The 115,343-nt window shown below is 41.3% G+C and carries 92 protein-coding genes and 1 tRNA gene (1 of these 93 running past the window's edge); 51 read left to right on the top strand and 42 right to left on the bottom strand.

Annotation, left to right across the window (positions count from 1 at the left end):
* The 8 genes from hisG to hisIE all read left to right on the top strand — a co-directional run.
* Window positions 1-85: the 3' portion of an ATP phosphoribosyltransferase gene (gene hisG, locus G3R48_RS03615; protein WP_153663193.1), read on the top strand. The gene continues 815 nt to the left of window position 1, outside the view; only the last 85 of its 900 coding nucleotides appear in the window; its start codon lies off the left edge, out of view; its stop codon occupies window positions 83-85.
* 23 nt (window positions 86-108) lie between these two features.
* Window positions 109-1,407 carry a histidinol dehydrogenase gene (hisD, locus tag G3R48_RS03610; protein WP_153663875.1) on the top strand — a complete coding sequence of 433 codons (1,299 nt, stop codon included), beginning with the start codon at window positions 109-111 and terminating at the stop codon, window positions 1,405-1,407.
* 2 nt (window positions 1,408-1,409) lie between these two features.
* A complete protein-coding gene (gene hisC / locus G3R48_RS03605; RefSeq protein WP_153663191.1) occupies window positions 1,410-2,444 on the top strand; it encodes a histidinol-phosphate transaminase in 1,035 nt (344 codons plus the stop codon).
* 133 nt (window positions 2,445-2,577) lie between these two features.
* Window positions 2,578-3,645 carry a bifunctional histidinol-phosphatase/imidazoleglycerol-phosphate dehydratase HisB gene (hisB, locus tag G3R48_RS03600; protein WP_153663189.1) on the top strand — a complete coding sequence of 356 codons (1,068 nt, stop codon included), beginning with the start codon at window positions 2,578-2,580 and terminating at the stop codon, window positions 3,643-3,645.
* An 8-nt stretch (window positions 3,646-3,653) separates the two neighbouring features.
* On the top strand, window positions 3,654-4,286 hold the full coding sequence (gene hisH / locus G3R48_RS03595) for an imidazole glycerol phosphate synthase subunit HisH (RefSeq protein WP_153663187.1): 633 nt from the start codon (window positions 3,654-3,656) through the stop codon (window positions 4,284-4,286).
* On the top strand, window positions 4,283-5,020 hold the full coding sequence (gene hisA / locus G3R48_RS03590) for a 1-(5-phosphoribosyl)-5-[(5-phosphoribosylamino)methylideneamino]imidazole-4-carboxamide isomerase (protein WP_153663186.1): 738 nt from the start codon (window positions 4,283-4,285) through the stop codon (window positions 5,018-5,020). The genes hisH and hisA overlap by 4 nt, the downstream gene beginning before the upstream one ends.
* Window positions 5,002-5,775 carry an imidazole glycerol phosphate synthase subunit HisF gene (gene hisF, locus G3R48_RS03585; RefSeq protein WP_153663184.1) on the top strand — a complete coding sequence of 258 codons (774 nt, stop codon included), beginning with the start codon at window positions 5,002-5,004 and terminating at the stop codon, window positions 5,773-5,775. The genes hisA and hisF overlap by 19 nt, the downstream gene beginning before the upstream one ends.
* Before the next feature lie 16 nt (window positions 5,776-5,791).
* The gene (gene hisIE, locus G3R48_RS03580; protein WP_153663182.1) at window positions 5,792-6,415 is read left to right on the top strand and encodes a bifunctional phosphoribosyl-AMP cyclohydrolase/phosphoribosyl-ATP diphosphatase HisIE; all 624 of its coding nucleotides are present in this window, start codon (window positions 5,792-5,794) and stop codon (window positions 6,413-6,415) included.
* A 75-nt stretch (window positions 6,416-6,490) separates the two neighbouring features.
* Here the strand turns inward: hisIE and lpxM are convergent, their stop codons facing one another.
* From lpxM to pheS, 4 genes are all read right to left on the bottom strand, one after another.
* The gene (lpxM, locus tag G3R48_RS03575) at window positions 6,491-7,444 is read right to left on the bottom strand and encodes a lauroyl-Kdo(2)-lipid IV(A) myristoyltransferase (RefSeq protein WP_228497366.1); all 954 of its coding nucleotides are present in this window, start codon (window positions 7,442-7,444) and stop codon (window positions 6,491-6,493) included.
* Between the two features lie 199 nt (window positions 7,445-7,643).
* Window positions 7,644-7,943: an integration host factor subunit alpha gene (gene ihfA, locus G3R48_RS03570; protein ID WP_153663180.1), complete on the bottom strand. Its 300-nt coding sequence runs from the start codon at window positions 7,941-7,943 to the stop codon at window positions 7,644-7,646.
* Between the two features lie 3 nt (window positions 7,944-7,946).
* Window positions 7,947-10,334, bottom strand: coding sequence for a phenylalanine--tRNA ligase subunit beta (pheT, locus tag G3R48_RS03565; protein ID WP_153663178.1), 2,388 nt, complete (start codon window positions 10,332-10,334; stop codon window positions 7,947-7,949).
* A 14-nt stretch (window positions 10,335-10,348) separates the two neighbouring features.
* Window positions 10,349-11,332 (bottom strand): phenylalanine--tRNA ligase subunit alpha, encoded by a 984-nt coding sequence (gene pheS, locus G3R48_RS03560; protein WP_153663176.1) that lies wholly within the window; start codon window positions 11,330-11,332, stop codon window positions 10,349-10,351.
* A gap of 461 nt (window positions 11,333-11,793) precedes the next feature.
* Between pheS and G3R48_RS03555 the strand changes: the two genes are divergently transcribed.
* Window positions 11,794-13,293 carry a methyl-accepting chemotaxis protein gene (locus G3R48_RS03555; protein ID WP_153663174.1) on the top strand — a complete coding sequence of 500 codons (1,500 nt, stop codon included), beginning with the start codon at window positions 11,794-11,796 and terminating at the stop codon, window positions 13,291-13,293.
* 102 nt (window positions 13,294-13,395) lie between these two features.
* On the opposite strand, the gene G3R48_RS03550 is transcribed toward G3R48_RS03555, so the two are convergent.
* A complete protein-coding gene (locus G3R48_RS03550; RefSeq protein WP_153663172.1) occupies window positions 13,396-13,815 on the bottom strand; it encodes a VOC family protein in 420 nt (139 codons plus the stop codon).
* Between the two features lie 79 nt (window positions 13,816-13,894).
* Here G3R48_RS03550 and soxR point away from each other — a divergent pair, with 79 nt between their 5' ends.
* Window positions 13,895-14,335: a redox-sensitive transcriptional activator SoxR gene (soxR, locus tag G3R48_RS03545; RefSeq protein WP_153663170.1), complete on the top strand. Its 441-nt coding sequence runs from the start codon at window positions 13,895-13,897 to the stop codon at window positions 14,333-14,335.
* 362 nt (window positions 14,336-14,697) lie between these two features.
* Here soxR and G3R48_RS03540 read toward each other — a convergent pair whose 3' ends face one another.
* The 5 genes from G3R48_RS03540 to G3R48_RS03520 form a co-directional block, all read right to left on the bottom strand.
* Window positions 14,698-15,150: an Hsp20 family protein gene (locus G3R48_RS03540; RefSeq protein WP_153663168.1), complete on the bottom strand. Its 453-nt coding sequence runs from the start codon at window positions 15,148-15,150 to the stop codon at window positions 14,698-14,700.
* Window positions 15,151-15,411: 261 nt separating this feature from the next.
* Window positions 15,412-16,098: an alpha/beta hydrolase gene (locus tag G3R48_RS03535; protein WP_153663166.1), complete on the bottom strand. Its 687-nt coding sequence runs from the start codon at window positions 16,096-16,098 to the stop codon at window positions 15,412-15,414.
* Between the two features lie 175 nt (window positions 16,099-16,273).
* The gene (locus G3R48_RS03530; protein ID WP_153663165.1) at window positions 16,274-16,501 is read right to left on the bottom strand and encodes a DUF3389 family protein; all 228 of its coding nucleotides are present in this window, start codon (window positions 16,499-16,501) and stop codon (window positions 16,274-16,276) included.
* An 82-nt stretch (window positions 16,502-16,583) separates the two neighbouring features.
* Window positions 16,584-17,066 carry an FKBP-type peptidyl-prolyl cis-trans isomerase gene (locus G3R48_RS03525; protein WP_153663163.1) on the bottom strand — a complete coding sequence of 161 codons (483 nt, stop codon included), beginning with the start codon at window positions 17,064-17,066 and terminating at the stop codon, window positions 16,584-16,586.
* 71 nt (window positions 17,067-17,137) lie between these two features.
* Complete coding sequence (locus G3R48_RS03520) at window positions 17,138-18,349, bottom strand: lytic murein transglycosylase (RefSeq protein WP_153663161.1); 1,212 nt, start codon at window positions 18,347-18,349, stop codon at window positions 17,138-17,140.
* A 186-nt stretch (window positions 18,350-18,535) separates the two neighbouring features.
* Here G3R48_RS03520 and G3R48_RS03515 point away from each other — a divergent pair, with 186 nt between their 5' ends.
* The gene (locus G3R48_RS03515; protein ID WP_153663159.1) at window positions 18,536-18,895 is read left to right on the top strand and encodes a DUF2750 domain-containing protein; all 360 of its coding nucleotides are present in this window, start codon (window positions 18,536-18,538) and stop codon (window positions 18,893-18,895) included.
* A gap of 165 nt (window positions 18,896-19,060) precedes the next feature.
* A complete protein-coding gene (locus G3R48_RS03510) occupies window positions 19,061-19,708 on the top strand; it encodes a hypothetical protein (protein ID WP_153663157.1) in 648 nt (215 codons plus the stop codon).
* Between the two features lie 121 nt (window positions 19,709-19,829).
* Here G3R48_RS03510 and G3R48_RS03505 read toward each other — a convergent pair whose 3' ends face one another.
* A complete protein-coding gene (locus G3R48_RS03505) occupies window positions 19,830-20,771 on the bottom strand; it encodes a chemotaxis protein CheV (protein WP_153663155.1) in 942 nt (313 codons plus the stop codon).
* A 286-nt stretch (window positions 20,772-21,057) separates the two neighbouring features.
* Here G3R48_RS03505 and G3R48_RS03500 point away from each other — a divergent pair, with 286 nt between their 5' ends.
* The 4 genes from G3R48_RS03500 (at window position 21,058) to G3R48_RS03485 (ending at window position 23,698) form a co-directional block, all read left to right on the top strand.
* On the top strand, window positions 21,058-21,621 hold the full coding sequence (locus G3R48_RS03500) for an LON peptidase substrate-binding domain-containing protein (RefSeq protein WP_153663153.1): 564 nt from the start codon (window positions 21,058-21,060) through the stop codon (window positions 21,619-21,621).
* A gap of 196 nt (window positions 21,622-21,817) precedes the next feature.
* Entirely contained in the window at window positions 21,818-22,390 is a 573-nt protein-coding gene (locus G3R48_RS03495; protein WP_228497404.1) for a sigma-70 family RNA polymerase sigma factor, read from the top strand.
* Window positions 22,387-23,055, top strand: coding sequence for a ChrR family anti-sigma-E factor (locus G3R48_RS03490; protein WP_153663149.1), 669 nt, complete (start codon window positions 22,387-22,389; stop codon window positions 23,053-23,055). Before G3R48_RS03495 ends, G3R48_RS03490 begins: the two co-directional genes overlap by 4 nt.
* A gap of 469 nt (window positions 23,056-23,524) precedes the next feature.
* Window positions 23,525-23,698: a hypothetical protein gene (locus G3R48_RS03485; protein ID WP_153663147.1), complete on the top strand. Its 174-nt coding sequence runs from the start codon at window positions 23,525-23,527 to the stop codon at window positions 23,696-23,698.
* Between the two features lie 104 nt (window positions 23,699-23,802).
* Here G3R48_RS03485 and G3R48_RS03480 read toward each other — a convergent pair whose 3' ends face one another.
* The gene (locus G3R48_RS03480) at window positions 23,803-24,768 is read right to left on the bottom strand and encodes a 1-aminocyclopropane-1-carboxylate deaminase/D-cysteine desulfhydrase (RefSeq protein WP_153663145.1); all 966 of its coding nucleotides are present in this window, start codon (window positions 24,766-24,768) and stop codon (window positions 23,803-23,805) included.
* Between the two features lie 188 nt (window positions 24,769-24,956).
* Here G3R48_RS03480 and G3R48_RS03475 point away from each other — a divergent pair, with 188 nt between their 5' ends.
* Window positions 24,957-25,370, top strand: a complete 414-nt coding sequence (locus G3R48_RS03475; protein ID WP_153663143.1) for a YccF domain-containing protein — start codon at window positions 24,957-24,959, stop codon at window positions 25,368-25,370.
* A 140-nt stretch (window positions 25,371-25,510) separates the two neighbouring features.
* On the opposite strand, the gene G3R48_RS03470 is transcribed toward G3R48_RS03475, so the two are convergent.
* Window positions 25,511-26,260, bottom strand: coding sequence for a TIGR00266 family protein (locus tag G3R48_RS03470; protein ID WP_153663141.1), 750 nt, complete (start codon window positions 26,258-26,260; stop codon window positions 25,511-25,513).
* A gap of 630 nt (window positions 26,261-26,890) precedes the next feature.
* Between G3R48_RS03470 and G3R48_RS03465 the strand changes: the two genes are divergently transcribed.
* Window positions 26,891-27,964, top strand: a complete 1,074-nt coding sequence (locus G3R48_RS03465; RefSeq protein WP_153663139.1) for a M42 family metallopeptidase — start codon at window positions 26,891-26,893, stop codon at window positions 27,962-27,964.
* A gap of 182 nt (window positions 27,965-28,146) precedes the next feature.
* On the opposite strand, the gene G3R48_RS03460 is transcribed toward G3R48_RS03465, so the two are convergent.
* Window positions 28,147-29,049, bottom strand: coding sequence for a LysR family transcriptional regulator (locus G3R48_RS03460; RefSeq protein WP_153663137.1), 903 nt, complete (start codon window positions 29,047-29,049; stop codon window positions 28,147-28,149).
* Window positions 29,050-29,249: 200 nt separating this feature from the next.
* Here G3R48_RS03460 and G3R48_RS03455 point away from each other — a divergent pair, with 200 nt between their 5' ends.
* From G3R48_RS03455 to G3R48_RS03440, 4 genes are all read left to right on the top strand, one after another.
* Window positions 29,250-30,410: a homogentisate 1,2-dioxygenase gene (locus G3R48_RS03455; protein ID WP_153663135.1), complete on the top strand. Its 1,161-nt coding sequence runs from the start codon at window positions 29,250-29,252 to the stop codon at window positions 30,408-30,410.
* 87 nt (window positions 30,411-30,497) lie between these two features.
* A complete protein-coding gene (gene hppD / locus G3R48_RS03450; RefSeq protein WP_153663133.1) occupies window positions 30,498-31,538 on the top strand; it encodes a 4-hydroxyphenylpyruvate dioxygenase in 1,041 nt (346 codons plus the stop codon).
* Between the two features lie 103 nt (window positions 31,539-31,641).
* Window positions 31,642-32,259 (top strand): LysE family translocator, encoded by a 618-nt coding sequence (locus G3R48_RS03445; RefSeq protein ID WP_153663131.1) that lies wholly within the window; start codon window positions 31,642-31,644, stop codon window positions 32,257-32,259.
* 382 nt (window positions 32,260-32,641) lie between these two features.
* Window positions 32,642-32,803, top strand: a complete 162-nt coding sequence (locus G3R48_RS03440; protein ID WP_153663129.1) for a hypothetical protein — start codon at window positions 32,642-32,644, stop codon at window positions 32,801-32,803.
* Window positions 32,804-32,868: 65 nt separating this feature from the next.
* On the opposite strand, the gene G3R48_RS03435 is transcribed toward G3R48_RS03440, so the two are convergent.
* A complete protein-coding gene (locus tag G3R48_RS03435) occupies window positions 32,869-34,227 on the bottom strand; it encodes a GNAT family N-acetyltransferase (protein WP_153663127.1) in 1,359 nt (452 codons plus the stop codon).
* 59 nt (window positions 34,228-34,286) lie between these two features.
* Between G3R48_RS03435 and ggt the strand changes: the two genes are divergently transcribed.
* From ggt to G3R48_RS03410, 5 genes are all read left to right on the top strand, one after another.
* Window positions 34,287-36,038: a gamma-glutamyltransferase gene (gene ggt, locus G3R48_RS03430; protein WP_380713500.1), complete on the top strand. Its 1,752-nt coding sequence runs from the start codon at window positions 34,287-34,289 to the stop codon at window positions 36,036-36,038.
* A 779-nt stretch (window positions 36,039-36,817) separates the two neighbouring features.
* Window positions 36,818-38,434 (top strand): methyl-accepting chemotaxis protein, encoded by a 1,617-nt coding sequence (locus G3R48_RS03425; protein ID WP_153663125.1) that lies wholly within the window; start codon window positions 36,818-36,820, stop codon window positions 38,432-38,434.
* 72 nt (window positions 38,435-38,506) lie between these two features.
* Window positions 38,507-39,682, top strand: coding sequence for a porin (locus G3R48_RS03420; protein ID WP_153663123.1), 1,176 nt, complete (start codon window positions 38,507-38,509; stop codon window positions 39,680-39,682).
* A gap of 11 nt (window positions 39,683-39,693) precedes the next feature.
* On the top strand, window positions 39,694-40,089 hold the full coding sequence (locus G3R48_RS03415; RefSeq protein WP_153663121.1) for a type 2 periplasmic-binding domain-containing protein: 396 nt from the start codon (window positions 39,694-39,696) through the stop codon (window positions 40,087-40,089).
* A gap of 536 nt (window positions 40,090-40,625) precedes the next feature.
* A complete protein-coding gene (locus G3R48_RS03410; RefSeq protein ID WP_153663120.1) occupies window positions 40,626-42,791 on the top strand; it encodes a M3 family metallopeptidase in 2,166 nt (721 codons plus the stop codon).
* A 266-nt stretch (window positions 42,792-43,057) separates the two neighbouring features.
* Here G3R48_RS03410 and G3R48_RS03405 read toward each other — a convergent pair whose 3' ends face one another.
* Together G3R48_RS03405 and cobB are read right to left on the bottom strand one after the other, a co-directional pair.
* Window positions 43,058-43,513: an AAA family ATPase gene (locus G3R48_RS03405; RefSeq protein ID WP_153663118.1), complete on the bottom strand. Its 456-nt coding sequence runs from the start codon at window positions 43,511-43,513 to the stop codon at window positions 43,058-43,060.
* An 85-nt stretch (window positions 43,514-43,598) separates the two neighbouring features.
* The gene (gene cobB / locus G3R48_RS03400; RefSeq protein WP_153663116.1) at window positions 43,599-44,330 is read right to left on the bottom strand and encodes a Sir2 family NAD+-dependent deacetylase; all 732 of its coding nucleotides are present in this window, start codon (window positions 44,328-44,330) and stop codon (window positions 43,599-43,601) included.
* Between the two features lie 558 nt (window positions 44,331-44,888).
* Here cobB and fur point away from each other — a divergent pair.
* Complete coding sequence (fur, locus tag G3R48_RS03395) at window positions 44,889-45,320, top strand: ferric iron uptake transcriptional regulator (RefSeq protein ID WP_153663114.1); 432 nt, start codon at window positions 44,889-44,891, stop codon at window positions 45,318-45,320.
* Between the two features lie 133 nt (window positions 45,321-45,453).
* Here fur and G3R48_RS03390 read toward each other — a convergent pair whose 3' ends face one another.
* On the bottom strand, window positions 45,454-45,984 hold the full coding sequence (locus G3R48_RS03390; protein WP_153663112.1) for a GNAT family N-acetyltransferase: 531 nt from the start codon (window positions 45,982-45,984) through the stop codon (window positions 45,454-45,456).
* A gap of 175 nt (window positions 45,985-46,159) precedes the next feature.
* Entirely contained in the window at window positions 46,160-47,095 is a 936-nt protein-coding gene (locus G3R48_RS03385; protein WP_153663110.1) for a dihydroorotate oxidase, read from the bottom strand.
* 493 nt (window positions 47,096-47,588) lie between these two features.
* On the opposite strand from G3R48_RS03385, the gene G3R48_RS03380 reads away from it, so the two are divergent.
* On the top strand, window positions 47,589-48,203 hold the full coding sequence (locus tag G3R48_RS03380; RefSeq protein WP_153663108.1) for a TetR/AcrR family transcriptional regulator: 615 nt from the start codon (window positions 47,589-47,591) through the stop codon (window positions 48,201-48,203).
* 342 nt (window positions 48,204-48,545) lie between these two features.
* Here G3R48_RS03380 and G3R48_RS03375 read toward each other — a convergent pair whose 3' ends face one another.
* Window positions 48,546-49,754 carry an FAD-binding oxidoreductase gene (locus G3R48_RS03375; RefSeq protein ID WP_153663106.1) on the bottom strand — a complete coding sequence of 403 codons (1,209 nt, stop codon included), beginning with the start codon at window positions 49,752-49,754 and terminating at the stop codon, window positions 48,546-48,548.
* Window positions 49,747-51,315 (bottom strand): phytoene desaturase family protein, encoded by a 1,569-nt coding sequence (locus tag G3R48_RS03370; protein ID WP_153663104.1) that lies wholly within the window; start codon window positions 51,313-51,315, stop codon window positions 49,747-49,749. Before G3R48_RS03370 ends, G3R48_RS03375 begins: the two co-directional genes overlap by 8 nt.
* 446 nt (window positions 51,316-51,761) lie before the next feature.
* Between G3R48_RS03370 and G3R48_RS03365 the strand changes: the two genes are divergently transcribed.
* From G3R48_RS03365 to G3R48_RS03345, 5 genes are all read left to right on the top strand, one after another.
* Entirely contained in the window at window positions 51,762-51,944 is a 183-nt protein-coding gene (locus G3R48_RS03365) for a hypothetical protein (protein ID WP_153663102.1), read from the top strand.
* A gap of 343 nt (window positions 51,945-52,287) precedes the next feature.
* Complete coding sequence (locus G3R48_RS03360; protein WP_153663100.1) at window positions 52,288-53,427, top strand: efflux RND transporter periplasmic adaptor subunit; 1,140 nt, start codon at window positions 52,288-52,290, stop codon at window positions 53,425-53,427.
* A 14-nt stretch (window positions 53,428-53,441) separates the two neighbouring features.
* Window positions 53,442-56,756 carry an efflux RND transporter permease subunit gene (locus G3R48_RS03355; protein WP_153663098.1) on the top strand — a complete coding sequence of 1,105 codons (3,315 nt, stop codon included), beginning with the start codon at window positions 53,442-53,444 and terminating at the stop codon, window positions 56,754-56,756.
* Window positions 56,756-59,911: an efflux RND transporter permease subunit gene (locus tag G3R48_RS03350; RefSeq protein WP_153663096.1), complete on the top strand. Its 3,156-nt coding sequence runs from the start codon at window positions 56,756-56,758 to the stop codon at window positions 59,909-59,911. The genes G3R48_RS03355 and G3R48_RS03350 overlap by 1 nt, the downstream gene beginning before the upstream one ends.
* A gap of 374 nt (window positions 59,912-60,285) precedes the next feature.
* Window positions 60,286-61,134: an MBL fold metallo-hydrolase gene (locus G3R48_RS03345; RefSeq protein WP_228497400.1), complete on the top strand. Its 849-nt coding sequence runs from the start codon at window positions 60,286-60,288 to the stop codon at window positions 61,132-61,134.
* Between the two features lie 361 nt (window positions 61,135-61,495).
* Here G3R48_RS03345 and G3R48_RS03340 read toward each other — a convergent pair whose 3' ends face one another.
* The 5 genes from G3R48_RS03340 to G3R48_RS03320 all read right to left on the bottom strand — a co-directional run bounded on the left by G3R48_RS03340 (window position 61,496) and on the right by G3R48_RS03320 (window position 68,122).
* The gene (locus G3R48_RS03340; protein ID WP_153663092.1) at window positions 61,496-62,164 is read right to left on the bottom strand and encodes a YoaK family protein; all 669 of its coding nucleotides are present in this window, start codon (window positions 62,162-62,164) and stop codon (window positions 61,496-61,498) included.
* 292 nt (window positions 62,165-62,456) lie between these two features.
* The gene (locus tag G3R48_RS03335) at window positions 62,457-62,630 is read right to left on the bottom strand and encodes a Trm112 family protein (protein WP_153663090.1); all 174 of its coding nucleotides are present in this window, start codon (window positions 62,628-62,630) and stop codon (window positions 62,457-62,459) included.
* Window positions 62,631-63,638 carry a tetraacyldisaccharide 4'-kinase gene (lpxK, locus tag G3R48_RS03330; protein ID WP_153663088.1) on the bottom strand — a complete coding sequence of 336 codons (1,008 nt, stop codon included), beginning with the start codon at window positions 63,636-63,638 and terminating at the stop codon, window positions 62,631-62,633.
* Window positions 63,638-65,446, bottom strand: a complete 1,809-nt coding sequence (gene msbA / locus G3R48_RS03325) for a lipid A export permease/ATP-binding protein MsbA (RefSeq protein WP_153663086.1) — start codon at window positions 65,444-65,446, stop codon at window positions 63,638-63,640. The genes lpxK and msbA overlap by 1 nt, the downstream gene beginning before the upstream one ends.
* A gap of 36 nt (window positions 65,447-65,482) precedes the next feature.
* Window positions 65,483-68,122, bottom strand: a complete 2,640-nt coding sequence (locus G3R48_RS03320; RefSeq protein ID WP_153663084.1) for a DNA internalization-related competence protein ComEC/Rec2 — start codon at window positions 68,120-68,122, stop codon at window positions 65,483-65,485.
* Window positions 68,123-68,153: 31 nt separating this feature from the next.
* Between G3R48_RS03320 and G3R48_RS03315 the strand changes: the two genes are divergently transcribed.
* Window positions 68,154-68,660, top strand: a complete 507-nt coding sequence (locus tag G3R48_RS03315; protein WP_153663082.1) for a DUF2062 domain-containing protein — start codon at window positions 68,154-68,156, stop codon at window positions 68,658-68,660.
* A 46-nt stretch (window positions 68,661-68,706) separates the two neighbouring features.
* Here G3R48_RS03315 and G3R48_RS03310 read toward each other — a convergent pair whose 3' ends face one another.
* A complete protein-coding gene (locus G3R48_RS03310) occupies window positions 68,707-69,657 on the bottom strand; it encodes an SDR family oxidoreductase (RefSeq protein ID WP_153663080.1) in 951 nt (316 codons plus the stop codon).
* A 321-nt stretch (window positions 69,658-69,978) separates the two neighbouring features.
* On the opposite strand from G3R48_RS03310, the gene G3R48_RS03305 reads away from it, so the two are divergent.
* Window positions 69,979-70,869 (top strand): AraC family transcriptional regulator, encoded by an 891-nt coding sequence (locus tag G3R48_RS03305; RefSeq protein WP_153663078.1) that lies wholly within the window; start codon window positions 69,979-69,981, stop codon window positions 70,867-70,869.
* A 177-nt stretch (window positions 70,870-71,046) separates the two neighbouring features.
* Here G3R48_RS03305 and G3R48_RS03300 read toward each other — a convergent pair whose 3' ends face one another.
* The 5 genes from G3R48_RS03300 to G3R48_RS03280 all read right to left on the bottom strand — a co-directional run bounded on the left by G3R48_RS03300 (window position 71,047) and on the right by G3R48_RS03280 (window position 75,300).
* Window positions 71,047-71,316 (bottom strand): DUF3624 domain-containing protein, encoded by a 270-nt coding sequence (locus G3R48_RS03300; RefSeq protein WP_153663076.1) that lies wholly within the window; start codon window positions 71,314-71,316, stop codon window positions 71,047-71,049.
* A 130-nt stretch (window positions 71,317-71,446) separates the two neighbouring features.
* Window positions 71,447-72,007, bottom strand: a complete 561-nt coding sequence (locus G3R48_RS03295; protein ID WP_153663074.1) for a GNAT family N-acetyltransferase — start codon at window positions 72,005-72,007, stop codon at window positions 71,447-71,449.
* 82 nt (window positions 72,008-72,089) lie between these two features.
* Window positions 72,090-73,343, bottom strand: coding sequence for a lipoprotein-releasing ABC transporter permease subunit LolE (gene lolE / locus G3R48_RS03290; RefSeq protein ID WP_153663072.1), 1,254 nt, complete (start codon window positions 73,341-73,343; stop codon window positions 72,090-72,092).
* Entirely contained in the window at window positions 73,340-74,062 is a 723-nt protein-coding gene (lolD, locus tag G3R48_RS03285; RefSeq protein ID WP_153663070.1) for a lipoprotein-releasing ABC transporter ATP-binding protein LolD, read from the bottom strand. Before lolD ends, lolE begins: the two co-directional genes overlap by 4 nt.
* Entirely contained in the window at window positions 74,062-75,300 is a 1,239-nt protein-coding gene (locus tag G3R48_RS03280) for a lipoprotein-releasing ABC transporter permease subunit (RefSeq protein ID WP_153663068.1), read from the bottom strand. The genes lolD and G3R48_RS03280 overlap by 1 nt, the downstream gene beginning before the upstream one ends.
* 147 nt (window positions 75,301-75,447) lie before the next feature.
* Between G3R48_RS03280 and G3R48_RS03275 the strand changes: the two genes are divergently transcribed.
* From G3R48_RS03275 to G3R48_RS03265, 3 genes are all read left to right on the top strand, one after another.
* A complete protein-coding gene (locus G3R48_RS03275) occupies window positions 75,448-76,020 on the top strand; it encodes a hypothetical protein (RefSeq protein ID WP_153663066.1) in 573 nt (190 codons plus the stop codon).
* 66 nt (window positions 76,021-76,086) lie between these two features.
* The gene (gene mfd / locus G3R48_RS03270) at window positions 76,087-79,575 is read left to right on the top strand and encodes a transcription-repair coupling factor (protein WP_153663869.1); all 3,489 of its coding nucleotides are present in this window, start codon (window positions 76,087-76,089) and stop codon (window positions 79,573-79,575) included.
* Window positions 79,575-80,612, top strand: a complete 1,038-nt coding sequence (locus G3R48_RS03265) for a peptidoglycan binding protein CsiV (protein ID WP_323741258.1) — start codon at window positions 79,575-79,577, stop codon at window positions 80,610-80,612. Before mfd ends, G3R48_RS03265 begins: the two co-directional genes overlap by 1 nt.
* 406 nt (window positions 80,613-81,018) lie before the next feature.
* On the opposite strand, the gene nagZ is transcribed toward G3R48_RS03265, so the two are convergent.
* On the bottom strand, window positions 81,019-82,041 hold the full coding sequence (gene nagZ, locus G3R48_RS03260; protein ID WP_153663064.1) for a beta-N-acetylhexosaminidase: 1,023 nt from the start codon (window positions 82,039-82,041) through the stop codon (window positions 81,019-81,021).
* A gap of 226 nt (window positions 82,042-82,267) precedes the next feature.
* Here nagZ and G3R48_RS03255 point away from each other — a divergent pair, with 226 nt between their 5' ends.
* The 5 genes from G3R48_RS03255 (at window position 82,268) to G3R48_RS03235 (ending at window position 87,479) form a co-directional block, all read left to right on the top strand.
* On the top strand, window positions 82,268-83,641 hold the full coding sequence (locus G3R48_RS03255; RefSeq protein WP_153663062.1) for an L-serine ammonia-lyase: 1,374 nt from the start codon (window positions 82,268-82,270) through the stop codon (window positions 83,639-83,641).
* Window positions 83,642-83,823: 182 nt separating this feature from the next.
* On the top strand, window positions 83,824-84,570 hold the full coding sequence (locus G3R48_RS03250) for an HAD-IIA family hydrolase (RefSeq protein WP_153663060.1): 747 nt from the start codon (window positions 83,824-83,826) through the stop codon (window positions 84,568-84,570).
* A gap of 414 nt (window positions 84,571-84,984) precedes the next feature.
* Entirely contained in the window at window positions 84,985-85,428 is a 444-nt protein-coding gene (locus G3R48_RS03245) for a TetR/AcrR family transcriptional regulator (RefSeq protein ID WP_153663058.1), read from the top strand.
* A 957-nt stretch (window positions 85,429-86,385) separates the two neighbouring features.
* Window positions 86,386-86,781 carry a zinc-binding metallopeptidase family protein gene (locus tag G3R48_RS03240; protein WP_153663056.1) on the top strand — a complete coding sequence of 132 codons (396 nt, stop codon included), beginning with the start codon at window positions 86,386-86,388 and terminating at the stop codon, window positions 86,779-86,781.
* 152 nt (window positions 86,782-86,933) lie between these two features.
* Complete coding sequence (locus tag G3R48_RS03235) at window positions 86,934-87,479, top strand: GNAT family N-acetyltransferase (protein ID WP_153663054.1); 546 nt, start codon at window positions 86,934-86,936, stop codon at window positions 87,477-87,479.
* Window positions 87,480-87,941: 462 nt separating this feature from the next.
* On the opposite strand, the gene G3R48_RS03230 is transcribed toward G3R48_RS03235, so the two are convergent.
* Window positions 87,942-90,071: a M3 family metallopeptidase gene (locus G3R48_RS03230; protein ID WP_153663052.1), complete on the bottom strand. Its 2,130-nt coding sequence runs from the start codon at window positions 90,069-90,071 to the stop codon at window positions 87,942-87,944.
* Between the two features lie 543 nt (window positions 90,072-90,614).
* Window positions 90,615-93,269, bottom strand: coding sequence for a type I DNA topoisomerase (topA, locus tag G3R48_RS03225; protein ID WP_153663050.1), 2,655 nt, complete (start codon window positions 93,267-93,269; stop codon window positions 90,615-90,617).
* A 408-nt stretch (window positions 93,270-93,677) separates the two neighbouring features.
* Between topA and astB the strand changes: the two genes are divergently transcribed.
* The gene (gene astB / locus G3R48_RS03220; protein ID WP_153663048.1) at window positions 93,678-95,012 is read left to right on the top strand and encodes an N-succinylarginine dihydrolase; all 1,335 of its coding nucleotides are present in this window, start codon (window positions 93,678-93,680) and stop codon (window positions 95,010-95,012) included.
* Between the two features lie 97 nt (window positions 95,013-95,109).
* On the opposite strand, the gene bioD is transcribed toward astB, so the two are convergent.
* The 4 genes from bioD to bioB are packed head-to-tail and all read right to left on the bottom strand — an operon-like array spanning window position 95,110 to window position 99,116.
* A complete protein-coding gene (gene bioD / locus G3R48_RS03215) occupies window positions 95,110-95,808 on the bottom strand; it encodes a dethiobiotin synthase (protein WP_212593217.1) in 699 nt (232 codons plus the stop codon).
* A 19-nt stretch (window positions 95,809-95,827) separates the two neighbouring features.
* Window positions 95,828-96,841 carry a methyltransferase domain-containing protein gene (locus tag G3R48_RS03210; RefSeq protein ID WP_228497365.1) on the bottom strand — a complete coding sequence of 338 codons (1,014 nt, stop codon included), beginning with the start codon at window positions 96,839-96,841 and terminating at the stop codon, window positions 95,828-95,830.
* A 47-nt stretch (window positions 96,842-96,888) separates the two neighbouring features.
* Window positions 96,889-97,998: an aminotransferase class I/II-fold pyridoxal phosphate-dependent enzyme gene (locus G3R48_RS03205; RefSeq protein WP_228497363.1), complete on the bottom strand. Its 1,110-nt coding sequence runs from the start codon at window positions 97,996-97,998 to the stop codon at window positions 96,889-96,891.
* Window positions 97,999-98,051: 53 nt separating this feature from the next.
* Entirely contained in the window at window positions 98,052-99,116 is a 1,065-nt protein-coding gene (bioB, locus tag G3R48_RS03200) for a biotin synthase BioB (RefSeq protein ID WP_153663042.1), read from the bottom strand.
* A 98-nt stretch (window positions 99,117-99,214) separates the two neighbouring features.
* On the opposite strand from bioB, the gene bioA reads away from it, so the two are divergent.
* From bioA to G3R48_RS03185, 3 genes are all read left to right on the top strand, one after another.
* Complete coding sequence (bioA, locus tag G3R48_RS03195; protein ID WP_153663040.1) at window positions 99,215-100,588, top strand: adenosylmethionine--8-amino-7-oxononanoate transaminase; 1,374 nt, start codon at window positions 99,215-99,217, stop codon at window positions 100,586-100,588.
* A gap of 897 nt (window positions 100,589-101,485) precedes the next feature.
* Entirely contained in the window at window positions 101,486-104,440 is a 2,955-nt protein-coding gene (locus G3R48_RS03190; RefSeq protein ID WP_153663038.1) for a TonB-dependent receptor, read from the top strand.
* A gap of 254 nt (window positions 104,441-104,694) precedes the next feature.
* Window positions 104,695-105,573, top strand: coding sequence for an NAD(P)-dependent oxidoreductase (locus G3R48_RS03185; protein ID WP_153663036.1), 879 nt, complete (start codon window positions 104,695-104,697; stop codon window positions 105,571-105,573).
* A 299-nt stretch (window positions 105,574-105,872) separates the two neighbouring features.
* Here G3R48_RS03185 and G3R48_RS03180 read toward each other — a convergent pair whose 3' ends face one another.
* Window positions 105,873-109,292 carry a hybrid sensor histidine kinase/response regulator gene (locus G3R48_RS03180; RefSeq protein ID WP_153663034.1) on the bottom strand — a complete coding sequence of 1,140 codons (3,420 nt, stop codon included), beginning with the start codon at window positions 109,290-109,292 and terminating at the stop codon, window positions 105,873-105,875.
* Window positions 109,293-109,545: 253 nt separating this feature from the next.
* Between G3R48_RS03180 and acs the strand changes: the two genes are divergently transcribed.
* From acs to G3R48_RS03165, 3 genes are all read left to right on the top strand, one after another.
* Window positions 109,546-111,498: an acetate--CoA ligase gene (gene acs / locus G3R48_RS03175; protein ID WP_153663032.1), complete on the top strand. Its 1,953-nt coding sequence runs from the start codon at window positions 109,546-109,548 to the stop codon at window positions 111,496-111,498.
* Window positions 111,499-111,622: 124 nt separating this feature from the next.
* Window positions 111,623-113,398 (top strand): DNA repair helicase RadD, encoded by a 1,776-nt coding sequence (gene radD / locus G3R48_RS03170; protein WP_153663031.1) that lies wholly within the window; start codon window positions 111,623-111,625, stop codon window positions 113,396-113,398.
* A 131-nt stretch (window positions 113,399-113,529) separates the two neighbouring features.
* On the top strand, window positions 113,530-113,790 hold the full coding sequence (locus G3R48_RS03165; RefSeq protein WP_153663029.1) for a GrxA family glutaredoxin: 261 nt from the start codon (window positions 113,530-113,532) through the stop codon (window positions 113,788-113,790).
* Between the two features lie 53 nt (window positions 113,791-113,843).
* Here G3R48_RS03165 and G3R48_RS03160 read toward each other — a convergent pair whose 3' ends face one another.
* Window positions 113,844-114,983 carry a DcaP family trimeric outer membrane transporter gene (locus G3R48_RS03160; protein WP_153663027.1) on the bottom strand — a complete coding sequence of 380 codons (1,140 nt, stop codon included), beginning with the start codon at window positions 114,981-114,983 and terminating at the stop codon, window positions 113,844-113,846.
* A gap of 184 nt (window positions 114,984-115,167) precedes the next feature.
* A tRNA-Lys gene (locus G3R48_RS03155) sits at window positions 115,168-115,243 on the bottom strand.
* Window positions 115,244-115,343: the final 100 nt, after the last annotated feature.

Here is a 115,343-nt window from a genome sequence, read left to right as displayed (position 1 = left end):
CTTATTCTGGGATACCATGGAAGAATTAACTGCGTTAGGTGCGAGTTCCATTCTAGTTATGCCAATAGAAAAAATGATGGGGTAATGACAATGAACAAGCAAATTAAAATGCAGTGTGTTGACTGGGATACCTTAAATGCTACAGCTCAAAAACAAGCGTTACAACGCTCACCATTAGTTGGTGAGTCAAAAGTAGAATCACAAGTCACTGATATTATTGAACAAGTTATTAATGAAGGTGACGACGCACTAAAAATGTTTAACCAACGTTTTGATAATGCACAAACCAACGTTTTAAAAGTATCAAAAGCACAAATTGATACTGCTTGTTCAAACGTTGCACCATCATTAAAAAATGCCATATTACATGCTGCTGAAAATATAGAAAGCTTTAACCAAGCGCAATCGTTTAAAGCCATTGATATAAACACCCAACCAGGTGTGCGATGTGAATTAAAAAGTGAAGCTATTGAGCGTGTAGGCTTGTATATCCCAGGTGGCACTGCGCCGCTTATTTCAACAGTAATGATGCTGGCAATCCCAGCTAGAATTGCCGGTTGTAAAACAAGAGTCTTAGTTAGCCCTCCTCCTATTAATGATGCCATCATTTATGCTGCAACCGTTTGTGGAATCACAGACATATTTCAAGTGGGCGGCGCACAAGCCATTGCAGCATTAGCATTTGGCACCGACTCTATCCCGCAAGTTGACAAAATCTTTGGTCCTGGCAACCGTTATGTCACTGAAGCAAAACGTCTGGTTTCACAAGACAGTCGCATTAGTGTTGCCATTGATATGCCTGCTGGGCCATCAGAGGTACTAGTCATAGCGGATGATAAAGCCAATCCAGATTTTGTTGCCGCTGATTTACTGTCACAAGCTGAACATGGGCCAGACTCACAAGCCATTTTAGTGACCACATCAAATGAACAGGCTACTGCAGTTAATCGTGCTTTAGATGAGCAGCTTGCTAAATTACCAAGAAAAGAGATTGCTTCACAAGCATTGTCTTGTTCACGAAGTATCGTTGTTAAAGATTTAATCGATGCGGCAAAAGTATCTAATCAATATGGTCCTGAGCACTTAATCATTCAAACAGAGCAACCGCGAGAAGTGTTAACAAATATTCGCGCAGCAGGCAGCGTTTTCCTTGGGGCATATACACCTGAATCAGTTGGGGATTATGCCAGTGGTACTAATCATGTTTTACCAACTTATGGTTATAGCCGTAATTATTCAAGCTTATCGTTAGCCGATTTTAGTCGCCGCTTTACCGTGCAAGAACTAACATCACACGGGTTAACCACACTTAGTGAAACGGTGATGACATTAGCTGAGAATGAGTTATTACAGGCACATAAAAATGCGGTTGCTGTGCGCATGGCCACAATTAAACAAGGATTGTGAACATGACCTTTAATGCCAATAAACTCGCCAGACCTGAACTGTTAACGCTCACGCCATATCAAAGTGCAAGGCGCATTGGTGGCCAAGGGGATATTTGGATTAACGCCAATGAATCACCTTACAATAACAGCGAACTCGATGGATTAAATCGATACCCAGAATGCCAACCGCCGGCATTGATTGCTGCTTATAGTCGTTATAGTCAAGTTAAACAAAGCCGCATAGTAACTTGTCGTGGTGCTGATGAAGCGATTGAACTGCTTATTCGTACCTTCTGCGAACCCGGAAAAGACACCATTGCCACCTTTGGCCCTACCTATGGTATGTATGCCATTAGTGCAGGCACGTTTAATATTGGTGTAAATGAAATACAACTGACTGATGATTACCAACTTCCCCATGGTTGGCAAGATAAAGCCCAAGCTGCAAAATTGGTCTTTATCTGTAATCCAAATAACCCAACTGGCAGTATTATTGATAAATCACAGTTAGCGGCTGCTGTCGCAAGCATGCCTGAGACGTTAGTTGTTATCGATGAAGCTTATATTGAGTTTAGCCCTCAATACACAAGCACTGATTTATTAGAACGTTACCCAAATGTCGTGATCCTGAGAACCTTATCTAAAGCGTTTGCTTTAGCTGGAGCACGTTGTGGATTTTTATTAGCGAATGAAGCCGTTATCGATTTAGTCATGCGCGTAATTGCGCCTTATCCGGTGCCATTACCCGTAGCGCAAGTTGCCACTAACGCATTAAGCCAATCAAATATTGCATTAATGCAGCAACAAGTGAGTGAACTCAATGTTCAAGGGCAAAAGTTAACTACCGCATTAACGGCAATAGGCGCGACCAGTGTTACGCCATTTGGAAATTTTGTGTTGGCACACTTTAGCGATGTTGCAGCTGTACAAACAAAATTAGCAAAAAATGGCATTGTTGCACGTGCATATAAAGACACGCGGTTAGCCAATGCAATTAGATTTAGCTTTACCAATGCTGCCCAAACACAAACTTTAATCACGGCATTATCATCATAAATTTGATGACCGGGTGTATTTAACGATTATCTTTGTTAATCAATACCCGTTACTACATTAATCAAAATACGTGTAATTACTCCAATAACACGCAGTAACAGATTACGATAAGAACATTATTTAAGGCCCTAACATGAAGCAAAAGATTTTATTCATCGATAGAGATGGCACTTTAGTTGAAGAGCCAGCAATAGATAAACAGCTAGATACACTAGAGAAGTTAGTCTTTGAACCACAGGTCATCCCCGCATTACTTAAGCTGCAACGTGCGGGCTATAAACTGGTGATGGTAAGTAATCAAGATGGCTTAGGCACAGACTCCTTCCCACAAGCTGACTTTGATGCGCCACACAATATGATGATGAATATATTTAGTAGTCAAGGGATAAACTTTGATGATGTGGTGATATGTCCACATTTTGACAACGATAATTGTAGCTGTCGTAAGCCCAAATTAGGGCTAGTAAAAGATTACTTAACTCAAGGGAAAGTCGATTTTACCCAGTCGTTTGTCATCGGCGATCGTAGCACCGATATTGAACTTGCCAATGCCATGGGGATTAATAGTTTTCAATATAACCGCACCAGCTTAAATTGGGATAACATTTGCGATGCATTGTTAAATACTAACAGGCAGTCACAGGTTACTCGCACAACTAAAGAAACTGATATTCGCGTCAGCGTAGACTTAGATAAGCAACAAAAAGGCACCATTAACACAGGTATCGGCTTCTTTGATCATATGCTTGATCAAATTCAAACTCACGGTAACTTTAAAATGGATGTTAGCGTTGATGGTGATCTTGAAATTGATGACCACCACAGTGTTGAAGACACCGCACTGGCAATCGGTGATGCCATTCGCCAAGCCTTAGGCGACAAACGCGGTATTGCCCGCTTTGGTTTTAGCCTACCAATGGATGAAGCTAACGGCCAATGTTTAATGGATATTTCAGGTCGACCTTTTATCAAATTTGATGCCCAATTTGACCGCGAATTAGTTGGCGAAATGGCAACAGAAATGGTGCCGCATTTCTTCCGTTCTTTTGCTGATGGTTTGCGTTGTACGCTACATCTGAGCACTGAAGGTGAAAACGATCACCACAAGGTTGAAGCCTTATTTAAAGTTCTCGGCAGAACATTACGCCAAGCAGTGAAAGTCGAAGGCGACATATTACCATCAAGTAAAGGCGTACTTTAGGAGTGAAAATGTCTGTAAATGCCAATGATATTACAGTAATCATCGATACAGGATGCGCAAATTTAAGCTCTGTTAAATATGCTTTCGAGCGATTAAATGCCAACGTTGTCGTGACAGCAGAACATGCACAAATTAAAGCTGCCACTCGGGTGGTGCTGCCCGGTGTTGGCACTGCTGGCGCAGCAATGGATGCATTGAATAATCGTGATTTAGTCACTGTAATTAAAAGCTTAACCCAACCCATTTTAGGTGTTTGTTTAGGTATGCAAATGTTATCAGCGTTGTCAAAAGAGCACGGCGGACGCGCTCAATCAAATGTTGAGTGTTTGAATGTCATCCCCACGCAAATAACGGCATTAAATAGTCAAGGATTGCCGCTACCGCACATGGGATGGAACCAAATTCAAGTCGGTAACCACCCGCTTTTTAAAGGCATTGCCAACGGCAGCTATGTGTATTTTGTCCATAGCTTTAAAGCACCTATTAGCCAATACACGCTAGCCCAATGTGAATATGGTGAAACGTTTAGTGCAGCAATTGGCAATGGCAACTTTTTTGGGGTGCAATTTCACCCTGAAAAAAGCGCCCAAATTGGCGCACAAATACTGCAAAATTTCTTAAATATGGGGACATCACAATGATCATACCTGCAATTGACCTAATTGATGGTCAAGTGGTGCGTTTATACCAAGGTGATTACCAACAACAAACCACCTTTGACTTAAGCCCACTGGCACAGCTTCAATCTTACCAAAACCAAGGTGCCAAACTTTTACATATTGTCGATTTAACTGGCGCAAAAGATCCGCAAAAACGCCAAATTACACTTATTGGTGAACTGGTTGCAGGCTTGCAAACTGACATTCAAGTAGGTGGCGGGATTCGCAGTGAAGCACAAGTTAAAGAACTATTAGACATTGGGGTAAAACGGGTTGTTATTGGCTCGCTAGCTGTAAAAGATCCACAATTAGTAAAAAGTTGGTTTAAAAAATATGGCAGCGATGCCATTTGTTTAGCGCTTGATGTCAATATTGACATCAATGGCAACAAAATTGTTGCGGTTTCTGGTTGGCAATCCGGTGGCGGAAAATCACTTGAAAGCCTCGTAGCAGACTTTAAACAAGTAGGATTAAAGAATGCTTTAGTCACTGATATTAGCCGCGATGGAACCCTACAAGGTGCCAACACGGATTTATATCAAGAGCTTGCTAGCCTTTACCCTGAGATCCTTTGGCAAGCATCAGGTGGCATTGCAACCTTAGACGATGTTCAAGCAGTTAAAGACAGCCAAGCCAATGGCATTATTATTGGTAAAGCCTTATTAATTGAAAACTTTACAGTCAAGGAGGCAATTGCATGTTGGCCAAACGCATAGTGCCTTGTTTAGATGTCCGCGATGGTAAAGTTGTTAAAGGCGTACAATTTCGTGATCATGAAATTGTCGGCGATATTGTGCCACTTGCTGCACGCTATGCACTTGAAGGGGCAGATGAACTCGTATTTTATGACATCACTGCCAGCGCTCACGATCGCGTAGTCGATAAATCTTGGGTCAGTCGAGTTGCAGAGCAGATTGATATTCCCTTTTGTGTCGCTGGCGGCATTAAAACGATTGAACAAGCCAGAGAAAAATTGGCTTTTGGTGCCGACAAAATCTCAATTAACTCGCCGGCGTTAACCGATCCAAGCTTAATTTCACGCTTGCAAGATGAGTTTGGTCGCCAATGTATCGTAGTTGGTATCGATTCTTACTATGACAAAGCCAGTAATAGTTATAAAGTGAAGCAATTTACTGGCGATGAAGCCGCCACTAAAGACACCCAATGGTTTACCCAAGATTGGGTTGAAGAAGTCCAACAACGTGGATGCGGTGAAATTGTACTTAATGTAATGAACCAAGACGGAGTGAGAGGTGGCTACGATATCACCCAGTTATCATTAATCCGCGCCTTATCAGATGTACCACTGATCGCCTCGGGTGGCGCGGGAGAAATGGTGCACTTTAAACAGGTTTTTGAACAAGCAAATGTCGATGCAGCCCTTGCTGCGAGTGTGTTCCATAAAGGCATTATTGATATCAACGACCTTAAGCAATACTTACATAACGAAGCTATCCCTGTTCGCCTTTAAAATAATGGAAAAAACCATGACAACTACATTCTTTGATTTAAACAACGTTGACTGGGATAAACAACAAGGTCTAATGCCTGCAATTATTCAAAATCATTTAACAGGCAAAGTGTTAATGCTTGGATACATGGATAAAGCCGCATTAGACAAAACCCTCAACACCGGGTTAGTTACTTTTTTTAGTCGCTCAAAACAACGCTTATGGACTAAAGGTGAAGAATCGGGCAACACATTACAATTAGTCGCTATCGATAATGACTGTGATAATGACACGTTTTTAGTTCAAGTTATCCCTAACGGCCCAACATGTCATAAAGGCACTGAAAGCTGTTGGAAGGACGGCCAAGCCCACCCATTTGTTGATAATTTAACCAATGTGATTATTTCACGTAAAAGCCAAAGCCCTGACACCAGTTATACCGCGTCATTATTTGACCGAGGCACTAAGCGCATTGCACAAAAAGTCGGGGAAGAAGGATTAGAAACTGCACTTGCAGCAGCAACCCACGATAAAGAAGAACTGATTAATGAAGCCTCTGATCTAATGTATCACTTAATTGTATTACTTGAAGATCAACAGTTATCTATGGCTGATATTAATCAAAATTTACTCGCACGCCATACTAAAGCGACACAATAAACTCCACTCGCTTTAAACATAAAAAATCCCGCTTATTCATTTTTGTTAAGTGGGATTTTTATTTTTAATAACAGCCTAGCGATAAATATTTTCATCCGGATTTGGGCGAGTTTTTAATAATTTTAAAAACCACATATATTGCTCAGGGTAAGCAATAATCACCTGCTCGACAATTTTGTTTAATGCCAATGCTTCGTTTTCTTTGCCTTGCATCGTTTCCGGCGCAACAGCAGGTAGAACCGTTAAATTAAACACTCGGGCGCATTGATCATAACCAATGGTTACAGGCATTACTTTAGCATTACCAGCTTGAGCTAAACGCCCTACTACTGGCAACGTAGCTTTTTCTGTCCCTAAAAATGGGGCAAACACACTTTGTTCACGACCTAAATCTTCATCGGGTAAATAAAAAAAGCTATTGTCTTGTTTAAGCTCAGTGATTAGGGCTCTTATTCCCGCCTCTCGCATATACACGTGTCCACCTTGTGAGCTACGCATACGATTACTAAACCAATTAAATAAACCATTATTGTGTGCTTTAACCATTGTGACCATCGGCACTTCAATATTAAGGCGCAGTCCTGCGTAATCGATTGGCCACACATGAGGCATAATAAAGATTATCGGTTGGCCTTGCTCTCTCGCTGCAATTACGTTTTCAATGCCATGCAATTGCACTCGTTGCTTAATATATTCATTCGAGCGCAGCATTAATTCAGCTTGTGACAATAGCGTAATAACAAAATGGGTCACATTGTCTTTGATTAATGCATCAATTTGCTCAGCGTTCATGTCTGGAAAACACATACCAATATTGATTTTGGCAACATGTAGTGGCTTTTTAGCTATTTTAACAACCAAAGTAGATAAAGCGCGTGCAATAGGATCTCGAAGCCACGCAGGCATAATACCAAATAGCAACAGTATCCCAATCGCTATCCAAGTCGGCCAATATTTAGGGTGCAACAACGCCATTTTGAAACGACGATCAAAATGTTTAGGGGTTCTTTTTTTAGATGAAGACGCCAAGAAAACTCCACTCAATAGAAATATAAACGGCCTATAATTTTATCAACTATCAAAAGGAAGGAAAATGATTTCTAGCCTGTTCAAACAAAAGATGTGAAATTACACAAGCTTAAACCGACATAAAAATAAAAAAAGCCTCCCAAAGAAATGGGAAGCTTTTTTATTAAACAAAATCAATTATACAGATTTTGTATGCGAATTAGCTCTTATCTGCGTTAGCTGCTTCAACTCGTGTTTTCAACTTCTGTCCTGGACGGAATGTCACAACACGTCGGGCAGAGATAGGAATATCTTCACCTGTTTTCGGGTTCCTTCCCGGTCTTTGATTTTTATCCCTAAGGTCAAAGTTGCCAAAGCCAGATAACTTGACCTGCTCACCACTTTCTAGTGCTTCACGAATTTCTTCAAAGAAAGTCTCGACCATCTCTTTCGCGACACGCTTGTTAATGCCTAATGTTTCAAAAAGATGTTCTGCCATTTCGGCTTTGGTAAGTGCCATACTTTAATCCCTCAACAATGCGTTGAACTCGCTCTTAAGAGCTGATACAACTGATTCAATAGTCTCAGAAATATCTTTTTCTTCAAGTGTACGAGTAATGTCTTGTAATGTAAGTGCGATTGCGAGGCTCTTTTTGCCAGGCTCTACACCTTTACCTTGATATACATCGAACAAGTTTAAGCCAACCAACTGATTTTCGCCAACTTTTCTTATCAAATTCATCACGTCAGTTGCAGAAATTTTTTCATCTACAACCACGGCAATGTCACGACGATTAGCAGGGAACTTCGATACAGCTTGGGCTAGCGGCAAATTAGACTGCAATAATGCGTCTAGTTCTAACTCGAAAACAATTGTTTTGCCATTTAAGCCAAATGGTTTTTCTAGGCTAGGATGTAGCGCACCAATATGACCAATGACTCGATTATTTCTTAATATTTCAGCACATTGTCCTGGATGCAGCGCAGGATGAGTTGCTGCTTTAAAGCTAAATTCACAATCCGCTGCTGTCAAGCCGATAATAGATTCTAAATCACCTTTTAAATCAAAGAAATCGACTGTATTTGACTCCATTGACCAATGTTCATCACTTTGATTACCTGAAATTACCGCGCCCAACATGGCTTGCTGACGAACGCCTGCATCTGCAGTTTCATCAGGCACAAAGCGTAAACCTGTCTCAAATAATCGTACACGCGATTGTTGACGGTTTTGGTTATGACCAACGGCAGCTAATAAACCCGTAAACATTGATAAGCGCATTGCAGACATATCAACTGAAATTGGGTTAGGTAAAACCATTGGTGTTTGTTCAGGATGTACAAGAGATTGTAATTTTGGATCAACGAAGCTATAAGTAATTGCTTCTTGGAAACCTCTTGCGACTAATAAGTCACGTACACGCTTAAGAGGCATATCCGCTTCTTTATGATCTGACATATTCAGAGCTGCAACTGGGGCAACATTTGGAATATTGTTATAACCATAAATACGCGCAACTTCTTCAATCAAATCTTCTTCGATTGCCATATCAAAACGGTAAGTTGCGGTAGTGACATTCCATTGTTCATTGCTTACTGCAACAGTAAAGCCAAGACGTTCTAGAATTTCAGTCACATCAGTATCAGGAATATGATGACCTAATGTTTTATCTAATTTACTGCGGCGCAATGTAATTTGTGCAGGCTTAGGTAAATCAGCAGCAGATACAGCTTCAACAACTTGTCCAGCTTCACCACCACAAATATCAAGAACCAAGCGAGTAGCACGATCCATCACCTTGTGTTGCAATTGAGGATCAACACCACGTTCAAAGCGGTGCGAAGCATCAGTGTGCAAGCCTAAACGGCGTGATTTACCCATAATGGCTAGTGGTGCAAAAAACGCACATTCTAATAGAATGTCTTGCGTATTTTCAGTTACGCCGGTTGCTTGTCCACCAAATACGCCTGCTAATGCAACCACTTCTTTGTCGTCAGCAATGACTAAGGTGTCATCAGGCACGGTCACTTCATTACCATCAAGTAATGTCAGTTTTTCTTTGCCGTCAGCTAAACGAACCGTAATACCACCATTAAGTGTATTAAAGTCAAACGCATGCATTGGTTGACCAAATTCAACTAATACATAATTTGTGATATCAACAATCGGGTCGATACAACGAATACCACTACGACGCAACTTCTCTTGCATCCATAATGGAGTTTGCGCTTTCACGTTGATATTTTTAACTACTCGACCAAGGTAACGACCACAAGACTGTGGGGCTTCAATATTAATGCTAATCGGAGCATCGATGCTTGCACTAACGGCTTCCCATGTTGGCTCAGTCACCGCTTGACGATTCAATACACCGACTTCACGGGCAAGCCCTGCCATGCCAAGACAATCGGCACGGTTAGCCGTAAGATCTACGTCAATCACGCAGTCTTCAAGGTCTAAGAATTCACGTACATTTGTACCAATCGGTGCGTCAGCAGGTAATTCAATAATACCGTCACTTTCAATGTCGATACCTAGTTCACCATATGAACACAGCATACCGAATGAAGGCTGACCACGAAGTTTGGCTTTTTTAATTTTAAAATCACCAGGTAACACGGCACCAACCATGGCAACAGCAACTTTTAGACCTAAACGACAATTAGGTGCACCACACACAATATCGATTAACTCTTCTGCGCCAACATTAATTTTGGTGACACGTAATTTATCTGCATCAGGGTGTTGACCACACTCAACCACTTCGCCAATCACTACACCACTAAATTGTGCTGCAACGTCGTCGATACCATCGACTTCAAGCCCGGCCATGGTAATTTGGTGTGACAATTCGTCACGGCTTACACTTGGGTTAACCCACTCACGAAGCCAAGATTCGCTAAATTTCATCTGTTATTGCTCCGTTACTTAAATTGCTTAAGAAAACGTAAATCGTTTTCAAAGAAGGCACGTAAATCATTCACGCCATAACGCAACATGGTTAAACGCTCAACGCCCATACCAAAAGCAAAACCAGAGTATTTTTCAGGGTCAATACCAACACTGCGAAGGACATTGGGATGAACCATGCCACAACCAAGCACTTCAAGCCATTTACCATTTTTACCCATTACATCGACTTCAGCAGAAGGTTCTGTGAATGGGAAGTATGAAGGACGGAAACGGACTTGTAGGTCTTCTTCAAAAAAGTTACGCAAAAAGTCATGTAATATACCTTTAAGCTCAGCAAAATTGACGTTTTCGGCAACCATCAAGCCTTCAACTTGATGGAACATCGGTGTATGTGTTTGATCGTAATCGTTACGGTAAACGCGACCTGGAGAAATAATACGTAGTGGTGGCTGCTCATGCTCCATGGTGCGAATTTGCACCCCTGAGGTTTGCGTACGTAACATCACCTTTGGGTTAAAATAAAAGGTGTCATGATCAGCACGAGCAGGATGGTGTTCTGAAATATTCAATGCATCAAAGTTATGGAAATCGTCTTCAATTTCAGGCCCTTGTTTAACACTAAATCCAAGCTCACCAAAAAATGATTCGATACGTTCGATAGTGCGAGTCACAGGATGCAACCCACCTACTTCAAGCGTACGTCCAGGCAGAGTCACATCAATTTGCTCTGCTGCTAATTTGGCTTCTAACTCAGCAGCTTTCAACCCTTCAATACGTTCTGAAAGTTGTTTTTGTACCGCTTGCTTTGCTTGGTTGACGGCTTGACCAAATGCAGGTTTTTCTTCTGCACTTAATTTACCCATCATTTTCATCATGTCAGTGATTTTACCTTTTTTACCAAGGTAATCGACACGGATTTCATCCAATGCCTTTAGATCACTGGCCTTCTCGATGACATCTAAGGCTTGTTCTACGATCTCGGTTAACTGTTGCATTATTGTTTCCACTGCATATTGCATATAAATGCGATGAACTGGCATATAAAGAGCCAATACTTAAACAAGCATAAACAACCACACTTGTTTCAAATCTGTTTTTTAAATAAAAGAGTCAAATTTTACGTGAGCAGATTACATTTTTCCAGCGGATTATTGATTTTTCCTTGCAAATACTTGGTATTAACACCTTTATTTAACTCATTAATGAGCCTCATCCAACATTTAGTACAAAAACACTTATTTTTTCCCGCCAAATCATCAAAGTATGCGAAAATACTGCGCCATTATAGAATCAACCCTTGTGATTCATCCTAATGCATTAAATTGCTGGCAGCGTTACAAATAACACAGACATTATTTTTTAAAAGTACGCTAATTTAACAATTTAGTTAAAGTTACAGCTTTTGATACCGATATCAGGTAAAGCTTAAATTAAAGCCAACTCAGAAGAGGCAAAAATGAAAGAAGTAAAATTTAGATGGGTCGATCAATTTCTTATTCACATGTCGTTGAAAACTAAATTTACCATACTTGCTATTGTTCCCATGTTAATGATGATAGGCCTGACGGTCTTCCTTAATCATCAACATCAAAAAAATGTGCAACAAACCTATTTAAACAGTGTGCTTCAATCAAATAATGCCACCATTAATTATCTTGATAGTGCCTTAAAATCCATACCTGATAATCAACGCCAGTCGATGGCGACCACACTTTCATCTCACTCACGCATTCAACAACTAAATGCCTTGCCATTTGATTTAAAAAACCTTGCTAATGCTGGCGGTGGTATCGATATGTCTAAATCAACGGTATCTGTCATCAGCAAGCGTAACAACCATAATCAAGTCATTGTTTCTGAAGTTAACCTTTCAGATATCGACGTTGGTAATACAGGGTTTAGTTACGCGTTAGTCGCCGCCCTATTGTTTATCTTATTTATATTTGCTTATTACATATCAACCTTTGTTGGTGGCGCACTATTTACTTCAGTAAAAGCATTACGACAAGCCGCTGATGGCGATTTAACTGGGCGTTTGAAATTTTTTGAAGTAAGAGATGAGTTCAGTATTTTAGCCATTAGTATCGACAAACTGGTCGAACGCCAACATCATTTAGTTAAAAATATTACCCAAGCGACAGAGCAAATTCGTAATGTCGTATCCACCTTCAGAAATAACGCAGAAGAAGGCCAAGCACTTGCAATTAACCAGCGTCAACACCTTGATTCACTAGCCGCGGCTATGGAAGAGATGACTGCCGCAGTGCATGAAGTTGCAAATAATGCAGAGCAATCTTCAACTGAAACACAAGAAGTAAATAACCAAGTGGCAACGGGATCAAAAGACATTCAAACCACAGTTAATGCCATTGATGTGTTATCCACCGAAATTGGCGATGCGTCAAACGCCGTGGTGGAACTTAATGATAACGCCAATAAAATTGACGACATTGTTACCACGATCAATGCTATTTCAGAACAAACTAATTTACTGGCACTTAACGCGGCAATTGAAGCAGCACGAGCAGGCGAACAAGGACGAGGATTTGCCGTGGTTGCAGATGAAGTCAGAACACTCGCAGGACGTACACAATCTGCAACGGTTGAAATTAAAACCATGATTGAAGCATTACAATCGGGCACACGTAATTTAACCCAAGTGATGTCACGTACTGTTGAGCAAGCAGAGGAAGGTAAAAAGCATGTTCTACACACGGGTGAAGACTTAACTAATATTGCCCAGCGCAGCACCAAAGCCTTTGATATGAGTGTATTAATAGCAACCTCAGCTGAACAACAATCAGGAGTTGCCAACGACATTGCCAGCAACTTAACTGAAATAAAAAACCAATCCCAAGATGTGGAATTATCAGCAACTGGTGCAGTTGCCGGTTGTGAAGAACTGTTTGAAACTGCTGAGCAACTAGATAAGTTATTAGTAGGTTTAAAGGTTTAAAGCAGACAAGTTACTGTATTAGAGCCAACTAAAACGCTACCTAATGGTAGCGTTTTTGGTTAGTGCAACTTGGTTTAATAAAGCCCAACCACTTGGCTTGCCTTAATCTGTATATTTATTTCGCTCACTGGGTATATCACTAAAATATTGCAAGAACTCCACTTCATAACCGTTTGGGTCTATATAATAAACACTTTTATGTGACTCATCTGTCGCACCATTAATAGCTATATTAAAGCCTGCTAGTGTCATACGGTTAACTAACGAATCGATATCGCTAACGACATAGGCAAAATGCCCTAAACCTAAGTCGTGGCTTTTAACATCTCGGATTTGCCCGGTACCATTATCGTTAAATGACAAATAATGATAATCATCACCAAAGTGCACCCATTGACGCTGTACACCATGCCAGAGTCCCTCTCCACGACCACGGATCGACCAATGAGGCATCGCAGCCTGATAAAAAGCCAATGTTTGTTGTAAATCACTCACGACCAAATTCAAATGTTCTAAATGCATGTTGTTCCTCCATTAACGTTGACTCATGCTATTACCTAAAGTTAACTTGAGGTAAAGAAATAATTAACGAGAAATAAATATGTCATCAAAATCGTTTGAATTATCGGTCGGTCAAGTCGCAAAACGTGCGGGGGTACAGGTATCTACATTGCATTTTTACGAGCAAAAAGGGTTAATCACTAGCCTTAGAAACCAAGGAAATCAACGCCGATATCAACGTGAAGTGCTACGCAGAATATCCATCATTAAAGTGGCTCAGCGTTTAGGTATTTCGCTAACTGAAATTAAAGCGGCACTGTCATCTTTGCCTAATAACCGAACACCAAATCAAGCAGATTGGGCTAAATTATCTACCCAATGGCAAGCTCAATTAACGCAGCGAATTGATATGTTACAGAACTTAAAAGATTCACTAGACGGTTGCATAGGTTGTGGTTGTTTGTCGATGACAAACTGTCCCATATACAATGATGGTGATTATTTAGCTGATAAAGGCAATGGCGCAGTACTGCTTAAATAGGTGTATTTTCCGCAAAAGAGATGGCAAAAAGAGACGACTTGCCGCCCATACTCACGAGGGGTTGTCTTGGTATAGCCACCTTCAAATACCGTTTTAAAAGGGTAAAAGGTAAATATTAATTATGGGTGGCACGTTAGTAGTAATCATAGGTGGCATGTTAGTTAATCAGATTTTTGATACCAGAAAAAACAACGAAGAATCAGACCACAAAGGTACAACTTGATACATGAAGTTGGTAACGGTGAGACATCTTAAATAAGTGCAAGATTGTTTGTAATGGTAGGCAATAACTAAAAGATCAAAAAAGCCTAGTGCAGCAACACTAGGCAAAGAGGTATGGAGAATTCAATGCAAATTAACGATTATTCAATCATATTCTGACTGCTGTTAATAGCAATCTTACGTGGCTTCATTGCCTCGGGTAGCTCTCGTACCAGCTCAATATTTAATAAGCCATTTTCAAGTGCTGCGCCGACAACCTTTAAGTGCTCTGCCAGTTGGAAAGTACGGTCAAACCCTCTTTCGGCAATGCCTTGGTGTAAATATTTGCGTTCTTCTTTTTGGGTAGGCTTAGTGCCTTTAACCAATAATTTATCGCCTTCACTGGTGATCTCAAGCTCATTCATTGAGAAACCGGCAACAGCCATAGTAATGCTATAACGGTTTTCACCAAGTAGTTCGATATTATATGGAGGGTAACCACTGGAATTGCTGCCATTGTTTGCAGCATGTTCAGCCAGTTTAGCTAAACGGTCAAAACCAATAGCACTACGGTAAAGTGGAGTGAGATCTGGGGTAATATTAAAGTGACGCATAGTCATATCCTTGTATAAAGCAATATGTTAAAAGTTAGCCATTATTGGCGTTTGCCATTGCCCTTTCGGCACAATGTGTAGCAATGAACTGAAACCTCTGTTGAGCATTTCATTGGGTGTTCCCTGCTACAAATACAGATATGCGGTCGATGTTTTATTATTCAAGGGCGTTATTGAATTTTTTTTGATAAAAAACCAACAACCCCTCAACTTTCAATACTTGAAGAATATTAACTCCATATTATCAATAACTTGGTGTAATTAAGCTAACATCAGATTTATCCAACTTCCAATATCAATTAATTGTTCTGGCAATATACTGTGCCCCATAGGGTAGCTTTGCCACTGACTTTGGTAACCCGCTTTTGTAACAGCTTGGTAAGCCATTTTGCCAGCAAATAATGGCACGACTTCGTCGAGTTCACCATGATGTTGCAGTAACGGGGTTGCGGCATTGGCTTGGTTTAATCCTTCAGGTAAATGTTCGCCTGCTGGCAGATAACAAGATAACGCCATAATCCCTGCCAGTGGTTTTTCATATCGCAAACCACTAAATAGGCTCATGACACCACCTTGGCTAAAGCCAGCTAAAATAATTTTATTGCTCGCAATGCCTTGCTCATTTTGTTCATTAATTAGCTGCTTAACAATCGCTTCTGAGGTTAGTACTCCGTCAATGTCTGCTCTATCATGCAAATCCATGCTCTTAATGTCATACCATGACCGCATGACCGCGCCGCCATTAATCGTCACCGCTTGCTCTGGTGCGTGAGGAAAAACAAACCGCGTATTCAGTGCTGCATTTAGGTTTAACATCGGCACAACGGGTGCAAAACCTGCCCCTGAGTCGCCTAAACCGTGTAACCAGATAACGCAGCTTGTCGCTGTTGTTTGCGGTTCAACCACAATGCGATCGGCCAATTGTGTCGTTTGATATGTTGGAGACATGTTCATCCTTTTGTTTATCTCGTGATGTTTAGTTTTAATGATTATTGTTATTGCTTAGCACGCTAAATTCTATGTGGTTATCTCAGTGCTTAGATGTTCGCTTATTACACGCTATGCCATGTGTTTAGTGCTAAGTGCTAAGTGTTGTTTGCCACAGTCGAGGCAATCAGCGCCATTAAAGTGCAGCAATACCTGTTTCATTTAAAATCTGTTCAAATTGTTTGGCATTGTCTAGCGCAATACTCCAACGAACTGTACCACCATCGGCCACTAATACTAGCCCTTGATGATAACAACTAATATCGTCAACGCTTGCTGACAACACCACTTGGTTTTGCTGTATCCGGCACTGAACTTCATGTGCGGTAACAATTAATTTGCCTTGTGAAAAAGGGATTAGCATGACAACTGACACTCTTTAATTAGCTACAAAATAAAAATCCCAACGACCTATAAGCTCGTTGGGATCATTTAAAGCGGTAAAACTAGTGTTGATGGCCACCCGCACCATGAGCATGCCCATGTGCGATTTCTTCATCACTGGCTTCTCTAGCTGCCACAATTTCAATATCAAAAGTTAATTCGCGTCCAGCAAGTGGGTGATTCACATCAATCGTCGCCATAAACTTACCCACTTTAACGACAGTCACTTGACGCTGACCTTGCTCAGTATTCACAAGCGCCGACATGCCCGGCTTCCAAACTTTAGCGCCAGTTAAATGTTTAACTGAAACTCGTTGCAGTGCATCTTCTTGGCGCTCGCCGTAAGTGTCTTTTGCAGCAGGAGTGACAGTAAACTTGTCTCCAACTGCCTTACCATTAATCGCATCTTCAACACCTGGCATCATGTTGTCATGACCATGTAGGTACGCAATTGGCTCGCCGCCAGCATTGGTTTCAAGTTGCTGACCTTGTTCGTCACTTAAGGTGTAGTTGAACTGTACAACCATGTCATCAGTAATTGTCATTGGTATTCCTAAAAATAAATTTTCGGCAGCTTAGCAAATGTCAGACTAAGAGGCCACTTAACTCATCAGCATTATTGGTGCGCTAAACCTAATGCACTAAAGGTAGCTTTGTCAGGGAAGCCGTCTGCGACTAACCCTTTGCTGCGTTGGTAAGCTTGTACACCATTAATTGAGTTCTTACCTAGTACACCATCAGGTTTTCCTACTTCAAAACCGTTGTCATTTAGCGCTTGTTGCAGCTGTTTTACTTGCGCCCTTGATAAGCGTTGGTGTAACGGCGGCGTGATAGCAAGTGGTACCCCCCCATTAATGCGATCGGCTAAATGCCCTACGGCAATGGCGTAAAATGTTGAACGGTTCCAGCGCATAATCACATTGAAATTATCATAGCCAAGAAATGCTGGCCCTTTATGCCCTGAAGGCACATATAATGCGGCTTTCATATCTGGGGTAGATAAACGTTGACCAGATACTTGGGTGATATTTAATTTGGCCCAGTCGGTCAACGGCTGAGCATGTTTCGCCCCTAATAGTTCAAAATCAAACGGTTTAGGTAACAAGACTTCCCTGCCCCAACGCTCGTTTGGTTTCCAGCCTAAATGCTGTAAAAAGTTAGCTGCTGACGTTAAGGCGTCTGTGGTGCTATTCCATAAGTCAGCGATGCCATCGCCGTCACCATCGACAGCATATTTAGCGTAGTTGGTTGGCATAAATTGGGTGTGTCCCATTGCTCCGGCCCATGATCCCACCATTTTTTCATCGCTAAAATGGTATTTTTCTTTGAGCTTTAATGCTTGCATTAACTCTTGAGTAAAATACTTACTGCGCCTTGGGTCACACGCTAAAGTTGCCAGCGAGTTTAAAATTGGCATTTTACCTTTATAGCCACCAAAATTAGTTTCTAGTCCCCAAAATGCCACAATATATTGGCCAGGAACACCGTACTTTTTAGTGAGCTGTTGCAATAAATCATGATGCTTTTTAAGCAGTTTACGGCCTTGGTTAACTCTTGATTCGGTCACTCGCTTACCAAGATAATCGGCAAAGGTCGTGGTAAATTCAGGTTGGCCTCTATCTAACTCAATCACTCTAGGAACATATTTTAAATTGGCGACACTGGTATCTATTGTTTGTTGCGAGATACCCGCCTGCTTTGCTTGCTGTTTTAACTGAACAACACATTGATTAAACTCAGCGGGATTGGCAAAAGTGGGAAAACTAGCACATACGGAAGAAAAAACGACACAAGACAATAAAGCGGAGAGTGGTCTAATTTTTGCCATCTGGAAATTCTTATAAATAGTCACATTGATCCCCATCGTGACTGATTGACCAAGACTTCTCAACCCCTTGTTCTATAAATTTTTCAACTCTGAACACTTTATCAACTAAAGCATTAAAATTGGCCTTTCACTTCGGTCGTCATCCCGTATAATAAGCTGGTTTCCACTCACTTAAAGAGATCTATCATGACAGAACTAAATCCTGCATTAACTGGTTTTATTGAACAAGTTAAACAACATCAAGTCGTTTGGGGTTTGCAAGATGAAACTGGTGAAGGTTGGGTCGTTTGTGACTCATCAGAATTCGAAAATACTGATGTGATGCCATTATGGTCTTCAGAAAGTGCAGCAAAAACTCATTGCACTGAAGAGTGGGCTGACTACCAAGCGGTTACTATTCCCCTCACCGAGTTTTTAGAGTACTGGGTGGGTGATTTAAATGACGATGGTGTACTGCTCGGTATTGATTGGGAAGCAGATCAAGAATGTATTGAGTTAGACCCAATTGTTGTTGCTAAAGAACTTGTTGATATTGAACAAGAGTAAGCACTGTACAACACGCCAAGTGGTATGTTGATTTTACGATACTAAGACATGCAACCTAACAGCTTGTCAGCGTTGCTGATTATCAATATACAAAAAGCTACCCTGTTTACAGCGTAGCTTTTTTACTATTTATCCTGTAGCGCTGAACCGTTTAGGTGAGAAAATATGATACATGCTGTTGACGTGCCTTTTGACAAACGCCACCAATGTTGGTTTTGTGAAGAACCCAGCGCACATGCCTTAGAATATTATCGTTTATCACATACACCCCACCCATCTATCAGCGTCCCAGCATGTAAAGAATGTATGCGGTTAGCCAACAAGCATTTGTTAACCTCTATTTGGGATTGCCGCGCGGCTGTCAAACAACAATTAATGTATCGTTATCAAAAAGACTTAGCCATTGGCATTAACTGGACCGAACAAGAATTAAAAGAATCTGAATTCGACTGTAAGGTATTTGGTGGCTTTAAGAAAAGTGCATGGATGATGTACAACATCGCCAAAGACAGAATCAACGCCCAAGGCTGGGAGCTCAGTGTCGATGGGCAACCCATCAGCACCGACGGCGACACTCGTTCATTGCAGATATTTGAATTTGACGGCTTAGAATTCGTTTCACTTACCCACGCTATTGCACATTATGCTCAAACGTTAAGTTTGTCAGCCCCATTTTTACAACAGTTAGTGACTACGATGGGAAAAAATGCATTTGGTAAAGCAGTGAAGATTGCACGGCTTCATATTGGAATTACCCACGAACATCAACAAAAGATCATCAATAATTTGATTGAAGATCAAGATCATTTGTAAAACACAACGCCATATTTAGTCACTAAGCAGCCTTTCAAGACTTACACAATCGATGAGGTTTCAGAAGGCACAAAAAAGCAGGCGCTTTGCTTTAATTCGCTAATGTGCCTCACTCACAAAATTAGTTAATTTGACGCATACGTTCTTGAACCACAGAAACTAACAAGTCAGGCTGAAATTTAGAAATAAACTTATCACAACCGACTTTCTCAACCATAGCATGGTTAAAACTGCCACTTAATGAAGTGTTAAGCGTAATATAAAGCGACGATAAACGACTGTCACCACGAATTTCAGACGTTAGCTTATAACCGTCCATTTCAGGCATTTCGGCATCGGTAATCATCATCAATAATTCGGTTGGGACATCACGGCCTTCATCAGCCCAAGATTGTAATAATCTTAACGCTTTAAGCCCATCAGAAGCCTCGATTAATTCAATACCAAGTTGCGACAAGGTATCTCTAATTTGCGCTCTTGCGGTTGATGAATCATCAACAATGAGTACTTTTTTCCCCATTAATTGTGGCAGTAATTGCTCATCAAGCACACCCTCGGACAAGCTAATATCATAATCAATAATTTCAGCTAGTACTTTTTCAACATCAATAATTGACACTAACTTTGACACGCCATTTTCTTCAATTTTCGTAATAGCGGTTAAATAATTTTGCTTACCCGCCGTATTCGGTGGCGGCATAATATCACTCCACGTCATATTGACGATATGCTCAACCTTTTCAACAAGGAACCCCTGAACACTTCGGTTATATTCCGTAATAATTAGATTACAATCTTCTGCCTGTGGACGTGGGGCAAAACCGATTGCTTCACGCAAATTAATCACCGGAATTGACATACCGCGAATATTAGCAACACCGGCAATACTTGGATGACTTCCTGGCATTGCATTTAATGGCGGTACCGCCACCACTTCTTTAATTTTAAAAACATTAATAGCAAATAATTGTAATGAATTAATTCTAAACAACAGCAACTCAAGGCGATTTTCACCGACTAATTTAGTTCGTTGGTCTACAGCATCGAGTACTTTATTATTCATTACAGTTCCTGTTAATCACAATGTTCAAAATAATGCGAAAGCGTAAAATTATTATAGTGGTAACGGCCATATAAAGCAGTGATAAACCACCCAAATGGGCTTGTTTCACTAAATTAAATCGTTCACTCAATCACCTATTAACATTTAAAGCACAAGTGACATAGCAAATATTACATTCCACTCATTTACTTTGAGGAGCTATCAAACAAAAGCTAATAACCCAATTGAGATCAAAATGCTTGCTTGGTGCGTATACAAGGTCAAACACTTTTACTGGGATGACTTCATGAATATCGCTATTTTTCCCTTGCCTATTTGCATCTTGCCTCAAGGATATACCCAGTTACGGGTTTTTGAGCCGCGTTACCTGCGTATGGTCAGTGAGTCAATGAAATCAAATAAACAATTTGGCATTGTCATGTTGAACGAAAATAAAACCCTACTTGAACATGGCACTTTAGTTGAAATAGTGGATTTTGACACACTAGAAAACAACATGTTAGCCATTACCGTTAAAGGCTTGCAAAACTTTAAGCTTGGTGACATCAAAAAAGACACTGACGAGTTAACCCACTCAAATGTCAAACTCTCACCACTTTGGCAACCAACCGAAATAAAACAAACGGATGAGCAAGAACTAAAACTAAAACAGACGCTTATTTCTATTTTTGAACAATACCCTCAACATAAAGCGATTTATCACGAACATTATTTCAATGATATCAGCTGGGTATGTCAACGCTGGTTAGAAATATTACCGTTGAGTAGTCAACAAAAACAACAATGTATAAGCCAGACAACCCACCAGCTTACACAAAAAATGTTGGCTGAAATCATTAAAGTTAATTAGCAGTGATCGCATTGGTATTCGTCTACGTACAAAACATGACTCAGTAACCACATAGCGTTGAAACAATTTATATTAAAACTGCCTTTTTTACTGCAAAGGCAAAAACGAAATAAATGGTGTCACTATGCAAATAAACTCCACCAAAACATCACAACAAGGTTATGATAATGTTAACCATAATCAAACACGTGATGTTATGAAGACAAACAGCGATAAAGATAATAATGAACAACTTGCCTTGTACATGTCAGCGGTTGCCAATTATCAAGACAAACGTGCATTTGCCAAGCTTTTTGCCTACTTTAGCCCTAAAATAAATGCCTTTGGTCATCAACGTCTCAATCAACAGGGCCTTGCTCTTGATTTGGTTCAAGAAACCCTAACCCGCGTATGGACCAAAGCGCATTTGTACAACCCCGATAAAGCCGCGGTGACAACATGGGTTTTTACCATCATGCGTAATCAATGCTTTGACATGCTACGCAAAGTGCAACACAACCGTGAAGATTCTTTCGGCGATGATATTTGGCAACTGTTTGACTCTGACAACGCACAAGAAGATGACAATGATTTCATGCTCTCGGCTTCACTGTTAAAGCATGTAGATGCCCTTCCTCCATTGCAAAAACAAGTCGTCAGAGGTATTTACCTGCAGGAACTCACCCAACAAGAGTTGGCTGAAAAACTCCACATTCCAATTGGTACAGTTAAATCACGGTTACGTTTAGGATTAGAAAAGCTAAAAAGTTACATGGAGCAAGCGCTATGATTAATTTCCACCCTGATAAACAAATGCTTGAGCTCCATGCCCAAGGTCAATTACCACTGTCTTTATCTATCGCGTTATCTGCCCATATTGAATATTGTGGCCAATGCCAACAACAATGCCAGCAGCTCACCAAGGCGCTTTCAGTTGAGGCGTTTTCTGACAATTCAGCACCCGCCCAGCAAGAGCAAGCACTACTTGATGATTTACTCTCAAACATGCTTAGTGATATAGACGATTTACCGTTAGATACTGGAATAAACTTACCTTCGTCAGTAACGGTCACGGTTAAAGAAAAACAATACGCTTTACCTCAAGTTTTTCGTCAACAAATGCTAAGCGAATGGCAAGGTATAGGTAAAGTAAGCCGCGCCAGATTAGACACAGGAGAAGGCAAAGCAAGAGCCAGTTTACTTTATATTGATGCTGATGGCGAAATACCACAACACACACACAAAGGCACTGAGTTAACGTTATTACTGGCAGGTGAATTTAGTGATGAATTTAGCGACTACAAACCCGGTGACTTAATGGTAATGACCGCTGAAGATAAGCATTCGCCTAAAACGAAACAAGGTTGTTTGTGTTACACAGTGGTTGACGCACCGCTGTACTTCACTAAAGGATTAAGCAAAATCCTTAACCCCATTGGCGAATTAATCTACTAAAAAGTTATTTTTTTCACACAATCTACAATAAATGATGTTAGCAAAGGTGAGCGTTTTTGTGATATTGCTTACCTTTGTTTTAAATTTAATACACAAAGTTCTTGCTTCTGAAAAATCCTTTGATTACAATTCATGCAAATTCGTTCAAGGTTTTATATGTTTATCTAATTGTGAGTCTTTTCAACTTCCTCTAGTAAACCCCTACCAAGCGTATTTCAGTCTAGTAATTCATGGTATATCAATAAATATCGTCATCGATTTGTCATAATGGTATGTTTTACTAGATACATAAAGAGATTGAAGTAGCAAAAAACAGCACGTCACTGAAACGGCTAAACCTCTTTATTGAACGCGTAGAGAAAATCAACGCATCGAAATTTGAACAAACTTTCTGTAGCAGGTACTGCTAAGGATATTTATATTAATAAAACAATCACTTTAGGGTGAAATATAATAAGGAGTGTGGCATATGTCATACCATTTAAACGGTCACGAAATTGTTGTTAATTTTCCAGTTGATTCAATTTCTTCAAATAAAAACTCCATTGCCTTTACTGACACAAACGGTAAAACAATGAAAACATTTACAAAGCGTACTGAAGCATTGCGTTTCATGAAGTGGCTACTCACTGCAAACAAATAACTTTAACCTGCTCTAACCACTTTGCTCTGTTAATAATAAGCGCATTTCACGGTATTTCCTCTCAGTTACCGACCGTTTATTAGAACAGAGCAAAAGTCTATCAACTACTCCCCAAACTTACGTTTATATCTTGCCAACATCGTCTTATTGCCTTTTAGTCCACCTTGATGAATGTAAAGCAATGGCCAATTTATTTCATGGGTTGCTGATTTTTTTTGGCGCAGATAATGCTGTAACACTAAAAAGCCAACTGGGTCATATAACATGTCAAATTCAATCCCCTGTTGGCACACGTGTTGCCACATTCGATAGCAACTCAAGTCCAATTTACCAAAATGATATTTTTTACCATTATTAATAATATGTGGGTGGTCATCGGTATTTGTCTCTAACGAGCTAAATTGCTGGCGTAAATAGTCATCGTTACCGACCGTGGCACAAGTCAACACATTAATGGTTACTCCTTGAGTGTCATGGTGGTTAAAAAAACGTTGTAAATATAATGCAGTGGTTCCCGTGCCCGCAGGTAAAAAGACCTCACATTGTTGATAACGTTGCGCTAATGCCCAAACAATAATTTCTTGCCCCAGTTTTTCAACCCCTTGTTTAGCATATTCACAACGTCCGCCTTCTGCGACAAACAATAACGTGCAAGGGTCGTTATCATTAAGGTAGTGTTGTGTAATCTGCGCCATTTTAAGATCCAGCGTCGCAGCGTTGATTTGCTTAAACTGTGGATGCTCACTCACACTGATCACATTGGCGCCATGCTCTAGTGCACCGAGATAATTGCCTTGTGGATTTTTGGCCAAATACGATGGAATATGATCAACATAAAAATCCAATTGCCAGCCTTTTATTTTAGCCAAAACAGATAATGAATATAAAGAGTTAGCTTGGGCTGAACCACTACCTATAATGCGCTTAACGTTGGGGAAATCATGGTTAAAAAAGTAATCAAATTTGCGGGCTTTATTGCCACTAAAATCATCATCAATCAAATCATCACGTTTAACAAAAACACACTGATTTTCAAATGTTATACTCTCTATCGGACTTGGCAGGTTCATTGGTCACTCGCATAAAACAACATTATTGTCATTTTAACTAATAGTTGGTCTAAAGTGGCATTGTTTTATCTTCCCATTTACTCGCTATAGTCAGATTTTTAGCATAAATAAAATAAAACAATAAGTTAAGTAAATGGCATGGTTTTAGCATGCGTCATATTATATTTACCTATTTTCAAGGAACATTCATGAGTGTACTGCGGTTTATCTTCAATTTGGCTTGGTTCATTATGGGCGGTTTAATCATGGGCTTAGCATGGTGGTTAGTGGGACTATTATGCTTTATAAGTATTATCGGCATCCCATTTGGTAGAGCGTGTTTTGTGATCGGTGAAATGACATTTTGGCCATTTGGTCAAGAAAGCGTTAACCGCAAACAACTGCTTGGACATGAAGATATTGGTACAGGTACCATGGGCTTATTGGGCAACATCATCTGGCTTGTCTTTTTTGGGATCTGGTTAGCGCTTGGCCACTTGGCTTCAGCCATTGCCTGCTTTGTTACTATTATCGGCATTCCATTTGCTATTCAACACTTAAAGCTTGCACTATTAAGTCTAACGCCAATTGGTCAAACCATTGTTAATCGTTCTGAAGCATAATTGTCCGTCTCGATAACAACAAAAAGCCCCTATTCATTAACATGTTAGGGGCTTTTAAAATGAGACAAGGCTAATCGACCAATGTCCCAGACAGATTTATCGACCAAGCACAAAAAGAAACTTAACTTGCTCTTATGGTGTTAGCCTTTTTCACTATGGATAGTTGAAGGTGCTTGCGCCAAAATTCTATCTGCCATTCGTGAAAACGGTAAGCTTTGTAACCAAACGGTACCATGGCCGCTTAATGTGGCTAAAAACAAACCTTCACCACCAAGAAACATCGATTTTAGTGAGCCTGCGCGTTGAATATCATAATCAATCCCTGGGGTAAAACCGACTAAACAGCCGGTATCTACTCGCAACGTTTCACCTTTTAATTCTTTCTTTATCAGCGTGCCACCAGCATGTATAAAGGCCATCCCATCGCCTTTTAAGCTTTGTAAAATAAACCCTTCGCCGCCAAAAAATCCCGCACCTAATTTTCGATTAAACGTCATCGAGACTTGCGTGCCCAGCGCGGCGGCAAGAAAGCTGTCTTTTTGACAAACTAATTCATTACCATGCTCGCTTAAATCAATAGCTAAAATCGTACCGGGATTAGGCGCAGCAAAGGCCACTTTACGTTTTGTGTGCCCCTCATTTGAAAAGTGAGTCATAAATAAGCTTTCACCGGTGAGCACACGTTTACCCGCGCCAAGCAGTTTTCCAAAAAAGCCCGATTCGGGTTCAGAACCATCGCCCATTTTTGCTTCAAAACTAATATCTTGTTCCATATAACTCATGGCACCCGCTTCAGCTATTACAGTTTCTTGAGGGTCTAATTCAACCTCAACTAACTGCATACTGTTCCCAATAATTTCATAATCTACTTCATGACATATTGAAGGCATATTCTGCTCCTTTAGATAATAAATAGCGTCTCATCAGCAACTTAATGGTACTAAACTGCTTTACGTTACTATGTATCCATACGTTATCCAACCTAGTCTGCTTAAATAATATTTCATATGATTGAAGCTTAATGATTTTCAACCTATCGGTTGACTTCAACGCCGCACTACTCATCTTTATGCATACTAGCTACTGGTGTTATTAGCGTGCAAAATTTAACTCTAAGCTTAACGCACTCGTTAGTCAGCACTTATTTGATAACTTCATCAAGCCTATCTTTAACCAGCAAAAATAGACAACGGATTTAAGGTAACCTAAGACAATTGTCGAGAAATCGCCTTAATAGGCTATCTAACGTCAATAGACCACATTGAAAACACTTCGGCGAGCTATTTATGGTAAGCATACAGTACTAAAGAAACAAACACGTTTATTTTTAGCAACAGTTGCTACGCAATTCCCCTGCAAATTTTTAGCTTTGTTTTACTCCATATAAACATACTCAAATCAACGCTAACAATTAATTAGACCATCTTAGCAAACTCAGTATTGACGCTGCTTTGCGCTTTCATTCACTCGTTTTACGGCAGTATACTTTCAACCATATTTAGATGCCGGATGTGAATAAAATGAGCAATAGAATTGAAGAGTTAAGAAAACTAACCGAATTAGATGCAGTACCTGGTAATGAAGGCGAATGTCGCCAATATATGCGCCAACGTTTGGATGTTTGTGCTGACAAAGTGGAATATGACCGCCTTGGTAGCATCATCGGCAGCAAAGTAGGCGCTAAAAACGGCCCACGAGTGATGCTGGCGGGTCACATGGACGAAGTTGGCTTTATGGTCAGCAAAATTGATGATAATGGTTTTTTAAAATTCACCACATTAGGTGGTTGGTGGAGCCAAGTGATGTTAGCTCAACAAGTTAAAATCACTACCGCTTCTGGTGAGAAAATCATGGGTGTGATTGGTAGCAAACCGCCACACATCTTAAAGCCCGAAGAACGCACAAAGCCTGCTGAAATTGACAGTATGTATATTGATATTGGCGTTTCAAATAAAGAAGAGGCAGAAAAAGCCGGTATTAAACCCGGTGATATGATCACCCCGTATATTGAATTTCGTGAAATGGTTAATGGCGATTACTTATTAGGTAAAGCGTTTGACAACCGTATTGGCTGCGCAATTGCACTTGAAGTAATGGAAGCATTAACCACACAATCTCACCCAAATGAATTATTTTCAGTGGGAACCGTGCAAGAAGAAGTGGGACTACGAGGCGCACAAACTGCTGCTCATATCGTTCAACCTGAAATTGCATTTGCCGTTGATGTGGGGATTGCTGATGATACTCCTGGTTGTAAAAATGAGTATGGTGCGATGGGTAAAGGTTTACAAATTACCTTAAAAGATGCCTCAATGATTGGTCATAAAGCCTTACGAGAATTTATGGTCGCATTATGTGAAGAGCTTGACATTCCATTCCAGTACCAAGTCATGAATGGTGGCGGAACTGACGCAGGTAAAATACATACAGCAGGTGCTGGCGCGCCATCAATGTCTATTAGCATTCCGTCTCGTTATATTCACTCACACACGTCAATGATCCATAAACAAGATTACATTAACTGTGTCACCTTATTGACTGAAGCGGTTAAACGATTAGACCGTGAAACAGTTGATAAAATTATCCGAGACTAATACAAAAAGTAGGTTATTACATTGAATAATGAAATAACTGCGTACGGTATTTAACTGAAAAATGCAGCGGTTTCGCTGCATTTTTTATGCGTTTATGCCAACGTCTCAACAAACTAAACAATCTAGTCATGTTTAACGCATAGTAAAAAGACTTTAAAACCGGTTTACACAATTGCATTGGGTTAATCGACACTGTGAGTATATTGGTTAAATTCTTCAATAATTAACGCGGTAAATAATTGCCCCGCTCGTCCTAACGGCCGCTCTTGGGTGCTCACCAGTTGCGGAGTAAAATGAAATTGATTTCCCCCAGTAAAATCAACTAAACGTAAACGTTCATCGGCTAATTCTTGTTTGATTAAAAACTCCGGCATCCAACCAAACCCCAAACCTTTTAATAACGCATTTTTCTTCATGATAAAGCCGGATAAATAAAACACCTTGTCGCCACCAAATTGCATTTCATCTTGGCCTTGTTTCTCTGGTGAGGAATCTTCAATAGTTAGCTCAACATGTTGTTGTAGCTCACTTAAACTTACCTGCGACTGAGTCGTTAATGGATGTGTATCGCCGACCACTAATAAACTGGTCATGCTTGGCAGCGCAGTGGGTGAATAATAGGGACCAGTGCGATAATCTTTTACTAGCATCAAATCTGCTTTCACCCGCTCAAAACGGTGTTGCACACCACCTAGAAACTCCATATTTAATTGAATTTTAGTCGGAATATTATGCTCAGCTATGCGCTTTAAGGCACTCATAATTGGCTCCATTGGCAGCGCACCATCAATAACGAGTTCAAGTTTTGGCTCCCAACCTTCACAATAACGCTCTGCTAAATGCTCAATATTGGCAAGATGTTGTAATAAGCGCTGTCCTTCAACCAAAATCACCTGCCCTTGAGGTGTTAACTGGGCACGATATGAGTCACGGTCAAATAATTTCACCCCTAAATGCTGCTCAAGTTTCTTAACTTGGTAGCTCACAGCTGACTGCGCCTTATGCAAACGCTCCGAGGCTTTTGCAAAACTTCCTTCTTCAACAAGCACTTGCAATACATTGAAACTATCTACATCAATTCTCATGTCCACTCCTTTGTCACGTGAAGATGACAGTTGTGTAAAGCGAAAAACACAATCAAATAATTAGATTGTGTTGGGCAAGTTATTATTCTTTTTTTTGAACATAACAGCAACTAAATTGTTAACTAGATCACACAACAACAGCTCTGTACAAAGACAACGATAACAATAACGCCAAAGGCCACTTGAGATAGGAAATAGCGATGCCATTTTATGTAACACAAGGTCAAGTTCCGTCAAAACGACATATCGCATTTGAAAAACCCAATGGCGAGTTATATCGCGAAGAGTTATTTTCAACCCATGGCTTTTCCAATATTTACTCCAATAAATATCACCACAACATGCCAACCAAGGCACTTGATGTCTTTGCATGTTCAATCGAGCATGGTGACACTTGGCAAGATTCATTAATTCAAAATTACAAACTTGATACCAAAAAAGCCGACAGAAGCGGGAACTTCTATCGTGCGCGTAATAAAATCTTTTTTAATCATGACGTGGCCATGTACAGCGCCAAAGTCACTGAACCTTGCGACGACTTTTATCGTAATGCTTATTGCGATGAAATTATTTTTGTTCATCAAGGTAGCGGTAAATTACAGAGCGAGTATGGTGAAATAGCCGTGAAACAATGGGATTACTTAGTGATCCCGCGCGGCACTATTTACCAACTGGCTTTTGATGATTATCAAGATGTCCGTTTATTTATTATTGAGTCAGCATCAATGGTGGAAGTGCCAAAGCACTTTAGAAATGAATACGGTCAATTACTTGAATCAGCCCCTTATTGCGAACGCGACATCCGTACGCCTCAACTAACTGAAGCCATTGTTGAACAAGGCGAATTTCCGCTGGTTTGTAAATTTGGCGAGCAATACCAGCAAACCACATTGCAATGGCACCCCTTTGATTTAATAGGTTGGGACGGCTGCGTTTATCCTTGGGCCATCAACATTACCGAATATGCGCCTAAAGTCGGCAAAATTCATTTGCCGCCATCTGAGCACATTATTTTTACAGGTCATAATTTTGTGGTTTGTAATTTTGTGCCGCGTTTATACGACTTCCACCCACAAGCCATCCCTGCCCCTTATTACCATAACAACATCGACAGCGATGAAGTGTTGTATTACGTCGATGGTGACTTTATGAGCCGCAAAGGCATTGAAGCTGCTTACATGACACTGCATCAAAAAGGCGTGCCGCATGGGCCTCAACCTGGGAAAACCGAGGCATCAATTGGTAAAACTGAGACTTACGAATACGCAGTAATGGTAGACACCTTTGCACCACTGCAACTGACCACACATGTACGCAATTGCATGAGTCAAGATTACAATCGCTCTTGGTTAGAAAGCTAAGAGTCATTACAACTTATATTACATTCAATAAATTACCCTAACCCAAATCACCACAGAGTGATGGCAAGTTATAACAGAGGATACAACATGGCTAGCGAACAAAACCCACTTGGATTACTTGGCATCGAGTTTACCGAGTTTGCCAGTCCCGACACCGATTTTATGCATCAAGTCTTTATTGACTTTGGCTTTTCAATGTTAAAAAAAGCAAAACACAATGACATTGTTTACTACAAACAAAATGACATTAATTTTTTATTAAATAAAACCAAGCAAGGTTTTTCAGCCGAGTTTGCTAAATCTCATGGTCCGGCTATTTGCTCAATGGGTTGGCGTGTAGAAGATGCACAATTTGCCTTTAACATGGCCGTTGAACGAGGCGCAACACCGGCAAAAGAAGCCAATAAAGACATGCCGTACCCTGCCATTTATGGTATTGGCGATAGCTTAATTTATTTCATTGATATCTTTACACCAGATAACAACATCTACAACAATGATTTTGAAGACTTAAGTGAACCAATTATTGTTGCAGACAAAGGCTTTATGGAAGTCGATCACTTAACTAACAATGTTTATAAAGGCACCATGGAAAAATGGGCTAACTTTTATAAAGACATTTTTGGTTTCACAGAGGTCCGTTACTTTGACATTAGCGGCGCGCAAACGGCATTAGTGTCTTATGCCCTTCGTTCACCAGATGGCAGTTTCTGCATTCCAATTAATGAAGGAAAAGGTAATAACAATAATCAGATTGATGAATATTTAGGTGAGTATAACGGCCCGGGTGTACAACACTTAGCTTTTAGAAGCCGTGATATTGTGGCATCGCTTGATGCAATGGAAGGCACTGCCATTAAGACGTTAGATATTATTCCAGAATACTACGACACCATTTTTGATAAATTGCCACAAGTCACTGAAGATAGAGAGCGGATTAAACATCATCAAATTTTAGTCGATGGTGATGATGACGGGTACTTGCTACAAATTTTCACCAAGAACCTATTTGGCCCTATTTTTATTGAAATTATTCAACGGAAAAATAATCTGGGTTTCGGTGAAGGTAATTTTAAAGCCTTATTTGAATCGATTGAGCGTGACCAAATGCGTCGCGGCGTACTGTAGCAAGCCGCATTCGCTAATAAATAAATTGAAAAACCAGCCTGACGCTGGTTTTTCAATTTATAGGCAGATAAAATAACATTTTTATCGCTAAGTTATTTTCATCATGCCCGATTTTGCTCTGCTTGCCGTGTTTATCCCAACCTTCTTTTTTGTCTCAATTACTCCCGGTATGTGCATGACTCTTGCCATGACCTTAGGAATGAGTATTGGTGTGCGTAAAACCATGTGGATGATGCTAGGTGAATTAGTGGGGGTTGCGACCGTTGCAATTGCAGCGGTACTGGGGGTGGCCAGTGTTATGTTACATTACCCGCACATTTTTGAAGTATTGAAATGGATTGGCGGTGCTTATCTTGGCTACATTGGCATTAATATGTGGCAATCAAAAGGAAAAATGGCACTCATCGATGGCCCGCAACTTAATACGAATCGTGCGTCATTAATCAGCCAAGGATTTATCACGGCCATTGCTAACCCAAAAGGTTGGGCTTTTATGGTGTCTTTATTACCACCGTTTATTAATGTTGATAAAGCAATTTCTACTCAACTAATGGTATTGCTCAGTATCATCATGTTAACCGAATTTAGCTCTATGATGGCGTATGCTGCTGGCGGCAAAACCCTTAAAGTATTTTTAGCCAATAAAGACAACATTAAATTAATGAATCGCATTGCGGGCAGTTTGATGGTCGGCGTCGGTTTATGGTTAGCACTGAGTTAACTTTTGCAACTTATTACTTAATTAACCTGAACTCGGGATAAAAAAAACAGTTCAGGTTAATTACGCGTTAGCAGATTAACAATGGCGTGGATAGGAAAAACTCGATGATTGGCTTAATGTCATTATAGGCATTTATGACAGCGTTTATATATTACATTAATACTGCAAGCGCACACATATCCGCAACATACTATTAACTTTTAATTCAAAAAAAACACACCATTAACCAACGAATTGCATGATATTCCAGTGTTCAACCATTTAAATGATGATTTTTAATAAAAATGTTCACTAAACGTTTTCTTTCGATTGTAACTTGCGTATATTTCGCACGTTTTTTATCTCAGCAACATCACACATTGACACTTAAAAAGGAAACTAAATGCCAATACCTGCAATGAGAAACAGACCTCGCACTAAACATAAACGCACTAAGCAATATGCTGGCGCTGCTAACTCTATGTTTAAAGTCTGCTTTATTACTGCAAGCTTTTTTATTGTTATGACTATTATTTTTGAATATAGCGTCATGGCCTTAAATTAACGACCAATATCACTTTTATAATGTTTTTGTTTCACGCTGCAATTGGCTCAAGTCACACTGTTTAATTATGCTGTTTTTCCACTCGTATTTTGTTTAAAAGGTAATTGCTGTTGCATCTGTTGTTGATAAATATCCATATGCTGCGCTTCTTGATTACAATACGCTTTTATTGCATCACAAAAACCTTGATGAGCGACATGATGCTGTGAAAAAGTCGATACAGGCTCAAAACCTCTGGGCACTTTATGCTCCCCCTGAGCGCCGGCATCAAATACCGTTAATTTATGTTCAATCGCATACTCAATGCCTTGATAATAACAAGCCTCAAAATGGAGTCCATCAATGTCAGCTAACGCCCCCCAATAGCGGCCATACAAGTGAGTTGCCGATTGAAAATAAAGCGCCATGGCTAGCACATTTTCACTGGAATCTTTCACAACTAAAACGCGTAATTTCGCGCCCATGCTGCGGCCTAACATTTCAAAAAACGTCTGATTTAAATAACCATTATGGCCTGAACGTTTCAAATAAGTTTGCTGATAACAAGCATAAAAACACTGCCATAAATCAGATGTCATCTGTTGCCCGTGAACAAAGGTAAACGACAACCCTTGTGCGTGTATTTTAAGACGTGCCTTTTTAATTTCCTTACGCTTTCTAGATGTCATCAGCTTAAGAAAGTCATCAAATTGTTGATAACCTTTATTTTGCCAATGAAATTGAGTGCCAATGCGACAAAAAATGTCTTTATCTGTTGTGAGCAATTGCGATTGAGGCAAAAACAATTGATGCCACGATGAAAATCGCGTTTGACATTGCTGCTTTATTTGCTCATGAATCAATTGATTAATGGTGGATATACTCGCAGTTGATAATGATGCATGGTGGCCGACTCTCGGACCAACAGTCGGTGTAAATGGGATAGCCGTAACCAGTTTGGGATAATAGGCTAAACCATTGCGCTCATAAGCTTCTGCCCATGCCCAGTCAAATACATACTCTCCCCAAGAATGCGTTTTTATATACAGTGGCATTAAAGCAATAAGCTTTGGTTTAACACAGCCTTGTTTACCCTGTTCGGCGCTACCTTGCTTCAAGTTAACATCAACATTGCTGATGGTAGGTTGTGAACGAACACAATCTTGTTCATTTACAGAGCCAGCCTCATCAAAATACACCCCAATATGATAAGGCTGCCACCCCGTTGCAACGCTCACCACAGCACTTTGTTCAAGTGCTGCTAAATAGGCATGTGACACAAAAGGATTATCATTGTGAAATACTCCATCCCATTGTGCGGCGTTAATATCAGTCATCGTTTCAAAATGAACGATACGTAACGAATTTTTCTCAACGTTTAACTCGTGCAAGTCACTTTCTCCAGTCCATTGATGTTTCTTATCAAAATAGTTAAACAACCACATACCATTTCTCTGCAAGCTGTGGCACATTCGTTAAATGCAATTTACAAAAAGGACATAACGTGCCCAAATTACGTAACTTTACACCCAGCATTGCAGCATGCTTATTTACCTTAACACTGGGTTACCCGCTTTTACACGCCAACAACACACAAGCACAAGAAAACGCTATTTTTAGCTCTGCTGCCACGGCACAACCTGTATATGCAAAACATGCCATGGTGGCATCACAAGAAGCACTTGCTAGCCAAATTGGTGTTGATATCCTTAAACAAGGTGGGAATGCCGTTGATGCTGCTGTTGCGGTAGGTTATGCCTTGGCAGTAACCTTACCGCGGGCGGGGAATATTGGTGGTGGCGGTTTTATGCTGGTTCATCTAGCTAAAGAAAGAAAAACTATTGCCATTGATTACCGCGAAGTCGCCCCGAGTCAAGCCCACCGTGATATGTTTTTAAATGAAAAAGGCGAACCAAATAAAGTATTAAGCCGTGAACATGGATTAGCGGTAGGTGTACCAGGCACAGTAATGGGGCTGTCAATGGCACTAGATAATTATGGCACTATGTCTTTAAAGCAAGTCATTGCCCCTGCAATTAATTTAGCTCAAAATGGCATCGAAATAACCCCAGACTTAGCCCTGTCTTTAGCTAGATTAAAAAAGCGCATTGGTCAATGGCCGAGCTCCCGCGCGATTTTTTATCGACCCGATGGAAGCAACTTCGAGATTGGCGACAAATTAATTCAACCTGAGTTAGCACACTCACTCAGATTAATTGCAAAACAGGGCCCCAACGGATTTTACCAAGGCGAAACAGCCGAAAAAATCGTTGCCGCGATAACGCAAGCTGGCGGCAATATGTCATTAAGCGATCTTAAAAACTACCAAGCAATAATGCGCAAACCCGTCACTGGCGATTATCGAGGCTATCAAATTATTTCCATGCCTCCACCTTCATCAGGCGGTATTCACTTAATACAAATGCTGAATATTTTGGAACAATTTCCAATCGCCCAATTAGGCCATAATACCGCCGAGACCTTACATTTAATGACCGAAGCGATGAAACACGCATACGCCGATCGCTCTGAACATCTAGGTGACCCTGACTTTGTTACGGTGCCCACAACTGCACTGATGAGCAAGCAATATGCCAAGTCCATAGCCAAAAAAATCAATATTAAGAAAGCCACGCCAAGTACTGAAATAAGCCCAACCAAGTTACAAGCTAGCGAAAGCCCACAAACGACCCATTATTCCGTAGTAGATAAATGGGGCAATGCGGTTGCCAATACATACACTCTTAATTTTAGTTACGGCTCAGGTTTGGTTGCGCCAGGAACGGGGATTTTACTTAATAATGAAATGGATGATTTTTCAGCGAAAGCTGGCTCCCCCAATGGATATGGCTTAATTGGTGGGCAGGCAAATGCTATTGAGCCTTTAAAACGCCCTTTAAGTTCAATGACCCCAACCATTGTCTTGAAAGACGCCAAGCCATTTATTGTTACTGGCAGTCCTGGCGGCGCTAGAATCATCAATATTACTTTGCAAATGATCATGAACATCATTGACCATAAACTCAATATCGCAGAAGCCACAGCAGCGCCCAGAATTCATCATCAATGGCATCCTGATGTATTGCGCGTAGAACGTTCATTAAATCAAGATACCATTAAGCTTTTGCAAGCCAAGGGACAGAATGTAGAAGTCCAGCGCTCTATTGGCAGTACGCAATCCATTATGGTGACAGAACAAGGACAATTTGGCGCATCAGACCCGAGACGTTCAGGCGCACTAACTATCGGTTATTGATATTGATACCAACACCACCTAATAAACGGTTAAGTGGTGTTTTTATTTTTCACTCTATTTCAGGATAATATTTAATCAATGAAAACCAATTAATATTAAAAATGATAGCCAATAAAATTTTTATCCGGCCCCAATTAAATAAGCTGAGCCGTGTCAACTTGATTAATCAATCAAACTTTAAATATGACGTTATCTTATTAACAAATATTCAAAAACGCTAAATAAAAGCGACTCAACAATTACTGCCTTTATTTGCTGCACAATTTTTATTCATTTTATTTAGCAATTAATAATACAAAACAAATTGTCACAAGTGTTAACACACTCATCCTATATAAAAGGGGGGAATCCCCGCCGAAAAAACGCCCTACTTCACAACCTAAATAATCACAAAATTAACCCATACAATACAATGGGTTACAGGAAACAGTTGTCCCCTGAAACACATCGCAAATGCTTAATAAAACCTTAAATATATTTATTACCCATCACTTTTAAGCCCATATTCAATTGTTAATCAACCACATGTAAAAATGTCACTTAAAAATAACTTTACCTTGACAATAAATACCCGTAAAAAGTCTCTGACTGGATATATAAACAAGGAATAGTTAGGTCGGGGTAATGTCATTTTTTATTAATATCCAGCGAAATATCATTTTTATTACATTTTTAACTAAAATAAAACAATGACAGGCCGATAATTGGTTAGTTTATATAAATAGTAAAAACCAACAATGTCGCCCCCAAATTCTAAAAACAATAATTGCAGGTCTTATATGAAGCTTACTAACCTAAAAATTAGCCACAGAATAACTATTCTCACTGTTGTCGCTATTATTTCATTTGTTATTGCCGCGGTTGTCAATAAATCAACCAGTAACGCCAATGAAGCGCGATTAGATTTAATCCAAGAACAGCTCTACCCTGCACTAAACCTGACCACTATTAATGATGGTCTGTTATTGCAACTTGATCAATTGATTCAAACCACCGTAACCACTGGGGACGAAGAGTCATTAGACACAGTGGCACAAATGGTCGAACAAATTGCCGCTAACTTATCAACGTTAAGTCAATTATTTCCATCACAACGCTCAGATAACGATAACTTAAAAAAAGAACTGAATACCTACCATAGCAATGCCAAAACATTAGTAAATGAGTTCCTTAAAGATGATGTCGACTTTAATAAAATCAAACATCAAGCGGCAGAAAATGCAGAACGTTATCAAGTATTAACGAAACACTTTGTCGCCAAGAAACAAAACTTTGCTGATCAGTTTGAACAAAGCATTCAGTCAACAAAATTAGCAGCAACAGAAGCCAATCAATTATTTCTTATCATCAGTATCGTCACTGCGCTACTGATGATCGTTATGGGCGTGACGGTCAGTAAATCAATTATTGGCACGCTTAACAATGTCACTCAATCACTGCAAAATATTTCTGAGGGTGAAGGCGACCTCAGAGCGCGTATCAGTTACACCGGTAATGATGAAATTTCATCTTTAGTGTATTGGTTCAATCAGTTTGTTTCTAAGCTGCAAGCGTCAATTGCTGAAACCAAACAAACGACCGACAGCCTCAGTCGTGTGTCGGCAAATTTACTGGATGGTTCGCAAAAGAGTGAACAAACCGTACAACAACAAAACGCGGCAATTGAGCAGATTTCTCATGCCATGCGCGAAATGTTTGTCAGTGTCAGTCAAATATCTGAATATGCTGCTAATGCAGCAGTAGAAGCTGAAAATGCCAACCAAGAATCACAGCATGGCCAACAAGTAGTTTCTCAAGCTGTTACCACAATTAATCAGCTTGCCCAAGAAGTTCAAACCACGGCGGTTGTTGTTAATCAATTAGAAGCCTTTACCAGCAATGTTAATGACATTCTCGATACCATTCGTGGCATTGCTGATCAGACCAATTTATTGGCCTTAAATGCAGCGATTGAAGCGGCGCGAGCTGGAGAACAAGGAAGAGGTTTTGCCGTTGTTGCTGATGAAGTCAGAACACTCGCTTCACGCACACAGGCTTCTACAACGGAAATTCAACAGGTATTACAAGAGTTACAAACTACATCCAAACAGGCTGTTGAAGCAATGCAGCGTGGAATAGAAACCGCTGACCAAGGAGTGAAAACCACCTCGTTAGCTGGCGATGCATTAACGAGCATTACCATCAAAGTCAGTGCCATTACTGAAGTCAACGAACAAATTGCCGCTGCAACAGAAGAACAGCACACCACATCAAAACTCATCGAACAATACGTTTCAGACATTGAAACAAAAGGTAGCCAAGTTAAGTCAACAACCGATGAAATGGGCGCTATCAGTTACGACATTCAAAATATTAGTAAGAACCTGCAAGTGATCACCGATCAATTTAAAGTCTAATGTCATAAAAAAATTGCCAATCATATGGCAAAAAATTAAAAGCCCCAAAGGGGTAATTAACAGGAGTAAATAATGAACTTTACCTTGAAAGCGCTGCCTTTAGCGATTTCTGTAGCCATGCTACCAATCAGTGCACAAGCTGATGAAGCAACTGATGCTAAAATTGCCAAGCTAGAACAACAAGTGCAGTCATTGCAAAAGCAGCAAACTAACAGCATTGCCGACAAATTTAATTTCAACGGCTTTATTAACGTTGCTTATATTAGCGCCAATAATGATGCTGGCTACAACAATGCCACGACCAGTGCAGACTTTAACCAAGATAGTAAATTGGGTTTCCAAGGCACATTTAACATTTCAAACCAAACTCAAGCGGTAATGCAACTTGTCACACGCGGTGCCAATGATTGGGATGTTGAAGCAGAGTGGGCTTACATTTCACACCGTTTTGACAATGGCATTCAAGCTCGTGCAGGTCGTTTACGTGTGCCGCTGTTCTTATATTCTGACTTTTTAGATGTAGGTTACGCACAACCATTTGCCCGCCCACCTGTTGAAGTATATGAGTCTGTACCATTTTCATCATACACAGGTGGCGATGTTTCTTATGACATCGAATTTGATAATTCAACCCTAACGCTGCAAGGTTTTGGTGGTGAGTCAGATGTAAAAGACGCAGAGCGTGACGTTGTGCTCAATAACATCATGGGTGCCAATATCACCTGGACCGATTTTACCTGGACAGCTCGCGCTGTGTATGGGCAAACAAGCATTGATGGCGAAGTTTACCTAAATGAGAATCCCTCGACTATTCAAGACAGAAAATCAACCTTCACTGGTGTCAGTGGTAGTTATGATAATGGCAATTTTTTTGCCACTGGCGAATGGACCCAAGTCACCATTGAAGGTGCGCTGGCTGACAACGAATCAGCATATTTAACACTAGGTTACCGCATTGGTGAATTTACACCGTATGTGACAGCGGCTTACTATGAAACCATCGATAACGATGAGCGCGCTAACAACCCTACATATGCCTTTGCATTTGACCGTGAACGCACAGCTTATAGCGCTGGCTTACGTTGGGATTTCATCGACAGTGTCGCTTTAAAGTTTGACGTGACTTACCTCACCGACTTTAACGATACACATGGTGGCTTAAACGGCAATATTGAGCGCGCATTAAAGGGCTTGGAAATGCATGACAGCACCGCTATTTATACCGTTAAAATCGACGCTGTATTTTAAGGAGCGATAAAATGAAAAAATTATTAACTGTTTTAGCGCTAAGCTTAACTTGTGTCACGGGTGCAAATGCAGCAGTCGTTGTGATAGGTCACACCAGCGCAGCTGATATAACTTTAGATGAAGCTAAAAGAGCCTTTTTGGGACGTGGCGATGCATCGACAGTGGTATACGAGCTCAGTGAAGGCAATCCAACACGTAGTGAATTTCATGATGCCGTCACAGGGCGCTCTGACTCACAACTCAAAGCATTTTGGTCTAAACAAGTGTTCACAGGTAAAGGCAACCCACCCGCAACCGTTACAGATGCGACCACAATGAAAGCCACTATTGCTGCTAATCCCAATGCCATTGGTTATATTGACGAAGCTGATGTCGACGGCACAGTTAAGGTGATTTTAAAGCCTTAATTGAAGACAATTGAGCCTAATAACAGCCAATCTTAGTGTATTAAGGTTGGCTTTTTTGTTACAAACTATGTGTAATTCAAATCGCTTAACTGACTAAAAAACAATCGTTTTATCTCTTATCTCACCGAATAGAAGCTCTTTGTAAGTCTTAATCAAATTAACAACCCAGTTGAACCACAGTAACCGACCTTAAATATATAACTAAGCACTTGTTAATAAGGCTATTTTCATTTTTACCTTTTAAACGAGTTCACTATTACGCCTTGTTAACACCTGAATAACGAAACAAGATGCAGATCACATTAAAAAGTGTCAACAAATTAAGTGCTTAACCTAAGCGATTGCGTTAACCAAATAGCCACTTAACAATTGCAATAAAGTTGTTAGAATAATTGCGGCTCACACACAACCACAACAATTGAGCCACTTTGCGAATAGATTAATAACAAATCGCATCGTTGTTTTACCCTTGCAAGTCGTAAAGACTATTTTGCATTTTAAACATGTGTATTTCACAAATTAAAGAAGGAAACATAATGAAGGGATTACCCCTAAAACCACTTGTTGCCAGCATCACACTCGCATTAACCTTAACCGCTTGTGGTATGACAACTGAAGTCAAAACGAATACAGCAGCAAATGAATTTGCACAACTAAAACAAGCCAATGCTCAAAATCCATTTTTTGTTGAGTACGGTACATTCCAAGAAATCCCTGACTTTGATCGCATTAAAGACGAACATTACCTACCCGCTTTTAAAGCTGGTATCGCCCAGTTACAAATGCAAATTGCAACCATTGCCAGCAACCCAGACGCGCCAACATTTGCTAACACGATTGAAGCAATGGAGTTTTCAGGTGACTTATTAACTCGTGTAGCCAGCGTGTTCTATAACCTCACCGGTGCCAACACCAACAAGCAATTGCAAGAAATATCAAAAGAAGTGTCACCTTTATTGTCTGCATCTAATGATGATATTTATTTAAATAACGCTCTATTCCAACGCGTTAAAGTGGTTCATTCTCAAGCAGATAAACTTGGTCTGAACACCGCACAACGCAAGTTACTTGAAGACACGTATAAAAAGTTTACTCGTGGTGGGGCTAATTTATCAGAACAAGATAAAACAACCCTACGTGCGCTTAACGAAAAAATTGGCAAGCTAAACCTTGAGTTTGGTGACAACTTATTAGCTGAAACAAACGATTACCAATTAGTTGTTGAAAATAAAGCTGACTTATCTGGTCTGCCACAAGATGTCATTGATACCGCAGCAGCTACAGCAAACAAAAATGGCCAAGACGGCAAGTGGATATTCACCACTCAACGTCCATCTATCACGCCATTTTTAACTTACGCGGATAACCGCGAGCTGCGTCAGCAAATTTATACCGCTTATGTTGAACGTGCTAATAACGATAACGCCCATGACAACAAGCAGGTATTAGCTAAGATAGCAGCGCTTCGTGCAGAACGCGCAACCCTGATGGGTTATCCAACTCACGCCCATTTTGCCCTTGAAGAACGCACAGCTAAAACCCCTGAAAATGTCTATGCATTATTAGATAAAGTCTGGCCTGCTGCGTTAAAACAAGCAAAAAATGAAATGGCAGTAATGCAAGAATTAATCGATGCAGAAAAAGGGGGATTCAAACTAGCTGCATGGGATTGGTGGTATTACTCAGATAAAATTCGCGTTGCAAAATACAGCTTTAACGAGCAACAAACTAAACCGTATTTCTCGCTTGAAAGCACATTAGAAGGTGTGTTCTACACGGCAAACCGTTTATTTGGTATCACCGTAAAAGAGCGTACTGATTTACCTAAATATCATGATGAAGTCCGTACTTGGGAAGTGCATGATAAAGACGGCAGCCTAATTGGTGTCTTTATGGGTGATTACTTTGTACGCGACTCAAAACGCGGTGGCGCTTGGATGAACTCTTATCGCCAGCAGTACAACATGAATGGCGTTAATTCTAAGCCTATCATTGTTAACGTACTTAACTACCCTCGCCCAGCCCCTGGTGAACCTGCGCTATTAACCTTTGATGAAGCTAGCACCTTATTCCATGAATTTGGTCATGCTGTTCACGGCTTATTATCGAATGTTCAGTATCGCTCACAAGCAGGGACTAGCGTGCCACGCGACTATGTTGAGTTCCCGTCACAAGTGATGGAAAACTGGATGACCCAACCAGAAGTATTAGCGCAATTTGCTAAACATTATCAAACTGGTGAAGTTATCCCGCAGTCTTTAGTCAATAAAATCCAAGCTGCAAGCAAATTTAACCAAGGTTTTGCAACGGTTGAATACATGGCAGCAACGTATTTAGACCTTGATTGGCACACGCTAAAAGACAACACCATTCATGACGCTGCAAAATTTGAAGCTGACTCAATTGCTAAAATGGGACTAATGAAAGAAATTGCGCCGCGTTATCGCAGCACCTATTTCTCACATATCTTCTCAGGCGGTTATTCTGCAGGTTATTACAGCTACTTATGGTCTGATATTTTAGGTGCGGATGCATTTGAAGCATTTAAAGAGAACGGCATATTCGATCCTAAAACCGCAGCAGATTTTCGTAAATACATTTTATCAAGTGGCGGCAGTGAAGACCCAATGGTGTTATACAAAAAATTCCGTGGCAAAGAAGCTGGCATTGAGCCACTGCTTCGTAGCCGCGGTTTGCTATAACAACTTAAGTACCTAACTTAGCCAATACTAAATTGTGTCGGCTAAGTTTTGATTGCGTTTTACAGTTAACCTCTTAGGCTTTAGGCTTTAGGCTTTAGGCTTTAGGCTTTAGGCTTTAGCAGAATGTAAAACCCAAAAAGGCGCCATCTTAGATGGGGCCTTTTTTTAGCTCAACAATTCATACCTCGTCAACTAAACTATCATTTGAGTTTTAGGTTTTTTTCAAAAACTTAATAAAAGCAGTTTTCAATGGAGCATGACACAAATTAGTCCGTTTCGAATTGTTGCCCCATACGCTTAATATGGCTAAAAGACACCCGATGCTTATTGCGCTTAGCACATAGCTGTTGATGGGCAGTATTATTCGGCTCACCAATAAGTACTACTTTAACACTGTAGCCTAATGCTTTTGCTGCGCTTTGGTAGGCAATATACTCCCAGTGGCAAACATTGGTGTTATCGCAAATTACAATGGACTCATTGTTAGCAAGCGCTTGAATAAAACCATTAAGATTTAATTGATGATTTTGGGATAATTTTTTCACATCAAATTGATATTCCCCGGCCTGATAAAACAAACTGTCAGTAGAAAAATAGCCATATTGTTTAATGTGAGTGGCTTGTTCAAGGCCTAAAGAATGCAAATATTGTTCAACCCAATAGCTTTTACCACTGCCAGGCAGTCCTCGCATGATGATGGCTAACTTGTTTGTTGAATTCATCTTTATTAGACTCTTTAAATATTATTTAACTATCCCACTCACGTCAGCGACTGAAATACTCCGTTTAATTATCAATAGATTATGTTTATACCAACGCAGCTGACTTAATGGGTTGTTGTGCCAAAATGGTATCGACTAATTCAGGTAAAATCTGCCCAGCTTTACCGGTCAGATGGCATTGAAATTGACTAAAAGCGTTTGCAGCATCAAGATTGACTTCAACCGATTGCGCCCCGCTTTGATTGGCTATATCGACAAAACCTGCTGCAGGATACACCGTGCCTGAAGTGCCAATGGCGATAAACAAATCACAAGATGCAAGTGCTTGGTGAATTTTGTCCATTGCCAATGGCATTTCCCCGAACCAAACAATGTGCGGCCTTAGCCGTTGAGCTGGAATACAACAGGTGCATGTCACATGCTCACCAAAGTCATCTTGGCGAACAAAAACTTGATTTGACTGCGGGCAACGGGCTTTTAATAGTTCACCATGCATATGAATCAACCGTCTATTACCGGCGCGTTCATGTAAGTTGTCGACATTTTGGGTAACAACAAGCACCTGCCCTTCAAACTCTTGTTCTAGTTTTGCTAATGCTAAATGGGCGGCATTGGGCTCAATGTGCGGTAATTGCAGGTCGTTAGCGCGGCGATTATAAAACTGTTCAACGAGATGAATATCACGGGCGTAACCTTCTGGGGTAGCGACGTCTTCAATGTAATGCTGTTCCCATAATCCATCTTGGGCACGAAAAGTATTAATACCTGATTCAGCTGAAATCCCTGCCCCTGTCAAAATGACTATTTTTTGATACATCGAGACTCCCTTTGACGTAAATATTGCTAAAACACCAGTTAATAGAAACCCACTGTTGTTTAAACTGAATCCCCCTATATAGTGCGGGGAAACTTATGCGTTTATAACAACAATAAACCCGTAAATAAAGTATGTGTACTACTGTGCATTAATCATCGCTATTTTTGAAGCCGTTTAGGGTATTTTCCGTTAACTATTGTGCATGCTTGATTTTGAGCTCTGAGTTTTAAGTTTTAAGTTTTAAGTTTTGAGTTTTAAGTTTTGAGTTTTGAGTTTTGAGTTTTGAGTTTTGAGTTTTGAGTTTTGAGTTTTGAGTTTTGACAATCATTATTGATGTACTTTTCATAAAATAACCATTTACCTAAAAATTCATCCCAAAATCTCCACTTTAACGATAACATTTTTACCATCTTGGGATTCAATTGCATCAATATGTAAAATTTTATTGCTCTAATGAGCCAATAACTCACTCAAGAGGTTTAAGTTTCTAATTTCTACACATATAATGTTCCACTATCCATGGATGAACCTTTAGGTTCGGTAATCAAGAGATCAGTAATGACAGATGGTAATCAAGCGCTTAAAAAAGCCGGCTTAAAAGTCACTCTACCAAGAGTTAAAATCTTAGAATTGATGCAAGAGCCTGACAATCAACATATCAGTGCTGAAGACTTATATAAAAAATTACTCGACTTAGGTGAAGAAATTGGATTAGCAACCGTTTACCGTGTGCTTAACCAATTTGATGATGCAGGAATTCTTCATCGCCACCATTTTGAAAGTGGCAAAGCTGTTTTCGAAATGTCTACCCAAAAACATCACGACCATTTAGTGTGCTTAACTTGTGATAAAGTTATTGAATTTTCAGATGAAATCATTGAAAAGCGCCAAGATGAAATTGCCATGCGCCATAATATTAAACTGACTCATCACAGTTTATATTTATACGGTCGTTGCACTAATGATGAGTGTGATCACGCAGACGAATAATGTCGTTACTGCCAAATAAAAACCAGCTGCAAGGCTGGTTTTTTTGTTTCTATGTCAACAGTAGTATATCGGCTAAACGGCGCTATTGCCGATAAGAGATGCTATTGTATGCAAATGGCTAAAGGCTTAGTTTTTACAACGCTGTGTGATAAACATGTATGTCTTCACCCCCAAACTTGCAATCGTTTATTCTCGTCATCCCCACTTTTAACGCTACTGCTTCTGATGCTTTATTGCCCTGCAAAATCAGCGCTATTGCCTCATGCAACTGATGCAGAGGTTTTAATGTGTCTAACACAGCTTGAGCGGCTTCACTGCCAATACCTTGTCCCCAATATTGTGGGAAATAGCGATAACCTAACTCCACTTTATTAAATTCAGGGATAAACTTAGGCCCGCAAAAACCAATAACGCGATTGTCTTGTTTATGCTGCACCGCCCAACGGCCAAAACCAAACTCGTGATAATTAGCCAACACTACATCATCAAATAATGCCTGTGCTTGAGACAATTCGGTAAAAGGCTTGGTGGGAATATAAGTTAGCATTTCAGGAATACTGTTCATCAAAAATAAGCTTTCGATATCTGTTTGGTTAAACGGACGAATAATTAGCCTTGGGGTTTGGGTAATGATATCAGGGATCACGGTATCACCTTGCGGCATAAGAACACTCCTTATTATGCTTATGAAAACCACAACTCAACAACATAAACGATAGAAAATTAAGCTGTCGAAAAATTAACGAATCAATTACCATAACCTTGTTTGCTTGTTAAATACATCTTTTGTTAAAAAAAGCACCGGTTTAGATGCTTTTTTAAGTAAAACGTATGACTGATTAAAGTGGTTTTAATCGCCCTTTAGCATCAGCTAAACAGTCATAGCCTTTATTGGCCATAAACAGTGCCAGTTCGGCTTCAATTCGTTGAAAACAATTTGGCCCTTGTTTTTCAAAACAGGTGGCAACTTGCACAGCATCAGCACCCGCTAACAAGTATTCAAACGCATCCACGCCATTGCTAATCCCGCCAACACCAATGATTTGAATGTCATCATCTAATAGTTGTCGAAATGCACGCACATTGGCTAAACCAATAGGTTTAATATATTCGCCACATAACCCGCCAAAGCCACCTTTAGGTTTAATAATCGGTTGCTCAGTTATAGGGTCAATAACCAAGGTGTTACCAATAGAGTTAATACAGGTGATGAACTTAACTGGATATCTTTTCAATATATTCGCCATAGCAATAAAGTGTGACATGTCAAAATATGGGGCTAATTTTATTCCAATGGGTTTGTCACCCAGTGCGGTAATGGCCGCGAGTGACTTTTCGGTTTGTTCAAAGTCATAAGCTACTTGCGCTTTACCAACAATATTAGGGCAAGAGAAATTCACTTCAATTAAGTCAACATCACTTTGCTGAAATGCACTCACCATTTCAATATTATCTTCAACACTAAACCCTGAAATACTGACCACGACAGGCTTGCCATGCTGTTTTAATGCTGGGATCATTTCTAGGTAGGCTTTATAACCTAAATTTGGCAACCCCATCGATTGAATCGACCCTAATGGTAAGTCTTGATATCGTGGAAGCGGGTTACCTTCACGAGGGGCAATGGTGCAAGATTTAGTCATTATTGCTGCGGAATTTGACTCACCAATGACCGTTAATTCTTCAAGGTTAGTACATTTAGGACCAGAGGCATTCATGATATAACTGTCAAGCGCCACACCCGCTATTTGGGTACTAAGATCAACGTTGTTCATTTGTATTCCTTCTTTTTCTGACTCAAACCAAAAGTGTATTAGGGTTATTTTATGCCAATGTCATTACGACACTTTGATTAAGAGCAATTATTTGTATGACAAATAATTTCAATTGTTAAAGTCGTGAGTTAGCTCTCTATTTTATGAACAAGGGTTGTGACAAAAACGCAGTTTTATTTTTTAATTAATGACTTAAACCAAAACACTTTCAAAATTTACCCGTTAAATCGCTACCTCTTGGTTAATTGGTTAATTGGTTGATAGGCTGATGAGTGGATGAGTGGATGAGTGGATGAGTGGATGAGGCAAGCAGATAACCTCAACCAATCGCTTTTAACCACAAGCGATTTATAGCAATAAACACATGCTTTCATCACCAATAATCTTTATACTATAAAGATCACATTAAAATTAAATAATTGATACATCTCAATAATTTAGCTGTACTTAATGGTGTTATTTATTCAACTCACTTATCCCTTTGAGCAAAAAAATGACCAAGCAATATCATCATGGCGACTTAAAAGCCTCACTATTACACGCAGCTCAGGCCTTACTATTACGTGATGGTGCCGAGCGTTTATCACTGAGAGCCATTGCAGCCTATGCCGGTGTATCGCATATGGCACCTTATGCTCACTTTAAAAATAAACAAGCATTAATGGAATGTATCGTTGAGGCCGGTTTTGTTGATATGGCAAACGCGATGATCGATTCAGTGAGTCATTTAGACATTAATAATCCAGCTAATACCAAAGAGTTAGTATTAGCTTATGGTGTCAGCTATTTAGAGTTTGCCAATCAGCACCCTGAGCTATACCGCGTGATGTTAGGACAAGCACAAATGCCAGCTGCAGAGAATAACAATGTCAATACTGCGGCGCTTAATCAATACAAACACAATACCCACTTACCATTTAATTTATTAAGAGATGCATTCGCCCTACAAAGCGATGACAAATTTGAGGTGAAAGCCCAAGCATTAGGCGCTTGGTCTATGGTACACGGCATGGCGGCGTTGTTATCTCAAGGTCGAATACAATTACCACAAGGAGTGAGCTTGAAACAGTTCCTTGCCAGTGCAAGTTCAATGACATTCACCTTGTAACCGACTTTGCATGTAACGTACTCATGTCTAGGCATTTAGCCATTTTAAACATCTTTGTCAGCCAACGTTGCCAAAAGCGTAGTTGTGAAAATCAATTCAATTTTATCTAAAATAACCTTGTGTACGCTTGTTGGTAGCATAAAAACGCCGCGCTGAATCTCTTCATCGCGGCGTATTGTTAGCCTACTTAGCCCATGCATTAACTTCGTTGCAATACAGGTTTACTCAACAATAAATAGCGTTAGTGATACGTTAAGTCCATCGCCATTTAAAGCTGTGCCGTTGTAACTCAACGTTTATTGCAGCCAATGCCAGTCACATTATCGATAAATAAAACCACAGCTAAATAATAATCTTAATGTCACTGGTTGGAAATGCCACACAAGAATGACACCATCTGTACGCCTCATCGGTTGAGCGCAATTTTGCTTCAGCAGGATTAAACACACTGCCCGACACCACTTTCACTCGACATAAACTGCATTCACCTGAGCGACAAGCATTTTCAGCACGATAACCATGACGCTCCATACTATTTAATAACGGCTCATCGACTCTGGCATCAAAACTGCCTTGGCCTTGTATTGTCACCTTGATAATATCTGTCGGTTTAACATTTTTAGGCCAACCAGCATGTGTATGCGGCGCTTTTGGCGGGCCATTACACTCAATTCGCACCCGTCTAGCTTTAACTTTTAATTGCGTCAATAATGTTTGGCAATGGTCGTGAAATGCCGTTGGTCCGCAAACATAAAACATTTTGCCCTGCAACGCTGTTGTATCCGCATCCAATAATTGCATTAAGGTTTCAGCAGTCAAGCGACCTGTTCTGCCTTGATAATCGTCATTAGGACGGGTAATAATCCAACTAACCGTTAAAAAGTCATGTTGCTGTTCTAGCTGACGCACTTCTTGTTCAAAAATCACATCCGACTCATAACTGCTGCTGTAAATTAAATGCATTTTTTGATTTTTGCGGCGATTAACTAAGGTATTTTCGGCCAAATCATTAATCATGGCGCGTGCTGGCGCAATGCCCGAACCACCAGCAATAAACACTAAATCATCTCCATGAAATAACGGATTATGATAAAACGTTCCCATAGGGCCAGTTGATTCAAATTTATCACCCACTTGCACATGATCAATGAGATGATTTGACACAAAACCGTCCGCGACACGTTTAATTGTCAGGTCATAATGGCCGCGAATTTGCGGCTGTGATGAAATCGCATATGGGCGCGCCGTGTGTGTACCTGCAATGCTAACAAATAAATTAATGTATTGCCCTGCCTGAAACGGCGGCAATGTTTGCGTTTGACTAATTAAGCGTAAGGTTACTGTTGACGGGGTTTCATGGATAACTTCGCTGACGATTAGTTGAATCCGTTTAGGATGCAATTTAGCAACAGTATTGGCCACCCAACCTTTTTGTTCAGTAAAATCGGTGCCGTTTTTATACAAAGCTTGCTGCTCAGTTAAGGCTTTGTCATAACCATCGACCGCGTGCAGCACATTCGTCACATGAGGTTGTTTTACAATATTAGGCATGTGATAACTCCTGTTTAGCAGTTGTATGAGGTGACTGCTGTGCACTTAGCGCTTTTAGCACGCCTTTTGCCGTGGCTTGACCAGCCATATAAGTGGGTTGAAACCCGCCCATGCCATTCCAACAACCGGCAATATGTAGCCCAGCAATTTCATCAATTCGACGTCTAAACAGGTTGGCATCTTGGGTGTTTTGTTGGAAGCCATAAATGGCGTCACCAGGAGTATTTAAATAACGCATCATCGTTAAAGGCGTAGCGACTTCTATTTCTTCAATATGCTGTCGTATATGAGGAAACACTCGCTCAGCATGATTAATTAAATGATCCGCTAATTCATATTTAGTGCGCGCATAATCTTCTGGGGCTAATGCTTCCCACGGTGCACCATATTGTAAACACAATAATGAAATGGCCGATTTCCCTGGCGGCGCAAAGCTTGGATCGTCATAGTTATAACAGGTGAGCATGGTATGTTTAGGCGGATTGATGGTGTGCATTAATTGGTGCGCCACATCTTCATCTCGATCATCAACAATAAAGCTTGAAGCCGCTGTAACGCCAATGTCTTTTGGCGAACAATCTAAACCAATATAAAGAACAAACGCTGAAGTACCAAGACGTCGAGACTTCATATCTTGCGCCGCTTGTTTGGGAGTAGGAATATCTAATAGCTCGTTGAATGTGTGTAACGGACTAGTATTTGAAATCACTTGTTTACAGCTAAATATGTCGCCGTGCTCGGTCACGACTGCGCTCACTTTTTGGTTTTCGGTAATAATTTTATTGGCGCCGCAATTAAAACGAATTTCACCACCAGCATCCATAAATGACGCTAACAGCGCGCTTGAAATGGCTTGTGAACCGCCTTTTACATGGCACGGTTTAAAGGCAGCATAGGCATAAAACATAATGGCCAGATCGCGAAAGGCAAAGTCTTTTGGCGGCATACCTAAGTAACACCAATAAGCCGCCACAACGGCTTTTAAGTCTTTATCATCAAAAAACTCATCGAGTACTTCTTTTGCATTTCTAAGCCCAAACTGAGTAAATAACGGACATGTTTTTGTAAACTCGTGTTCGTCGGTTATCCGTTTTGCTTTAGGTAAAACCGTAAAGCACTCCATTGATAAGCCTTCACAAAGCTGCATAAACTTGCCAATGCTGGTTTGCTCTTTAGGAAAATGGCTAACTAAGGTTTTCGCTAACGCTTTCCAGTGCGCGGGTAATGTGATGTCAATTTCATGTTGGCCGCCATTTTTTGAAGGCATCACAAATCGATATAAATCGCGCTCAACCACGACCTCTAACTTATCCATAATGCCAAGTTCAGCAAAGATTTGACGCATAATAAAGGGGGCTTGCTCTGTGCCCATGCCACTGAGCTGATGCAGTGCCACTTCAAATTCAAAATCACCGCGCACAAAAGAAGTCGCACAACCGCCGGGAATATTATGGCGTTCAAGTAACAAGGTTTTCGCCCCGCCACGTTGCAAGGTCGTTGCTGCGGTTAAACCCGCATTCCCTGCTCCTATGACTATTGCGTCAAAATCAGTCGTTGTCATGTTATCTCCCTTATTTAATGACAGCCTATCCTTACAATTAAATTTACAGTGTAAAGTTTACGTCGTAAAGATAAACATTAACCGATATTATTGTCAACCGCTGACAACGGTTTGCTAAATTTGCAAGTGGCTATATCGCGACAAACGATAAACGATAAAACAGAACAAGGATTACCAATCGTATAAGCAACATTAACAACTGAACAAAATAGAATGAAAATGGCATAAACATCCGTATAAACATTCTTATAAGTAATGACACAAACAAACGTTATTCACGGTTTATTGGTTAAGAAAAATCTCAAATACCTATCACAGCGCACTAACAATAATGCCAACTAAGTGATGCAAATCACACTATTGCAGCTTGATTGATCTGGATCATTTTTTCTACTTTGTCAGTGCGTTATTTTTATAAGCACATTAAATTGCAAAGGAGGAATATCATGGAATTAAAACAATGCCCTAAGTGTTACACCGATATATGTGTAAACGGAAAATGGTTCCACCATGATCACCTCACGACCAATGCGTACATGCTTAATGGTTCTGAGCCTATTAATGTCGAGCTGGCTAAAGTGCCAACCACTGAAAACGAACTTATCAACATGCTCAACTCGCAATTTTAATCCTTCATCCTTTTAGCTCCACCCGCCCCCCCATGGCAACCCATAAACCCGATAGATACTTAACCATGTTTATCGGGTTTATTTTATTCACCACAGCAACCAGACAACAATCAAGATTTTTGAAGCTGACATTGCCAATGTAACCAACAGATTAATTATTTGACCATTTATTGTTAAAACCAACCAAAAATAATCACTCTTTCAGTTAGCCCTCATCAAACTAATCATATAAGCGCATGTTTTTAAACCACAAATTAAATTGGCATAGTTCCTGCTAAATGTACCCCACTCAACGCAATTGTTAATGGATTGCTATTTAATTATAAATTTGGCGGGTACTCCTATGGAAAGGTCTAATACAACTATTTTGTTCATCATCATAAGTCTTTTGTTTATTGCTGGTTGCCAGCCAAGCACTGACGATGTCGCGGTAGAAGAGGAAGAGAAAAAATATGCGATTCCAGTAGAAACAGCGCAAGTAACACAAGCTGACGTATCATCGTTTTACAGCACCACCGCCACATTAGAAGCACCTGAAGAAGCGCATGTTATGACGCGAATTGCCGGTATTATTAACAGCATAAAGGTAGAAGAAGGCGACAAAGTAACCCAAGGTCAACTTCTGGCGGTTATTGATGCTAAACGTCAAGAATTTGATTTTAATCGCTCTCAAGCGGAAGTAAAAATTATTGAACAAGAGCTAAACCGTTTAAAAAAGATGAACAACAAAGAGTTTATTAGCCAAGATGCCATGGCAAAGTTGGAATTTAAACTGCAGGCCGCCAAAGCACAACGTGACCTTGCCCAACTTCAAGTTAAGGAAAGCTTTATCACCTCACCAATAGACGGCGTGATTGCCAAGCGTCATGTCAAAGTGGGCAATATGGCAAAAGAATTCGAACAATTATTTTATGTGGTTAAGCAAGATCAACTCTACGGCATAGTGCATTTACCTGAGCAGCAATTAGCCAGTTTAGCCTTAGGTCAACAAGCCACGATTATCAGCCAGCATACTCAAAATGCAGCATTACCTAATGTGCTTGCCACGGTGCTGCGTATTAGTCCTGTTATTGATGCTCAAAGCGGAACGTTTAAAGTCACTCTAGCAATAGATAATCAAGACTCTCGCTTAAAAGCCGGAATGTTTACCCGTGTTGAGCTTAAATATGACACTCATAAAAATGTTCTCACTGTGCCATTTAATGCGTTAATTAACCAAGATAATGTCCATGCTTTATATGTGATAAACGACACGGTAGCAGAGCGTCGTGAAGTGACATTAGGCTACCGTGAGCACAACATTGTTGAAATTGTCAGCGGCGTTGATGCGGGTGAAAGTGTGGTTATTCGTGGTCAACAAAATCTAAAAGATCAATCGTTAATCGAAATTGTCACTCCCCTTGGCCAGCTTGCAAACAGCCAAAATGCTGACCAGCAAGTAAGTAAAGCAAGTAGCCAGTCAAATACCATCGCGGCTAACTAAAAACGGAGTCTGACATGTCACTTATTAAAACCTCAGTCAAACGCCCAGTTAGCGTGTGGATGCTAATGCTAGCCATCATGCTTTTTGGTGCAGTGGGCTTTACTCGCCTTGCCGTTAAATTATTACCCGATTTAAGTTATCCCACTGTCACCGTGCGCACCGCCTATGCCGGGGCTGCGCCTGTTGAAGTTGAGCAGTTAATTTCTAAACCAGTTGAAGAAGCCGTTGGCGTAGTAAAAGGACTACGTAAAATCAGTTCAATTTCACGCTCTGGGACATCCGATGTGGTATTAGAGTTTGAATGGGGCACCAATATGGACATGGCCAGCTTGGAAGTACGTGAAAAGCTCGACACCATTGATCTGCCTCTGGATATAAATAAGCCGTTATTGTTGCGGTTTAATCCCAATTTAGACCCCATTATGCGCTTGGCCTACCCACTGCCAAATGCAGATTTTACCACACTTAAACAGCAACGAACCTTTGCCGAAGAAGAACTGAAACGCCGCCTTGAGGCCCTTAGTGGTGTGGCGGCTGTGCGTTTGTCAGGTGGGTTGGAGCAAGAGGTTCACATTTTACTCGACCAACAAAAGCTGACTCAATTAAACCTTAATGCTGACGATATAAAACAAAGGATCAATCAAGAAAATATTAACGTTTCGGCTGGCAAAGTGGTGCAGTCTGACAAAGAGTATTTAGTTAGAACCCTTAATCAATTCAATTCTTTAACTGAGTTAGGCCAAGTGATTGTGTTTCGTGATGGCCAAAAACTGGTACGCTTAAACGAAATCGCGACCATTGAAGATGCTTATAAAGAACGCAGTGACATCACCCGCATTGGCGAACATGAATCCATTGAACTGGCTATTTATAAAGAAGGCGATGCCAATACTGTTGCTGTGGCCAATAAATTAAAAGCCGAGCTAGCACGCATTCATCAGCAAGAAAGTGATAATCAGCTTGAGGTAATTTACGATCAATCTGAATTTATTCAAAGCGCAGTCAATGAAGTTACCTTCGCGGCATTACTGGGTAGTTTGTTAGCCATGTTAGTTATCTACTTATTTTTAAAAGACATTATTGCTACGTTAATTATCTCAATTTCTATTCCATTTTCGGTCATTGCCACCTTTAACATGATGTACTTTGCCAACATTAGTCTCAATATTATGTCATTGGGCGGCATTGCTTTGGCCATTGGTTTATTGGTCGATAATGCCATTGTGGTATTGGAAAATATTGCTCGCTATCGCGCTCAAGGGCTGGAGAAAATTGATGCTGCGGTAAAAGGTTGTAGTGAAGTTTCTGGGGCGATTTTTGCCTCGACCTTAACCACATTAGCGGTATTTGTACCGTTAGTTTTTGTCGATGGCATTGCTGGGGCGTTATTTTCAGACCAAGCAATGACCGTCACATTCGCACTGCTGGCATCATTATTCGTTGCGTTAACCGCCATTCCAATGTTGGCATCACGCCGTGGGTTTTCAACCTTACCTAGTGAACCAGTAAACCCCGCCGTTGCACCTGTCACTGGTTGGAAAAAAGTTGCCCATTATGCGTTGTTAGTCATTAGCTTACCGATAAAATTAATTGTCAGTTATATTCCGGCGGTCTTGCTTAGTGTCACCCTCATTGTGGTGCGCTTTACTCGTTGGTTTCTCGGCCTTATTACCAAACCATTATTATGGCTGTTTGATATTTTTTATCATGCCATTGAGCGTGGCTATCATTGGTTATTAAGCGGTGCGTTAAAGCATCAAATGATAACGCTTGTGGTTGCATTAATGGCAACGTTAACATCGGCAAGTTTGACACCACGTCTAGGCATGGAGCTTATCCCGCCGATGAACCAAGGTGAGTTTTACGTTGAAATTTTACTGCCACCGGGTACGTCTGTCACCAAAACTGACCAAGCTTTACAGCAACTTGCTTTATCAGTTAACGATATGGAACAAGTAAAACACACCTATAGCCAAGCTGGCAGTGGCGGCTTAATGACGTCAGACACCGCGCGCGGAGGCGAAAACTGGGGACGTTTGCAAGTGGTATTAAACGACCCCGCGAGTTATTTAGTCGTAAAAAAAGTCCTACGTAATACAGCATCAAAGATGCCTGAACTTGAAGCTAATATTGACCACCCCGCTCTATTTAGTTTTAAAACCCCGTTAGAAATTGAGCTATCAGGTTATGACTTAGTACAACTCAAACAAGCTGGCGACACCTTAGCCAGCGCCCTAAGTGCTTCATCGCGCTTTAGTGACATCAATACCAGTTTACGTGACGGACAACCTGAAATAAGCATCCGTTTTGACCACGACCGCCTTGGCGCTTTAGGAATGAATGCGCCCACGGTGGCAAATAGAATCGCCCAGCGCGTAGGCGGCACCATTGCCAGTCAATACACGGTGCGTGATCGTAAAATTGATATTTTAGTGCGCAGTGAATTAGACGAACGCAATGACATTAACGACATTGCCTCTTTAATCATTAATCCCAATAGCGATCAAGCCATTGCATTAAGTGCCGTCGCGCAAGTCGAGATTCAAACTGGCCCATCTGCGATTAACCGTATTAGCCAACAACGGGTTGCTATTGTGTCGGCTAACCTCGCCTATGGCGACTTAACCCAAGCAGTGAGTGAAGCCCAAGCTATTGTTAATCAACAGCAATTACCCAGCGCCGTGCAAGTTAGGTTTGGCGGCCAAAACGAAGAAATGGCTCATTCATTTCAATCGTTAAAAATAGCCTTAGTGTTGGCCATTTGTTTAGTTTATTTGGTCATGGCCAGTCAGTTTGAGTCATTGTTGCACCCACTGTTTATTCTTATTGCCGTGCCAATGGCTATGAGCGGCAGCGTTATCGGGTTATTTATTACCAACACTCACATTAGTGTAGTGGTATTTATCGGCCTGATTTTACTCGCTGGGATTGTGGTCAATAATGCTATTGTGCTGGTGGATAGGATTAACCAATTACGCACCCAGGGCCATGATAAATTAACCGCAATCACCCAGGCTGCGCATTCACGTTTACGCCCAATTTTAATGACAACAATGACCACCACACTCGGATTATTACCTATGGCGGTGGGTGTTGGAGAGGGCAGCGAACTGCGTGCACCAATGGCTATTACGGTCATATTTGGCTTAAGCATTGCTACCTTACTCACCTTAGTCGTCATTCCGGTTATCTACGGTTTATTTGACCGAAAACAGTTTGCCACCCACCACGCGGACAACCTTGCAGCACAAACATCTCCCACCTTTATTGGCGAACAATCAGAGCAAGCGGTAACGGCTATAGCACCTAGCTTTGGAGGAGATAAATAATGAAACTCACCCAATTAGCACTGATGCGCCCTGTCACCACCAGCATGTTTTTTGTGGCCATTATGTTGTTTGGCATGGCTGCGAGTCGGTTATTACCATTAGAGTTATTTCCCGGCATTGATATTCCGCAAATTCAGGTACAAGTGCCCTATCAAGGCTCAAGCCCTGCAGAAGTGGAGCGGGAAATTACCAAGGTGCTTGAAGAAGCATTGGCCACCATGAGCGGCGTAGAAGAAATGCGCAGCGATTCAACTCAAGACGGCGCATCTATTCGCTTAAACATGAAATGGGGCGAAGCCGTTGCCACTAAAAGTTTAGAAGTGCGTGAGAAAATTGATTCGGTTCGTCATCTATTACCAAACGATGTCGAGCGGGTGCTCATTCAACAGTTTTCGACCTCTGACATGCCAATTTTAACCATTCGAATTTCCAGTGAACGCGAGTTATCTAACGCTTACGATTTACTTGAAAAGCAACTTCGTAAACCGCTTGAACGTGTAGATGGCGTGTCAAAAGTTACCCTTTATGGGGTTGAGCAAAAACAAATTGAAATTCGTATCAATGGCGACAGACTTGCCGCATCGGGGATCAGTAGCGCTGAGCTGCAACAACGATTAATCGCCGAAAATTTTGTCTTAAGTGCCGGTACGCTGCGAACCGCGTCTCGCGTATTTCAAGTGTCACCGAAAGGCGAATTCACCAGCTTAGATGACATAAAACAATTACCGCTTAAAACTGGCGTACGCTTAGAAGATGTCGCCAATATCAGCTTTGCTTTACCCGAAAAACGTGAAGGACGCCGTTTAGGACAAAAATATGCCGTCGGGTTGGATGTCTTTAAAGAGTCAGGAGCCAATTTAGTCAGTGTCTCTGACCGAGTATTAGCGGTAATAGAACAAACGAAACAAGATAAACAATTCAATGGCATTACTTTATTTGTCATGGAAGATCAGGCATTTGGGGTTAAGTCATCACTGCAAGATTTATTGTTGTCAGGTTTACTCGGCGCATTGTTGTCATTTGGGGTGTTGTACCTGTTTTTAGGTAATTTAAAAATGACCTTAGTGGTCGTATCATCCGTGCCTATTTCATTATGTATGACCTTAGCGGGCATGTACTTTTTGGGTTATTCACTCAATATTTTATCAATGATGGGATTATTGTTAGCCGTTGGTATGTTGATAGACAACGCAGTAGTGGTAACTGAAAGCGTGCTCCAAGAAAAGCAGCGTTTAACTGACGCGCAAACCGCTAAATCAATACTTGTTGAAGGCCAGCATCAACAACCGTTAGCGCATCACAGCGCCAACCAACAATCACTCAATAACAGTCGCCAACCAATCAGCCAAAGTGCGAACCAACGAGCACTGCTGTTGGGCGTCGATAAAGTGTCACTTGCGGTGTTAGCAGGCACCTTAACCACTGCGATTGTGTTTCTACCTAATATTTTTGGAGTGAAGGTGGAGCTGACAATCTTTTTAGAGCATGTGGCTATTTCAATTTGTATTTCACTGGCGGCATCATTATTGGTGGCAAAAACCTTAATCCCACTGATGTTAAACAAGTTTGATTTTGCTATTGGCGCGGCCAAACCCGCTGGCAAATTAGCTCGCTTTTATCAACGTTCATTACGATGGATATTAACCCGCCCTAAACGCGCTGGATTCATCGCATTGTTATTACTTGCATCCACAGCTATCCCGTTATCACTGGTTCAGCAAGACCAAAGTGATGGCGAAGGTAACGACCGTTTATACATTAACTACCAACTTGAAGGTCGCCACAGTTTAGCTGTGACCAAAGCCGTTATTGTGCGAATGGAAGATTACCTTTATGCCAATCAAGCGGCATTTTTTATCGATTCGGTCTATAGCTATTACGCGCCTGATAGCACTCAAACCACACTATTACTAAAAAAAGATGTCGATTTTGACATGGCAGACTTAAAAGAACGAATCCGCGAAGGGTTTCCCAAATACGCTATTGCCACACCTCAATTTGGCTGGGGCGGAGACAACAATGGCGTACGTATTACCTTAACCGGACGTTCCACCTCAGAACTGATATCAATCAGTGAGCAAGTATTGCCCTTACTGAGCAATATAAAAGGTTTAGTGGATGTTCGCTCAGAGGTAAATAGCGCCCAACAAGAAGTGATTGTTGTTATAAATCGTGAAATGGCAGCAAGACTTGATATGCCGCTGCCCACGATTGCCGCTAATATTGCCACTGCGTTACGTGGTACGCCACTGCGTTCGTTTAGACACGACCCAAACGGTGAGTTACGTATTGAGCTGAGTTTTGAACAGCATTGGCAACATTCGCTTGAACAGCTCAAGCAGCTGCCAATTTTACGTCAAGCAGATCGCGTTTACACCCTTGATAGTTTGGCCTCGTTAACTATTCAGCCACGCTTTGACACTATTCGCCACTATAATCGCCAAACCTCACTCTCGATTGGTGCAAACTTAGACGAGCTCTCCACCGAACAAGCGCAACAGCAAATTACCCAGGTTATGGACTCAGTTAACTTCCCTTATGGTTATGACTATTCGTTAACGGGTGGCTTTGAGCGCCAAGATGAAGACCAAGCCATTATGGCGGTGAATATGTTGTTGGCATTGGCGATGATTTATATCGTGATGGCCGCCTTATTTGAGTCATTGGTGTTACCCACCGCCATTATTACCTCAATTTTATTTTCAATCACTGGCGTTTTTTGGGCACTGTGGATTTCAATGACCCCAATGTCGGTTATGGCCATGATTGGGATTCTTATTTTAATGGGGATTGTGGTCAATAACGGCATTGTGTTAGTGGACCAAATTAATCAACAAACGCCTGACCTAGACACCTTAACTGAAGCGATTATAGCAGTATGTCAAACTCGGCTGCGCCCAGTATTAATGACCGTTGCGACTACGGTATTAGGCTTAGTCCCTTTAGCATTGGGTGACACACAAATTGGTGGCGGCGGCCCGCCTTACTCACCAATGGCCATTGCTATTATTGGTGGGCTCACCTTCTCAACCGTAACCAGCTTGTACCTTGTGCCCTTGTGTTATCAAGCGTTAATCGTGATGCGTTATAAAAGTGCGATACGCTTAGGCAAAGCTGACAACTTAGCTAAAAAACTGTTACCTTGGACAACGTAGCCTAGTTTAGGCCGTCAAAGGTAACCACTGTGTTACCGGTTGTATTGACATGGAGTCGGTTGCAAGCGCCATAGCGCTTGTGATCGTTTAATCATTTAAGTCCGTAATAGTGAGCACTTAACTGCTTGCTGGCATCGTTTTTAAACGCGATTAACTCATACTTTCACAAATAAGTATGAACAATATTCGCTGTGCTACAGGCTTAAATTACATAACGGTTTACAGGAGTAACAATGTCTTTTCTTACACAGTTACAAGCTTTGACTAACAAAAGTACGGCCGTGGTCAACACTTTGCCTACCCAACATCATCCTTTTCAATTAAGCTCATTTTTAAAGCAGTCACTCATCCTATCTTCTATAGCTGTGAGTGTGATGGCAACGAATGCTATCGCTGATGATGACCGCTTTAAAGGGGTAAAAATCACCTCGCAAAAGCTCACTGATAATGTGTATTTATTTACCGGTTCTGGCGGCAATATAGGCGTGTCATCAGGTGAAGATGGGGTGTTAATTATTGACGACCAATTTGCGCCATTAGCCGATAAAATTTCAGCTCAACTGGATGCGGTTCATCAGCAATCACCCAATGCGGGTACCACAAGCAGCAAACCTAAATATGTTGTTAACACTCATTATCATGGCGATCACACGGGTGGTAATAGCCATTTCGGTCATGCTGGTACCATTTTGGCTCACCATAATGTATTGAAAAGGCTCAGTGCCAACAGTGATATACCCAAACAGGCATTACCCGTTATTACCTATGGCGACAGTATTAATATCCGCTTTAATAATGACACCCTACACGTTATTCATTTAGGTCCAGGTCACACAGACGGCGACAGTGTGGTTCATTGGCAAGACAGTAATGTGATTCATATGGGCGATTTATACTTTAAAGATCGTTTCCCGTATGTGGATCTAAAAGGTGGCGGCTCCGTTATTGGCTATCGTGATAACATAGACACAATTTTACACACGTTAGCTGACGATATAAAAATCATTCCCGGACATGGCGATTTAGCAACAAAGTCAGAGCTCAGAGCCTTCAAGCATATGTTGGATGACAACATAAATTGGATGCAGCAACAATTAGCGCAAAACAAATCTTTAGAAGAAATACACGCAGCAGGCGTACCACAGCAATACAAAGATTGGGGATGGCGTTTTATTACTGAAAAGAAATGGATTGATACCCTGTACCAAGACCTAAGCAAATAGACTAATAAGCAAAAATAGTTAAACATCATATTGATAATGCAACCAACACTCTCTTGCTTAATATCGATAAATTGATTTGAACAAACTGATATTAACCAACTTTGATAACGGTTTGCTCGCTAACATGAAGCCTAGTGTAATGGATAAAACCACTGCGCTGGGCTTTTTAATATTAGTGATGAATGCAATACACCGTTATCTAAAATTGTTACGTGGGTAGGTCATTTGATTGTGATATTAACAGCTTAGTTAATGCTTAGTTGATAGTCAGTCACGGGCAAAATCGCTAACGTCCCCCACTAACCCGCGCCTTTAGCCTAAATATGGATAAAGGCATTGTTAAAGCAAATGCACAAGATGCTTAGCACTGCAGCGGATGATATTTAAAATACAGCCGATAAATTAGCGCCACTATTAAACAAATACTCGCCGGTAACAATAAAGCCGTAAATTGAAATAAGCTATAACAAAACGCCCCTACGGTGCCGCCAAAGATAAAGCCAACAATAATCAACATAAACAATTTAGCTTTGCGTTTATCTAATCTTTCCCCTCTTAATACAGAACCTATCATAATGCCAAGATCGGTAAAGATACCGGTCAAATGGGTAGTTCGCACCACAGCACCACTGTAGGTACTGGCTAGTGAATTTTGCAATCCACAAGCTGCAGAGGCAAAAAATTGCCCATAAAAAGACCCGTCAGATAAAAAAACAAATGAGATCACCAGCAGCAGTGCTTCAATAAATAAAGCGGTATCGTAATGACGGCCTAATTTTAAGCGGGTGCCATGCAATAAAAATCCCGCAAATGATGCGCCAGCTAAAAACGCTAACACCACCCCAAGTAGATGCAGTGTATGAGCAAAGGAATGACTGAAGAGGCTCGCACCTAGCAATGATGCCGTGCCAGATAAATGTGACACTGATTGATGCTCAAAACCAAGTAAACCAATCGCGTTGATAAACCCTGCCACTAATGCCAATACAAATGCGCCGACTTCGACCCAATTAGGTAATTTTGATATCAACCTACCCCCTCTTTCTCATTCCATCTCATTCACTGTCTAACCACCCCTTTCAAACATACAGCAATATGAGTTTAATTGAGAGTCGTGGTTAATGGGCGATACGGTAATATAAATATCAACCAAAAAACGTGAACTAAACACAACAGTGTTGAATCTTTAGCACGAATGTCATCTAACAATTACCAAAGTCAATGATAAAGGCTGAAAACAAAAAACGTCACTCAAAGTGACGTTTTTAATCGGCGAGCTAACTGACGAGCATTTATTGCTCGCAGCACTGCTGCGCGTCTAATTATGACTCAAGCGGCAAAGCTCGATTTTCTAGTAACACCGGAATACCTTCGGTTATAGGGTAAGCAAGTTTGTCGGCTTTACAAATCAGTTGGTCGTTTTCTTTATCATATTCCAACTTTCCTTTGCACACAGGACAAGCCACAATTTCAAGTAATTTTTTATCAAAAGCCATTTAAGATTCCTTAGTTAGTCCTTGTTTTGAACTCGCCACTTTTTGTACGCGGTTCAATAATGCATGATCAAACTCTGTAGTCAGTTTTGCATTTACCGGTAAATACCACCAGTGTTGCTTAGCAAAAGCGCGACATTTAACCGCATCTTTTTCGGTCATTAATAGTGGTGTGTTTGCCGCTAAGTTATTTAGGGTTGCTTCGTCAAAAGCTTGATGATCATCAAACGCTTGAATCTGGTTTAAGGTAAATCCCAAAGCAGGCAAACTGTCAAAAAAGCGCTGCGGGTTACCAATGCCTGCGATAGCTGTCACAGGTTGTTGTTTATCAAAAGGTGACTGAACATCAGCACACAGAGCAACGGGCGGCATTGGCGTTAAGCTCATCAAAATCTCATTTGATTGGGCCGGTCCGCCATTATTAATTATCCAGTCAATGGTTTTCAATCGAGAAACACTTTCACGTAATGGCCCAGCAGGGATTAACCACTGATTACCATAACGGCGCTGGCCATCTACTAAGGCGATTTCAATGTCACGCCCTAGCGCATAATGTTGTAGGCCATCGTCGCTAATAATCACATTAACATTAAACTGCGCTAATAATTGTTTTGCCGCATCAGCACGTTTTGCGCCAACAACCATCGGCACTTGAGTGCGGCTAACAATTAATGCAGGTTCATCACCAACATCTGCAGCTAAGCTCTTAGGTGTCACCGTGGTGATACCTTGCGCGCTGCCACCATAACCGCGGCTAATAACGCCGGGTTGATAACCGTGTTGACGCAGTAATTCAATTAAATAAATTACCGTTGGGGTTTTACCACTGCCACCAGCGGTTATATTCCCCACGACAATCACTGGTACAGGCAATTGAGTTGGCTTTTTTACTCCAATGGCATATAAGGCTTTGCGCAATCCGCTAACTAGCACAAACAATGCTGAAAACGGCAACAAAAACCATTTAGCCCCATGACCTTGATACCAAATTTTATTCACCCAATGCTGCATTATTCACCAAACTGCATTTGATAAAGGTTGGCATACATGCCTTTTTGCTCAAGCAATTGCGCATGGTTGCCACGCTCTTTGATTTCGCCTTGATCAACCACCAAAATTTCATCGGCGCTTTCAATCGTCGATAAACGATGAGCAATAACAATGGAGGTTCTATTTTGTCTTAGGTTATCTAAGCCTTGTTGAATGGCTTTTTCTGACTCAGTATCTAAAGCTGAAGTTGCTTCATCTAAAATCAAAATCGGAGCATCGCGCAGCATGGCACGCGCAATAGCAATACGTTGGCGCTGACCGCCTGAAAGTAACACGCCATTTTCGCCCACTTCGGTATCAAGTCCTAATGGCAAGGTATCAATGAATTCCATGGCATGGGCTAAGGTCGCAGCTTCCATAATTTGTTCGCGAGTCACTTCACCTGGGTAAGCATAAGCAATGTTATTGGCAATGGTGTCATTAAATAAAGTCACCTGTTGAGACACTAGCGCCACTTGGTTACGTAATGACTTGAGTTTGTAATCATAAATACTGGTGCTATCAATACTAATGTCACCGCCTTCAAGATCGCCATAAAAACGGGTCACTAAACTGGCAATCGTTGATTTTCCCGAACCCGAACGCCCAACCAACGCGGTGGTTTTTCCGGGCTTAACTTCAAAATTAATGCCGTTAAGCGCACACGACTCTTGCTCAGGATAACGAAACGACACATTGTCAAAACGTAATAAACCATCAACACGTTTTACTTCAATGTCGCCTTCATCTTTTTCAGGTTTTGTATCTAATAATTCAAATACGGTGGTACAGGCAGCAATACCGCGCTGAAATTCTGCGTTAATTCGGGTGAGGTTTTTAATCGGCTGCAACATCGCAAGCATTGCACCTAAGATGGCAGCAAAAGTACCCGCGGTTAAATCAGCAGCCATGCTATCCCAGCTTGCAGCATAAAGCACAAACGCCAGTGCAAAAGAGCCAATAACCATAATGACGGGTTGGCTGACCGATTGCGCCACAGCCAGCTTCATATTTTGATAACGGTTATGATCGTTAACTTTATAAAAACGTTTGATTTCGGTTTCTTGACCACCAAATGCCAACACATTTTTATGGCCTTTGATCATTTGCTCTGTCGTGGCAGTTACGCCGCCCATAGCCGATTGAATTTGCTTTGAGACTTTACGGAATCGTTTACTGACCACACTAATCACCACGCCCATTAACGGACCGATGACCAATATACATAACGATAATTTCCAAGAATAAAAAAACATAATCGCTAACATGCCAATGACCGTCATGCTATCGCGGACAATGGAGATCAAAGCACTGCCTGATGCCCGAGCAATTTGCTCTGTATCAAATGTCACTCGGGAAATTAAGTTACCGCTATTTTCACGGTCAATATAACTTACTGGCAGACGAAGGTAGTGCTCAAACACTTGTTGACGCATGTCCATGATCAAGCGCGCACTGATATAAGACACACAATATGTCGACACGAAGTTGGCTAATCCGCGTAATGAAAACATAAAGATAACCACGAAAGGTGCCATCATTAAAATGTCATTATCGGCACTAAAACCTTTGCTGGTAGGCATATCGATATCAATACCGGCAACGGTAGGTGCACTTTGGGCAAACCCTTCATCAATAAACGGCTTTATAAACGCGATAAAGCTGGCATCGACCGCACCGTAGGTTAATAACCCAAGTACCGCAAAGATAAACATCGACTTCATGGGAAGTACGTATGTCATTAAACGCTTAAAGACGACCCACATTTCATTTTTCGGTTCTGACGACATGAATTACTTACTTTTATGACAAACATACTCGACATTCTACTCTGCTTTAACTTTCTCACCAAACTTAAACAAACGGTTATACCAAAAAGGCGATAATTGGCCACGATAAGTGCTGATATTGTAACCAAAGCGATTAAAATCAACACTAATTTGACCGACGGTACCGGTCACATAGGTTTGAATATGACGTTGATGATAGCGATTTAGCACTGATTGTTTGGGAAAACCATACTGATTAGCAAAGCCAGCATTAAATAGTGCAACCGTCGGTGTGAGCTCGGTTAACAACGACTCGCTAGATGAGGTTTCACTGCCATGATGCGGCGCAAACACAATATCAACATGGCCGATTTTATTCTCACTGATTAATTGTTGTTCACGCGCATGCTCTATATCGCCAGTTAATAGCACATTAGATACGTTATCGCTTAATAGCATCACACAAGATTGATTATTGTCTGAAGTAAAATTGCCACCATAACCGACGGCCTCAACCTTTAGGGTATTATCTGACCGCTCAAACCCTTTACAAGGTCGGCTTCGTAACGGGTATGCGGCTAACACACTGTTAATATCGGTGACTATTATTGCCTGCTGAAAATGATCCGCCAACACCTTTAAGCCGCCAGCATGATCGTTGTCGTTGTGGCTTATCACAATATGGCTTAAGTGCTTGATGCCTCTGGCTTGTAAAAACGGTAAAATGACCCGCTGGGCATAGCTAAAATCGTCACCGTATTTGGCCCCGGTATCATACAAAATGGCCAGTTCATTTTGCTTGATGACGATCGCGCTTCCTTGGCCGACATCTAACACATGCATTTGCCAACTCTCACTCAGTTGTTTACTGGTCAATGCGTCATAAACCTTATTACTCCCCCCAATAACGCTGATTGCAATGCCAATGAAAACCGGGATGGCCAGCAAAGAAAAAATCCGTTTTTGAGTGCTGCGGCTGTCGTAATGATGATGCCGCTGACTTGCTTCACCCTTTTGCTTAATATGCGCAGCTGTAGTCACAAATACATGTTTAAGTCCTGTTAGTCTTCGTGGCCAAGTGGCAAACCAATTATGCCCTGAGCGGCGAGTAAACCACACTGCCCCAGCTAGCAAGATGATCAGCAAAATAAACAATAAAACGGCGGCAATTAACGGCTCAGGTAACGTTAGTAATGCAAATGGTAAAGAGGATGATGCCGTTAATAGCGCATTAAAAGGATGCAAACTGATATTGGCTGGCGTAAACAACCACAGCGTTAACCACGGTTCATGACCTAAAAATAGCGCACTTATGTATTGCGTTGCCACTGAAACACCAAGCGATTGAGCAAAATAAAAACTTGCCCAAATAAATGACCACAAACATAAACTTAAAATGGCGACAGGGATCACCACTATGCTAAACCACGGCACAAATAATAGATTTAACCAAATGCTATGTGGCGAAATGTAGCCAAATAACAATGCTTGCAATAATGACAACCCCAGCCCTAAACGCCACTGAATTGACCACAACAAACACAATTGCTGACGACATTTTTCAACAACTGACACTGGCGCACTAGCTGCTTGCAAGGCTAGATAATCTACTTTTTCAGCTTGCTTTTGCATGGTTTTCTGACGTGAATCAATCGTTAATAATATAAGCATTAACGCGATAAATGACAGATAAAAGCCACTACTTAACATCGCAAAAGGGTCAATAACTAATACCGCAAATAAGGCATATAACAAACGGTCCCAGGGGGTTGAATACTGCTTTAGTAAACTAAAACTGACCACCAAAGCGAGCATGACCATTGCCCGCGTCGTCGCAACCGAAAATCCCGCTAAATAAGCATAAGCAAAGGCACAAGCTAAACTCCCCAGTAGCACCCAAGCACGATAAATAAAATAATACTTAATATTGTTTCTATGACGACAATGTCTGCGACTTAACCACCACTGACATAAAAATTGCAGTAAAAAATAAAATACACCAAAGACAACTGACAAATGCAACCCCGATATGGCGATTAAATGGCCACTGCCTGTTTGACGTAGTTGCTGCCAACGGGTTTGACTAATCTGTTGTTTTTGCCCTAATAACAGGGCTTGTAAAATATCACCATTATCTAAGGCTGTTAAACCTTGGGATAATTGGTTTTTAAAGCGGTTTAATGTTGAGGTATTGGGCTTAATGAGCAATGCTTGTTTAACATTGCCTCGGTAAATGATATGACGATTGATGAAATACTTCTGTTGATTAAAGCCGCCTTGATTGGCAATGTTACTGATGCTCTTGACTTTAATAGACAGTTGCCATTGTTGCCCGACTTCAACATGTGGCGGTTTTGGCCAACTGAGTCGGTAATAACCTTGCAATAACCCTGCATCAACTTGCGCTAGGTTTTTTACATCCACACTAATCCAGTCGCGGTTTTGATTCACTAGTGATACTATCTCAGCCTTAATTATTTGCTGGGTGTCATTGTTAGGCAATGAATGTGAGTAAAGACCATGAAATGCCACGGTTATCCACATCAGTGACATCATTATCCCACTGATAAATGGCGCTTTATATAAGGTCAAAACACCAATGACCAACCACAGCGCCCACCAGTGATATGGTAAGATTATCGGCCATAACAGTGCCGAAAGACTACATGTGCAGTACCCTATTAGAAATCGATTCATAACGATTGAGTAAAGACAGTAATCGCCAAAGATGCCAAAAAAATTTATTGAAAAGTATATGCCTAAGCCTGAAGTACTTAAGCAACACAAGTATCTTAAAGTGTTCGGCCAACTATTAAACAAACCCAACTTATGGGCATTAAATAGAAAGTCTGCTCCAGGGGCTTTTGCTATTGGCCTTTTTGCTGCGTGGATGCCAATGCCATTTCAAATGGTGCTCGCTGCCGCGTTAGCCATTTTCTTTAATGTCAACATTCCCGTGTCAGTCGCATTAGTGTGGTTAACCAACCCCCTAACCATGCCGTTTATGTTTTATGGCGCCTACTTATTGGGTGCTAAAATCCTTGGCACGCCCGCACAAGAATTTCAATTCCAAATTAGTTGGGCTTGGATAGAGGCATCACTTTCCACCATTGGCCCCCCATTTATACTCGGTTGCGCAGTCTTAGGCGTTATCTGTGCTATTGCAGGCTACTTTATCATTGCCAATTTATGGAAATACTCGATCTTATTTAAATGGCAAAAACGAAATAAATAACCCGCTGTCAGCACACAGGAACGCCCTCTTTCGCCTCTTGCGTTAGCTAGTTTACATCCCAATCTAATCCCGTTTTCTCACAAGACAGCGCCCATAATGCGCGCGCTTGCGTGTGATTTAACGCCACATCATCGAGTGGACATTGATCGATGGCTCCGACAGTTTGTGCGCGTTTTGTTGGCCCATAAAGCGTGTTTGCCGTTAAGCCTTGCTCTACAGCGCACATCACCTCTGGCCACGCACCTTTTGTCGCTGACTGCGCAATTAAGGGCGCAGCAATTGACCAAATAATTTTATTTAACCTACTGGCAGTATCTTTAAGCAAGTTAGTTCTTGATGCACCTGGGTGGCAAACTTGTACCTGCACCTGCTTACCTGCTAGCCCCACCTTGCGCTGTAATTCATACGCAAACATCATTTGGGCCAACTTACTTTGCGCATAACTATCCCACGCGGTGTATTTTTTATCAAAATTAATGTCGTCAAACTGAATCGTCTTTTTACCCATTTTATAGGCATTACTGCCCACCACAACAATACGACCAATAGATGCCTCTATGCGTTCAAACAACAAACCACACAATAAGAAATGCGCATAATGATTCACACCCATTTGGCTTTCAAAGCCATCAACCGTTATCTGTTGCTTTGCCACTTGCGCAATAGCGGCATTACAGATAAGCGCATCAATGTGATCAACACTCTCAAGTACTTTAGCTGCCGCTTCACGCACACTTGATAACTGGGCAAGATCTAATTGAATAAATGCCACATCGGCCTTATCACCTAGCTCAGCTTTTAACGTTTTAATCGCTTGTAATGACTTTTGCTCATTACGATTGAGCATCACCACTTTGGCCTTTTTTGATAGCAGCAACTTTGTTGCTTCATATCCTGCACCGGTATTTGCCCCCGTAATCACATACGTTTTACCTGCCAATGAACCGATATGCTGCGGCGTCCACCCGTGTGCGCCAAATTGTGTATTAATTGACATATTTATTTTCCTCTTTTTTGCTAAATGGACTAGCTGGGCTAAACCAATTCATTATCTTCGTCGAGTGAATGACTAAAGCGGCTTATCACGCTGATACCATCACCAATAAATCTGCGTTAAATTGCGCAATTCACTCAGTTATCAATATGTGTTGTACGACATAAATAGACGCCTTACTGTTATCTTTCAAGTAAAGTCCCGCCTTGTAAGAAATACACTATAACGCTCACAATCAATTCAAAATAGCTCCGATAGTCTTTTATACTTGCCTATTTGTATCACTCAAGTGACAACTGATTATTGACGTGATAATGTCAAATAATGCAAAAATCTAAAATAAAACACCTTATAGAGCAGCGTGTCAGCTGCGATGGTTTAATTGAAACAGGTATTAAAGGCGTACAGCTTTTTCGCCTCACACAGCCACATCAATGTACGCCGGTTATTTATGAGCCAATGGTCATCGCTATTGTCAGCGGTGCTAAACAGGCTATTTTGGACGGTAAGCAATACTTGTATGATGCTCAGCAGTACATGTGTTGCAGCTTGTCGATTCCGGTTGAAGCAGGCACAGCAACCGCTTCCCCACAAGAGCCACTGTTAGGGGTGTGCATCTCGCTAGACACGAAGGTATTAACGGAGTTAACCATTGAAATGGAGACGGTAGCTGGGCGAGCAAACTACACACCAACCCAACAACATCCACCAGGTTTGGCCCTAGCCAATTGGGATGAGCCTTTTACCGATGCGTTATTACGCTTATTGCAATTAGGTGATAACAAAACAGATTGCGCAATTTTGGGTAACAACAGACTCAGAGAAGTTTATTACGCGCTGTTAAATGGCGATGCGGGCGCTACAGTAAAGCAGGCTTTTGGCGTAGGCAATGACATTGCTCGCACCATTGAGGTGTTGTCATCTCAATTAGATAAACCCATCACTATTGAAGATATTGCCACCCAAGTTGGCATGAGCCGCGCAGTACTGCACCGTAAATTTAAACAAGCGACGACGATGTCACCAATGCAATTTATCAAATCTATGCGACTCAATAGCGCAGCGGTGAGTATTGCTAAAGGCATGAATGTCAGTGAGGCTGCAATGCAAAACGGTTATGTCAGTGCATCGCAATTTAGCCGTGAGTTTAAGCGTTTATTTGGGCAAACACCTAAACAGTGGCGCGGTGATAACAAGCAATTATACTTGTCATAAGTTGTTAGTTTTTTTAACTATTAAGGGTTGCCAGCTTTAGTTTAGCCAAGAACGAAAAACTAATGACATAAGCCATAATCATGAAACCGAAAGCAAGAAGCAAGAAGCAAGAAGCAGCTAAAAGTCTAATGCCAAACAACATGGCATAACGAAAACCGCGCGCTGAAACACAATACATTAATCCGTATCAGTTTTTTGATACATTTTAGTGTCGCCTAACACTATTCGGCGATAACTCAGTACCACTAAGTGCAGCGCCAATAAGCCGCTAAAAGCACAACAGAAAAATAATAACGCGATTGACTCAATACGAGTTGGCGTTTGCGCAAAACCAAACCACCATAATGGCCAACTGATTAACGATAAAACAGTCAGTTGGATCATACAGCTTTTGCATCGACCTATTTTTTGCTTAAAAATAGACTCTTCACAACCACGACAACTCATGTAACTCCTTAAAAACCCAATTAACGATCCAGTAAGGCTAATTGTAGTTGAGCTCAGGGCTAAATTAACCGCTTTGATAAGCTATACTCACCGCCCTAACGTTACCCGCGACATGAGCTTGGTAAGTCAATTACCCGTTATCGAGGTTAATTTCACTTGCTAAAAGCGCAAATTGAAACTCATCGCCCCAAGCACCTTTAAAAAAGATATTTTGTACAAAATGCGCTTCTTTTCTAAAACCGGCTTTGGTTAACAGCGCTGCGCAGGCACTATTTTGGCTATCGGTTATTGCCGTTATTCTATGCTTGCCCAGCTGCTGGAATACATAGTTAACCACGCCCGTTACGGCTTCAAGGCCAAAACCTTGTTGTTGGTATTCTGGAGCTAAAGTAATGCCTAATTCAAGCTGTTGCTCATCAACAAAGTGCAGCGCTAAATCACCAATTAATGTGCCGCAGCTATTAAGCGTTAATGCAATTTGAAACCATTTATCTACCTGACCAAACTGTTGGTAATTCATATTCGCAAACATGGCTTTAGCATCATCAAGACTGTAATCGGTATCCCAACTTTGATATTGTGCAACGCACGGTTGCTGCCGATAAGCGGTAAATATAACTAAATCAGTGTCAACAAACGCACTGGCGGTTAACTGCTCTGTGGTAAAAAATATCTGTCTGTCTTGCTGCATATCAATATGACCTTTAAATATGTTTATACAGTTAAAAACACATGAAATTGGCTAGCGTTTAATAGCTAACAATGCCAAATGTTTAACGTCCAGCAAGCGCCGCAGCAGGCGCAATTTTAGTGGCTTTCCAAGCGGGATAAACCGTTGCCACAAGACTCATGACCAATCCCATGGCGACAGCTAATACCACATCACGAGGATTGAGCTCTGATGGCAAAAAGTCGATAAAATAAATATCGCTGGCCAAAAGTTTAACCCCAAAAACGTGCTCAAAGCCTTTGGCAATACTGCTAAGATTTTGGGCAATAAGCCCCCCTATCACCCCACCCAAAGTACAACCGGTAATGCCATTAAGCGCGCCTTGTAAAATAAATATTCCCATCACCGCAGCGCGTGTTAACCCCATGGTCATTAATATGGCAACTTCCGATGCTTTATCACGCACCGCCATCACCAAGGTTGACACAATATTGAAGCAGGCAACAGCAATCACCAGCGCTAACACCAAATACATGATCATTCTTACCATCTGAATGTCTTGATATAAATGTCCTTGGCTGCGTGTCCAATCATTCATATACACATATTCATTTTGGGCATAGCCAAGTTGGCGAATCACCTGCGGCGCATCAAATACATTATCGACTTTGATCCGTATCCCAGATGCTTTACCGTCAAATTTCATCAAATGACTTAAATACTGCATCGACACATAAGCTTGAGTCGACTCAACTTCACCGCCGAGTTTAAATACCCCAGACACCACAAACCGATGACTTTTTGCCTGCGATAACCGCTGGCTATTACTCGTGCCTGCAGTTTGTGGAGTATACATGGCTAAGGTATCACCCACTTTTAGTCCCAAGCTATCTAGCAATGATTGCCCCAACACGATGTGATTGGTGTTACCGGCTAATGACTGCCAAGTCGCCTTAGGCATGTAGTTATTGATTGCCGACACTTTTGCTTCTTGCTTAATATCAATACCATTGACCACCAAGCCTTGAAATCCGCCCGGTTTTTGCACCAAACCTTGTAAGCGTACAAAAGGCGCAACTCCAGTAATTTGCGGCACGGCTTTGGCTGAATCGGCAACGCTTTGCCAATCAGCTAAGGGGCTATTCACCCCAACGAGTTCGCCATGTGGGATCACCCCTAATAACCGTTGCTCAAGCTCTCGCTCAAAGCCATTCATCGCCGACAAGACAATAATCAATACCGCCACGCCAAGCGCAATACCTGCGGTTGATGCAAAAGAAATAAAGTTAATAAAACGATTAGATTGACGAGCGCGATAAAACCGCCAACCTATCACTAATGGCAATTTGATATTCATGCCATATCACCTGATGTGCCATTGTTTGAGTCTTCTAAATGCAAATAACCATCTTTCATGGTGAGTTGGCGATCCATTTTGTTGGCAAGCACAGGGTCATGGGTCACCACCACAAAGGCGGTGCCAAGTTGCAATGATAATTCGCGGATCAGAGCATACACTTCATCGCCGCGGCTTGAATCTAAATTGCCCGTAGGCTCATCGGCCAATACTAACTTAGGTTGATTAATCAATGCTCTTGCTATGGCAACCCGTTGACGCTCACCTCCCGATAACTGCGATGGCGTATGTTGTAATCTGTGCCCTAATTCCACTCTATTTAATAATACTTGTGCTTTTTCAAGTGCAGTTGCGCGATTTTGGCCTTGAATGAGTGCTGGCATTGCCACGTTTTCAAGCGCGCTAAAGTCAGGCAATAAATGATGAAATTGGTAAATAAACCCTAAATCTTGATTGCGTATTTGTGACTGGCGCGTAGCCGACAATTGATGAATATTCTCGCCTTCAAGTAACACCTTGCCGGTTGTTGGGGTGTCTAGTGTTCCCATTAAATGCAGCAACGTACTTTTACCAGAACCCGAACCGCCAACAATGGCCAGTTGTTCGCCCTTATAAATCGTTAAATTGACATTGTTTAATACTTGAGTGGCAATATCACCTTCAAGATAGGCTTTGCTAACGTCATTGACTTGTAAAAGAGGTTGTTTAGTATCGGTCATTATTCGTATCTCAATGCGCTAGCAGGCTGAACTCGTGCAGCCGTAAAAGCAGGATAAAGGGTAGCGAGCAAGGTCATCATTAATGTGCCGCAAACAATTAAGCCAATTTGGCCAGAGGAAATCGCCACCGGTAAAATTTGTCCAGGGCCTAAAATTGATATGCCCAAAGCCGATGTAATACTATTGATATTAAGGGTCACGAACACCCCGGCTACACTGCCAAGTAATAGCCCAAGTAAAGCATTGAGTGAACCTTGGATAATAAAAATCAACATCACAGCCGGTGTTGTCAAACCTTGGGTTTTTAACACGGCCACATCACTGGTTTTATCAACAACCATCATCACTAATGCAGAAACAATATTAAATGCTGCCACTGCAATAATCAGGCTTAACATTAATGACATCATATTTTTTTCCATCTTCACAGCTGAAAACAAATGCCCAAAATCATCTCGCCAATCTTTAGCGGTAACGGTTTCGCCTAATTGCGCAAATTGTTTCACTACCGATGGTGCAATGGCTGACGCGTCAAACGGGTCAGTTAAATAAGCCCGTAAATGGGTAACGGTTTGTGCGTTTTGGCGCATCAGTTTTTGTAAGTCTTCAAAATGCACATAAGCCACGCTGGCATCAACTTGTGAACCCATTTCAAATAATCCAGCCACGGTAAATTTGCGCTGACTTGGCACAGGTCCAAGCGGCGTATACACCACGCCATTACCGCTAAACAAACGGACTTTATCACCCATACTCACGCCTAAGGTTTGTGCGAGCTGTCGCCCAAGGACCACCCGATATTGACCGGCTACAAGTTGGCTAAAAGCGTTGTTATCACCAGAATTAATCACCTTTGAAATTGGGCGCTCTAAATCTGGGTAAATCCCCAAGACTTGGGCGGCGTGAATATTGCCAGTAGATTGCAGCATGGCTTGTGTCGACGCGCTTGGCACAATGCCTTTAATGCGCCGAGAGTGTTGTAAAACCACCTTATCGCTGGCGGCCTGCCAATCTTTAAAACCAGATTCACTCACCAACGTTAATTGCGGAACCGCGCCTAAAATACGGTCTTTTAGCTGCCCTTCTAACCCGTTCATAACTGAGCTGACAATAATAAGTGCGCTAACGCCTAAGAAAATGCCTGAAACGGCAAATAAAGTGATAAATGAAGCAAATGCATTGGCTTTTTTTGTACGCCAATAGCGAAATCCTACAAAGAATGAAAAGCCTAAATTCATATTTTGTTGTTAATCCCAAACCTTTATGGCCACGTATTAGGTTAAAATAGTAAAAAACTATCAAGCACGCTAAGTCTATGACTTGCTAAATCATTATGTTGGGCACGATAATAGGGGTATTAGAGTGATAAATAAAGAGGCAAACCTTTGTTAGCAGACAGCAATTCTTATTTTAGTGTGCCTCATCAATTTAGTGCCTATCTAAATTTGTGGGATAACCATACGCCAATACCTTCACAAGACCAATTGCGTGACATGCAATCGGTTGGCTTACAGCTATTAACCGATGTGAAAGCAATGGAAGCCAATTGCTTATTGCAACTTCGTCAATTAGATAACGAAGCAAAAGCCGTTGTCGACTTCCTAAAGTTACAGTCACGCAAAATCGATTTAGTGCTGCAACATATTCTTGAAAGCGAACAACAACAAGGTGATCCCGTTGTCGGTGTGCAATTTGGTGGCAGTGGCATTAGCGTCCTAAGTCCCGCCGCGCTCATTGAAGGACAACACTACCAAGTGCAGTTATTTATGCGTACTGAGCTAGTCGCCTTATTGTGCATTGCTAAAGTGGTGCAATGTAAAGCTGTTGAACAGCAATGGCTTTGTGAGTTTGAGTTTAGCCAGATTTTAGATGACGACGTTGAACAACTGGTTAAAGCCAGCTTAAATGTGCAACAAAAAATGCTTAAACGCCGTAAACAACAAAATCAAACCGACTAATGAGTGACTGCGTGCACTCAGTGCGCACCTTACTTACAGCACAATCAACAAGATCTTCAAACGACAATGAAACCATTTAGTGTACTGACGCCGCCAACAGTCAAAAAAGGCCAACAACTACAAACGTTAATTAGCGGTGGTGGCGTTGCTCAAGCGCTCACATTAACTCAATTAATCAAACCGCACAGTGGCACAACCTTACTCGTCACTCACGACACCCCTAGCGCGATGGCATTAGAGGCAGAGCTGAGCTATTTATTGGCCAACAGCCAAGTACAGGTTTGTTTGTTCCCAGATCGTGAAACACTTCCTTATGACAGTTTTTCACCCCATCAAGACCTAATTTCACAACGCCTAGAAACCTTAGCGCAAATTAGCCAAGGCCAACAAATGGTGGTGATAGTGCCGGTTACTACCTTAATGGTACGCTTACCGCCGCGAACATTCTTAACCTCTAATGTAATGTTACTTAAAAAAGGTGACATATACAGTTTGCAAACCGTGCGTCAGCATTTAGTTGACACGGGTTATCATCTGGTTGATCAAGTGTACGAGCACGGTGAGTTTGCGATTCGCGGTTCTATTGTCGATATTTTCTTAACCGGTTCAAAACAACCGCTGCGCATTGAATTATTTGACGATGAAATCGAATCTATCCGATTTTTTGACGTTGAAACCCAGCGTTCAGGAATGTCACTCGATAATATCCGCATGTTACCCGCCAAAGAATTTGCCACCGACAATGAAGCTATTGAGGGGTTTAGACAGCGTTATCGTCGCCGTTTTGAAGTGATTTCAAAAGAAGCTGAGTCAGTTTATCAACAAGTTAGCCGCAATATCATGCCTGCCGGTATTGAAAATTACTTACCGCTATTTTTCGAACAAACCGCAACATTGTTTGACTATTTGCCAGGCAACACCCAACTCATTACCTCAGGCGATATTGAGCAGGCTTGTCAGCAGCACTTGCAAGAAATTAATTTACGCTATGAAGACCGCCGGGTTGACCCTTTGCGACCGTTACTCGCACCGCAAGAGCTATATTTATTAGTTGATGAACTCTTTGGGGCGTTTAAACAGTTCCAGCGCACCCAAATACTGGAGCAAGTCTCAACGGATAACAGCCCCAAACATGCCATAAACGCCAATATTCAAGCCCTGCCCGATATCAATGCTAACCATAAATTAAAGCAGCCTTTAATCGCTTTAAAAGAATACATTGCAACCCAAAAGCAAGTAGTGTTTAGCGCAGAATCTGAGGGGCGCCGTGAAGCCTTGTTTGAGTTATTTGCCAAAATAGATCTAAAACCTAGTTTATTTAATCACTTAGATGACTACCTTGCGGCTAACAATCCAATTGGCCTCGTGGTATCGCCACTTGCCAGAGGCTGTGTCATCAATGACACTCCAAAAGGCCATATCAATGTTATTTGTGAAACCGAACTCTTTGGGCAGCGCATTTCTCAGCAGCGTCGGCGCGAAAAACAAAAACAAGTAAGTGCTGATGCTCTTGTTAAAAACCTTGCTGAACTCAAAGTTGGCCAGCCTATCGTTCACCTTGAACATGGTGTGGCATGCTATCAAGGTTTAGTGACACTGGACACTGGCGGTTTAGTCGCTGAATATCTGCAACTTGAATATGCTGGTGGCGATAAACTTTACGTTCCGGTGTCATCACTGCACCTAATTAGCCGCTACAGCGTCGGCAATGAAGAACAAGCCCAGCTAAATAAACTTGGCAATGAAACGTGGGCGAAAGCCAAGAAAAAAGCCATTGAAAAAATCCGCGACGTTGCCGCTGAATTACTCGATGTTTACGCCAGACGCCAAGCACGCCCTGGTGATGCGCACAAAATTGATGTCGAAGAATATGCTTTATTTAGCCAAGCATTCCCATTTGAAGAAACCGTTGACCAAGAAACGGCTATTCACGCCGTTGTTGAAGACATGAAAACGCCAATGGCAATGGACAGATTGATTTGTGGTGATGTTGGTTTTGGTAAAACAGAAGTGGCAATGCGCGCGGCTTTTATTGCTGTTAACGCCGGTAAACAAGTGGTTGTACTTGTGCCAACCACCCTATTGGCACAACAACATTTTGAAAACTTTAAAGACCGCTTTGCCGATTGGCCAGTGGTGATTGAGGTGATGTCACGTTTTCGCACTGCTAAAGAACAAACCCAAGTCATGGAACAATTAACGGCAGGTAAAGTGGATATTGTGATTGGCACGCACAAGTTATTACAATCGACCGCTAATTTTGAAAACCTCGGCTTGTTGGTGATTGACGAAGAGCACCGCTTTGGTGTGCGCCAAAAAGAGAAAATTAAAGCGCTGCGTGCCAATGTCGATATTTTAACTTTAACCGCTACACCAATCCCAAGAACCTTAAATATGGCCATGTCGGGTATGCGTGACTTATCGATTATCGCCACTCCACCTGCTAAGCGTCTTGCGGTGAAGACTTTTGTACGTGAATTTGACTCTGCCACCGTACGTGAAGCCATTTTACGAGAAATTCTACGTGGTGGTCAGGTATACTTTTTACATAATAATGTTGAAAGTATTGAACGCATGGCCAATGAAATCCGTGAGTTATTACCCGAAGCTCGGGTGGTAACGGCTCACGGGCAAATGCGTGAGCGCGATCTAGAAAAAGTCATGTCAGATTTTTATCATCAACGTTTCAATGTACTGGTGTGTACCACCATTATTGAAACCGGTATTGATGTGCCTACTGCTAATACTATTTTAATCGACCGTGCTGATAAATTTGGTTTAGCACAATTACACCAATTACGTGGCCGTGTAGGGCGCTCACATCATCAAGCTTATGCTTATTTAATGACTCCGCACCCAAAACGCATGACCCCTGATGCACGTAAACGCCTCGAAGCCATTGGTGCTCTGGAAGATTTAGGCGCAGGTTTTATGCTTGCCACACAAGATTTGGAAATCCGCGGTGCAGGAGAATTGCTTGGCGATGAACAAAGCGGTCACATTTCTAAAATTGGTTTTAGTTTATATATGGAAATGCTTGAATCTGCGGTCAAGGCATTAAAAGAAGGTAAAGAACCGTCATTAGCACGCATGCTCAACGCCAAAGCCGAAATCGACCTACGCGTGCCAGCACTGTTACCTGAAGACTATGTGGCCGATGTCAACATGCGCTTGTCACTGTATAAACGCATTGCCAATTGTGAAACCGAAACCATGATTGATGAACTGAAAGTTGAGTTTATTGACCGCTTTGGGATGTTACCCGACTCAACACGTAACCTGATGGATATTACCCTGTATAAACATCAAGCCACATTGTTAGGGATTAAAAAAATAGATTTACATAGCAAAGGTGGCAACATTGAGTTTGGTGATGATAATCAAGTTGACCCTATGTTTATCATCGGCTTATTGCAAAACCAACCACAAATTTATCGTATGGATGGGCCAAATAAGTTAAAATTCACCTTACCAGCAGAAACCAATAAACAGCGGTTAGAGTTAGTAAAAATGTTGCTAGAAGAATTTGCTAAACACCCTAATGGAGACAAATAGTGCACTTACAAACAATGCAGCGTCGCTTTACTTTGTCATGTGTTGCAATCGCTTGCTTGTGCCAGCCTATGGCAGCCCAAGCTAAAACGTGGTTTGAAGTAGAAGTATTTGTGTTTGAGCGACCTGCTCAGTCGACAAGCGAACAATGGAATGAGCAACCCGCTAAAGCGCTTAATTCCCAAGCTGTCGATTTAATTTCACCGATGATCACAACCGATATTACCGGAGTGTCATTGGGTTTATCAGGGTGTAATTCTAATGATTGGCTAAATGACAATCATGACTGTAATGACCCATTAACCAACAAAACCCAAAAGTCACACCCAAGTGTTGTGCCGGTATCAATTGCCGCGCCAACCGAACAAGTAGCCTACCTTGGTGAGCCGCCAGTACTACTGGCAGAGTCTCAAGCTCAATTTAGTGACATGATTGCCAGCATTAAAAAAGAGCGCGGCATCACGCCACTCATTCATATGACATGGCAGCAAGACATGAAAACCCGCCGCCTTGCAACGCCAGTGCGAATTTTTGGTGGCAAAGACTTCTCAGATGAATACACTTTTCATGGAGAGCCTGTGATAAACCATGAGCAAGACAACATCAGTGCAGGCTTAACTGACTTTAGCTCCTATGGGGATTTATTTACCACGCGCAGTCAATCACAACCCGTATGGGAGCTTGATGGCACCATTAATATCTATTTAGATCACTACTTGTATATTGAGCAGCGCCTTAATTTACGTCGCGAATCTGAAAAACAAGTCGATTTAGCAACAAACACTAATTATGGTTCACCGGTGGATACGGTTAATAGTCAGCCTCAAGCACATAAAATGGTGCCATTTTTACAATCAATCGCCTTAAATCAAAACCGCAGAGTACGGAGTAGCGAAGTACACTATTTTGATCACCCACAACTGGGTGTAGTGATGCAAATCCGTAAAATGGCGCAGCCTACCACCGCTAAACCGATTGACTTAGGTTTACAAACCCAGCCACAAGCACAGGGACAACCAGTAACTTCAACGCCACTATAATCGGGTGTAATGCGACTGAACACGGGTAATGTAAGTGCAATGGTAACAGCGTGCAGTACAGCAGATAACGGGTAAGTCAGTGGGTGATAACGCGCTAATTTACCCGCTTAATCAAAAAATAGCTTAGCAATGCTGTTGAGATAGTTAACCTGTAAAGGACTCTTGAAACCGTGATTGAAAGCGGCCTGTGACAAGCAATAATGAAAGCTAATGATGAAAGTCCATGCCAAACTTTTCACATAAGTAGCCAAGCTAAATAGCGTCATCGCCAAGCAATACAACAAAGGTGACGCTAAGCGTCGTCTTTTTCATCAAGTTACAATATGGGGAATTGGCGTTTAGCGACCTCACTGCAAAAAACGTTATTCACCCGCAGCTTAACAACTTAATCATTTAACTACTTGGCTTACTCGCGACTTAGCTGCCCCAGTTTGTTAGCCAAAGCTTGTCCATGCTGCCAACGCTCCGCTTGTTCTAACGCCCAGGCGACTTGAGTTTGATCCGCACGCAGTAAACGTGCATTTTGCCTCGGTGCTTGCTCAGGCCAACTAAATTCAGTTAACAAGGTTTCCACGCCATCAGGGTCATTACACACTAATATCATGTCGCAACCCGCTTTTAATGCCGCTTGTGCACGAGCGATATAATCACCTGCGAAACTTGCGCCTTTCATTCCTAAATCGTCAGAGAAAATCACCCCATCAAAACCCAATTGTTGCCTTAATACGTCTTGCAGCCAAAATGACGAAAAGCCTGCCGGATTGGGGTCAACTTGGTCATAAACCACATGAGCAGGCATCACTCCCGCTAACTTGCGTTGCCCTATTAGCACCTCAAATGGCAGTAAATCATTAGCAAATATAGTCTGCTTTGAACGACTATCAACCGCCATTGCTACGTGAGAATCCGCTTTTACACTGCCATGGCCAGGGAAGTGTTTCCCTACGGCTGACATGCCAGCATCATTCATGCCTTTAATCCAAGCGTCAGCTAATAAACTAATGTGTTTGGGATTATCGCTAAAGCTTCTTAGGCCAATAACATCACTTACGCCGTTGATATCTAACACTGGAGCAAAGCTTAAATCGATATCACATGCTAACAGCTCAATAGCCATCACAAACCCAAGCTCACTCGCCCATTCACACGCTTGGTTTATATCATTATTAGCATTAGGCAAAATATGGCCCATTGCGGGAATTTTGGTAAATTCAGTCACAAAGCGCTGTACCCTTCCACCTTCATGATCAACGGCAATAATTAAATCACTGCGAATTTTCCTTACTGCAGCAGTCAGCGCTATAAGTTGAGATTTAGATTGATAGTTTCGACTAAATAAGATAATTCCACCAACTTGTGGGTGCTGTAATTGCTGTGCTTCTTTATCAGAGACCGTTAGTCCGGCCAAATCCATCATTAAATAACTCAAAGGAAACCTCTGTAGGTGTTTTAAACAAAATCCACTAGTAAAACGCAACGTCATTACAACTTGATATCAATCTCACTAATGTGAAACCCATTCATAAAAAAAACTAATGAATAATTCACTTAAAAGTATGTGATACTTCATTTATCTAGGCGATAAACATCAAAAGTTTGAATGATTATACGCGCTAATAATACAAACAAAAAACCACACCTTGAAGGTTATTTATATGATTAGTGTTTTTGACATGTTTAAGATCGGAATTGGGCCATCAAGCTCACATACCGTCGGACCAATGAAAGCCGGAAAGATCTTTATGCAACATGTTGCAGATAACGGTTTACTTGAGCAAATTGATGAATTACAAGCAGAACTCTTTGGCTCACTTGGGCAAACTGGTAAAGGCCACGGTACGGGTAAAGCGGTTATCTTAGGATTAATGGGCAAAGACCCTGAAACCGTTGATACCAGCTCTGTCGATGGCATTTTACAAACCGTGTCATCAGCACAAACACTCACATTGGCCAATGATAAAACCGTTAAGTTCACCCTAGATAACGGCATTATTTATCATCGCCGTAAAACATTACCCGCCCATGCTAATGCCATGACCTTACATGCATTATGTGCCGGGAAATGCATTTATAAGCGCACTTATTACTCTGTCGGTGGCGGTTTTATTTTAGATGAAGATGAAATAACGAAACAAAATGCCTCCCCCGCCACACCGGTCCATGTGCCATACGACTTTGAAACTGCCAGCACATTAATTGATTTATGCTGCGAAAATGGCTTGAGTATTTCATCATTAATGCTGGCAAACGAGCTAAGTATTTCCAATGAATCTGAAGTAAAACAAGGGCTGTGGCACATTTGGCAAACCATGAAGCAATGTGTTGAACGCGGTTATCAAAAAGAAGGTATTTTACCCGGTGGATTAAAACTACGTCGACGCGCGCCAGCGCTTTATCGCCGCCTTAAAGCAGAGGGACGAAATAATGTCGACCCGCTAACCGCGATGGACTGGGTAGACTTATTTGCATTATCGGTGAACGAGCAAAATGCTGCTGGCGATAGAGTCGTTACCGCGCCAACCAATGGCGCAGCAGGGATTATTCCTGCAGTATTGTGTTATTACGACACATTTGTGCAAGAAGTGGATATCGACGTATGTATGCGCTACCTACTGACTGCAGCCGCAATTGGTATTTTATACAAAAAAAATGCTTCTATTTCAGGAGCAGAAGTCGGTTGTCAGGGGGAAGTCGGCGTCGCTTGCTCAATGGCTGCAGCCGGTTTAACCGAAATTATGGGCGGCACGGTTGAACATGTTGAGAATGCTGCAGAAATTGGAATGGAACATAACTTAGGCTTGACCTGTGATCCTGTTGGCGGTTTGGTGCAAGTGCCTTGCATTGAACGTAATGCCATGGGGGCAGTTAAAGCTATTAATGCTTCAAGAATGGCATTACGTGGCGATGGCAACCACAAAGTCTCTCTGGATAAAGTCATTAAAACCATGATGGATACCGGTAAAGACATGCGCAGTAAATACAAAGAAACGGCCAAAGGCGGATTAGCGGTAAATATTGTTGAATGTTAAGCATAAAGCGGACTAATTTATAACAGGTAACACTTAAGGTGCCTGTTTAATTGTTGATGTCTTATACTGGCAAACAACATTAATTTGAATACACTTTATCGTATTTTTATGGCTAAACACTTGTAAAAGTTAGCTAACTCTTTTTATATGTCATTAAGCACTCATTCAACGGAATCCGATACATGAAGAACATAATTTGCGATATCGATGGTGTTTTACTGCATGACAATAAGCTGATCCCAGGAAGTGATAAGTTTATTCATCGCATTGTAGAGCAAGGTAACCCGTTAGTTATTTTAACCAACTATCCCGTGCAAACAGGCAAAGATTTACAAAATCGTCTTGGTTCTGCCGGCATCAATGTACCTGAAAACTGCTTCTATACCTCAGCAATGGCAACCGCTGATTTTTTAAAAAATCAACAAGGTACGAAAGCCTTTGTTATTGGTGAAGGCGCGTTGACCCATGAACTTTATAATGCCGGTTTTACCATTACTGACATCAACCCTGACTTCGTTATTGTGGGTGAAACACGCTCTTATAATTGGGAGATGATACATAAAGCCGCCCAATTTATTGCCCAAGGCGCAAGGTTTATTGCCACTAATCCAGATACCCACGGTCCTAATTATAGCCCTGCATGCGGTGCGCTTTGTGCGCCAATTGAGCGCATTACAGGCAAAAGCCCTTTTTACGTGGGTAAACCATCTTCGTGGATTATTCGCTCAGCGCTTAACCACATCAAAGGCCATTCTGAGAATACCGTCATTATTGGCGACAATATGCGTACGGATATACTTGCCGGATTCCAAGCAGGTCTAGAAACCATATTAGTCACCAGCGGCGTTAGTCAGCTCGCAGATATTGATAAAGAACCATTTAGACCCAATCATGTGTTTAAGTGTGCCGGCGATATCGATATCGTTTAGCACGCCATTAAAATCTCAATAAAATAACCGTATTTCAAGCAGTAAGTTAAATTAACACAACTTACTGCTTAATTTGTTGTGCATCCCCTTTCTTCGTTCACTTCACTATCCGCTATTCCTTTATTTATCAGATACCCGTTGAAAATAACTATCTCGCCTTTACCATTTAATGACATTCGTCAATAATTTAATTTATACTGCAATAGCGATTATTACTGCATTAGCTAATCACTATATTAGACAAGTGCAGAATACGTCTTTTAATATCACTTGATAATAATATCCACTGACAACTAACCCAGTTTAATTTATTAAATGATTTAGTTAACATCTATGAAAAACGTATTAATTAAAATGTGGAATATCTATTTAACAGGTGTATATTAAACCGTAGTTGAACCAAGGAAATAAAGCATGAACACAGAAGAAAAACTCCTCCACGCGGCTAAATGGTTAGTCAAAGAACACGGTATCATTAACTTTTCAATGTCTGATATCCCAAGAATTTGCGGGTTATCTCGTGCTTCTTGTTATCAACATTTTCGCGATAAAAACGAAATACTTGCCACCCTTTGTACGCAAGAACTAATGGATAACTTCCGCGCAGTAAAAGATCAGCGCTGGCAAGACATTTCAGCAGTGTTTACACTCGTTTCGCGTCCACTTATTTTTAATCACTTAAAAGAGCGCGACCGATTAGCTATTGATAACGCATTTAACCAGTTTTTTAATTGCATAGAGCTATTACCTGATAATATTGAATTGAGTTTTTTGAAACAGCGATTACAAACACTAAAAAATGAGCGAACGCATAGTAAGCTGCGTTTAACGGCTCAATGTCAAAATTTCAAACCATAAAAACAAAGGGACAATAAAACCAATAATCTAAAAGGTAAAATAAAAATAAACTAACATGACTGATACAAGTTGATATGCTATCAATATCATCATTAACAGGCATCCAATATAAAAAACGTAGTTTACTTCACAAAATTTAATTATATTCTTGCCTGCTTCTATATCAAATAGACTAATTTAACAAGCTGTTTAGCGGTATTTATAATCGTATCAACACGGTAAAATTAATTAGCACTATGTTTTTATCGTTTTAAATTCCCCATCTCTTAAAAACACTTCCCTCTTGTCTAGTAAATTTTATATTTGCCATAGCCCAATTTATTATTAGCGATGTCAGACATTATTTTGAGTAACATCTTTTCCAAACCCCACTATTTCAGCGCCAGCATTTCAGTAAGTATAAGCACAAATAACAAGAAAGGATGACGATGACATCTTGGGTTGCGCCATAGTCTTACGGTCTGCTTGTAGTCATGAAAAAGTCATTCACAATACCTCTACCGTTCAACAAGATACTACGCCGTTATTTAACAAAGCGTAGCAGTTTCATCATGACATACACGTCCATTACACCAATCACTATAATGTTGCCCGTACGCTTTCAGGAACCGTACGGGCAAATACCCATTTACTCTTAACTGTGCATTGGGATAACCTTGGTAAAGAGCGCACAAAACAAGGCGTTCAGATTGACAGTGGCGCTTAACAACCTCACAGATACGGCACAATGACTTGAAATAGCAAGTAGTCTGCTCAACAAGCTAACCATGGCAAACCCTTAACGCACTCTGTGACCTTTATCGCAACCACAGCAAAAGCGCGAGGGGCTATTGGAATCACGTTTTACGCTGACACCCCGTCTTACCTAATTGAGGACACCCTTGCAGTATTTAATGTCGATACGGCCAAGATCTATGTAAAACTCAAGATGACCCCATTATCGGCAAAGATCAGTCATTGCACCAACAATACTTAATTAATGCTTCTGCTTTAGTTCAAGGACATGTGGCAACAAAAGAATCTCGTCCTAAATCAGCTGGTTTTTCCGCTCAGATCATTTCAATTTTGCTAAAGAAGGGCGACCTGCGGTGTTCGCCGGCAGTGGGCGGATTCCACTTAATGCGAAAACGGCGCAGTATAAACGAGAAAATGCGTTCAGTAATGCAAGATTGTAATTATAACGTCTGTGATGAATATCGTGATGATTGGGATTTATCTGGCACAATTGAAGATTTAATCAACGACTTTAAAGCGGCTACAGTGCTAAGCAATAGTGAGTATCGGCCCGGATATTATCTAGGCAGCGAGTTTCACTCATTGCGCCCTATTACAGAAGGATTATTGGACTATTAACTCCACAAGCCTTGACCTATTTTCAAGGCTTTTTTATAGTCAATATGCTAAAAAATTAACGCGTTATCAATTTAACTATTTAATGGATTACGGATTAAGGATTACGGATTACGGATTACGGATTACGGATTACGGATTACGGATTATCGACGATGAAGATAGAAACTGCACGCTTGCAACTTATCCCACCCTCTTTGGAATATCAACCAAGGATCCTTGCTGCGATTCAAGAAAGTGAGCAAGAATTAACTACCTACTTATCTTGGGTACCTTATGCATTAACCCAAGCGGAATCAATTGCAGATACTCAGTTAGCTATCAGTAATTTTACTAATGCCACAGATGAATTACGTTTTTCAATTATCAACAAGCAAACTGCTGAGCTAATTGGCGCAATTGGATTAATTATTCGCGACAATAGCGTGCCCTTTTATGAACTGGGTTATTGGATACGCACCTCAAGCGCTGGTCACGGCTTTATGACAGAAGCGGTAACGGCAATTGAACACTACGCCTTTTCAAAACTCAATGCTGTACGCCTTGAAATTAGAGCCGCACAAACTAATCACAAAAGCTGGGCTATAGCTAAACGATGTGGCTACGAATTTGAGGGTACATTAATTAATGAACGTCGATTACCCTCTGGTGAGCTTGATAATACCCTTGTGTATAGTAAAACCCAACAACCACAACGCTAAGCCTTTATGCATTTTAACGCCCTCTTATTAAGGTTAAGCCAAGAAGTTTAGTTACCAGAAATCAAAATCAGTACGCTTGCTGTAGCCATATATTTATTGGCCTTTTTGCTGCAAACATCAACAACGATAATTCGCAATAATACTCTTCTAAAGCCTAATGAAGCTTACTAAGTGATAACACGATAAATAGCAAAAATAGATATGAGTTGTTGGTCTTGTAGCCTTGTAGTCTTGTAGCCTTGTAGTCTCGTAGTCTCGTAGTCTCGTAGTCTCGTAGTCTCGTAGTCTCGTAGTCTCGTAGTCTCGTAGTCTCGTAGTCTCGTAGTCTCGTAGTCTCGTAGTCTCGTAGACGAGAACATCCAATTATCAATAAATAATCAAAAAAATAGCCAAGGTAAGTATTTACCTTGGCTATTTAGTTATTTTATTTAGTCTCTAATCCAGCAGACCCAAAAGTGATTATTATTCAGTTAACCCACGACGTTTAAGCAGTGCATCAATAGTTGGCTCACTGCCTTTATAATCTAAGTAGTTACCCATTAAATCTTCAGAGTTACCTTTCGATAGCACCTCTTTACGGAACTTAGCACCATTTTCTAGTGTTAAACCGCCGTGTTGGCCCATATAGGCAAAGGTATCTGCCGCAAGTAGTTCGGTCCACAAATACGCGTAATAACTTGCTGAGTAGCCGCCTGAGAAGCTGTGGCTAAAGTAGTTACTCTTATAACGTGGTGGCACTGGCGCATAAGCAATACCGTGTTTAGCTAATGCTGCATGTTCAAATTTTTCAACACTTGAAATAGGAGTGTCTGCAGAAATTGAGTGCCATTCCATATCCAGAATAGCCGCGGCTAAGTATTCAGTCGTGTCATGACCTTGGTTAAAGGTGTGTGACTTCATGATTTTATTCAGCAGCTCAGTTGGAATCGCTTTACCCGTTTTGTAATGTTTAGCGTAATTAGCCAACACTTGTGGGTTAATCGCCCAATCTTCGTTAAATTGAGATGGATATTCAACAAAATCACGTGCGGTGGCTGTACCTGCAATGCTTGGGTATTTAACATCAGAGAACATACCATGTAGTGCATGACCAAACTCATGGAACATGGTTGTCACTTCATCAAAGGTCAATAATGTTGGTTGGCCTGCTGCTGGTTTAGGAATATTCAATGCATTGTAAATAACAGGATGCGCGTTTAATAAGCCAGATTGCGTGATCGCTTCGTTCATCCATGCGCCGCCATTTTTTCCTGGACGAGCATATGGGTCAAGATAGAACAGACCAAGTGAGGTACCGTCTTTGTCAAAGACTTCATAAGCGGTAACATCTTGTTCCCAAACAGGTAAGTCATTACGCGGTTTAATAGTAATACCATAGAGTTTGTTCATCGCATAGAACAAGCCATCATTTAGCACACGATTAAACTCAAAGTAAGGTTTTACTTGGCTTTCATCTATTTGGAATTTAGCATTACGTACTTTTGCACTGTAATAAGCCCAATCCCATGGTTGAAGCGTAAAATTAGCGCCTTCTTTTGCCATTTCAGCTTGAATATCTTTGGCTTCATTTTTAGCTTTGTTCACCGCTTTTGGCGCTAGGTTATCTAAAATGGTATAAACCGCATCAGGTGTTTTAGCCATTTGGTTAGCAACTGAATAACTTGCCCAGTTTTTATAACCTAATAACGCTGCTTTTTCGGCACGTAATTTAGCTAATTTAATAACCAATGGACCATTGGTTTTCGTTGCTCTTTCAGTTGATACTTTCCAGATTCTTTCACGTAATGCGCGGTTATTTAGCTGAGCTAAAATAGGCTGACCTGTGGTATTAACCAATGTGATCATATAGCCGCTTTTACCCGCGTTAGTTGCTTCCGCTTTTAAGCTGGCAATTTCATCTGCTGATAAACCATCAAGCTCTTTTACATCGGTGACTAACACAACGTCATTTTTAAATGAACTTAAGATATTTTGACCGTAAGCAGAAGTGCTTTTAGCTAATTCACCATTAATTTGGCGAACTTTGGCTTGTTCAGCGGCAGTCAATTTTGCCCCCGCACGAACGAAATTATTATAATAAAATTCCGTTAAGCGTTTTTCTTCACCTTTAAGTTGATCTTTTTGTTGATATAACTCACTCACTCTTGCGAACAATTTCTTGTTCATAAACACATTATCTTCGTGTGCAGTTAAATCAGGTAGAATTTCATTTTGAATCGCAACCATGTTGTCGTTAGACATCAAAGAAGACATATTAAAGAACATGCTCGACACGCGAGTCAGTAATTGGCCTGAGCGCTCAAAAGCACCTAAAGTATTGTCAAAATTCACTGGTGCAGGGTTATTTACAATCTGTTCAATTTCAGCATTGCTTTGTTTAATCGCAATTCGAAAAGCAGGAAGATAATCAGCTTCAACCACTTTATCGTATTGTGGTGCGTGATATTGTAACGGACTGGTTTGTAACAGTACGTTGCTTGCTTGGCTTTGAGTTGTGGTTACCGAACTTGCTGTATTGTTATTTGCTGGTGCAGAACAGCCACCTAAAACAAACAGTGTGCCGATTGCAATCGTTATCAGATTTTTGCGCATGTAAACTCTCTTTTCGATAATTAAACGAGGAAGCGAGCTAAACCAGCAACTCACTTCCAGAAATTAGATAGCATTACTTTAACAAGCTTAAAATAGACTGCCTATCCCAGAATTGACGGAACATATTCAACGTTATCAATAATAGACGCTAAATTAGACAACAGGTATTCAAGACGAATGTAACAACTTTGTTTGTTTTCATCTGTGGAGATCTTTTTGATCGACAGCCAGCTTCTATATCAACCTCGCTATTGCTTAACTTGATGACATAATGCATCTTTATTTATCAAAAAAATGTTCACCTACTAATTTAACAAAAATGTAAAAAGGTGACATTCCATTGAAGCCATTGCACTGACATTAATTTTTGTTAACCGTACCATAAACAGTAAACTGCATAACACTTTTAAGACTAAGGTCGACAAGTTGCTGACAAAACAAACCAATTAACGGATGGTCAACGCATCCGGACAATTTGCGGCAATAAAAAACCCAGTTTGCACTGGGTTTTTAGATGTACTCATTGTTTGAATACTAATGCGATTACTTTTTTGCTTTGGCTTTAGGTTTCGCTTTTTTCTTGGTGCTTTCAGCGACCCATTTTCCACCAATATACTTAGCTGACCAACCAGAAGCTTTACCGTCTTTCTCACTGGCAACATATTGTTCTTTGGTTTTACGGCTAAATTTGACCATGGCTGGATTACCATCTTCATCTTCAACAGGCGCGTCTGCTAAGAACTGATACTTAGGCCAAAGTTGTTCACGATAAGTCACCAGCTCTGACACCAACGGTGCACGAGTTTCTCGTGATTTAGGGAACGTACTGGCGGCAAGGAAAATCCCTGCTGCACCATCACGAAGCACAAAGTGTGCATCAGACTTAGTACATTTTAACTCTGGCAAGAAGATGGGGTCTTCTTTTGGTGGCGCCGCTTCCCCACTTTTCAGCAGTTTACGGGTATTTTTACAATCAGCGTTGGTACAACCGAAGTATTTACCAAAGCGGCCATTTTTAAGCTCCATGTCATTGCCGCATTTATCACACTCAATAATTGGACCTTCATAGCCCTTAATTTTGAATGTACCTGTTTCAACTTCATAGCCTTCACATGTTGGGTTATTACCACACACATGTAACTTACGAGTTTCATCGATTAAATAACTATCCATTGCCGTTCCACAGATATGACAACGGTGCTTAGCACGTAATGCCTCAGTTTCTGCATCTTCGTTATCACTGACGGCTTCTTCACCTGGTGTGAGGTTCATGGTCGTCTTGCAGCGCTCTTTAGGCGGTAATGCATAACCAGAACAGCCTAAGAATACCCCTGTTGAACCAGTACGAATACCCATTGGGCGACCACAGGTTGGACACTTAATGTCAGTCAATACCATTTCATTCGGGCGCATACCGCCTTCTGAAGGGTCAAGTTCTGCGGTAGCTAACTGCTTGGTGAAGTCGCCATAGAAACCATCAAGGACTTTTTTCCACTCTAATTTGCCATGAGCAACATCATCTAAGGTTTGCTCCATGCTGGCGGTAAAGTCATAGCTCATTAACTCTTTAAAGCTATCAACTAAACGTTCACTGACAATTTCACCCATTTTTTCAGCAAAGAAACGGCGGTTTTCAACCTTGACATAACCACGGTCTTGAATCGTTGAAATAATGGTTGCGTAAGTTGATGGACGCCCGATACCTCGTTTTTCCAACTCTTTAACTAACGATGCTTCACTGTAACGAGCAGCTGGTTTGGTAAAGTGTTGTTTTGGCATAAGTTCGTCAAGTGACAAACTATCGCCTTTATTGACAACCGGTAAGGTTTTGTCTTCTTCGTTCTTTTTGCTCATTGGCGGCTGAACACGCGTCCAACCATCAAAGCGTAAGGTTCTTCCACTGGCTTTTAGCTCATACTCACCTGCTGTCACAGTCAGACGAGTGGCATCATATTTAGCAGGTGTCATTTGACACGCTACAAATTGACGCCAAATAAGCTCATACAAGCGCTGTGCGTCGCGCTCCATGTCTGACATAGAAGCTGATTGCACTTTTACATTTGACGGACGAATCGCCTCATGTGCTTCTTGTGCACCTTCTTTGCTGCCATAACGAATAGGATCGCCAGGTAAGTATTTGTCGCCAAACTCACTGCCAATCATTTCACGGACATTATCTAGCGCTTCTTGGCTCAAGTTGGTCGAGTCGGTACGCATATAAGTAATATGCCCAGCTTCGTATAAACGCTGCGCCATCATCATGGTTTTTTTAACACCAAAGCCTAATCGCGTACTCGCAGCCTGTTGCAGCGTTGAGGTAATGTAAGGCGCTGATGGCTTGCTTGAGGTAGCTTTGTCGTCACGCCCCGTCACGGTATATGTTGCATCTTTTAATGCATCAACTGCCACTTGGGCTTGGGCTTCATTAACCGGCGTAAATGCAGCAGACTGGAATTTACTGACTTGAAGCTTCAAGTTTTCCGCTTTGCTCGTACTAAGCTGAGCATGAATATCCCAAAATTCTTCGGGAACAAAGGCTTTAATTTCGCCCTCACGTTCAACGACTAAGCGAACAGCAACTGACTGAACACGCCCAGCAGATAACCCGCGAGCCACTTTTTTCCACAATAATGGTGACGCCATAAAGCCAACAACACGGTCAAGGAAACGACGCGCTTGCTGGGCGTTTACCATATTGGTGTCTAACGTTGAAGGTTGGCTAAATGCATCTTGGATGGCACTTTTGGTGATCTCATTAAATACCACTCGTTGATACCGCGAATCATCACCACCAATGATTTCTTGTAGATGCCATGCAATGGCTTCTCCTTCGCGGTCCAAATCCGTTGCGAGATAGATTTGGTCAGCAGACTCTGCTAACGCTTTAAGTTCTTTAACAACCTTTTCTTTGCCAGGTAATATTTGATAGTTAGCTTCCCACGATTTATGAGGATTAACCCCCATACGTGCCACTAAGGCTTTTTGATCGCGTGCCTTCTTATATTTGGCTTTTTCTTCTGGCGACATTTTGCGGACTTCCGCAGCTGTTTTTCCTGATTTAGTGCCGTCAGAAGTTGACGAAGTCGGCAGATCACGGATGTGACCGACGCTCGACTTAACGATGAATTCTTTACCAAGATACTTATTAATAGTCTTGGCTTTGGCCGGTGATTCGACAATAACTAGCGATTTACCCATAGATTTAATAGCGCCAAATAGTCTCAAAAGGATATAAAATTGGTTACATATATAGAGTGTTGCGACGAGAGTTTCAAGTTAATCCCTCTTTTATGTGTTCATAGTGCGATTTTTTAATCAATTTAAAAAAATATAAAAAATATTTTTGCGTTATTAAAAACTAATCTGTCATTTTTAGGGAGCTTAGATACATAAATGTGCATTTTTAATCACTTTTGTGATTTTGTATAAAAATAATACACCTTGTTAAGCATCCATCCATCAGTATACTGGCGGTCAATTATCGTCAACAGCAATTAGCACCAAATACAATTAGCACCAAATACAATTAGCACCAAATACAATTAGCATCAACAGCGATGGATGCTAACAACAAAAATAATAAAAATCGGATTTCAAGGAAAAGAAATGAAGCATTTCGAAGCAAATTTTGATGGCCTTGTTGGCCCTACCCACAATTATGCAGGTTTATCGTTTGGTAATGTTGCTTCTTATAACAATGCTGCTCAGCACTCAAACCCGAAAGCGGCAGCAAAACAAGGTTTACAAAAAGCCAAAGCGCTGGCTGATTTAGGCATGGTACAAGGCGTACTTGCGCCGCAGGAGCGTCCAGACTTATCGACACTGCGCCGAATCGGCTTTAGCGGCACAGATGTACAAGTTTTATCGGATGCGGCAAAACAAGCCCCTGCGCTGCTAAATTCATGTTGCAGTGCATCAAGCATGTGGACAGCAAACGCCGCAACAGTATCGCCTTCTGCAGATACTCGTAATGGCAAAGTCCACTTTACGCCAGCTAATTTAGTTGACAAGCTACATCGCAGTATTGAGCCACTTACTACAGGTAATATCTTACAAGCCACATTCAATGATGAACGCCATTTTCAGCATCACCATCATTTGCCCGAGCATGCCCACTTTGGCGATGAAGGCGCTGCGAATCACACCCGTTTATGTTCTGATTATGGTCACGCTGGTGTTGAGCTGTTTGTATTTGGTCAATCAGCTACTCAAGCCAATATGCCTAAACCCGCTAAATTTCCAGCAAGACAAACCTTAGAAGCGTCACAAGCTGTATCTCGGTTACATCAGCTTGATGAAGAGTCATGTGTGTTTATGCAGCAAAACCCAGAGGTTATTGACCTAGGGGTATTTCATAATGATGTCATTTCCGTCGGTAACCAGAATGTGTTGTTTTATCATGAGCAAGCCTTTCTTGACACTCAATCAAAGTTTGATGAAATACGCCGTAAAATGAATACCAATGTGCATTTTATTAACGTCGCCACCGAGCAAGTCGCGATTGCCGATGCCGTTAAAAGCTACTTATTTAACACTCAGATTATCACTTTGCCTAACGGCAACATGGCCATTATTGCGCCATCAGACTGCCAAGAAAACCCCGCTGTACACGCTTATTTAAATGAGTTACTCACGCTTAATACACCGATAAAACAAGTATTGTATTTTGATGTAAAACAAAGCATGCAAAATGGCGGCGGCCCAGCTTGCTTACGGTTACGCGTAGCGATGAACGAACAAGAAGTTGCCGCGGTTAATCAGCACACCTTGCTTAATGATGATGTATTTAATCGATTAAACCTTTGGGTTGATAAACACTACCGTGACCAACTTGCTGTAAGTGATTTAGCCGATCCACAATTGTTGATTGAATCTCGAACTGCATTAGATGAGCTCACCCAAATTTTAAAATTAGGTAGTGTTTATCAGTTTCAGCGTTGATTGACTTAATTGCTCTGTTAGTTTCCCAATTATCCAGCACCAACTGAATATAAAAAAACCGCATTATATGCGGTTTTTTTATGGCTCTATTACGGCGTTAATTTAGTGCAGCGATATCAAGGTAACTTGCTGCATTTTCGGCGCTAGGGCACGATAAGTGCGGTACATAACCTAAAAACGGGGCATGCATCATTTGTTGTAAACTGGCTAAATTGGCTTCTATTTCACTCATGTTGCCATCAACTTGGTTAGCAACCCAACCGGCAATATGTAAGCCATCATTCTCAATGGCCAATTGTGTTAACAGCGCATGGTTCAAGCACCCCAGCTTCATGCCGACAACAATAATAACCCCAACCCCAACATCAAGTTGCTGAGTTTGCTGCACGTGACGATTAAGGGCGATGACGCTGTGGGATAAATACTGCTGCTCCCCAAGTGGGAGCAACCACCCACCCGCACCTTCAATTAAGGCAAAGTCAGCTTGTAATAACGGCTGACTGATTAAATGCGATGTCACTTGTTGCGCACTCAGTGTTTGCCCTATTTGCATAGCTGCTATATGCGGTGCAATCGCAGGCGCAAAACTAATAGGATTCACTTGTTGATAATCAAGCACCATATTAGCTTGTGCCATTAACGCCAAAGCATCGCTGTTTCTTAATCCTTCTGGCGTTGCTTCACAACCCGATGCAATGGGTTTAAAGCCACAGGTTTTACCTTTTGCGCTAGAAAGTAAAGCCGATGAAATTAAGGTTTTACCACTGTCGGTGTCGGTTCCGGTAACAAAAAATATCATTTATCGACTCACTTATTTATTGATGATTTTGGGCGTGAATTAACGCAATATGATAAGTAAGTGGAATGCCTTTCGCGGTTCTTAAACCCTGAGCTAACTCAATCCGCTTTAACCATTGGCTTTTACTTAAGGGTTTTATTTTGCTTGTCGCGTTAACGTCATCGACCACTGAAGCTCCTACGCCTTTAATTGAATACAACAAGCTTTTTAAATCTTCAAAATAAACCGTTAATTTAACGACTTTGGCATCAAGTAGCTGCCAAGTCGCATGTGGTTTCGCATTAGCCGGCGGGGTTAACTCACCGGTCATGTTATCCACACGATCAGCTTCATTGTGCAAATTGCTTTGATATCCATAGTTAATACCCTGCGTTTTTTGTGCTGGCGCTAGCTTAACTTCATTACAATGTTCAGCTTCGATATGCTCATTCACACCAAAGGCATTTAACATGCTAGGCATGTGCATAAACTGATTAACTCTAAAACCCAGTGCTTTTAATTCAGGCAGGCTGCCATCGGCAACCACGGCTAAATGACAAGTCCCTAACGGCCGAAGTAAGCGCTGAATTTGAGTGATGGCGGCATGGAAGTCATCACACCACTGCAATGCTAAATTTGAATAAATACTATTAGCACTGTTAAGCATCAGCGTGTTATTTGTAGGTGTATTACTTATAGACGTGTTGTTTGTAGGCGTGTTGTCAAGCGCATGAGAAGTAAGCGTGTCATTGGCAACAAAAAGGTGTTCAACATTGGCGCACACGCACTGATATTGCGGAAAGTGTGATTTCACTTGCGCTAACATTTGCGGAGCAATATCTACCGCAGTAATCTGATTTACCTCACTGAACAGACTAAAATCGGTGCCAGGACCACAGCCAATATCAACTAAATGCCCACTGGCATATTGCGGCGTTGATAACATAAACTGTTGCAATAAGTCAGCGCTTAAACGCTGTACAACATCATGCTTTTTATACTGTGATGCCGCATGAGAAAAAGCATCAGCCACTGGGTTATCTACCATCATGATTATTTGTTACCACTTAAAAATACATTCATTATCAATGTGTCAAACTACGCATGACCCGCTGAATTAATTTCAACTGAAATTGCCTCTAACAGCTGTTCAATTTGTTTCTCAGTGTGTTGACTATTAAGTGTCACCCTTAATCTTGCAGCCCCTTTCGGCACTGTTGGTGAGCGAATTGCGCCAACAGCAAAACCTTGCTCAGCCAATTGCTTAGCAATGAGCATGGTCGTTTGGTTATCACCAATGATAACGGGTTGAATTGCACTATTTGAGTGGATTAATGTTATCCCATGTTTTGCCGCTGCCGCTTTAAAAAAGCGAATATTAGTGGCTAAGCGCCTGCGCCGCTGCGGCTCATTGTTTAACAATTTAAGTGCACTTAACGCAAGATGGGCACTGGCTGGTGATAAAGCGGTGGAATAAATATAGTCTCGTGCATTAGCCACTAAAAACTCAATCACCTCGTTTGACGCTAACACTGCAGCACCTTGACAACCTAACGCTTTACCAAATGTCACCACTTGAATATCGGCAATGGCTGCATTTGTTGCACTTAACTGTGTACTGATATCGCCAGTCACTCCAAAGCCGTGAGCATCATCAACCACCAGCCATGCTTGATATTGCTGGCACAATTTCGCCATAGCCATTAATGGCGCGCCATCGCCGTCCATACTAAAAATGCTTTCGGTGACCACAATGCTATTAGGGTATTGTTGTAGCCGAGTTTGTAAACTGGTGAGATCGTTATGCAAAAAACGGCTCAATTTAGCGCCGCTGTGCTGTATACCATCGATAATAGAGGCATGAATAAGCTTGTCGGTTAACGCCACATCATTAGGCGTCAACAAGGTATTCATAAGTGCGCAATTTGCGCTAAAGCCAGAACTAAACAACATACAAGCTTGATGTCCAGTAACTTGGCAAAGTTGTTGTTCCAATGCTTGATGAGCGCTTGAATAGCCTGAAACCAAAGGTGATGCTTTACTGCCAACCCCGTACTGTCGTGCACCTTGATAAAGTGCATCGGCAAGTAAAGGCTCACTGGCTAACCCAAGATAATCATTATGACTAAAATCAACCATCGATTGCGGCGACAGTTTACGTTGTCGTAATTGATGTTGTTTTTTTTGCGCCACTAACTGCGTCTGCATTTTTTCGCTTATCGGATGCAATTTGGCGCATATTGAAGAAGTCATATTGCGATTTACAGCGCTGCAGCATCGTAAAATTGTTTTGACTGACGGTCTTTATTGGCATTAGCTTTGGCTAACATTTTAGATTCATTGTCTAAATCAGCTTCATTAACGGCACTTGGGCCTTGTTCAGGATGCAAACCTAAACGAGCAAACATGGCCAAATCGTCGTTTTCTTCAGGATTTGCTGTGGTCAATAATTTACATCCATAGAAAATAGAGTTCGCACCAGCAAAGAAGCACATTGATTGCAATTCATCGCTCATGTTTTCACGGCCAGCAGACAACCGCACCCGTGACAGCGGCATAATAATACGCGCCACCGCGATGGTGCGCACAAACTCCAGCGGGTCTATATCATCAATGTTTTCAAAAGGCGTACCAGCTACTTTAACCAACATGTTAATCGGCACAGAATCAGGATGTTGAGCTAAATTGGCGAGTTGTTGTAACAAACCCGCACGGTCTGTGGCTTTTTCGCCCATACCGACTATCCCACCAGAACACACTTTCATACCTGAAGCACGCACATTTGATAATGTATCAATACGGTTTTGATAGGTACGAGTGGTGATAACGTCACCATAATATTCAGGTGAAGTGTCAAGGTTATGGTTGTAATAATCTAAGCCAGCTTGCGCTAATTCATCAGACTGTGTTTTAGATAACATGCCTAATGTCATGCAAGTTTCCATGCCTAATGCTTTTACATCTTTCACCATTTGGGTCAAGTACGGCATATCACGCTCTTTGGGGTTACGCCAAGCTGCGCCCATACAAAAACGCGATGCACCAGCTGCTTTTGCACTCTTAGCTTCGGTTAGTACCTTATCAATTTCTAGTAAGCGTTCTTTTTCTAGGCCAGTGTCATAACGCGCACTTTGCGGACAATATTTACAATCTTCAGGACAAGCCCCGGTTTTAATCGACAATAACCGACTGATTTGGACTTCGTTAGGATCAAAATTCTCACGATGAATACTGTGCGCTTTAAATAATAAGTCATTCATAGGCAGCGCAAACAGGGCTTCAATTTCTGATTTAGTCCAATCGTGACGAACGATAGCTAACGACATAACATCTTATCCTTTTTATAATTTATGTTGGCTAGGATACTGTCAGGCCGTAAACTGTCAATCTGACCAGTGGCAGCAACTATACTAACGGTTAAATAATGAACAGTGATAATTTACCTCAATTAACAACTGAGATCGATTTTGAATTCGACCAACAACATATTTGGCATCCTTATACTTCAATGACACTACCGGTAAGCGTCACAGGCGTAACATCTGCCAAGGGGTGCGAATTAACCTTAAGTAATGGCGACACCGTAATTGACGGAACGAGCTCGTGGTGGGCGTGTGTACATGGTTATCATCACCCAGACATTATTGAAGCAATGCAAACCCAATTATCAACATTAAGCCATGTGATGTTCGGCGGATTAACCCACGCCCCCGCCATTAATGTTTGTAAACGTTTAGTGGATGTAACCAGCGCGAATTTAACCAAAGTGTTTTTAGCTGATTCAGGCTCTATCTCTGTTGAAGTGGCCATTAAAATGGCCATTCAATACTGGCAAGGCAAGCAGCACGTTCAAGTTGGCGGCCAACAGGTTCGCACCCAAAATAAACAGCGCATATTGACCGTCAAAGGCGGTTATCATGGTGATACATTTGCAACGATGAGCATCTGTGACCCTGACAACGGCATGCACACCATGTTTGGTGACACACTGATCAAACAACTGTTTGCTCCAACCCCAACTTCGGCCTTTGGTGACACTGTTTCGGCGCAAGACACCCAAGCACTAGAAGCCATCTTACAAAACCATCATCAAGATATTGCCGCATTTATTATTGAACCAATAATGCAGGGTGCTGGTGGAATGCACTTTTATTCAGCCGAATACTTAAAGGCTGTTAGAGCCTTATGTGATAAATATCAGGTGCTGTTGATACTTGATGAAATAGCAACGGGGTTTGGCCGGACGGGTAAATTATTTGCCTATGAGCATGCCGGCATAGAAGCAGATATTTTATGTTTAGGCAAAGCATTAACCGGCGGTTACATTAGCCTAGCAGCCACCATGTGCACCGATGAAGTCGCATTAGGTATTAGTCAGTCACCTGCTGGCGTATTTATGCACGGACCAACTTTTATGGCCAACCCACTTGCCTGCGCTGCTGCCGAGGCAAGTATTGCTTTACTTCAAAAGGGTAACTGGCAGCAACAAGTCAATGCAATCGCTCAGCAAATGCAGCAAGAGCTTGAACCAGCACGGCAATTCGCTCGGGTTAAAGACGTGCGGGTACTCGGCGCTGTTGGCGTGATTGAAATGGAGTGCGCGATTAATATTAGCGCTCTACAACAAGCCTTTATTGAACTTGGTGTGTGGATCCGCCCTTTTGGCCATGTTATTTATATCACCCCGCCTTATATCATTACATCCAAGCAGTTAACAGCCCTGACTCAAGCAATGAAAACCATTATTAAAAACATGACAATTGAGCAAGCCGCTGGTAATACTCACAGTAATGGGTAAGTTTGTAAGCTGCTTATATAAAGTAGAAAATGGTGAGTAACGAGTAAGTTATTCACCATTTATCACGCGGCTCAATGCTGATTTAAATGAGAGAAACTAATCATTGTTATTGACTGTTACCGTAAACGACGAAAAGCACCAACCACTGTTCAAAATATTGCTTAACTGACAAAGCTTTCAGCCTCTAACTTTCCCCCTTCATGTTATATGCTCAACTATAACATCTTCAATTGTGAGGCGATTAGCGACTAAGGTCATCGACAACTATCTTTTCTTCATGGTTTTCAAGCTTGAGTTCGACAACATACTACAAACACCTTTCAAGCCGCTTTGTGCACTTACCAAGTGCACACAACAACATATTGATTGCAAACCGGCGTGTAAGTACCACTGCACGATTACGCTTGGTTATTTGTGCAATTCAAACAACCCATTTAGCCCAATGACACTTTATCCCCTTACAAAGCCGCTACTAATAAACAAAACCCATTAATACCCTGTCACCGCTCACTTGCCACAACACAGCGACTTACCAACAGGTATAACCAATAACCTGATAAGACAGAAAAAAACAACCAATAAACACCAAGGTTATGACCAATTGTTAATACCAATAAAATCCCTTCGTTAATCTCGCCAATTTGTTTGCTGCAGACCTCAAAACCGCCTTCCTAAAAACCACTTTGATAACAACAGCATTCCTTTAAACCATGGCAATTAACCCGAATCCAGTTTAACTAGAAATACTGTATCAGTACTTACAATTGTTAACCAGATGGTAATAACAAGTTGCACGACCCGGTAATGTGTTATATAAATGTTGCAGCTATTAAATGTGCAATTATTGGTCATACAACAAAATGACCTTACCAACAATAAATCCTTTGGGGAGGAATTATGAAGTTGAATAAAATAAGTAAGTTGTTTAGTGGGGCAAAAAATAAAGCCAATAATGTCACCTTGTTTGGTGCCACGTTAACAGCAGCTTTATCAATGCCAGTCATGGCAGCAGAGCCTGAATCAACGTCAGCGTCACAAGAACAGGAAATGGAAGTCATTGCTGTACGCGGGATTTTTGGCAGTCTAAAAAAGGCCAATTTACTTAAGCGTACTGACGAACGTATTGTTGATGCCATTGTTGCTGAAGACATTGGTAAACTACCAGACAACAACATTGCTGAAGCACTACAACGTATTACTGGTGTATCGATTGAGTCTGATTTCGGTGTTGGCCAAGAAGTGACTATTCGTGGTATATCAGAAAACTTAATATTACTCAACGGTCGCTCTACTGCTGGCTCTGGTCGTGGTGGTATTGGTTTAGATGATTTCCCATCAAGCTTCTTAAAAACGGTAGAGGTGATTAAGTCGCCAACACCTGAGATGATTGAAGGCGCATTAGGCGGCACGGTTAATATGCAAACCATTCGTCCATTAGAGCTATCTGAACCTTTAGTGGCCATTACATTAGATGGTGAATATGCTGATAAAACTGAAAATGTAGCACCTAACTTTTCAGCGGGTATTGGTAACAACTGGGATTTAGGCGATGCAGGTAGTTTTGGTGCATCGGTAAATTTGTCGTATTTAGACCGTGAAATTCGCCGTGATGAGTATTTCAATAAAATTGATTTACAAGACAATATTGATATCAATGGCGACGGCACAATTGATGATTCAAACGGTCCAAACGGTAAATACCAACGTTACACTCAAACCACCGTTGAGCAAAAAACTGAAGAACGTGAACGTACCGCGTATGGTATATCACTGCAATGGGCGCCTGTAAGCGAAGAAGCAAGTATCTATTTAGACATTAACGCCACTAAGCTTGATGGTGGACAAGCCGCCTACTCTATTTTAGATGTTGGCGGAAACGTGGTCGCTAGAGACGACTCATATTATGATGCCAATGGGGTCTTACATAACTATGACTTAGATGGTGTGTTGGTTATTCCAAAAACATGGAGTGACTTCACCACTGATGATTCTACTTCACATGCATTAGGTGGCGAGTGGAACATTACTGATAATATTGAATTAGCCGCTGAATACTCAATCTCAAAATCAGAGCAACGCCAAACAGCATCTGAGTTTAACCTTCGTCCAATTGAACGTACACCACCCACATTAGACCTTATCACTCATACCAGCACAGGTAGTTTCACCTCTGGCAGTGGTATTCCTGGGTACACATATGCTGACTCAGGCATGCTTTCAAACCCTGACAACTTGGTTTTCCGAGAGTTTTTCCATAAAACCATTGATTCAGATAATGAAGAACAAGCACTACGATTTGACTTTAAAATTAACGATATCGGTTTAGATTTTGTCTCAGCAGTTAAAGCTGGTGTCCGCTTTACTGACCGAGATTATTCATCGACTCGTTATGACTTAAAGCCAAATGGTAACACCTTAAAAGATTCATATAAACGTGCTACCGATGCTAACGGTAACTACAGCCCAACTTGGATTGATGACCCAATCTTAAGTGGAACATTCACCTCAGTAGATTTAAATAACTCATTCGATCAAACCGGTATTGCTGGTCAAAATGACTTATTAAATTACTATGTTTACGATGCAGAGCGCCTAAAAGATGCTGATGCGACTTATTTGTTAGTGCAACAAATGCTTCAAGACACATCCTATGCAATGTCAGGTTCTTTAGCTGACAATATGGTTGAAGATAACGGCGCTTACAAAGAAATCAATGAAAAAACCAGCGCAATTTATGCCCAATTCCATTTAGATTTTGACGATTTAACCGCTGTATTTGGTGGTCGTTATATTAAAACTGAGCTGGAATCGAGTGTTGTCGACTCCATTGATGCTAACGGTAATAAAGTTCTTACAACAGGTAAGAATGACTACAACGACTTTTTACCCAGCTTAAACGTCACCTATACCTTAACTCAAGATACATTAATGCGATTTGGTGCGGCAAAAGTGATGCGCCGCGCAGACTTTGGGGAGTTAAGCCCAGCGTTAGAAATTGATAATTCATTAGTCACGGGGACTCAGGGTTCTTATCAACTTGAGCCATACCGCGTCACTCAATATGACCTCTCTTTAGAGCATTACTTTGAAGACGGGCTAATGTCAGCAGCGATTTTCTATAAAGAAGTCAACTCATTCACCCAAACAGACCGAAGCTGTTTAGCCGATTCAAGTACCGTCAGTGGCCAAAACACGACTCAGTGGGATAACATTTGTTTGTTAGATACTGCAGGCCAAAGCCAAGGCGACATTAACTTTGCGACCACAGATCAAGGTTTAGCCTATGTTGATGCAGAAAAAGCAGCAGGCCGCACAGGTATTGTGATTGATACTGATGTCAATGGTGGCAGCGGTGAAGTTAAAGGTTTAGAGCTGGCTTACATGCAGCAATTTACCTCATTACCTGGCATATGGTCTGGTTTAGGTATAAATGCCAACTACACCTATGCCGATAGTGAACAGCCTGATGGTAATCCGTTACTTAAAATCTCTAAAAACACCGCTAATGCTCAATTTTATTGGGAAAGTGAAGATGTTCAACTTCGCTTAGCTTATAACTGGCGTGACCGCTATCTTGATGACCAAGTGGTTAAACGTGTTCAAACTGTTGGTGAGCTTGGCTTAAATAACTCAGACACCAGTCTCGATCCAACGGTTGGTAATAGTTACAGAGAAGCCAGAGGTCAATTTGATTTCTCTGCTAGCTGGGACATCAACGACACATTCACTGTTGTCGGTAATGTCGTTAACTTAACCGGTGAACCAATTGAATACACGACAGAATTAGACTCTACATGGCTATATAGTGAAGCAGACCGTCGCTATACGTTAGGTGTTCGAGCAAAATTCTAAACGATTGACACAATCACTGTTGAACTCACGCTTCCGTTCAGCAGTGATTTTTTTATTCCTTCAGCTGTACAGAAATCACTCTGATTACATTTTAAATACAACATTAATTGTTTTATGAGCTTTTATATGTCCAAAAACATGAAATTGGTCAACAAATATCATTGGCAAAGCTTATCCTATTTGTAATACAATTAGGTCAACACAATGATAAATCTATTTCAGATTTGTAGATACCCAATATTTAGGAGTTAGTTATGACAAAGCCAGTCATCGGTTTTATCGGCCTTGGTCTTATGGGCGGCAACATGGTTAAAAACCTGCAGAAACGCGGTTATGAACTTAATGTAATGGATCTAAACAAAGACGCAGTTGCAGCATGCGTTGCACGTGGCGCTAACACTGTTGCTACTGCAAAAGAACTTGCTGAAAAAAGTGACATCGTCATGTTATGTTTAACAACATCTGCTGTTGTTGAAAAAATTGTTTACGCAGATGATGGTATCTTAGCGGGTATTAAAGAAGGCGCTGTTTTAGTTGACTTTGGTACTTCTATCCCTGCTTCAACTCGTAAAATTGGTGCTGACCTTGCAGCTAAAGGCGCAGGTATGATTGATGCACCTCTAGGTCGTACGCCAGCACACGCGAAAGATGGTTTATTAAACATCATGGCCGCAGGTGATTTAGACACCTTCAATAAAGTTAAACCAGTTCTTGACGACCAAGGTGAAAACGTATTCCATTTAGGTGCGCTAGGTTCAGGCCATGTGACTAAACTTGTGAACAACTTCATGGGCATGACCACTGTTGCAACGATGTCTCAAGCATTTGCTGTTGCACAAAAAGCGGGGGTTGACGGTCAACAGTTATTCGACATTATGTCAGCAGGTCCTTCAAACTCGCCATTTATGCAGTTCTGTAAATTCTACGCTGTAGATGGCGAAGAAAAACTTGGCTTCTCAATTGCTAACGCAAACAAAGACCTTGGTTACTTCTTAGAAATGGTTAAAGATTTAGGTACTGAATCATTAATCGCTGAAGGCACATCTAAGAGCTTACAAGCTGCAGTTGATGCAGGTCTTGCTCAAAATGATGTACCTGTATTGTTTGATTACTATGCAAAACTAACTAAATAAGTGACCCTCTTTCACTTATTTGGCCACTAACATACCTGTGAGTAAGTTAGCAAAATAAACCTTGCTTGAGATAAATTGCCATTGGCATATTTATATCGGCAAGGTTTTTTATTGCGCCTAAAGCAAGGTTTAATAAATAACACAAAAGCCATAAAAATATGCGGCTTTATGCTAGCCCCACAAACTAGATGCCGCAAAAAATGTTGATAGCATTTAACACCCCAAACAATACATTTATTAAACCTTTTGGATAAAAACAAGCTACAAATCAATATAAAAGCCAGATGTACTGTTATTGTTTATTTCACCAGACTCGACATTAATGCCCTTAACGCAGCGGGTTTAATCATTTTAGCCATATAGTGATAACCGCGTTTTTCTACATCTTCCACTAGCGTTTTACTGGTGTTAGCCGTAATTAATATGCCTTGTATATGCTCGCCATAACGAGTGCGAATACCATCAAGCGCATCAACACCATTTTGATCATCATCTAAATGGTAATCAGCCAACACAATATCGGGGGCAATGCCTTTTAGCCCTAATTTTATCCGCGCATCGGCCAAGTCACTGGCACACACCACCTCACATTGCCAACGCTGTAGCAGTGATTCTAAACCAGCAAGAATGGCGGGTTCGTTATCAATACAAAGCACTTTTACACCCGCAAGTGGATGCATAATCTGTGGCATGGGCTTAATCGTTTGAGTACCAAAACTGTGCCCAAGTGGGACTAATATGGAAAACACCGAACCTCGCCCGACCTCTGAGCTAAGTTTAATTTTATGTCCAAGGACTTTGCTAATTCTATCAGCTATAGCTAACCCTAACCCTAACCCACTAACATTGCGGCTACTTGGGTGATTAAGGCGTTTAAATTCTTGAAAGATTTCTTCCGTTTTATCTGCTGCAATACCACAACCTGTATCAATCACTTGGATTTCAAGCATGTCTTGGCGTTTCCGACAACCTAACAACACCCGCCCGCCTCTGGCATATCGGTATGCATTAGTTAAAAAATTCTGCAAAATACGTCTTAATAAAGCCGGGTCAGAGTGCACCGTCATTGGGCGAATATGGTGACTAAAGCGGATATTTCCATCTTGGGCCATTGCCTTAAATTCAACGGCTAAACCATTGAGAATGTCTGACACCGCAATATCGCGGCGATTGACCTCAACCCCACCAGCATCAAGTTTTGAAATATCTAACAAATCCGTTAATAATTCACCCGCGGTTTTCAATGAGTTATTAACGTGAGAAATGGTCGTTTTTGCTTCTAAATCTAAATTGGGATACTGCGATAATGAAGCAGTAAATAACCTTGCGGCATTCAACGGTTGCATTAAATCATGGCCAACAGCGGCTAAAAATCGTGTTTTAGACGCATGAGCTTGCTCTTCTTGCGCTTTTGCTTCAAGCAGCTCACTATTTAACATGGCTAATTCATAGGTGCGTGCTTTTACGCGCTCTTCAAGTGTTTCATTGGCTTCTTTTAACGCCTTTTCTTGTAAGCGGTACTGGGTGATATCGGTAAATGTCATCACAAAGCCACCACCAGGCATTGGGTTGCCTTGGATTTTAATCACTTTGCCATCTTTACGTTCTCGCTCTGAAATATGTGCACTGCCATTGCGCATATGTTGTACCCTAACAGCCACTTGTTCTTCTATATCGCCTTTACCACAAAAGCCTCGAGCGGCGTTAAAACGGATCACTTCCGCAATTGCCATTCCTTGCTGTAAAAAACCTTCAGGGTATTGATATAGTTCAGCATATTTGTAATTCCAAGCCATTAGGTTTAAGTCTTTATCTACCACACTCATGCCTTCATAAGCATGCTCAATTGCGCCGCGCAGCATATCTTGGCTGAGGATAATTTTTGATGATGCCTCGTCTACTAAACTAAAAACTTCATCCAGCGCTAAGTCTCGCCCTTGCAAGACAGACTCCATCACTAATGATGCACTTGATGCGCCAAGCACCCCTGCCAGTAGATGCTCCGTGTGAGCGATTAAATTTTCAGATGCGGCTTTATTGGAGGTTTCAGGTTTAACGACATCAGGAGAGTAACGACTGAAACTGTCAAAAGCGCGAGTTGGACTAACAAAGCGACTGGCAAGAATAAGTAAGTCTTGTTGTGAAATTGGCCCTTGATATTTACCGTTATTGGTTTTTAAATGTTGCGACTTAACAAAATTACTGGTTTGCATCCGTTCAGCAACCCCAGCTCTAAACCACACAGAGCCCCAAATATAGCAAATAATATTGGCACCCAGCGCGATTAACGTATCACTAATATGTGGATTAATTGATGCTAAGAAACCAACATCCTGACCAATAAGCCTTGCTTCACCCGCCCCTTGAAGCAAGATAAAACACCACAAACTAAAGCCAATAGCTAAACCTAAAAACACCCCAGAACGATTACCGTATTTCCAATACAAACCGCCAATCAAAGCGGGGGATAATTGCGCAAATGCACCAAATGACAACATGCCAAGGTTAGCTAATGAATCACTTTGTGCTAGCAACATAAAGCTCAAGTAACCACAACCGAGGATAAGTACAATCGCAAGACGACGAACGTTGAGCAGAAAATAAGAAAACTGACTAAAGCTTTTATTACGAATGAGCCCTGTTTTAAGCATTATGGGGACAATCCATTCATTACTTATCATCACACTTATAGTCACAACAGCCACGATCACCATACCTGTTGCCGCAGATAACGTACCCAGCAACGCAATAATGGCTAAAAAAGGTTCATCTAAGGCTAAAGGAAGATTTATGACATAAGAGTCGCTGGGCACGCTATCACCTAGAAGCAATTTTCCGGCTAACGCTAACGGCGCAATAAAAATTGCAAATAAGCCAATATAAATAGGGAAAATCCAACGGGCTTTTTTTAAAACACGCTCACCAGCACATTCAACCACCATCACATGAAACTGTCTTGGCATACACAGAAATGCCGCCATGGCGATGATTAACTCAGGTAAAAAAGCGCTAATGCGCAGCTCGCCAGCTTCAATGACACCTTGTGCAGACGCTTGCTGCCAAATATCCCCAAAGCCATCAAAATAACCAAAAGTAATAATGGCGCCTACCAATAAAAAAGCACTCAACTTCACCAATGACTCAAAAGCAATGGCCACCATCATGCCGGGATTATGTTCAGTTGCATCTAACTTTCGAGTACCAAATAAAATGGCAAAGACAGCCAAAATAACCGTAATAAGTAACGCCATAGCAGCAGAACTGCCGGAGCCAGGGGCACTATGAAATAGATTTAAACTCAACATCATAGCCTTAAGCTGCAATGCAATATATGGCATGATGCCAAACACGGAAATGAGCGTTACTAACGCTGCTAACGTTTGGGATTTTCCATAACGCGCGGCGATAAAGTCCGCAACAGAGGTAATATTTTGTGCCTTTGACACCACCACCATTTTACGCAGTAAACCAAAACCAAACGTGAAAATAATAATAGGCCCAAGGAATATCGGTAAAAATGACCACAAGTCACTCGCGGCTTGACCAACAGCGCCCAAGAATGTCCAAGAAGAGCAGTAAACCGCTAAACTTAACCCATAAATCCAAACTTGAACTTTATTTGTAAGCTTGCTAAACCAACGCTCAGCTCCCCATGCAATGACAAATAGCAGTGTCACATAACAAATGGCAATTACACCAACAATGAGGGTCAAGTTCATAACAGTCCAGTTTGCTTATGTTTTAAGGCAGAATTTCACAACTAGCATGATCATTCGTTAACAAATAATCAAGGTGATTTTTGCATCACTTTTTTTCATCACCATTATAAAGCCGAACAGTTTTATCCACTGGCTTAATCACTTGTAACAAACTAAATAAAAGGGAGTTTTAAAAACTAGACCAAGGTCTAATAGTGTTAGTAACCCTTTGCGGACGATACTTTTAGCACGCCATTTTAGAAAGGGAAAAACCATGAGTTCGCAGTCTCTGTATCAAGTTCCTAGCAATATTGCTGACAATGCACGGGTTAACAACGACCAATATAAAACCATGTACCAGCAGTCAATCGTGAATCCTGAAGGTTTTTGGCGTGAACATGGCCAACGAATTAATTGGATTAAGCCCTACACCAAAATTAAACAAACCTCATTTGATGACCATAATTTATCAATAAATTGGTTCTATGACGGGACGCTTAACGCATCCGCAAATTGTTTAGACCGTCATTTAGAGGCCAATGGAGATAAGGTTGCCATTATTTGGGAAGGCGATGACGCTAACGAACAACGAAAAATCACCTATAAGCAATTGCATTGCGATGTGTGTAAATTTGCCAACGCGTTACGCAGTCAAGGTGTCGTTAAAGGTGATGTTGTCACCATTTATATGCCGATGGTGCCTGAAGCCGCTGTTGCAATGTTAGCTTGTGCCCGCATTGGCGCAATTCACTCAGTAATTTTTGGCGGATTCTCTCCTGACTCTATTGCATCACGTGTTATTGATGGAAAATCAAAAGTGCTTATTACTGCTGACGAAGGCATTCGAGCCGGCAGAACCATTGCCTTAAAAAACAGCATCGACGACGCCCTAACGAACCCTGACGTTAATTGCGTTGAGAAAGTCATTGTTTTAAAACGCACCGGCGGCGATATCAGTTGGCAGCAAGGCCGTGATATTTGGTGGCATGATTTAGTTGATGTGGCATCTGAGCATTGTGCCTATGAAGAAATGGGAGCTGAAGATCCGTTATTTTTATTATATACCTCAGGCTCAACCGGTAACCCTAAAGGTGTGTTACACACTACTGGCGGTTATATGGTTTACGCCTCAATGACTCATGAGTATGTTTTTGATTACAAACAAGATGAAGTTTATTGGTGTACAGCTGATGTGGGTTGGATTACTGGTCACTCTTATATGGTTTACGGTCCACTGGCTAACGGTGCAACCATTTTAATCCATGAAGGTGTCCCTAATCATCCAAGCCCTGCCCGATTAGGTGACATGGTCGACCGTCATCAAGTGAATATTTTATATACTGCGCCTACTCTCATCCGCGCATTAATGGCTGAAGGTAAAGAACAATTTACCAACTACAGTGGCAAATCATTACGCATAATGGGTTCAGTTGGTGAACCCATTAACCCAGAAGCATGGCGTTGGTACCATGAAGTCATCGGGCATGAACAATGCCCTATTGTTGATACTTGGTGGCAAACAGAAACAGGCGGCGTGCTCATTAGTCCACTGCCAGGCGCTACTGACACAAAACCAGGTTCTGCAACACGCCCTTTCTTTGGTGTGCAACCTGCACTAGTTGATAATATCGGAAATATTATTGACGGTGCGGCAGAAGGTAATTTAGTGATATTAGACTCATGGCCCGGGCAAATGCGTACCGTATTTGGCGACCACGACCGCTTTGCCCTAACCTACTTTAAAACCTTTAGAGGCATGTATTTTACCGGTGACGGCGCCAAACGAGATGAAGATGGCTATTACTGGATAACCGGCCGAGTTGATGACGTTATTAACGTATCAGGACACCGCCTAGGCACTGCAGAAGTTGAAAGTGCATTAGTGGCACATGAACTCGTTGCAGAAGCTGCCGTGGTGGGTTATCCACATGACATTAAAGGCCAAGGTATTTACGCTTATGTCACCTTGTCACGCGGCATTGAAGCAACTGAAGAGCTCAGACTTGAATTAAGACAATGGGTAAGAAAAGAAATCGGGGCATTAGCGACACCAGATCTAATCCAATTTGCAGGTGGCTTACCTAAAACCCGCTCTGGGAAAATTATGCGGCGCTTCTTACGTAAAATAGCTGCCAACGAGATAACTAACTTAGGTGATTCATCCACGTTAGCCGACCCCGCGGTTATTGATACCCTTATTGAAACAAGACTCAATAAAGTCGATTAGTCATATTCAATTAACCATTGGATTATTAACAAACCTGATTGAAAAATATCTCCCCATTAGCCCTTCACTTGAAGGGCTTTTTTTATGTTAATATCCGCACATATAACACTAACAGAGCAATAAATTGCCCACGTCAACCAAGCTTACATTACGTGACTATCAGCAGCAGTCAGTTGATGCCGCAATACAGCACTTTAAAGGTAGTCAAGATTCTGCGGTCATTGTATTGCCAACAGGGGCAGGAAAGAGCATCGTGATTGCGGAATTAGCCCGCATTGCCAAAGGTAATATTCTTATCCTTACTCACGTTAAGGAGTTGGTGGAGCAAAACGCCCAAAAAGTAGAATTACTGACAGATAAAGCCAGTATTTATTCGGCAGGGTTAAAGCAAAAGCAAGCAACAGGCAAAACAGTTGTCGCCAGTATTCAGTCATCGGCAAAAGCAGTTGAAAAATTTAACCAACCATTTTCATTGGTTATTATCGACGAATGTCACCGTGTATCAAATGATAAAGATAGCCAATATCAAAGCTTACTTACCCATTTACGCCATGCAAACCCTGCGATAAGACTATTAGGCTTAACAGCTACGCCATACAGACTGGGCATTGGCTGGATTTATCGTTTTCATTATCACGGTAAAATCGGCAATACCGAAAAGCCCACCTTTGAAAAGTGTATTTTTGAATTACCCATGCGGCCATTGATCAAAAAAGGCTTTCTAACTCAGCCTAAAATATTCGATGGCTTGAGCGCCCAATATGATTTTAGCGCCCTATCACCATCAAATTCAGGTGAATATCCTGAGCAACAACTTAATTCGTTACTCAATCAACAAGGCCGTGCAACAACGGCTATTACGCAACAAATCATTTCATTAGCACAGGCTAGAAAAGGGGTCATCATTTTTGCGGCAACCGTGCGCCATGCCCAAGAAATAATGACCTTGCTTGATGATACAGCAGCATTAATTACCGCTAAGACGCCGCATGATGAACGTGACGACATTATTATTCGATTTAAAGATCAGACATTAAAATATATTGTCAATGTGGCTGTGTTAACAACAGGCTTCGATGCGCCACACGTTGATTTTATTGCGATATTACGCCCAACGGCTTCTATTAGTTTATTTCAGCAAATGGTGGGGCGAGGTTTACGCTTATTTAAAGATAAATCACATTGTTTGGTCATTGATTACGCCGCTAATGGTTATGACTTGTATTTCCCTGAAGTTGGCCACGCCAAACCTAATAGTCGCTCCGTGCCAGTACAAGTTCATTGTCCTGTCTGCCAATTCGCCAATACTTTTTGGGGCATTGTCGATAATGACGGTGATATTGTTGAGCATTTTGGCCGCCGCTGCCAAGGTACAATCCAAGCTGAGCAATCACCACCTAATAAAAGTGCCGATCTAACGGTTAAGCAATGTGATTTTCGTTTTCGCTCAAAACAATGCCCTGACTGCGGCGCAGAAAATGACATTGCAGCAAGAGTATGTCAAAGCTGCCAATCTACCCTTATTGACCCTGACAAAAGGCTTAAAGAGGTTTTACAGTCTAAGCACCATCATTTATTTAAATGCCAGCAAATGGTGTTAAGCCAGCTAGAAGAGCAACTACAAGTACAGTATCTTGATATTGAGGGTAATGATTACACCCATAAGTATCGATTCGAAACCCAAGCCCAACAACGGGCATTTTTTGCCACTTTCGTGATACCTCATACGAAAACGCCCGGGCTTCTTCACCCGCAATATCGAAGTGTAAAAGATGTGCTTCAGGATACAAGCCGCTTTCGTAAACCGGACTTATTACTATTAAAGAAAAATAATCATCGTTGGGATGTTGTTGAGTCTTATTTTGACTACCAAGGGCAATATAAAACGAGCTTTAGTTAACCTGTTTTAAAACATATCGGAATAACTCATTACCGTTGATTTTGTTGGTTGGATTAATGTATCGCCAAATCGGTTATGTATTACCAAAAAGGTATGGTATAAATTGCTCATATTATTAAGTAGGAGTCGTTATGTTTGTTGTTATTTTTGGTCGCCCTGGGTGTCCATATTGTGTTCGTGCGGTTGAGTTGTCAGAAAAACTAACAGAGCAACGTGAAGATTTTAAATTTAAATATGTCGATATTCACGCAGAAGGGATCTCAAAAGCTGATCTGTCTAAAAGTGTCGGTAAACCTGTAGAAACAGTACCGCAAATCTTTATCGATGAGCAGCCTATTGGTGGCTGCACTGAATTTGAACAATATGTACGTGAAAATGGTTTACTAAAATAACCAGTGCACGTAAAAGCCCGTATCCACGGGCTTTTTTTATTTAAAAGTACATGTTAAAGCACATATTTAGCAGAGAAAATCACTCGGTTTAAATCTCCATCGCTACCATCTTCTCGTTTATTTAAGGCATACATATACTCAACCCCGAACGTTAACGGTTTAGACGGTGAATATAATAAGTTTACATAACCTGAGTAAGCGGTTTCATTGACACTATTACCGGTTAATGCCGTATCGTTATCTGCCTTAAAACCAGATAATGTCAAACTTGATCGCCATTGACTATCCCACCAATGACGATAGGCTACATAGCCACCCATCGAGTCAATCGCTTCAATTTCGCCATTAGCATTAACAACCCCAGCATTAGCATAATTTAACCCAAGGTAACGGCCTAGCCCCTGTCCATAAGTGGCGGAAAATTTAAGGTCATCATCTCCAACAGGAAGCATCCCTGCCACACTCGCACCAAAACCAAGTTCGGTTGAATCAATGGTGCCTTGCTCTACATTAAGTTGACGCGCAATTGCCGAAAATGACATTTTAGCACCGCTATCAGTATGATAATTATAACGAGCAACAACATCAGGCATCATTCCGTTACCACTAACAACGCGATCGCCGCCGCCATAAGGTGTAACAGTTGTCTCAGGATTTTCTAAAGCAAATTGCCAATGTCCATTGGTGTAACGCACCATACTTTGCCTAACAAACACAGCACCATCAGTAGCACCAATAAAGTCTAAATTTTCAGGTAACGCACCTGGATTTTGAAAGGTGGTCCAAGTTTGACCAACCGTCCAGTTATCATAGCTAACAATGGCATGACGAATACGAGGTGAATAACTATTTGATACCCGTTCATTACCATCAGAATGCGTCATAAAATCAAGTTCGATTAAACCAGTGAGTTTATGGCCATTTACATCTGTTGCGGTTTTAAAATTAAACCGAGTTTCTCTTGCTTGAAAGTCTACCACTTGTTTGCCATTACCATCGGTACCATAAATAGTACCAGGCACATAAAACTGCCTAGATAATTGCCCTGATGCTGGCGCGCCATTACCATAACTACTGAACATGACATCCGCTTTTATGTAACCACCAAAAGTCATCTGTGTATCGGCATAACTTGGTGCGGTGGCCATAAATAGCGCAGAACTGATTAGCACACTTACTTTTGAAATATTCATCCTTGTCTCCCCAATGATTTTAATTATAAATCACATATTAATATGGGTTGTTTAGAGAAAATGAATATTAGCAATAAGTCTATAAGACTAAAGTTTTTGGCACGATTTGAAGGATTCGATGTAACATTGCGATATGGGGAATACAAACAAAAAATAGGATAAATTAGGGACAAAGAAGAAAGAGTGGTGGGTCGTGAAGGATTCGAACCTTCGACCAATTGGTTAAAAGCCAACTGCTCTACCGACTGAGCTAACGACCCATCTTAGTTTTATCAATACTAATTGTATTGAATGGAATAAAAGCCAACTGTCTGATTGAACATCCAACTGAGCCAACACCCACATCTGGTTTTACGTAAT

This window comes from Shewanella intestini (genome assembly GCF_018221465.1).
Lineage (GTDB): Bacteria > Pseudomonadota > Gammaproteobacteria > Enterobacterales > Shewanellaceae > Shewanella > Shewanella intestini.
This window is presented reverse-complemented; position numbering and strand designations above follow the sequence as displayed.

Excerpts from the sequence above, each read along its gene's own strand:
- hisD (WP_153663875.1), top strand. The coding sequence starts at position 109 with ATGCAGTGTGTTGACTGGGATACCTTAAATGCTACAGCTCAAAAACAA.
- hisC (WP_153663191.1), top strand. The coding sequence starts at position 1,410 with ATGACCTTTAATGCCAATAAACTCGCCAGACCTGAACTGTTAACGCTC.
- hisB (WP_153663189.1), top strand. The coding sequence starts at position 2,578 with ATGAAGCAAAAGATTTTATTCATCGATAGAGATGGCACTTTAGTTGAA.
- hisH (WP_153663187.1), top strand. The coding sequence starts at position 3,654 with ATGTCTGTAAATGCCAATGATATTACAGTAATCATCGATACAGGATGC.
- hisA (WP_153663186.1), top strand. The coding sequence starts at position 4,283 with ATGATCATACCTGCAATTGACCTAATTGATGGTCAAGTGGTGCGTTTA.
- hisF (WP_153663184.1), top strand. The coding sequence starts at position 5,002 with ATGTTGGCCAAACGCATAGTGCCTTGTTTAGATGTCCGCGATGGTAAA.
- hisIE (WP_153663182.1), top strand. The coding sequence starts at position 5,792 with ATGACAACTACATTCTTTGATTTAAACAACGTTGACTGGGATAAACAA.
- ihfA (WP_153663180.1), bottom strand. The coding sequence starts at position 7,943 with ATGGCACTTACCAAAGCCGAAATGGCAGAACATCTTTTTGAAACATTA.
- pheT (WP_153663178.1), bottom strand. The coding sequence starts at position 10,334 with ATGAAATTTAGCGAATCTTGGCTTCGTGAGTGGGTTAACCCAAGTGTA.
- pheS (WP_153663176.1), bottom strand. The coding sequence starts at position 11,332 with ATGCAACAGTTAACCGAGATCGTAGAACAAGCCTTAGATGTCATCGAG.
- G3R48_RS03555 (WP_153663174.1), top strand. The coding sequence starts at position 11,794 with ATGAAAGAAGTAAAATTTAGATGGGTCGATCAATTTCTTATTCACATG.
- G3R48_RS03550 (WP_153663172.1), bottom strand. The coding sequence starts at position 13,815 with ATGCATTTAGAACATTTGAATTTGGTCGTGAGTGATTTACAACAAACA.
- soxR (WP_153663170.1), top strand. The coding sequence starts at position 13,895 with ATGTCATCAAAATCGTTTGAATTATCGGTCGGTCAAGTCGCAAAACGT.
- G3R48_RS03540 (WP_153663168.1), bottom strand. The coding sequence starts at position 15,150 with ATGCGTCACTTTAATATTACCCCAGATCTCACTCCACTTTACCGTAGT.
- G3R48_RS03535 (WP_153663166.1), bottom strand. The coding sequence starts at position 16,098 with ATGTCTCCAACATATCAAACGACACAATTGGCCGATCGCATTGTGGTT.
- G3R48_RS03530 (WP_153663165.1), bottom strand. The coding sequence starts at position 16,501 with ATGCTAATCCCTTTTTCACAAGGCAAATTAATTGTTACCGCACATGAA.
- G3R48_RS03525 (WP_153663163.1), bottom strand. The coding sequence starts at position 17,066 with ATGACAATTACTGATGACATGGTTGTACAGTTCAACTACACCTTAAGT.
- G3R48_RS03520 (WP_153663161.1), bottom strand. The coding sequence starts at position 18,349 with ATGGCAAAAATTAGACCACTCTCCGCTTTATTGTCTTGTGTCGTTTTT.
- G3R48_RS03515 (WP_153663159.1), top strand. The coding sequence starts at position 18,536 with ATGACAGAACTAAATCCTGCATTAACTGGTTTTATTGAACAAGTTAAA.
- G3R48_RS03510 (WP_153663157.1), top strand. The coding sequence starts at position 19,061 with ATGATACATGCTGTTGACGTGCCTTTTGACAAACGCCACCAATGTTGG.
- G3R48_RS03505 (WP_153663155.1), bottom strand. The coding sequence starts at position 20,771 with ATGAATAATAAAGTACTCGATGCTGTAGACCAACGAACTAAATTAGTC.
- G3R48_RS03500 (WP_153663153.1), top strand. The coding sequence starts at position 21,058 with ATGAATATCGCTATTTTTCCCTTGCCTATTTGCATCTTGCCTCAAGGA.
- G3R48_RS03495 (WP_228497404.1), top strand. The coding sequence starts at position 21,818 with ATGAAGACAAACAGCGATAAAGATAATAATGAACAACTTGCCTTGTAC.
- G3R48_RS03490 (WP_153663149.1), top strand. The coding sequence starts at position 22,387 with ATGATTAATTTCCACCCTGATAAACAAATGCTTGAGCTCCATGCCCAA.
- G3R48_RS03485 (WP_153663147.1), top strand. The coding sequence starts at position 23,525 with ATGTCATACCATTTAAACGGTCACGAAATTGTTGTTAATTTTCCAGTT.
- G3R48_RS03480 (WP_153663145.1), bottom strand. The coding sequence starts at position 24,768 with ATGAACCTGCCAAGTCCGATAGAGAGTATAACATTTGAAAATCAGTGT.
- G3R48_RS03475 (WP_153663143.1), top strand. The coding sequence starts at position 24,957 with ATGAGTGTACTGCGGTTTATCTTCAATTTGGCTTGGTTCATTATGGGC.
- G3R48_RS03470 (WP_153663141.1), bottom strand. The coding sequence starts at position 26,260 with ATGCCTTCAATATGTCATGAAGTAGATTATGAAATTATTGGGAACAGT.
- G3R48_RS03465 (WP_153663139.1), top strand. The coding sequence starts at position 26,891 with ATGAGCAATAGAATTGAAGAGTTAAGAAAACTAACCGAATTAGATGCA.
- G3R48_RS03460 (WP_153663137.1), bottom strand. The coding sequence starts at position 29,049 with ATGAGAATTGATGTAGATAGTTTCAATGTATTGCAAGTGCTTGTTGAA.
- G3R48_RS03455 (WP_153663135.1), top strand. The coding sequence starts at position 29,250 with ATGCCATTTTATGTAACACAAGGTCAAGTTCCGTCAAAACGACATATC.
- hppD (WP_153663133.1), top strand. The coding sequence starts at position 30,498 with ATGGCTAGCGAACAAAACCCACTTGGATTACTTGGCATCGAGTTTACC.
- G3R48_RS03445 (WP_153663131.1), top strand. The coding sequence starts at position 31,642 with ATGCCCGATTTTGCTCTGCTTGCCGTGTTTATCCCAACCTTCTTTTTT.
- G3R48_RS03440 (WP_153663129.1), top strand. The coding sequence starts at position 32,642 with ATGCCAATACCTGCAATGAGAAACAGACCTCGCACTAAACATAAACGC.
- G3R48_RS03435 (WP_153663127.1), bottom strand. The coding sequence starts at position 34,227 with ATGTGGTTGTTTAACTATTTTGATAAGAAACATCAATGGACTGGAGAA.
- G3R48_RS03425 (WP_153663125.1), top strand. The coding sequence starts at position 36,818 with ATGAAGCTTACTAACCTAAAAATTAGCCACAGAATAACTATTCTCACT.
- G3R48_RS03420 (WP_153663123.1), top strand. The coding sequence starts at position 38,507 with ATGAACTTTACCTTGAAAGCGCTGCCTTTAGCGATTTCTGTAGCCATG.
- G3R48_RS03415 (WP_153663121.1), top strand. The coding sequence starts at position 39,694 with ATGAAAAAATTATTAACTGTTTTAGCGCTAAGCTTAACTTGTGTCACG.
- G3R48_RS03410 (WP_153663120.1), top strand. The coding sequence starts at position 40,626 with ATGAAGGGATTACCCCTAAAACCACTTGTTGCCAGCATCACACTCGCA.
- G3R48_RS03405 (WP_153663118.1), bottom strand. The coding sequence starts at position 43,513 with ATGAATTCAACAAACAAGTTAGCCATCATCATGCGAGGACTGCCTGGC.
- cobB (WP_153663116.1), bottom strand. The coding sequence starts at position 44,330 with ATGTATCAAAAAATAGTCATTTTGACAGGGGCAGGGATTTCAGCTGAA.
- fur (WP_153663114.1), top strand. The coding sequence starts at position 44,889 with ATGACAGATGGTAATCAAGCGCTTAAAAAAGCCGGCTTAAAAGTCACT.
- G3R48_RS03390 (WP_153663112.1), bottom strand. The coding sequence starts at position 45,984 with ATGCCGCAAGGTGATACCGTGATCCCTGATATCATTACCCAAACCCCA.
- G3R48_RS03385 (WP_153663110.1), bottom strand. The coding sequence starts at position 47,095 with ATGAACAACGTTGATCTTAGTACCCAAATAGCGGGTGTGGCGCTTGAC.
- G3R48_RS03380 (WP_153663108.1), top strand. The coding sequence starts at position 47,589 with ATGACCAAGCAATATCATCATGGCGACTTAAAAGCCTCACTATTACAC.
- G3R48_RS03375 (WP_153663106.1), bottom strand. The coding sequence starts at position 49,754 with ATGCCTAATATTGTAAAACAACCTCATGTGACGAATGTGCTGCACGCG.
- G3R48_RS03370 (WP_153663104.1), bottom strand. The coding sequence starts at position 51,315 with ATGACAACGACTGATTTTGACGCAATAGTCATAGGAGCAGGGAATGCG.
- G3R48_RS03365 (WP_153663102.1), top strand. The coding sequence starts at position 51,762 with ATGGAATTAAAACAATGCCCTAAGTGTTACACCGATATATGTGTAAAC.
- G3R48_RS03360 (WP_153663100.1), top strand. The coding sequence starts at position 52,288 with ATGGAAAGGTCTAATACAACTATTTTGTTCATCATCATAAGTCTTTTG.
- G3R48_RS03355 (WP_153663098.1), top strand. The coding sequence starts at position 53,442 with ATGTCACTTATTAAAACCTCAGTCAAACGCCCAGTTAGCGTGTGGATG.
- G3R48_RS03350 (WP_153663096.1), top strand. The coding sequence starts at position 56,756 with ATGAAACTCACCCAATTAGCACTGATGCGCCCTGTCACCACCAGCATG.
- G3R48_RS03345 (WP_228497400.1), top strand. The coding sequence starts at position 60,286 with ATGGCAACGAATGCTATCGCTGATGATGACCGCTTTAAAGGGGTAAAA.
- G3R48_RS03335 (WP_153663090.1), bottom strand. The coding sequence starts at position 62,630 with ATGGCTTTTGATAAAAAATTACTTGAAATTGTGGCTTGTCCTGTGTGC.
- lpxK (WP_153663088.1), bottom strand. The coding sequence starts at position 63,638 with ATGCAGCATTGGGTGAATAAAATTTGGTATCAAGGTCATGGGGCTAAA.
- msbA (WP_153663086.1), bottom strand. The coding sequence starts at position 65,446 with ATGTCGTCAGAACCGAAAAATGAAATGTGGGTCGTCTTTAAGCGTTTA.
- G3R48_RS03320 (WP_153663084.1), bottom strand. The coding sequence starts at position 68,122 with ATGAATCGATTTCTAATAGGGTACTGCACATGTAGTCTTTCGGCACTG.
- G3R48_RS03315 (WP_153663082.1), top strand. The coding sequence starts at position 68,154 with ATGCCAAAAAAATTTATTGAAAAGTATATGCCTAAGCCTGAAGTACTT.
- G3R48_RS03310 (WP_153663080.1), bottom strand. The coding sequence starts at position 69,657 with ATGTCAATTAATACACAATTTGGCGCACACGGGTGGACGCCGCAGCAT.
- G3R48_RS03305 (WP_153663078.1), top strand. The coding sequence starts at position 69,979 with ATGCAAAAATCTAAAATAAAACACCTTATAGAGCAGCGTGTCAGCTGC.
- G3R48_RS03300 (WP_153663076.1), bottom strand. The coding sequence starts at position 71,316 with ATGAGTTGTCGTGGTTGTGAAGAGTCTATTTTTAAGCAAAAAATAGGT.
- G3R48_RS03295 (WP_153663074.1), bottom strand. The coding sequence starts at position 72,007 with ATGCAGCAAGACAGACAGATATTTTTTACCACAGAGCAGTTAACCGCC.
- lolE (WP_153663072.1), bottom strand. The coding sequence starts at position 73,343 with ATGAATATCAAATTGCCATTAGTGATAGGTTGGCGGTTTTATCGCGCT.
- lolD (WP_153663070.1), bottom strand. The coding sequence starts at position 74,062 with ATGACCGATACTAAACAACCTCTTTTACAAGTCAATGACGTTAGCAAA.
- G3R48_RS03280 (WP_153663068.1), bottom strand. The coding sequence starts at position 75,300 with ATGAATTTAGGCTTTTCATTCTTTGTAGGATTTCGCTATTGGCGTACA.
- mfd (WP_153663869.1), top strand. The coding sequence starts at position 76,087 with ATGAAACCATTTAGTGTACTGACGCCGCCAACAGTCAAAAAAGGCCAA.
- G3R48_RS03255 (WP_153663062.1), top strand. The coding sequence starts at position 82,268 with ATGATTAGTGTTTTTGACATGTTTAAGATCGGAATTGGGCCATCAAGC.
- G3R48_RS03250 (WP_153663060.1), top strand. The coding sequence starts at position 83,824 with ATGAAGAACATAATTTGCGATATCGATGGTGTTTTACTGCATGACAAT.
- G3R48_RS03245 (WP_153663058.1), top strand. The coding sequence starts at position 84,985 with ATGAACACAGAAGAAAAACTCCTCCACGCGGCTAAATGGTTAGTCAAA.
- G3R48_RS03235 (WP_153663054.1), top strand. The coding sequence starts at position 86,934 with ATGAAGATAGAAACTGCACGCTTGCAACTTATCCCACCCTCTTTGGAA.
- G3R48_RS03230 (WP_153663052.1), bottom strand. The coding sequence starts at position 90,071 with ATGCGCAAAAATCTGATAACGATTGCAATCGGCACACTGTTTGTTTTA.
- topA (WP_153663050.1), bottom strand. The coding sequence starts at position 93,269 with ATGGGTAAATCGCTAGTTATTGTCGAATCACCGGCCAAAGCCAAGACT.
- astB (WP_153663048.1), top strand. The coding sequence starts at position 93,678 with ATGAAGCATTTCGAAGCAAATTTTGATGGCCTTGTTGGCCCTACCCAC.
- G3R48_RS03210 (WP_228497365.1), bottom strand. The coding sequence starts at position 96,841 with ATGATGGTAGATAACCCAGTGGCTGATGCTTTTTCTCATGCGGCATCA.
- G3R48_RS03205 (WP_228497363.1), bottom strand. The coding sequence starts at position 97,998 with ATGCAGACGCAGTTAGTGGCGCAAAAAAAACAACATCAATTACGACAA.
- bioB (WP_153663042.1), bottom strand. The coding sequence starts at position 99,116 with ATGTCGTTAGCTATCGTTCGTCACGATTGGACTAAATCAGAAATTGAA.
- bioA (WP_153663040.1), top strand. The coding sequence starts at position 99,215 with ATGAACAGTGATAATTTACCTCAATTAACAACTGAGATCGATTTTGAA.
- G3R48_RS03190 (WP_153663038.1), top strand. The coding sequence starts at position 101,486 with ATGAAGTTGAATAAAATAAGTAAGTTGTTTAGTGGGGCAAAAAATAAA.
- G3R48_RS03185 (WP_153663036.1), top strand. The coding sequence starts at position 104,695 with ATGACAAAGCCAGTCATCGGTTTTATCGGCCTTGGTCTTATGGGCGGC.
- G3R48_RS03180 (WP_153663034.1), bottom strand. The coding sequence starts at position 109,292 with ATGAACTTGACCCTCATTGTTGGTGTAATTGCCATTTGTTATGTGACA.
- acs (WP_153663032.1), top strand. The coding sequence starts at position 109,546 with ATGAGTTCGCAGTCTCTGTATCAAGTTCCTAGCAATATTGCTGACAAT.
- G3R48_RS03165 (WP_153663029.1), top strand. The coding sequence starts at position 113,530 with ATGTTTGTTGTTATTTTTGGTCGCCCTGGGTGTCCATATTGTGTTCGT.
- G3R48_RS03160 (WP_153663027.1), bottom strand. The coding sequence starts at position 114,983 with ATGAATATTTCAAAAGTAAGTGTGCTAATCAGTTCTGCGCTATTTATG.